The following is a 115343-nucleotide window of genomic DNA, read 5'->3' as shown; positions in this document are numbered from 1 at the left end:
GGGCGATCGGGCGTGCGCGCCCGATGATCAGGTGTGCGCGTCCGTCGTCGCGTTGCGCGCTCCGTAGCCCAGGGCTGCCGCCGCGGCGGCCAGCAGGGCCACCGTCGTCAGGGCCAGCGGCAGGGAGAACCAGTCGGCGAGGAAGCCGATCGCGGGCGGGCCGAGCAGCATTCCGCCGTAGCCGAGCGTCGACGCCGCGGCGACCCCGCCGGGACCGGCCAGTTCGCCCGCGCGCCCCACCGCGACGGGGAAGATGTTGGCGAGCCCGAGGCCGGTGACCGCGAACCCGGCCAGCGCCAGCCAGGCGGTCGGCGCCAGCGCGCCCAGCAGCATTCCGGCCGATGCCGTCACGCCGCCGAGGACGAGGGTGCGGGTCTGGCCGAGCCGCTCCAGGAGCAGGGTCCCGGTGAGCCGGCCCGCCGTCATCGTCAGGGCGAACAGCGCGTATCCGGCGGCGGCGAGCCCGGGGTGCGCGCCCAGGTCCTGCTCCAGGTGCAGTGCGCCCCAGTCGGCGAGGGCCCCTTCCCCGTAGGCCGTGCACAGGGCGATCACGCCGAAGAGCACGACGACGCGGCGGGCCCGGGGCGACAGCCGCTGCCTGGGCGCTCGCCGGTCGACGGTCTCCTGAGCGGCGGGGGCCGGGCGGTGGCGCAGCAGGGAGGGTCCGGCGAAGGCGGTGACGAGCAGACCGGTCCCGGCCAGCAGGAAGAGGTGCGTGGACGCGGAGAGGCCCCCCGCGACCAGCCCGCCGAGCCCGGCGCCGACCATGCCGCCCAGGCTGAACGCCGCGTGGAAGCTCGGCATCACGGGCCGGCGCAGTTCGGCGACCAGGTCGACGGCGGCGCTGTTCATCGCCACGTTCATCCCGCCGTACGCCGCGCCGAACACCAGCAGCACGAGGCCGAGGGAGAGCGCGGAGTGGGTCTGGGCGGGCAGGGCGATGCTCAGGGGGAGCAGGACGCCGCAGACCGCCGTGACGGCGTGGCTGCCGTAACGGCGGCAGAGCCGGCCGGTGAGCATCATGGTGATGACCGCCCCGGCGGAGACGCCGAGCAGGGCGAGGCCGAGGGTGGAGGCGGAGGCTCCGGTCTGCTGCTTGATGGCCGGGATGCGGACCACCCAGCCGGCGAAGAGGAACCCGTCGAGGGCGAAGAACACGGTCAGCGCGGTACGGAGGCGGGCCGACGAGGGTGGGGCGGTGTCTCCGCCAGGTCCCCCCGGTAGGGCCGTCCGCAGTTTGTTTAGTTGCGGCACAAACTCAGCATAGGGGTGCTCCGGCGACGGACGCAACACGGCTGCACGCCGTACGTTCCGGGGCCCCGACCGTGGCCGGAACAAGATCCCCGCACCGGCCCTGGGCGTCCGGGGCGCCTCCGGATCATGGGAGACTCGCCCCCATGAACGGCAAGGCGACCACCACCCGGACGAAGTTGGAGAGAGGCCGCAGTGCGCTCGGGCCCGCACTGGAACTGGTCCACACCGGACGCGCCCCCACCCGGGCCGTGCTCACCTCCGAACTCGGCGTCACCCGCGCCACCGCCGGGGCGGTCGCCGCGGAACTGGAGGCGCTCGGGCTGATCCGGGTCGACTCCAGCCCGGGGTCGGCGGCCGGGTCCCAGGGCCGTCCCTCGCACCGGCTGTCCGTGCTGGAGACCGGCCCCGTCGTCCTCGCCGCCCAGGTGCACTCCGACGGCTTCCGGGCCGCGCTCGTCGGGCTCGGCGGCCGGATCGTCGCCACGTCGCCGGGCTGCGTCGCGGTGATGGCCGACCCCGCACAGGTGCTCGGCGAGGTCGTGGAGGCGGGTGCGGGGCTGCTGCGCGCGAGCGGGCTGCGCTGCGTCGGGGCCGGGCTCGCGGTGCCCTCCGCGGTCGCCGAGCCGGAGGGCACCGCCCTCAACCCGCTGCACATCGCCTGGCCCGCGGGCTCCCCGGTCCGGGACATCTTCGCCGCCTGCGTACGCGAAGCGGGCATCACCGGACCCGCCTTCACCGGCAACGACGTCAACCTCACGGCGCTGGCCGAGCACCGGCACGGCGCGGGCCGCGGCGCCCAGCACCTCCTGTGCGTGGCCACCGGACACCGGGGCGTCGGCGGGGCGCTGGTGCTCGACGGCCGCCTGCACAGCGGGAGTTCGGGCCTCGCGCTGGAGGTGGGCCATCTCACCGTGAACCCCGAGGGGCGGCCCTGCCACTGCGGCGGGCGCGGCTGCCTCGACGTGGAGACCGACCCGCTGGCCTTCCTCACCACCGCCCGACGCGAACCGGGCCCCGAGGAGTCCCTCCTCAAGCAGGCCGGGAACCTGCTGCGCGCGGAGTACGGCGACCCCGCCGTGCGTCACGCCGCCGAGGCGCTGATCGACCGCCTGGGACTGGGGCTCGCCGGGCTGGTCAACATCCTCAACCCGGACCGGATCATCCTCGGCGGGCTCCACCGCGACCTGCTGGAGGCGGACCCGGAGCGGCTGCGCGCGGTCGTCGCCGACCGGAGCCTGTGGGGGCGCAGCGGCAGCGTGCCGATCCTGCCGTGCACCCTGGCCCACAACAGCCTGGTGGGCGCCGCCGAACTGGCCTGGCAGCCGGTCCTCGACGATCCCCTCGCCGCCCTGGCCTGAGCGGCTGCCCGTCCGGCCTCGGGCGGACGGTGTTCACCACGGCCGTCGTCACCACGGCCGTCCTCGCAGCGGCCGGCCGGCCCGTGGCCGGCGCTTCCGGCTGTTCCCGCCGGAGTACGCACACGGCCGCCGGCCGCCGGCGCGGCATGACCACCGGCCGGAACGCGGTGCGGCGGGACGGCGCGAAGCCGGTCCGCCGCACACCGTCGGCCCGGCCTCCGGCCACCCGCTCCGGTTCAGCCGACGACGGCCGACCGGGCGGGCACCGCCACGATGTCGTCGGGGGTGATGGTCACGGCCCCGAACGGCCCGTCGGTCATCGACCCGTAGACCGCGAGCGGCGGCAGGGTCGAGGCGCCGGTGGCCGCCGGCAGGGTGAACCAGACGGCCTTCCCGGCCGAGCCGATCGGCCGCACGCCCCAGCTCTCGCTGACGGCGGCGATCAGGGCCAGGCCCCGGCCCGACGTGGCGAACGAGTCCGCCTCGTTCACCGTGGGCAGGCGCGGGTCGTGGTCGCGGACGGAGACCGTCAGGCGGTCGAGCAGCAGCTCGATGTCGACGGTGCATGACTTGTCCGGCTGTGCGTGCCGGTGAACATTGGTGAGAAGCTCGGTGACGCCCAGGGCCGCCTGGTCGATCAGAGGATCGAGATGCCAGTAGCGCAGTTGCGCCGAAATGATTCTGCGGACCTGACCGATCCGCGACGGCAGGGCCTGGAGCTCCACCGTGCAGTGCCTGCTTGGCTCGCTGATCACGGCTGCGACTCCCCGAAATAGGTCCGGAAGAAGAGAAGAGACGCGAACGGGCCGGCGGACGACTGACTGCCGGATCCGCTCTGCTCTTGTCGTGTCTGCTCGTGTCGCGCGATCCGGTCCATGGAGCGGATCACTCTGTCACCGAGGGTGCACCTTCAGTGACATGAGACCAGCGTGGCCCAGGTGGTACGGCTCCGCAACTCGCGGCGCGGCCGGCGGCCCGGGAACCGGACCGCCCCCGCCCGACCCGCCCCGTCAGCCCCGGCGGCCGCGCGCACTGCGCAGCGTCTCCAGGAAACGCCGCAACGGGGCGGCCCCGTCGCGTCTGCGGCTGCGCTGCCCCATCGTCAACCGGTAGCGCACCCCGTTCACCCGGGCGATGACGGAATCCGCTGCGATGAACCACCACTTGCGGGCGCTGACCGAGCCCAGCGGGGCGCTGTCGATCTCCCGCCCGTTGCTCGTGAGCAGGGACAGCCGCCCGTCCTTCACCACCACCTGACCAGCCCTGGTCAGCGACCTGGTGAAGCGTTCGATCCTGACCCCCGAAGCACTGAACTCGACGTCCGTCATGGCGGATTCGCCCCCCTTCGACACCACTCCCTGCTGAGCAGTGTGCCCCGGCGCGGGCCGGACCGCCAGAGGGCCCGGAAGCGCGACGCGCCCCCGCCCGCACCGCCCGTGGCCCCCGCACCCGCGCGCGGCGGTCAAAGGCAGCGCTATGGACCATCAAAGTGAACGTTTGCGCAGGTGGGGTGCATATCGTGGAGGCGCGGGCATCGGACCGACGACCAACAGGAGCAGGCCCATGGACACCAGTGAGCACGCAGCCGGGCACGGGGCCAGGGCGACCGTGGACGTCGACCGCAGCGACCCGGAGTACCGGGCCTGGCTGAAGGAGGCCGTCCGCAAGGTCCAGGCCGACGCGAACCGTTCCGCCGACACCCACCTCCTGCGCTTCCCGCTGCCCGAGGCGTGGGGCATCGACCTCTACCTCAAGGACGAGTCGACGCACCCCACCGGCAGCCTCAAGCACCGCCTGGCCCGCTCGCTCTTCCTGTACGGGCTCTGCAACGGCTGGATCCGGCCCGACAAGCCGGTCATCGAGGCTTCCAGCGGCTCGACCGCCGTGTCGGAGGCGTACTTCGCGAAACTGATCGGCGTCCCGTTCATCGCCGTGATGCCGCGCACCACCAGCCCGGAGAAGGCCCGCCTCATCGAGTTCCACGGCGGGCGGTGCCACTTCGTGGACGACTCACGCACCATGTACGAGCAGTCCGCCGCCCTCGCCGCCGAGACCGGCGGGCACTACATGGACCAGTTCACCTACGCGGAGCGGGCCACCGACTGGCGCGGCAACAACAACATCGCGGAGTCGATCTACCAGCAGCTGCGCCTGGAGCGCTACCCGGAGCCCGCCTGGATCGTCGCCACCGCCGGGACCGGCGGCACCTCGGCGACCATCGCGCGCTACGTCCACTACCTCCAGCACGACACCCGCATCTGTGTGCCCGACCCGGAGAACTCCTGCTTCTTCGACGGCTGGACCCACCACGACCCGCTCGCCACGAGCGAGCGCGGCTCGCGCATCGAGGGCATCGGCCGCCCGCGCATGGAACCCAGCTTCGTGCCCGGCGCCATCGACCGGATGATGAAGGTGCCCGACGCCGCCAGCGTCGCCGCCGTCCGCGCCCTGGAGCGCGCCATCGGCCGCAAGGCGGGCGGGTCCACGGGCACCGGACTGTGGAGCGCGTTCAAACTGATCGCCGAGATGGTGGAGCAGGGCGAGCAGGGCAGCGTCGTCACGCTGCTGTGCGACCCGGGCGACCGCTACCTGGACAAGTACTACTCCGACTCGTGGCTGGAGGAGCAGGGCCTGGACATCGCCCCGTACACCGCCGCCATCGACGACTTCCTCACCACCGGGACGTGGCCCTGCTGAGACCGGCTCCGGCCGCGTCGCTCAGGGCGTCGTCGCCGCCAGCCGCGCGTCCAGGCGGCGCACGGCGCCCCGGAAGGACCGGCCCAGCCCCGCCCGCCCGAGGCTCAGCACCAGACGGAACAGCCCCGTCCCGTCGGCGGCGAAGGTCCACTGCACCCGGGTGCCGGAGCCCTCGGGAGTGAGCCGCCACTCCTCCAACAGGGCCCGGAGACCCGGGGCGTTGGACTCGTCGGCCCGGTAGGCGTAGCACGTGCCCGGTTCGGCGGCCACGATCGTCTCGCGGAACCGGACCCCGCCCCGCAGCCGCACCTCGCGGCCCGCGCCCGCGTCGGTGGGCGTGGCGGAGGTGACGGCGGTGAACCAGGACGGCCAGGACGCGACGTCCTCGGCGAGCGCGCGGTACACCACGTCCACCGACGCGGACACCTCGGCGGCGAACACCAGACGTATCGGCGCGGAATCGGTGAACTCCCGTCCCACGGTACGGAGTCGGTGTGCCATCGCGTGCACCTCCCGGCAGTCTGCGGCGTGTTGGGCCGGGCACACGATAGCGGTCGTCCCTTCAGTTGTCTGTACCACTGTCGGCCATCGACGCACGCCGCTTCTCCTCGGCCGCGGCCGCCTCGGCGATGTTGCGCGCCATCCCGCCGAACACCACCGAGTGGAAGGGCCACACGCTCCACCAGTACGCGTGGCCGAACAGCCCGCGCGGATGGAACAGGGCGCGCTGCCCGTACACCGTCCGGCCCCGGTCGTCGCGGCGCACCGACAGCTCCAGCCAGGCCAGGCCCGGCACCCGCATCTCGGCCCGCAGTCGCAGCAGTTCGCCCGGCAGGATCTCCTCCACCCGCCAGAAGTCCAGCGAGTCGCCCACCCGCAGATGCTGGGCGTCCCGGCGGCCGCGCCGCAGCCCCACCCCGCCGACGAGCCGGTCGAGCCAGCCGCGTACCGCCCAGGCCAGCGGGAAGGAGTACCAGCCGTTCTCCCCGCCGATGCCCTCGATCACCCGCCACAGCGCGTCCGGCCCGACCGGCACGGTCAGCTCCCGTTCGTCGCGGTAGAGGCTGCCGCCCGCCCAGTCCGGGTCGGTGGGCAGCGGGTCGCTCGGCGCGCCGGGCACCGCGGCGTTGGACCAGCGGGTGTCGACCCGCGCCTCCTGGATCCGCTCCAGCGCCAGCCGCAGCGCCCGGTCGAAGCCGATGGTCCCGTCCGGCGGATCGGGGACGTACTCCTTGATGTCGTGCTCCCGGCACACCACCTCGTGGCGCAGCGACTCCGTGAGCGGCCGGGCGATGGAGCTGGGCACCGGGGTGACCAGACCGACCCAGCGGCTGGAGAGCGTCGGGGTGAGCACCGGCACCGGCAGGATCACGCGCGGACGCAGCCCCGCCACCGCCGCGTAGCGCTGCATCATGTCCCGGTACGTCATGACGTCCGGGCCGCCGATGTCGAAGGCCCGGTTCACCCCGGCCGGCAGCTCCGCGCAGCCCACCAGATAGCGGATCACGTCCCGGACGGCCACCGGCTGGATCCGGGTCCGTACCCAGCTCGGGGTGACCATCAGCGGCAGCCGCTCCGTGAGATACCGCAGCATCTCGAACGAGGCCGACCCCGAGCCGATGACGATCGCCGCGCGCAGCACCGCCGTCGGCACCTCGGAAGCCAGCAGGATGTGGCCCACCTCGGCCCGCGAACGCAGGTGCGGCGACAGGTCCTTCTCCGGCACCCCCGCCGGAGTCAGCCCGCCCAGGTACACGATCCGGCGCACCCCCGCCGCCCGCGCCTGCTCTCCGAAGGTCCTGGCCGCCTCGCGGTCGGTCCTCTCGAAGTCCGAACCGGTGCCGAGCGCGTGCACCAGGTAGTACGCCACATCGACGCCCCGCATCGCCTCCGCCAGGGAGTCGGCGTCGGTGACGTCGCCGCGCACCACCTCCACCCGGTCGGCCCAGGGGTAGTCGCGCAGCTTCTGCGGCGTTCTGGCCAGCGCGCGCACCCGGTACCCGGCATCGAGCAGCGCGGGTACCAGCCGGCCGCCGATGTAACCGGTGGCCCCGGTCACCAGGCAGAGCGGAGCGGTGTCGTCGGGGCGTCCTGTGCTGTCGCCGGGGCCGTGCTCAAGATCCGTCACCTGTCCCAGTGTGGCACCGGACGGCTCGCGGGACCGGTCGGGAGACTCCGTACGGCGGCTTCGAAACCGTCGGTACGGTGACGGCCCCGGTCCTCGCACCGGCTCAGCGCACCGCCGCCAGCGTCTCGCCGCCGCGCAGCGACGCCGTCAGCTCCACATCGGCGTCCCGGGGCGCCCGCACCGCGAACGTCGGCCCGCCCGCCGCTCCCCGCACCGTCCCGGTCGCCTCGATCCGGGTCACCGCCCGGCTCCCCGCCGCCAGGACGTACCACCGGCCGGAGGCCGCCTTCCAGTGGGTGCCCGCCAGCACGTGCTGCCCGAACCTGCTGCACAGGGCCGTGTCGTCGCGGTCGGCGACCACCGCGGCAGGGTCCGTGGGCGAGCCGGCGGGCCCGAGGAACTGCACCAGCACCCGGCCGGGACCCCGCCAGGTGTCGGCCCGGGTGCACAGCCAGCCGGCCGAAGCACCGCCCTCGGGCAGCTTCTGCTCGGCGAAGGCCCAGTTGTTGACCGCCCGCACACCGGAACCCGACAGGGTCCGCAGGGAGCACGCCGTCCGCGCCCAGGCGAGCAGCGCCTCGGTGCCCGTCGCCTCGCGCGGCTGCCGGGCCGGCGCGCCCCGGCCGGGCTTCGGGGTGTACGTCAGATGCGCGGGCGCCAGGTCGCCCAGATCCGTCACCAGGAAGGCGTGCTTCTCCACGATCTTCCCGGACGAACGCAGTTGGAGCACCGGCCAGGAGTCGCACGCGCCGCCCGCTGCGGGCCGGGGCACCGGGGCGGTGACCCCGTCCCGCCCGACCTCCAGCGGCTGCCCGGGGGTGTTCGGCGCGAGCAGGTCCCGGGTGGTGGACCCGGCGATCCAGGGCGCGAGCAGGAACCGCGCGCTGTCGCCCGTACGGCTGACGACGACGGCCGCACCCGACGTCACGTCCGCGTCGTCCATGCGGGCGAAGTCGAGCGCGGCGCGGCCGGACCCGGACAGCGGCTCCGCGTACCGCACCACCCGGACCCCGCCGTCGTGGAACAGCACCACGGCCGCCCCGTCCACCTCACCCGCGAACAGCAGCCGGGGCGGCTGAGCGGGCGGGCCCGCCACCGTGCCCGGCGTGGTGGACACCCGGACCGTTCCCGGCGGCCCCGACCAGGCCCGCAGCGCCCGGCCCAGCAGCTCGCCGTCGCCCGTGCGCCCGCCCCGGGCGGGCCACGCGGTGAAGTCGACGCGGGAGGTGTCCGCCCACCGCTCCGCCGCCGTCCGCAGCAGCCCCGCCGGATCGAGCGCGGGGGCCGCCGCGCCCGCCCGGTCCCGGTCGTCGCCCGTGGGCCGCGTCCCCGCGTCGGCGGCGACCGCCAGGCCTCCCGCCACCACGCACAGCGCCGCGGCCACCGCCGCCGCCCGCACCCGATGTCTGCGCCGCAGCAGGTCGCTCGGGCGGGTCTGGACCGTGCACGGGTCGAACTCGCCCGACCTCAGCATCGCTTGTGCCCCGGCCGGGTCCGGCCTCCCCAGCCGGGCCGCCCGGCGCACCGCGTCCGCCGGATCCGCCACCGCCACCGCGGCCAGCAGCTCCCGCACTCCGGACTCGTCGAGCCCCTCCAGCAACCGCAGGGCGAACGCCGCCCGGACCGGCCCGGGCACCGTGGACAGGGCCCGGTCCAGGGCCAGTTCGTCGACGCCGCCCGCCCGGGGGAAGAGCCGCAGCCCCCACACCACCGGCACGGCCGGACGCAGCGCGGCCGGAGCCGGGAGCCTGCCGGGCCACCAGCGGGGCCGCCGCTCGTAGGCCAGCGCCGTCCGCAGCACCCGCAGCCGCATCCACCCGTACGCCGGGCCCGAGGGACCCCGGTCCGGTCCGGAGCCCCCGGGCGCCCTCTCGACGCCCTCCGGGGCGCCTTCCCCGCCCTCCGGGGCGCTCTCCACGCCCTCCGGGGCACCGGACCGGCGGGACTGGCCGGGAACGCGCGGGCTCCGCGTACGGCTCCCGGCGGCGGGCAGGGCCCGCTGGACGACGGCGTGCGCGGCCAGGACCCGGCGGTGCCGTCCGAGCGCCGGCGGCAGGACGACGTAGGCGAGTCGCACCAGACGGGGATAGTGCTCCACGAGGGCGGCCTCGGCCTGCTGTACGCCCGTGCGGTCGGGGAGTGCGTCGGTCTGCTGCTGCGGTTGATGGATCGGCATGAAATGGGTGCCTTCCGGGGCCGTGGCGGGGATCTGGCGGGGATGTCATACCGACAAACGAGTCAATCGTGTGACGGTCACATCACCCGTGCCGAATCGGCCATCCGGTCGTTGGCGATCTTCGCGGAGAAGCCGAGGCGCGCCTGCTCCGGCCCGGCGGCCCTACCGGTCGCCGGGGGAGGAGAGCAGGGCGTCCAGGACCTTGCCGAACATCCGCCGCCCGGTGGAGGCGAGCACCGGATCACCCCACCGGGGCACCAGCCGCACCCGCAGTTCCTCGACCCAGACCACATGGGAACCGGAATCCGTGGGAAGCACGTCGATCGAGGCCCGGCCCAGCACCACCGACCCGCGCTTCTCCAGTCGGCAGACCCCGGCCCGGCCCCCGGCGGGCGGCGTCCACCGCACCACTTCCATCGGATCGTCGAACGCCAGCGGGCCCAGCCCCGTACGCGCCACGAAGACCGTCCCGAGCTGCGAGGGAAGCCCGGTCGGGACCGAGATCGCGGTCAACGGCACCTGCGCGGCGTGCCGTTCCCAGTCGGTCACCCGGCGCCAGGCCTCGGCTGCGGGGAGAGGGGAGAAGCGCTCGATCCGGAATACGGCCACCCCCCGATCCTATGGGGTGCCCGGCGGACCCGCCGGGCAGAACGGGCCCGACGGCCCGGCTCAGCCCTCGGCGGGCGAAGCGCCGTCGGCCCCGGCGGGGACGTCGCCCGCCACCAGCAGACCCGGCAGATGATCCTCGATCTCCGCGCGCGTCCCCGGAGCCAGGCCCGCGTCCGTGACGAACGTGTCGACCTCCTCCAGCGCGGCGAAGGAACTCAGGCCCACCGTGCCCCACTTGGTGTGATCGGCCACGACCACGATCCGACGCGCCGCCCGGACGAACCGGCGGTTGGTCTCCGCCTCCGCGAGATTGGGCGTCGAGAGCCCGGCCTCGGCAGAGATCCCGTGCACACCGAGGAACAGCACATCGAAGTGGAGGGAGTCGATCGCCCGGTCCGCGACCGGCCCGACCAGCGAGTCCGAAGGCGTGCGCACCCCGCCCGTCAGCACCACCGTCGCCGCCCCGGGCCGCGCGCCGCGCCCCCCGGCCGGACGCTGCGCGTCATGGAACACATCGGCCACCCGCACCGAGTTGGTCACCACCGTCAGATCCGGCACGTCCAGCAGGTGCCGGGCCAGCGCGAAGGTCGTCGTACCGCCCGAGAGCGCGATCGCGCTGCCGGGCACCGCCAACGCCGCCGCCGCCCGCGCGATGTCCTCCTTGGCGCTCAGCTCCAGCGCCGACTTCGCCTCGAACCCCGGCTCGTGCGTACTCGCCTCGACGACCGGGACCGCGCCGCCGTGGACCTTCTCGATCACGCCCTGGCGGGCCAGCGCGTCCAGATCCCGGCGGATCGTCATGTCGGAGACGTTCAGCTTGCGGGTCAGCTCGTTGACCCGGACCCCACCGCGCCTGCGCACCTCGTCGAGGATCAGCGCGCGTCGCTGTTCCGCGAGCAGGTTCTGATTCTCGCTCAACGCCGGGTCCGGTCCTTCCCTCTGCCGTACGGTCCGCAGCGGTCTGCGCGACACGCTCATCCTGCCACGCAGGCATGTCCGGCGTATCACCTGGGGAGATTCCGTGAGACCGCTTCACGCACCCGCCCCGCGCCCGGAATCCTGGGGACCTCGCGACCGGCGGGTCACCACGCCCGGAGCCCACGGCGTCCCGGCCCCGCACCTCCCGCTCCTGTGCACGTCATCGTCGGCCGCGAGGCCGGCGCGCCCGAGAGAGAGTCCCCCCTTGGCTCCTGCCGTACCCTCCCCGTCCCCGCCCCCGCCTTCCTCCCCGTCCCCCCAGCACACCGGGACCGCACTCGAACTGCTCGTCCACGGCGTCGGCGGTGCCACCCCGCAGGAGGTGCTGGGCGACCCGCGCACCGTCCGGGTCACCGGGGACGAGACCGCGGCCGTGTACCGGCGCACCGAGGACGCCCACGGCGAGAAGCACCCCGAGCGCTACCGGGACGAGCCCGTCGCCGAGGCGTACTGCTGGTCCGGCCTCACCTCCGGCAACGGCTCCCGCGCCCTGTGGCTGCTGCTCCTGCCGTTCATGGTGGTCAACCTCGCCCACTGGATGCGTCCCACCGCCACCGGCCGCGCCCGAGCGGTCCGGCTGTACGGCGTGCTGGTGCGGCTCGTCGCGCTCAGCCTCACCGTGCTGCTCACGGCGGCCGCCTGCGAGGTCGCCCTGGACCTGCTGGCCTGGCAGTGCGCGGGCGCCGAGGCCTGCGCCGAACGCCGGTCCTGGCTCGGCTTCCTGTCGGCCCGGCAGGGCGGCTGGTGGTCCCAGCCCGGCCGCCGCCTCGCCCTGGCCGCCGTCGTGCCCGCGGCCCTGGTGGGACTCCTGTGGTACCTGTCCAACCGGACCTGGAGCGCGTACGAGTCCCAGGGCCCCCTGGACGAAGGGGACATCGACGTCCACGACCCCGAAGGGGCGGACGAGGCCCACGGCCCCGACGCACCCGGTCCGGAGACGGACGGGGCCCCGCGCCCGCCCGTCCCGGTCCGACCCGCGCTCGGCAGGCCCGGCTTCTGGTACGGCCGCCGCATCGTCGCCCGGCTCCGCGCCGCCCACACGGCGGCCGGGTTCCTGACCGTCGCCGCGGCCGTCGCCGGCGCCGCCGCCCGGCACGACCGGGGCGCCGAAGGCCCGGTGCCCCCGTTCTTCGGCGCGGTCGTCGAGGGCGGCATCGTCCTGTGCGCGCTCGTCGTCCTCGCGGTCGTCTGCCGCCGGGGCCGCAGCGAACGGACCCGCGACACCAAGCTGGACACCGCCCTCATCACCTGGCTGCCCGGCTCCGCGCTCGCCCTGCTCGCCCTCGCCGTCGTGCACGCCTCCTGGTCGCGCCCGGACTGGCAGTCCTCGGGCAGCCTGCCCGGCGAGACCGCCTTCCGCCTCCTCGCCCTCGGCCAGGGCATCCTCGTCGTCGTCCTCGCCCTGGTCGCCCGGAGCCTCTACCGGCGCACCCCCGAACCGCGCACCGTCCTCCACGGACTCGGCGGCCCCGCGGTCGCGATGCTCGCCTGCGCCCTCGGCGGCGTGATGACCGGCGGGGTGGCCCAGCGCGTCGCCGACTGGCTCGACGGGCCCGGCAGCCCGGGCATGGGCCACGACAGCGACATCGCCGGGCCGCCGGTCCTGCTCAGCTGGCAGGCCTCCGTCATCCCGGTGCTTCTGCTGCTCCTGCTCGTCCCGGTCCTGGTGCTGATCGTCCGCACCGCGCGCACCGCCCGCCGCCTCGGCCCGGTCATCGAGGCGGAGTACGCCCCCGAACCGCCCGACGAGGGCCGTACCCGACGCATCGCCCGGATCCGCGCGACCGCCGCCCTCACCGACTCCGCGCCCTGGATCATCGGCGTGGTCTCCGGGGCCGCCCTGCTGCTCGGGACCGGCGCGGTCATCGGCTCCTGGCGCAGTGACGAGGTGCCGGGCCGGGCCGCCGACGGGAGCTGGCCGCTCATCGAATCGTTCGCCGAGGCCGCGCAGTCGACCGGCTCCTGGCTGATCGGCTTCGGATTCGTCCTGTTCGTCGCCGGCGGCCGGCGCGCCTACAAGGACGCCTCGGCCCGCCGCACCATCGGCATCCTCTGGGACGTGGGCACCTTCTGGCCGCGCGCCGCCCACCCCTTCGCGCCCCCGTGCTACGCCGAGCGCGCCGTCCCCGACCTCGCCTCCCGGATGTCCGCCTGGACGTCGACCACGCCCCGGGGCCGGCTCGTCATCTCGGGCCACTCGCAGGGCAGCGTGCTCGCCGCGTCCGCCGTCTGGCAACTGCCCGACGCGACCCGCCGCCGGGTCGCGCTCCTCACCTACGGCTCCCCCCTGGAGCGGCTGTACGGGCGGTGGTTCCCGGCCTACTTCGGAGCCGAGCCCATGCTCGGGCTGCACCGCTCGGTGCACTGCTGGCGCAATCTGTGGCGGGCCACCGACCCGATCGGCGGTCCCGTCCGCATCTGCGCCGACCCCGACCCGGGCGTCGACCGTGGCCCCTTGAAGGACCCGCTGGCCTACGGACGGACCACGAAGCTCCCGCTGCCCGAACCGATCCTCGGGCACTCCGACTACCAGGCCGACCCGGCCTTCGCCGAGGCGCGGGCCGCCCTCATCGACGAACTGGGGCCGCTGGTGCCCCGGCAGGCGGAGGCGGGCCTTCAGAAGGGCAGCCCGGGGAGATCCTCCGGGTAGAGCAGGGTCAGGTCGTCCGTGCTCGTCTCGGCGAGCTGGGCGACCCGGCCCGCGTGCCGCTCCACCATCGACTCGAAGGTCTGGCGGGCGGTGCGGCCGTTGCCGAAGGCGGGGCCCTTGGGCAGCTCCGTGAAGTACTTGAGCAACGCCTCCCCGGTGCCCTCCGCCAGGCTGTACTCGTGCTCCTCGGCCTGCTGCTCGACGATCCGCAGCAGCTCCTCGGGGAGGTAGTCGTGGAAGGTGATGGTCCGCGAGAACCGCGAGGCCACCCCGGGGTTGACGGTGAGGAACCGCTCCATCTCGTGGGTGTAGCCCGCGACGATCACGACCACCGCGTCCCGGTGGTCCTCCATCAGCTTCACCAGCGTGTCGATGGCCTCCCGCCCGAAGTCCCGCCCGGAGTCCTCGGGGGAGAGGGCGTACGCCTCGTCGACGAACAGCACCCCGCCGCGCGCCCGGTCGAACGCCTCCTGGGTCCGGATGGCCGTCGAGCCGATGTGCTCCCCGACCAGGTCCACCCGGGAGACCTCGACCAGGTGGCCGCGCTCCAGCACACCGAGCGAGGCCAGGATCTCCCCGTACAGCCGGGCGACCGTGGTCTTTCCCGTACCGGGGGAGCCGGTGAAGACGAGGTGCCGGCGGACGGACGCGGCCTTGAGACCGGCCTCCTGGCGGCGGCGGCCCACCTCGATCATGTCGGTCAGCGCCCGCACCTCGCGCTTGACGCTGTCCAGGCCCACCAGCGCGTCCAGCTCGCCGAGGACCGCCGAGGAGTCCCGGGCCGACTCCACCGGGGCGACCGGTTGCGGAGCGGGCTCGACCGCGCGCTGCCCGGGCAGCGCGCCCAGCAGACCGGGCGTCGACCGCGTTTCCGTCAGCACCGCGGGCGGCGGCGGGGCCGACGCCGTACGCAGACCGCTCTCGTCGCTCGTGCAGTTCTCGGCAACCGGCCCGGTCGCGGCGGCGCTGTCGCCCTCGGGGAATTCGTAACCGCCCCGGGCGCACCGCTCGGTACGGCAGCGGGTGAGGGTGGTGCGGCAGCCCTCCATGATGTGGAAGCCGTAGCCCTCGCTGCCCGTCACCCGGCAGCTGTCGAAGGTGCCCCGGCCCTCGGCCGAGACGTAGAACCCCGCCTCGGCCGGGGAGGTGACCGTGCAGCGCTCGATGGTGGGGTCCGCGCCCTTGGTGACGATGACCCCGGTCTGCGCCGCGTCAATGGTGCAGTTGTTCAGCGTGCCGCCGCTGCCGTGGTCGCGGAACCAGGCGCCCGTGGACGCCTCCCGGATCCGGCAGTCGTCCAGCTGGGCGGTGGCCCCGTCGCTCACGGAGACGGCGGTGTTGCGGATCTGGGAGAGGTCGCTGTCCACGACGTCGGCGCGCGATCCCCGGTCGAGGACGAACAGCGCGTCGGGCACGTCGTGCACCCGGCAGGCGTCCAGTATCACCGTCGCGCCGTCGCTGACCCAGACCGCCGGATAGTCGCCCGTGCTGTCGTGGATCTCGCACTGGTTGGCGTCGACCCGGGTTCCCGGGTCCCAGACCGAGAGCCCGTTGCGGCCGAAGCGGCGGACGGTGGACCGGGTCAGCGTGAGCACCGAACGCGACCGCAGGTCGACGGCGTTCTCCGGGATGTCGTGGATGTCGCAGTCGGCGAGCGTGAGCACCGCGTCGGTGTCCAGCGTGACGCCGTCCGCCGAGGTACGGTGCACGGTGCAGTCGGTCAGGTGGGCCGAGCCGCGCGCGGTGACCTGGATGCCGCTGCCCTTGATCTCGTAGACCTCGCAGCCGAACGCCTCCAGACCGCTGCCCTCGCCGGTGACGCCGATGCCCGCCCCGGACGCGTGGTGGATGCGGCAGCGGTCCAGGCGCGGATGCCCGCCGTCGCGGACCGAGACCCCGGACTGGCCGGCCGAGACGACCTCGCACTCCTCGAACACACCGCCCGCACCGTCCAGCACGGCGATGCCGACCCCGGCCGGATTGTCGACCGTGCAGCGCCGCACGGTGGGCCGGGCCGCGCCGCGCACCTCGATGCCCGCGGCGGACCGCGTCACGATCCGCAGGTCCGTCAGCTCCGCGGTGCCGTCCTCGACCAGCAGCGCCGGGGCCGCCGAGTCCTGGCCCTCGATATGGAGGTCCTGGATGACCGCGGAGGCGCGCACGGTCAGCGGTACGCCGTCGACCGGCGCGATCCGGACGGAGCCGACCGAACCCTCGGGGCCGCGCAGCGTCACCGCGCGACGGACGACGAGATTCTCCCGATACGTCCCGGGCGCGACGGTGAGGACGTCGCCGTCGGCTGCCGCCTCCAGGGCCGCGGAGAGGGAGGCGTACTCGCCCGTGCGGCGGCGCCATCGCGATGTGCCGGTGTGCGTCACCTGGACCGTGCCCTGTGCCATGGCGTTGCTGTGCCCCCACCTCGTGCTGTGCGATGCCTCGGTTCAGTCCGTCGCCGGGGAGGCGGACGGGGTCGGACCACCGTAGCGCGCGTGAGGGGCGGGAGTTGACGAGTCCGCCCCGTCGAGCGATGTCGCCCGCCGTCGTCTCCGGCCGGGGGAGGCCGTGGTCAGCCGCCCGTTCCGGCCCTGCCCCAGTCCGGGCCCGCCTCGGCCCACTCCCGGTCGAGCCGTGCGTACCGCCGCCGCTCCATGCGCCGCACGACCAGCCGGCGGCCCGCCTCGACGCCGCCGGCGGCGAGCAGGAACGTGCCGATGCCGCCCAGCACCGCGTGGGTCCGGGCGGTGCGCCCGTCCATCGGCGGCGGCACCGGATAGCCCGCCGCGTCCGTCCAGATCCGCACCGGGGACCCCGGGCCGCCCGGTCGGGAGGCGGTGGCCACCTTGCCGGTGCGCGGACTGCCGTCCGGGGCCTCCCAGGACGCCACCACCCAGATGCGCGCGGCCCGTTCGACGCCGCCCCCCGGATCACCGGCGAACCGTTCAGGCCCCGCCGGACCCACCACGACCGCGTCGACGGGGTGACGCTCCTCGTGCTGGGCCCGGACCGACCGCTGGAGAGCCGCGTCCGCGATCGTCCCGCCCGCCCACCCCGCGGCCGGGGCGCCGATCACGAGGAGCAGCAGCGCTCCGAGGGCCACCCGGGCCTCGCGGCGATCGGTGGCACGGCGCAGCGGACTGCCCCGCCCGCGCAACAGCGCCCACAGCACCCACACGCCCGCGCCCCCGCTTCTTCTCTTCTACCGGTCTGTCGGTCTGTCTACTGGTCGAGGATCCGTACGGGGTCCCCGACCCTGATCACTCCCGTCCCCTCAGGGATCAGGTTCTGGCCGAAGACCAACTGCTTGCCGAACCGGCGGTGGCGGGCCAGCGTGAGCAGCGGCTCCCTGCCCCGCTCGGCGGTGCGCTGGTCGGTCGTCGTCATCACACAGCGGCCGCAGGGCTTGGCCACCGTGAAGGCGACCTCGCCGATGGCGATCCGCCGCCAGCCGTCCTCCGCCCACGCCTCGGTCTCCCCGATCACCACGTTGGGCCGGAAACGGTCCATCGGCAGCGGGCCCTCGCCGGGCCGGTCGCCCGTGGCGATCAGGGCGTTGAGCGCGTCGAGCGACGCCGTGGTGGTCACCAGCAGCGGGTAGCCGTCGGCGAGGGAGACCATGTCCCCGGGCCGGGCGAAGAGCGGGTCGACGGGCCTGCGGTGCGACGGATCGTCGAGATGCACGAGCCGGACCTCCGTACCGAGCACCGCGCTCAGCCAGTCGTGGGCGTCACCCGGTGCCTCCTCCACCACCACGGTGTCCCGGTGCAGCTCCACCGTGAGCATGCGTCCGGCCTCCGGGCCCTCGACGCGCCGGGACGGAAAGCCCGGCGCGGACAGGAGCACGCCGCCGCCCGGCAGCGGCTCGGCCGCGATCCGCGCCATGAACGGCTGCTGACGCTGTGTGACGGCCTTGGACGCCTTGTCGACCAGCATCCAGCGACGGTCGCCGGCGAGTCCCCATGGCTCGACGGCGACCATGTCGCAGGCGCGGGCGGCAAGCGACTTGACCGGATAGACGTGGGCGGAACGGAGCACGGGAAAGCTCATACGCCCATCCTGCCAGCAACCCCTGACCCCGTACGCGCGGCTTCCGGATCACCTGCGGCACTGGATGCGGCTGATGTCTGGTGCGTCCCCCGGTGCGCCTCGTCGCACGGAGCCGCGGTCAGTACCCCCGGCTCTGGTACGGCCGGTTGTACGGGTCCTCGTACGGCGACTGCGCCGGCGCGGGCCGCGGCGAGGCCGGGCGCATCGACTCGTACCCGGTGCCGGGCGCGGGCCGCGGCGGTTGGGACTGCTGCGGATAACCGCGGACCGTCGAGGGCTGCTGCGGGATGTACGGCGCGGGCGCGTGCTGCAACTGGGCGGGCTGCATCGGCGTGTGCTGCGCCGGAGCCTGCTGGTACTGCGGCATCGGCTGCTGCTGCGGGTAGCCGTAACCGGTCTGCTGCGACGGGGCCGCGGGCAGGGCGGGCAGCGCCGACGGCAGGGCCGGCAGGTAGCTGTTGCCGGTGTCATAGGCGGCCGGAACCCGGATGGGCGCGATCTGAGGGGTTCCCCGCTCCGCGACCAAGGAGTCGTAGATCGGAGTGTCGGGGAACGACGCGGCGTAGTAGCCGCCGCCGAAGGTGGAGCGGGGGGACGTCATGACACCTAAGTTAAGCCCACGATGTGCTGTATGGGGAGTCCCCATCTTTGGGTTATCCGATTTACGCTGGTTCTGTGCGCCCGGCCCGCCAAAACACCGTTAAAGATTTCGTTAACAGCAGGGACCTTTCCGCTGGTGGGCGACGGCTTCGGTACGCGCTCCGGACCGCGAAGAGGGAACGGCGTCGACGCATGCGGGAGGCGGGCGAAAAGCCTTTGGGCAAAGCGCGATGCGCCCGGTTCGATGTCGCGGAGATCGTCCGCGGGCCCGAAAACCCCCGCCTTCCATCGGCCCGTCTCGGGCCCTCACCCGCACCGCCCTCACCCGCCCGGTCCGGGGTGACCGGCCACCCGTGACGCGCGGCGCGGGAACCGGCCCGCCACCGGCAGGACCAACAGCGCGGCCAGCCCGCCCGACAGGGCCAGCGCCGGGTAGCCGTCGCGCGCGACGACCAGACCCGACGCCAGGCTTCCGGCCGCTCCGGCGACCGCGAGCCCCACGTCCACCAGGCCCTGGGTCGTGGCCCGCCGGTCCGGGGGCAGGGCGTCGGTGACGATCGCGGTGCCGCTGATCAGCCCGAAGTTCCAGCCCAGACCGAGGAGTACCAGAGCGGCGCCGAGCGCGGGTGTCGAGCCCGCGGGTGACAGGGCGGCCAGTGCCCCTGCCGCCAGCAGCAGCGGTCCGGACGCGCAGGCTACCCATCGTCTGCCGATCCGGTCGACGAGCAGCCCGGTGAGCGGGGAGGGCAGGAACATCGCCCCGACGTGCAGGGAGATCACGAGCCCCGCGGCCTGGGCGGTATGACCGTGCGCCAGCATGTGCACCGGTGTCATCGTCATGATCCCGATCATCACGACCTGGGTCAGGACCATCACCGCGGTGCCGACGGCGACATCGTGACGCCCGGCGGGCGCCGGGACCCGGTCGCGGGACCCGTCCGTACCCGCGCTGCCCCCCTTGCCGGGGTCCGTGTCCCGGCCCTGGGCGACCCGGGCGGCCAGTTCCTGGGCGAGCCGGAGCGGATCGGGCCGCAGCAGGCAGGCGAGGACGACCGCGGTGGCGGCGAACGCCGCGGCCGCCAGCAGGAAGGGGCCGGCGAGACGCGGCACGCCCCAGGCGTGCGCGACCTCGCCGGCCGGCGTCACCAGCATGGGCCCGGCCACCGCGCCCAGGGTGGTGGCGAACAGCACCGCGCTCACGGCCCGTCCGCGCCGGGCGGGGGAAGCCAGATCCGCCCCGGCGTAGCGGGCCATGAGGCCGGTCGCCGTACCCATTCCGTACACCACGAGGGCCGGGAAGAGCAGGGCCACGCTCCCGGTGGCGGCGGCGACCACCACCCCGACGCTGCCGAGCGCCCCGGTCGCGTAGCCCAGTGCCAGTCCGGGGCGGCGGCCCCAGCGGGTGCAGAGCCGGCCGATGGCGAGCGCGCCGAGTGCGGCCCCGGCGGTGAAGAGCGCGCTCGGCACGCCCGCGAGGCCGGTGGAGCCGAGCATCTCCTCGGCGAGCAGGGCCCCGACGGTGATTCCCGCCGTGAGACCGGCGCCGCTCATGACCTGGGCCAGTACCAGCACAGCCAGAATGCGTCGCTGTTCCGGAATCTCATCCGTGGCGACCGGATGTCCGTTGCGAGTCGACAAGGGGGAGCTTCCGATCGTCATACGGGCGAAGGGGGTTCTGCTCAGGCAGCGGCCATCGGTTTCAGATCCGCGATGTCCGTGAGGGAAATGCCCATCTGCTCATGGAGGAAACGCACCATGGTCCAGTGCGGCAGTGCGCCTTCGTCGAACGGCCCGAATTCCCGGCAGTACAGAGGAATCCAGCGCAATGCCTCTTCCAGCGCCTGCTCGCGCCCCGGCTCCTCCTGGTAGTCCTCGTAGGCGATACTGCGGTGGTTGATGAAGAACCGCCCGGGAAGTCGCTCCTCGCACAGCACGCGGTATTCGCGGGTCTGCAGGATGAGGTAGTGCCATATCTCGTCGATGTCCTGTTCGACGGGCAGGAAGAGCCCGCTGAGCCGGTCCGGGTACCGGGAGACGAGGTAGAGGTACCGCAGGCATTCCGTGACCTGACGCTCCACGAATTCCTGGGGCGTGTCCGGGGCCTTTTCGCAGAAGTACCGCGACACCTCGGTGTGCAGCGCGTCCCCGAGGAGGCGCTTCAGGTCGTCGGCGGAGCGTGTCTGTCCGCTGGTCATGGCACTCCGATTTCTGAGGGGGAGGGCGGGGACGGTGGTGCGTCAGGCGCCGTCCACGGCGAGCCAGGAGTACTTGCCGGATCGGCCGATGGGGATATGGGTGCGGTGCTCGATCCGGCAGTTCCGTCCGGTCAGTTCGCCGATGCCCTGCCGCAACGCGGTTACCTCCGCGGCTCCCAGGGGTTCGTCGGTGAACGTCGTGTACAACAGGGTGGCGGCGGCGTCGCCTTGGAGGCGCAGTTGGTGCAGGAAGATCCGGGGGGAAGCGTCCGCGATATGCCGGTCGAGGTCGCCCTGGGCGACCGGGCCGTTCGGTGTGCTCAGCAATTCCTTCTGGCGGCCGCAGAACTGGGTGATCGCGGCGGGGTCGGGCGAGCCGTCCAGGGTGCGCACACAATCGCCCGACCGATAGCGGACGAGCGGCATGTAGGGATTGCGCACACTGGTGACGATGAGCTGGTGGATCATGCTTCCGGGCGCCACCGGCAGGAGCTCGACGCTCATCCCGGCCAGGTGAGGCCAGTACCGGCCCTCCCGGTCGCTGTAGTAGAGGTAGCCCAACTCCGTACTGCCGAAGAGGTCGATGACCGGGCAGGCGAAGCGCCGGTGCAGGAACCGCCTCACGTTCACCGGGGTGTACTCGTAGGCGTGGATGATGCTGGCCGGCGCGGGGAACGCGCCCAGCAGGCCCCAGGCCTCCGCCTTTCGCACCAGGTGCGCCAAGTGGTAGGCGGAACAGTCGAGGTGGTACCGCCCCTGTGGGTGTGTGCTCCGTGCCAGGTCGATCTCGCGGAGCATCCGCAGCACGTCCTTGCGGACCCACTGCGCCGGATCCAGCCGCAGGTTGAGGTAGCAGGTGCGCTCGTCGAGCCAGCGGTCGGCCAGGATGGGTATGCCCTTGTGCTCCACGCCCCGTCGGGCGGCGTTGACCCGCGCCACGTGTTCCGTGGCGAGCACCGTGGTCAGGGAGACGCGGCGGCAGCCCGACTCCCAGGTCCCGCCGATGTCCGGGTGGTTCCGCCACAACTCGTAGTACGAGTGGAGCAGGAAGTACGGAGGCCGGATGATCTGCATCCGGGCGTGGTTGGTGCCGGTGGACAGCACGAACTCCGCCTCGCCGGTCTCCAGCGCCGCCGCCAGCCGGGGTGTCATCCAGTTGTCGGGGAACCCGCGAGCGATCTCCGGCTTGTCGAGCAGGGGGAAGTGGCCCTTCGCCAGGGACTCCTGATAGATGGGTATGTCGCGAATACGCTCGATGACATCGCTGGTCGGCTGGCCCTTCATTAATTCCTTCTCATGTTTCGCATAACCGAAGTGACCTCGGTCATGAGGGAGACGGAGTCGGGCCGCCCGGGAACGAGCTGCGGTGGGGGAGGAGGCTCTTGCATAGCTGATCCCGGGCGCCCCTGCGGCCGATCAGGAGATACAGCCGGCCTTCGGCGCGGCGCTGATGCAGCCGTTCTTCGGAGTGGCGCTGATACAGCCGTTCTTCGCGGCCTGCTGGGCCGAGTTGGCAGCGAGCCAATTCTGCCAGACGTTGTCCTGGGCCATCTTCTTGATCAGGTGTTCCATGAGGTCCTCCGGTGATAGTGCGGAAGGTACTCCCTGAGGCGGGCCGACGGTGAATGGATTTCTCCTCGACCTGCCCGCTGAATGTAAAAGGGTGGTTGAGCAACTGTCAATGAACAGCAATGTCGAACTATGGGAAGCAGCCCCGGCGGGACCGGTTTGGCGTGATTCCGTTGCACGGGATACGCGTCGGCGCCGGCCCGGGGCGCGGCTCGCGCACCCGGCCGCGTCGTCCGCGGAGCCCCTGATGGAAGCGGGTGGACCGGCGTGCTCGGGGGTCGCCGGCGCGGTGCCGGACACGGCGGCGGGTTCCGAAGATGAGAATGCTCTCCTCATGTCGGTGCCCGTGACCCCGCGAAGGCAGACTGGTCCGATGCTGTGGCGTGGGGTGGGGTCGGTACTGGCAGGATGTGGAGCAGGGACACTGGTGTTACTGGTTGTATGGATATGGCCCGGGCAGAATGTGCCACCCTCCATGGGGCCCGTCGTCGTCGTGCCCTTCCTGCACGGACCGACGCCTTCGGCCACCGTCCCGCCCGACCCCGGCCGTCCCGCCGTGACACCGACACCTTCCCCCGCCTCGCCCGTTCCGTCCGGCACCTGCCCGGGCGGCCGTGCCGTGTCACCCCCGCCGCCGCCCGAATCCGACGACAAGGGCACCGGCTCCCGTAACGTCCCCGGCGCCGGCGGCGCTGAAGGGGTGGCACGGACCACCAGTGACGACGAGAAGGCCTCACGTGTTCCCAGGGGTGGCGTGGGCGACCTGGGCGGCTTGGGCGATGCGGACGAAGCGGAGGACGAAGAGGACGAGAGTGATGACGAGGACGAGGAAGCGTCAACCGGCAGCAATCGGGGGGATACGGACGACGAGTGGGACGACTGATGCTCAGGCGCTCTACCAGCGCCCGGTCCCGGATCGTCGGCTGGATGCTCATGCTTCTCAGCGCTGCCCTGGCCGTGCCCACCTTCGGGATCACCATCGTCTGGCAGGCCGAGCTGGACCGGCAGATCGACGCGCAACTGCTGACCGAGGCCGACAAGCTACGCGCGTTCGCCCGCACCTCGCGCGACCCGTACACCGGTGAGCGCTTCACCACCGGCGCCTCGCTGCTGACGGCGTTCATGGCGGTCCACCGGCCCGAACACAACGCCACCTTCTTCAGCGTCGTGAACGGACGGGCCGACCGACGCAGCCCCGGCATGGTCCCGGCCCGCCTGGACCGTGACCCGGAGGTCGTGGCCCTGATGGCGCGGACGGCCGACACCCGTATCCGTACGCTGGACTCCCCGGCCGGCGAGGTCCGCTACGGTGTCGTCCCGGTACAGATGGCGGGCGACCACAACGACACCCGGCTCGTCCTGGTGACGTTCCGGGACCACGAGCTGCGGCAGGAACGCCACATGGCGCGCCTGCTGCTGGCCTCGGGCAGCTTTGCCCTGGTGGTCGCGGGACTGGCGAGCTGGCTGGTCGCGGGCCGGGTGCTGGCTCCGATCCGGCTGGTCAGGCAGACGGCCGAGCGGATCAGCGAGACGGACCTGACCCAGCGGCTGCCGGTGCGGGGCAACGACGACGTGGCGGAACTCGCCGAGACGTTCAACCACATGCTCGACCGCCTGTCGGGCGCCTTCACCGCGCAACGCCAGTTCCTGGACGAGGTGGCCCACGAACTGCGGACCCCCATCACGGTCCTGCGCGGACATCTGGAGCTGATGGACGAGGACCCCGACAGTCGGCACGGTCAGACCAGAGCCCTGCTCTTCGACGAACTCGACCGGATGCGACGGATCGTGGAGGACCTGCTGCTCCTCGCCCGGGCCGAGCGCCCCGACTTCCTCACTCTCGGCCAGGCCAGTCTGACCGACCTGGTGGTCGACACGGCCGCCAAGGCCCAGGCGCTGGGGCGCAGACGCTGGACGGTGGCCGAGGTCGCCGACGTCAGCGTGCACCTGGACGAACAGCGGGTCACCCAGGCCCTGATGCAGCTCGCCGCCAACGCGGTCGGCCACACCGGAGAAGGGGACGCCATCGAGATCGGATCACGCCTGTGGCGCGGCCGGGCCCTGCTGTGGGTGGCGGACACCGGGCCCGGCGTGGCCCCGGAGGACCGCGAACGGATCTTCCAGTGCTTCTACCAGGGAGGCACCGCGGTTCCCGGCCGGGCCGCTCCCGGCATCGGACTCGGGCTCGCGCTGGTCCGCGAGATCGCCCAGGCGCACGACGGTGTCGCCCACGTCGAGGAGGCCCCCGGGGGCGGCGCGAGATTCGTCATCGACCTTCCCGCACTGCACCCCACGACCGAAGGAACCTATGGTGAGCAGGATCCTGATAGCCGAGGACGAGGAAAGAATCGCGGCCTTCGTCGAAAAAGGCCTGCGCCGTAGCGGGTACGTCACCCGGGTCGTCGGCGACGGCGTCTCCGCCTACGAACACGCCCGCGGCCGGGACTTCGACCTCCTGATCCTCGACCTCGGCCTGCCCGGCGACGACGGGCTGACGGTGCTGCGCAAGCTGCGGAAGGCCCGGATCGCCCTGCCCGTCGTCATCCTCACCGCGCGCGACAGCGTGAGCGACATCGTGGCCGGGCTGGAGAGCGGCGCCGACGACTACATGGTCAAACCCTTCGCGTTCGACGAGTTACTGGCCCGCGTACGGCTGCGCCTGCGGCGTGAGGAGCCGCCGGAGAACTTTCTGCTGCGGGTGGGCGATCTGATCCTCGACCTGCGCACCCGCCGGGCCCAGGTGGGCGAGCGCGTCTCCGACCTGTCCGCCCGTGAGTTCGCCCTCGCCGAGATCCTCATGCGCAATCCCGACCGGGTGCTGTCCCGGGAGCAACTGCTGAGCCAGGTATGGGGGTTCGACTACGACCCCGGTTCGAACATCGTCGACGTCTACATCCGCTATCTGCGGCGCAAGATCGGCGCCGACCGGGTCCAGACCGTGCGGGGCGTCGGCTACCGGCTCCGGGCCTGACGACCGGGGCGGGCGGCACAGGAACGCGGCGCCCGCACACCGCCGTACCCGATGAGAACAGTCTCACCGCCGTCTCACCGCCACCTCATCGCCCGCCCCGAGAATCCTCCTTACGGGTCATCGGTGACGCGAGGCCCGTGAGCGGCGCAGACGGTCGCCGCGGCCCCGCCCGGGACCAGGGCGCCGCCGCCACACCGGACCAGCAGACACGGAGGCGAACCCCCCGCCTGCCCTGCGACGCGAGCACCCGCACCTGACCCACGTGGCACCCGGGCCACCCGTGTGCCACGCAAGCCCGGACGTGGGCGGGGTGAGAGCCCGCCCCGCGTGAAGAGCCCCACGCCACTTCCGTATGGAGGACACTCCTGTGCGACGACTCATCGACCATGCCCGCACCTTCCCTTCCCGCTGTGGCGGAGCAGGCCGTGAACTCAAGGAATTCGAGGCCGGTCAGCGGCCCTCCACCATGTTCATCACCTGCTCCGACTCCCGGGTGGTCCCCACCCTGCTGACCGACTCCGGCCCCGGCGAGCTCTTCGAGATGCGCACGGCGGGAAACATCGTCCCGCCCTACGACGCGGACGCGCCCACCAGCGAGATGGCGACGATCGAGTACGCCGTCTGCGTGCTGGAGGTGTCCGACATCATCCTCTGCGGGCACTCCCACTGCGGCGCCGTCGGAGCCCTCGCCAGGGGCGACGATCTGCGGACCCTGCCGGCGGTACGCGGCTGGCTCGGCAGATGTGCCCCGACGGGCGGTGCACTGAACCCCGACGAGTTCGGCCCCGACTGCGAACAGCCCGTACAGCGCCATGCGGTGGCGCAACTGGACGCGTTGCGCGACTACCCGTGCGTGAGCCGGGCCGTCCGCGAGGGCCGACTCGGTCTGCACGCCTGGTACTACGAGGTCCACACCGGCGCCGTGCAGGCCCACCGGCCCACCACCGGAACCTTCTCCTCTCTGTGACAGCGACCCACGGGTGAACAGGCGGGCCGCTCCCGCCGCCACCTGCTGTCTCCCCCCACTCCCCTAGGAGCTGAAGCTCTCATGTCGTCTCCACTCCGGTTACGCCCGGACGTCATGTCCCGCGACATCCTCGCCTCGATCGTGGTGTTCCTCGTCGCCGTTCCCCTGTGCGTCGGCATCGCGGTCGCCTCCGGCGTCCCCGCCGAACTGGGCCTGGTCACCGGCATCGTCGGCGGCCTGATCGCCGGCGCCATGCCGGGCAGCTCGCTCCAGGTCAGCGGCCCGGCCGCCGGGCTCACCGTCCTGGTGTACGAAGCGGTCACCACCCACGGCGTCGCGGCGCTCGGCGTCCTCGTCCTGTCCACCGGTCTCCTCCAGGTCGGCCTCGGCCTGATCGGCTTCGGCCGGTGGTTCCGCGCCATATCGACCGCCGTCGTGCACGGCATGCTCGCCGGCATCGGTCTCGTCCTGATCGGCAGCCAGCTCTACGCCATGGCCGGGGCCAGTGCCCCGGGGAACGGTCTCGACAACCTGGCCGGGCTGCCGGAGCTGTTCACGCAGATCACGGGACCCGCGGCGATCTCCTCCACCGCGATCGGCGTCGGCACCATCGTCGTACTGATCCTCTGGAAGCGGCTTCCCGGACGCCTGCCGCAGGTGCTTCCCGGGCCATTGGTGGCCGTGGGACTGGCCACCGCGGCCGTGGCGGTGTTCAACCTGCCCGTCGCCCCCATCAAGGTCCAGGGGCTGATCGACTCACTGCGGCTGACGGGCCTGGACGACTTCGGTCTCCTGGCAGACGTCAGCCTCCTGGGCGTCATCCTCGCCTTCACGCTCATCGCCTCGGCCGAATCCCTCTTCAGCGCCGCCGCCGTGGACCGGATGCACGACGGCCCGCGCACGCAGTACAACAAGGAACTCATCGCCCAGGGAACGGGTAACACCATCTGCGGCCTCGTCGGCGCACTGCCCATGACCGCCGTCATCGTGCGCAGTGCAGCCAACGTGCAGGCAGGTGCGTGCACCAAGGCCTCCAGGATCATGCACGGAGCGTGGCTGCTGCTGTTCGCGGCCCTGTTCCCCGCCGTACTCGGCCTGATCCCCGTGGCCGCTCTCGCCGGGATCCTCGTCCACGCCGGCGCGAAGCTCATCCCCGTCGCGACCATCCGCCCGCTCTGGCGTGAACACCGGGGCGAGGCCGTGGTCCTGGTGGTGACCGCGCTGGCGATCGTCTTCACGGACATGTTCATGGGCGTGCTGCTCGGCATCGGGCTGGCCGTGATCAAGACGGCCTGGGAGACCTCCGCCGTCCGCCTCGACATCGACGAGCAGGACGACCGCACCACGGTCTCCCTCAGCGGCAGCGCCACCTTCCTGCGTCTGCCGCTGATCCTCGACACCCTGGAGGCGCTGCCGAAGGACCGGCCGGTGGAGCTCGACCTCTCCCGGCTGCGCCACGTGGACCACGCCTGCCGCACCGCCCTGGAGGCGTGGAGCGCGCACAGCGGCGCCGTCCAGGGCTCCGTACCGGCGACGGAGGACACACCCCGCGAGACCGCCCTCGCGGGTGTCGCTCCGGACCGTGAGGGCCCTCCGCGCACCGAGGGCCGCTAGGGCGTGTCGCGGAACACTCCCCAGGCGTACTGATCACGAGCGCGTTGCCGGCACGGGCCGCGCTCGACCAGGGCGAAGACCTCCGTGCGGTGAAGGCGTCGAGTCCTCACCGCACGGAGGTCTTCGTGTCCTTCCCTCACCCCGTGGACAGCCGCCCCATCGCACCGGGACGGTCCGGTCACCCAGGTCTTCGACGTGCTCGGCGAGACGGCCGAGCCGTTCACCACGTGGGGCCGCGGACTGCCGGGGCTCGTCCGCCACGGCCCGGGCGCCCGGAGGCTTTCCCGCCACCGGCCGTTAGGTTGTGGGGGAAAGCCTGCGGGCAGCCGGATTCGTGATGGGGGCGAGCATGACCATGCAAAAAGGAACCAACGTTGCGGTGCCGGCCGGCGCCGTGCGCGTCGAGCTGGGCCGGCACGTCACACCGGGTGCCCCGGACGTCGACGCCTCGGCTCTCCTGCTGGTCGCGGGCAGGGTCCGCGGTGACGCGGACTTCGTCTTCTACAACCAGCCGGCCCACGCGTCCGGCGCGGTCCGGCACGAGGGCAAGCGAACCGCTTCCGGCCACGTCACCGACACCCTCGCCGTCGACTTCGGCAAGGTCGAGCCCGCGATCGAGCGCATCGTCGTCGCCGCCTCGGCGGACGGCGGGACCTTCGGCAGGGTGAGCGGACTGTACGTGCGGGTCACCGACGCGGCGAGCGGCGCGGAGCTGGCCCGCTTCGACAGCACGGACGCCACGATCGAGACCGCCTTCATCCTCGGCGAGCTGTACCGGCGGCAGGGCGCCTGGAAGTTCCGCGCGGTCGGACAGGGTTACAGCACCGGCCTCGAAGGGCTGGCGACCGACTTCGGCATCTCCGTGGACGAACCGCAGCAGGCCCCGCCCGCCGCACCTGTCCTGTCCGACCCACAGGCTTCGGCGGTCCCACAGGCCCCGGCGGCCCCTGTTGCCCCGTCGCGGCCCGGCCCCGCAGCCCCTGCACCCGCCACCCCGGCCCCCGCACCTGTCGCCCCGCCCGCCGCACCCGTCCCGCCGACGCTTCCCTCGCCCGCCGCCCCCGCGGCCCCGCCCGCCCCAGCGCCCGTACGGCTGACCAAGGTCACGCTGACGAAGAGCGCGCCGTCCGTCTCGCTCGCCAAGCAGGGCGGCACCTCCGGCGCGCTGCGCGTCAACCTCAACTGGGAAGTGCGCAAACAGTTCAAGGGCTGGGGAGCCAAGCTCGGCCGGGCCGTCGCCATGCACGCCGATCTCGACCTCGACCTCTGCGCACTGTACGAACTTGCCGACGGCCGGAAGGGAGTCGTGCAGTCGCTCGGGAACGCCTTCGGCTCACTGAACAGGCCGCCCTTCATCCATCTCGACGGCGACGACCGCACCGGCGCGCTCTCCAGCGGCGAGAACATGACCATCAACCTCGACCACAAGGACCTGCTGCGGCGCGTACTGATCTTCGTCACCATCTACGAGGGCGCCCGGAGCTTCGCCGATCTCCACGCCACGGTCACCCTCCAGCCGCAGAACGGCGCGGCCATCGACTTCTCCCTCGACGAGTGCACCGTGCCCTCCACCGTCTGCGCCCTGGCCCTGATCACCAACAACGGCGGCGACCTCACCGTGCAGCGCGAGGCCCGCTATCTGGTCCCGGACCGGGGCGTGAGCCCGCAGCGCACCATCGACGCCGCCTACGGCTGGGGAATGAACTGGACGCCCGGCCGCAAGTGACCCGCCCCGACCGCGCCCGCCCGGACCGCCCGCCCGCCGCCCGGCGGCGTCACCGGTCGGGCGCGGCCTCCGGGCGCGCGTACGTACGCCCCTTCCAGGAGGCACCCCGCCCCCGGTAGTGCTGCACCGCCGAGTCCACCGTCATCAGCAGATACAGCACCGCCGTCAGCGGCAGCAGCGGGCCCAGCCACGGCGACTGGCGGTAGTACGCCAGCATCGGCAGATACGTCGCCGTCATCACCGCCCACGCCGCGCCGCCCGCCCAGGCCGCCACCCCGTCACCCGTCAGCAGGCCCACCACCAGCGTCGCGGGCGGCGCCACGTAGACGAGCAGCAGCCCCGGGACCGTTCCCGCCAGCAGCAGCGGACTGTGCCGCAACTGCGCGTACGCGCTCCGCGCGACCATCCGCCACAGATCCGCCAGCCGCGGATACGGCCGCACGCTGTCCACCCGATCCGCGAGCCCCAGCCAGATCCGGCCGCCGCTGCGCCGCACCTCCCGCGCCAGCGACACGTCGTCGATCACCGCCTGCCGGATCGAGTCCGGGATCCGCGCCCGCTCGGCGGCCCCGGTGCGCAGCAGGACGCAGCCCCCCGCCGCGGCCGCGGTCCGCGACCGGGCACGGTTCACCCGGCGGAACGGGTAGAGCTGCCCGAAGAAGTAGACGAACGCGGGCACCACCAGACGCTCCCAGACGCTCTCCACCCGCAGCCGCGCCATCTGCGACACCAGGTCGAAACCGCCCTCGCCCCCGGAGCCGGCCGCGGCCACCAGATCGCGCAGGCTGTCCGGCTCGTGCGCGATGTCCGCGTCGGTCAGCAGCAGGAAGTCCGGCTTGTCCCGCCGGGCCACCGCGATGCCGTGCCGCAGGGCCCAGAGCTTGCCCGTCCAGCCCTGCTCCGGCTCCCCGGGCGTCACCACCTCCAGCGGGAACCCGCCGTACCGGGCGGCCAGCTCCCGGGCCAGCTGCCCGGTGCCGTCGCTGCTGCAGTCGTCGACGAGGATGATCCGGACGTCCCCCGGATAGTCCTGGACCAGCAGGGACGGCAGGCTCATCGGCAGCATCCCCGCCTCGTCGCGGGCCGGCACCACCACCGCCACCGACGGCCAGCGCGCCGGGTCGGCGCGCCGGGGGAGCCGCTGGTCCGTCCGCCAGTAGAAGCCCTGCCCGAGCAGCAGCCACACCCACGCGATCAGTGAACCCACGGCGATCCAGGCAACGGCGCTCATCCGCCGAAGTCTGCCCCACTGAGCCCGGTCCGCAAGGGCTGTCGGCTAGGGTGACCGGGTGAAGATCGCGCTCATGGACTCCGGAATCGGCCTGCTGGCGGCAGCGGCCGCGGTACGCCGCCTGCGGCCCGACGCCGAACTCGTCCTCTCCTCGGACCCCGCGTCCATGCCCTGGGGCCCCCGTACCCCCGAGGACATCACCGCGCTCGCGCTGGACGTCGCCCGCGCCGCCGCCGCCCACCGGCCGGACGCGCTGATCGTCGCCTGCAACACCGCCTCCGTCCACGCCCTGCCGGCGCTCCGCGCCGAACTGGAGCCCGCGCTGCCGGTCATCGGCACGGTCCCCGCGATCAAGCCGGCCGCGGCGGGCGGCGGCTCCGTCGCCATCTGGGCCACCCCGGCCACCACCGGCAGCCCCTACCAGCGCGGTCTGATCGGTGAATTCGGCGGGACCGCGGACGTCACCGAGGTCCCGTGCCCCGGGCTCGCCGACGCCCTGGAGCACGGCGACGAGGACGGGATCGACCGGGCCGTCGCCGCGGCCGCCGACCTCACCCCGGCCGACGTGCGGGCCGTCGTCCTCGGCTGCACCCACTACGAGCTGGTCGCGGCCCGCATCCGCGAGGCCGTGCAGCGGCCCGGCCGCCCGCCGCTCGCCCTGCACGGGTCCGCCGGAGCGGTCGCGGCCCAGGCGCTGCGCCGGATCGGAGCGGACCCCGCCCCCACCGCCGAGCCCTCCGGCACGCTCACCGTGCTCCGGGCCGGCCGGCCCAGCGTCCTCCCGGAGGCCGCCCTCACCTACGCCGAGGGCCGGATGCTGGCCGTCGCGGCACCCGTCCGCTGACCCGGCCCGCCGGGGGCGCCCGGCGGATCGACCGGGTAGCCCGATCGGCCCCCGCAGCCCCGGCCGGGAGCCCGGAACGCGGCTACGCTGCTGAATATGACGGACCTCCCCGAGAGTGCGAGGCACGGGTCGAGCCAGGCGCCGCCCACGGAGTGGAACGGCCGCGCCACCAACCGTATCCAGTGGGTGCTGGCCCTCGCGGGCGCGGGCTGTGTGGCCCTCGGCATCGAGCTGGCCGTCGACGGCGCCTGGACCTCGGGCATCGCCCCGCTGCTCATGTCGGTGGTCGGCTGCCTCGCCGCCGGACTGCTGATCCTCTTCGGGACGCTCGCCTTCGTCCATGTGGCCGTCAAGGTCGACGGGGACAGCCTGGAGGTGCGCTGCGGCCACGCCGGCCTGCCGCGCCGTCGGATCCTCCTCAGCCATGTGACCGGAGCGGAGTTCGTCCCCCGGATCAATCCGCGCCACTGGGGCGGCTGGGGCTACCGCTGGCGTCCCGAGCAGGGCACGGCCGTCGTGGTCCGCAAGGGCGAGGGCATGCTCCTGCGCCTCGGCGACGGCCGCACCTTCACCGTCACGGTCGACGACGCGGAGACGGCCGTACGGTTCATCCGGCAACGCCTGCACCTGCCGGCCTCCGGCAAGCACCCGGGCGACTGACCGGGCGACCGGCCGGGCCGCGCCGGCCACCGGCCGCCGTCACGGCGACCGGCCGACCTGCCGGGCCGCGCGCCGCCGCCCGCGAGACGCTCCGGAGCCGCCCGCGAAACCCGCCCCACGCAGGTCAACGCCGCCGCTCACAGCCGCCCACCGTAGACTCCGCCGGGTGAGCGCCACCATGACTCCCGTCGACGACCCGCCGCCCGCCGCAGCCTCCCCGGCCGCCGGACCGCTGCTGCGGCTCCTCCGCCCGGCCGCCGCCGTGCTGTCCGGGCTGCTGCTCTACACGAGCTTCCCGCCCCGGCCCCTGTGGTGGCTCGTGCTGCCCGGATTCGCGCTGCTGGGATGGGTGCTGCACGGGCGCGGACTCCGGGCCGCCTTCGGCCTCGGCCTCCTGTCGGGCCTCGGCTTCATGCTTCCGCTGCTGCACTGGACCGGCGAGGACGTCGGCCCGGTGCCGTGGCTGGCCCTGGCCGCCGCGGAGGCGCTCTTCATCGCGGTCGGTTGCCTCGGCATCGCCGCGGTGACCCGCCTCGCCCACTGGCCCGTGTGGGCCGCCGCGGTCTGGGTGCTGGACGAGGCGGTCCGCGCCCGGATCCCGTTCGGCGGCTTCCCCTGGGGCAAGATCGCCTTCGGCCAGTCCGAGAGCGCCTTCCTGCCGCTCGCCGCGCTCGGCGGCACCCCGCTGCTCTCCTTCGCCGTCGTGCTGTGCGGCTTCGGGCTCTACGAGGCCGTGCGACAGCTCGTCGCGTACCGCGAAACCGGGAAGGTCCCGCGCGCGGCCGTCGCCGGCGCCGCCGTGAGCGTCCTCGTGCCCGTCGTCGGAGCCCTCGCCGCGCTGCCCCTGGTCGACGACTCGGCGGAGAACGGCACGGCCACCGTCGCCGCGATCCAGGGCAACGTGCCGCGCCTGGGCCTCGACTTCAACGCCCAGCGCCGCGCCGTACTCGACAATCACGCCCGGCGCACCGCGCAGCTGGCCGAGGACGTGAAGGCGGGCAAGGAGAAGCAGCCCGACTTCGTGCTCTGGCCGGAGAACTCCTCCGACCTCGACCCCTATCTCAACGCGGACGCCCGCCAGGTCATCGACGACGCCGTCAAGGCGATCGGCGCCCCCACGGTCGTCGGTTCGGTGGTCGAGAAGGGCTCCGACAGCCTCCGCAACACCTTGATCGAATGGGACCCCGACCAGGGCCCCGTCGACACCTACGACAAGCGGCACATCCAGCCGTTCGGCGAGTACATGCCGATGCGCACCGTCGCCCGCTTCTTCAGCGAGGACGTCGACCGGGTGCAGCGCGAGTTCGTCCCCGGCACCGAGGTCGGCGTCTTCGACCTCGCGGGGACGAAGGTGGGGCTCGTGACCTGTTACGAGGCCGCCTTCGACGACGCCGTACGCGACACCGTCACCCACGGCGGCCGGATGATCGCCGTGCCGAGCAACAACGCGACGTTCGGCCGCAGCGAGATGACCTACCAGCAGCTGGCCATGTCCCAGGTGCGGGCCGTCGAGCACGGGCGGGCCGTCGTGGTCCCCGTCACCAGCGGGGTCAGCGCGGTGATCCGCCCGGACGGCACGATCGTCGGGAAGAGCGGGATGTTCACCCCCGACGCCCTCGTCGACGACGTCCCGCTGCGCTCCTCGCTCACCCCCGCGACCCGGATGGGCCCCCTGCCCGAGGGCGTCATCGCGCTGCTGGCCCTGGCGGGCCTCGGCTGGGTGAGCGTCTCGGCGTTCCGGGCCCGCAGGATCCGGGGGACCGGCCGGTAGCACCTGACCCGGCCACGTAGGCTCGGATCCATGGCTACTCCCGACTTCATCCGCGACATCCGTGCGACCGCCGGGCACCAGCTGCTCCTGCTGCCCGGGGTGACGGCCGTCGTCCTCGACGACGAGGGCCGCGTGCTGCTCGGGCGGCGCGCGGACACCGGGAAGTGGGCGGTCATCGGCGGGATCTCCGAGCCGGGGGAGGAGCCCGCGGCGACGGCGGAGCGCGAGGTGCTGGAGGAGACCGGAGTGCACTGCGTGGCCGAGCGGGTGGTGCTCACGCAGGCGCTGGATCCCGTGCGGTACGACAACGGCGACATCTGCCAGTACCTCGACATCACCTTCCGCTGCCGGGCGACCGGCGGCGAGGCGCGGGTCAACGACGACGAGTCGCTGGAGGTGGGCTGGTTCCCGCTGGACGGGCTCCCGCCGCTCGGCGAGTTCGCCCTGTTCCGGATCAAGCAGGCCCTCACCGAGGGCCCCGCCTGGTTCCAGCCCACCCCGCGGACATCCTGACTCCAGGCCCTGTCGTCGAACTGCCGCCTGCCCCGCGGTGCCATGCACGCGCTCCCGCCGCACCGGGCACAGGCCCGAGTACGGTCCCGTACGAGGACCCGCACCCGGCACACCGGGAGCACGCACCTGACCCCGCAGGGCCGCCCTCCGGGCGACGACGGCAGTTCGACGACAGGACCTAGCGCACGGTGAAGGTCCCCGTCGCCCCGGTGAACGGCGTGATCCTCCCGAGCAGGCTCCTGGCGTCCCCGTGGTGCACGATCCGGTACGTGCCGGGCGCGGTGTCCGCCGCGATGGCCCAGGTGACCGTGGCCTTCGAGGTGCCGGTGAGACCGTTCAGCCGCGTCCAGCGGTAGGTGGTCTCCCAGTCGCCGTCGTCCAGTACCCGCTGCCAGGCGCCGTTCTCCAGCCGCTGCACCTCAAGGAAGGTGGAGCCCCGGCGGACGTTGTTCTTCGGGTGCCCGGTGGCGAACTCGACGGTCGCGGTGGAGCCCCGCGCGTACGAGGCCTCCGGGGCCTTCAGGACACCGCCGAACGCCTTGCCGGCGGGCGGGTTGTCGTACACGACCCCCGTCTGGAAGGTGAACTGCCGGCCCGACTCGTCCGGCGGCGTCGCGCCCCGCTCCAGTGGCGTGCCCTCGCGCAGGGAGTCCGCGATCCGGGCGTACTCCTGCTGGTAGGCGGGCAGGGTGTAGCGGCCGTACAACGTGGAGCCGCCCTCGTAGTTCTGGGTGTCGTACTCCTCCGGCGTCGTCACGTACTGGCTGTAGGCGTTGGCGTACCCCTGGAGCAGGACGCGGTCCAGCGGGACGCCCAGCCGCTCGGCCACCGTGCGGCGTACGCGGAGGCCGGAGGCGATCGTGAACTCGCCCGGGGCGGCCACCAGGTGCAGCTCGCCGATCCTCATGATCTGGAGCGGGAGGCGCTTCGGGGTGACCGGGTGGACGTTGCTCAGCAGCCCCGTGGGGATCAGGCTCGCCTTGGGGTACTGGCAGGTCGCGAGCCAGGACGGGGTGTCGACGCGCAGCGCTTCGAGAATGGGGGCGATCGGCGTGCGCATGCCCTCCTCGAAGAGGGGGATGGCCGGGCCGTCCTCGACGCTGCCCGCGAGCGTGGACGCGCCCACGACGGCGGGGCAGGTCCGGTGCTCCTTGCCGTCCGGGGCGTACTCCGGGCGTACGGTCACGTTCTCCATGTCGACGTAGGCGAGCCGGGAGTCGACCCCTCCGGAGACGGGCCGGGTGCCGTCGTAGATCTCGCGGGCCTTGTCGAGCTGGCGCTCGCCGATGACGCGCGCGTTCTCGAACTCGTCCTCGGTGGGCCCGGATCCCGGCTTCAGGTTGAGGTTCGGCGACATGTCGCCCGCGTTGGTGTTGGGGAAGGCCGCGACGAACCCGGGGGTGTCGTCGAGGTAGCGGACGCCTTCGTGGTCGTGCTCCCAGGCGTAGGCGGCGTAGCCCTTGTTGTCGGGGCTGATGAGCGTGTTCTTGTTGGTGATCGAGGTGTTGTGGGTGGCGAACCAGCTGATCGCGCCCGCGTCCCGCTCGCCCTGCTTGAAGCGCAGCACGGTCATCGCCGGGTCGATCGCGTCCGGGAAGGCGGCCCGGTCGGCCGCCGGGTTGCGGTCGAAGGCCTCGCGGGAGCGGTTGACGCTGGCGTTGGTCAGGGTCCCCGTGCCGAGGCTCATCGTGCCGGGCTTCAGGTCCTCGTGGGCCTTGGCGACGGAGTCCGTGATGCCGTCGACGATCGCCCGGTAGGTCTCCTTCTGGAAGCCGAGGACGGAGAGGTTGTAGGCGACGTTGTGGGAGTAGCCGCCGGGTCCCGAGTGGGTGTGGGTGGCCGACAGGAGGACGTTCTCCTCGCCGTACAGGCTGCCGTAACGCTCCTTCAGCCGGGCCATGACGCCCTGCCGGACCGACTGGAAGATCATGGCGAGGTCGGCGTTGACGTACACCACGCGCTTGCCGCTCGCCCGGTCGACGACGACGAAGGCGCGCGACCTCTGCCGCTGATGGATGCCCGACGTCTTCTGGTCGAAGCTGGAGTAGCCCATCATCCCGGTCTCGGCGGCCTCGCCCGTGACGTCGGAGATGCCGCGCCCGACGAGGTAGTCCGCGTCGCCGGCGGCGGTGGCCGACGCCGACGCGGGGGAGGGGGCGCCGAGGGTGGCCGCTCCGAGGACGGCTGCGAGCACCGCGACGGGGAGCCTGCGTCGGGGGCGGCGGGCGGCGGGGGGTGGCATGGGACCTCCTGGGGCGGGAGACGGGGGTTGCCCGGACCCGGTCGGCGGCTCGCCGACGTGGAGGGGCCGGGGCAGTGCCCCGACCGTAGAGGAGTGTGACCTGGGCCGCATAGATGCCTACCGGCCAGTAAAGCGGTGCGCCCCGCCCGGCTCGTTGACATGCGCATGTCGCATTGTTCTACTGAGTGGCGGATCAATTGGCCAGTACGGGAGGAGGGTATTCATGCAGGCAGTCGAGGAAAAGGTCCAGGGCGGAACGGACCGGAACGCCGATGATGTATTCGATCTGGTGATCGGCGATCTGGAACAAGAAATTCCGCCGCTCGCTTCACCCACGAACTCGGGCAGCGGCACCGCCTGTGGTTCGTGCGCGTCCATCTATTGCTGTTGACGCGCGCCGGGTGGCGCCGTCACGTCGGCGCCACCCGGGTGCGCCGCACATCCCCTCCCCGTGACGAGCCGAAGGGTCGCTGTGCCGGACGCACCGGATTCACCCATGGACGTCGAATCCCTCTGGGAGATGCGTGACCCCGGCGGAGACCTCGGCGACCCCCTCGGCGGCGACGCGGGCCGACGGGCCCGCCCGGGTGCCGACCGGGATGGATCGCCCCAACTCCCTCCAGCCGCGCGACGGGTGATCGACGCCGTCCGGAAGGGCGGGGCCGGCGGAATGTTCCCGCCCGTCGTCACGTCGGGCCCCGAAGGGACGGTCGCGATCGACCGCCTGCTCGGCGGCGAGACGGACGCGCGGATGATCGAACACGCGCTCCACGACCGGCGGTTCGCTCCGCTGCTGGACCTGTGGGACCGGCTGGACGCCTGGTGCGCATATGCCGGTCCTCGCTATTCGGACGTTGTTTCCGTCGGAATACTGGATATCACCAACGCCGATATCTTCGGCCCCATGGTGTGCGAGGCATTCGTGGCCTGTGCTGCCGGAAGGCCGCACTACGCCCGTGACCGGGTGGCCGAGTGGGCCGTGCGCTGCGAGGAATTCCTGACGCTGTTCCTCGACCGATTGCTCCGCGACATGAACGACTGCTGGCCCGAGCAGCCGGCCTTCCGGGGGCCTGTCGTCGGACTGTGGGCCCACGGCGAGGAGACCCACAACGGACGCCAGCGCGTCCTGCGCCTCGACTGCGCCGGTGGCGGCCGGGTCGCCTACAAACCACGGCCGGCCTCCGGTGAACTGCTGTTCACCGCGTCCGCCGAGCCCCCCGCGTCTGCCGGGGCGGCCCCGCCCGTCGCTCTCCCCGGATCCGCCCCGCCCGCCTCACTGTTCGATCTGCTCAACCACGCGCCCACGGCCTCCGGCGAGGTCCGGCTGCCGGTGCTGGCCTGCTGGCCCGGAGCCGAGCCCGGCTACCTGTGGCAGGAGTGGATCGAGCCGCCCGCGCAATGGGGACCGATCCGGGCCTCCGGCCCGTGGGAGCTGACCGGAACCCGGCTCACCCCGGGGGAGTCGGGGCAATTCTGGCGTCGCACCGGCTCGCTGACCGCCGCGATGTTCGCCTTCGGGATCACCGACATGATCGGCGGCAACGTGGTCACCGGCAGCAGACCCGGCGACCCCGAGCCCCTGCTCTACCCGATCGACCTGGAGATCTTCTTCTGCCGGGTCCCGCGCCTCTACGACACGGGCCTCCTGCACGACGCGACCGCCGAGATCGACCAGCACCACGTCGGCCTGGAGCGCACCGCCCGCTGGTGCGACGCCGAGGGCCCGCCGGTGTGCTGGACCGAGCGGCCGACGGGCGAGCTGCGCCTGTACCGCCGCCGCGCGCCCCTCACCCGGGAGGAGACCAGGAACGTCGTCGCCGACACCGGCGGGCGGGCCGGTTACGGGCCCTACCTCCCGGCCATGCTGCGCGGCATGTTCGACGCCTGGACCCTGATGTGCCGCCAACGGGCCGCCATCCGCGCGTTCCTGTCGACCGCCACCGCCGGCCACCACGTACGCGTCCTGCGACAGCCCACGTTCCGGTACTTCGACGCGCTCGTGCCCCGCTGGCTGTCCGGCGGCGGCGCGGCGCCCCACCCCACCGATCCCGACGTCCACTTCGACCGGGCCGAACGCGACCAGCTGCGCCGACTCGACGTGCCCTACTTCGTCCGCTCCCTGGAGGGCGGACCGGTGCTGAGCGTCGAACCGCCGCCCGTGCCGTTCGGCACGGCCCCGGTCGCCGCCCGTCCGGAGCCCGAGGGCGGCTGGCCACCGCTGCGGGAGCTGCTGGAGGGCGAGAACCTCACCCTCGCCGGTCTCGGCGTGGCCCTCCGGGACGCCGTGGAGCACGTGTTCGACGACGTGACGGACCACGTCGTCACGGACGGCCTCCTGGGCGTCCGCCTCCACCTCCAGAGCCCCGCCGAGGGACAGGTCGCCTTCGACTGGCCGGAGGCCGGCCGACGGATCACCTACCTCTGGGACCGGCGGAAGGTGCGGCTGCGCATCGACCCGGTCGACGCGCCCGAAGCCCCGGTCGAGCCCGCGCCCGCCGGGGAGATCCGGCGCAGGCTGCTGCGGCTCGACCGGCTCGACGGCGCCGTCCGGACGCCGTGGGCCGACGGCGGCATGAGCGACACGACCGCCGAGCGCCGCCTGCGGGACCTGACCGACGCCGGTATCACCTGGCTCACCACGGTCGTGGCCGACCACGGCTGGCCGGGCCGCGCCCTGGTCGGCGCCGAGGCGGCCACCGCCGCGAGCCGCCTCGTCCAGCACGCCCGGGAACACCTGGACTTCCGCCGCCACTGCCTGGAGCTGATGCGGGACGCCGCGGAGCGCGGCGATCTAGCGTGGCGGGAAATCGCCTATCTGACCGATGAGTTACGGGTGACCGACGGGCTCCCGCAGGTGTACGGAACGAAGTTCGAGCCCGTCGACGGAGTGCTGGTCCCCTGGCCGGTGGAGGATCCGCAGGACGTGGACCGCCGCCGGGCCGCCCTCGGCATGGAACCGCTCGCCGACCACACGGACCGGATACGGCGGCGATTCCCCCTGACCGGAAGGGAAGCATCATGAGCGCGCTCGCCCCCGAGGCGCGGCGGACGCCGGACGGCGTCGACTGGGAGCTGCTCGCACAGCGCCACTGGGACCGGCGGCCCGTGCGACTGCGCGCCCGGCCGCCGTTCGGCCTCGACGAGGTCCACCCGCTGAACGTGGCCTCCAGCGCACCGTTCCGCGCGGGCACCCGTTTCTGGGTGATGCCCGACGTCCGGTTCCTTCTCGGCGACGGCTGGCTGCGCGCCCCCGGAACCCTGCTGCCGGACACCACGGACCCGACCCTGGACGACTACCTCGACCGGCTCGAAGCCGAAGCCCCCGGACAGGGCTACCTGCTGACCGTGCGGCAGCCGCTCCTCCTGGACCACGCCCTGTGGTCCGCCGTCCGGGACACGGTCAGTGGGCTCTGGCGACACGTCGGCTGGCCCAACCTCCCCCTCACCGCCGAGGTGCTCACCGGCGACCGGTTCGTCCAGCACGCCGGAGCGGTCGAGGCCCCGACGCACGCGGCGCTGACCTGGGTGCTGCGCGGACGCATGGACGTGACGCTGTGGGACGAGCGCGGCGGGCCGCCGCCGGCGGACATCGCCGAGCCGGACCGGGACGTGCCCGGTGCGCGCGGCCTCAGCGCCGGGGCCGGGGAACTGCTGTACTGGCCCGGCGGCCGGCGGCACGTGGACACCTACCGCGATCGGTGCGTCGCCCTGCGCCTGCGGATCCCGGTCGACCGGGGGCTGCCGTTCACCGCGCTGCGTGACCTGCTCGCCGACCTGGTGCACGCGGGCCGGGACCGCGACGAGACCGTGCCCTACTTCCCGTTCGGCCCCGGAACCCGTATCGACGACCCCGACGGGGTGCTGCCCAGGCTGACCGCGCTCGGCGACGAACTGCGCGGAGCCGTGGAGAGCGAACGGCTGCGCAGGACGCTGCGGATCCGCTGGGCCGCGTTGCGCTCGGCGGCCGGGCTCGAACCGATTCCGGTGCCCCGCGACGGCGTCGCCATCACCCGGGACACCCGCTTCCGCCGCACCGGCGAGATCGTCCGGATGGCCGACGGGCCCGCGCACGAGGTCTGGGCGGTCGACGGGAACGTCTTCACCCTGCCCGGGGCCGCGGGCGACCGGGTGTACGCCGCCCTCGGCGACGGCGCGGAGACCGGCGCCGACGACGTCTGCCGCGCCCTCGCCGCGGGCGACGACGACAGCAACGGTCCGACGGTGCTCGCGCTGCTCGACAGGCTCTACCGACTGCGCGGCATCGACCTGGTCGAGGAGGGAACACGATGACCCTGACCGTCGAGAAGTCCTTCGACTGGGACACCTTCGCCGACCGCTTCTGGGACCGGGCGCCCGTCCTGTACAAGGGCCTCGACACCGCGCCGTTCGACGAGCGCGAGGTGTTTCGGGCCGCGGTGTCCGGCAGCCGGCCGTCCCATCCGCTCGCCGTGCCGGGCAACCTCCAGTTCCTCGTGCGGCGGCGGCAGCAGACCCGGCCCCACGACTATCTGCCCGAGGCGCGCGACGGCTCGCTCGACGGCTACGAGCGGCGCATGGCCGACCGGCTGGAGGGCCGGCGCTACGCCCTGGTCGTCCACCGCTTCCACTCCTTCTCCCACCCGCTGTGGGACCGCGCGCAGCGGTTCTACGCCGGGCTGTGGGAGCGGGTCGGCCAGCCCACGCACACCGCCGGTTCCACGATGTTCCACGGCTCCTACGAGCACAGCCCGGTCGGCGTGCACCAGGACCGCTTCGCCACCTTCATGTTCTGCGTACGCGGCACCAAACGGATGCGGTTCTGGGCGGAGCGGCCGTGGTCGGACCCGGTGCACACGGTGCTGGACTACCAGCCCTACCTGACGTCCTCGTTCGTCGCCGAGGTCGAACCGGGGGACCTGCTCTACTGGCCCGCCCGCTACTACCACGTGGGGGAGAGCGCCTCCGACGCCCCGGCGACCAGTGTCAACGTGGGCATTCCGCGCCGCGAGCACCGGCCCTACTACGAGATCAAGGATTTGTTCCGGGGCACCCGGCCTCAGAGCTCCACCCCGCTGTTCACCCCGGACACCGGCCCGGGCGGCCGACTGGCCGGGGAGCTGCCGAGGGCCCTGGCCGACGCCGTGGACGCCTTCGCGGAACACCTGGCCGAGGACCGCTTCACCGAGCGGGCCACCGCGCTCGCGCTGCGCGTGCGGACCGCGGGCGGCTTCTGGCCGACCGCGCCGCCCGCCGCGCCCCGCCCCCTGGACGACGACACCCCCGTACGCGGCTGTGCCCCGCTGCTGCCCGCCCCGGGCGAAGGCCCGTCCGGCTGGGCCGCCAACGGCCATGTCACCTCCGGCGCGATCGGGGCGGATGCCCTCGCGGTGCTGCGCCGGCTGGACGCCGGCGAGGCGGTGCGGGTCGGGGAACTGCCCGAGGCCCGGCGTGCGGAGGTCCGCCGCCTGCTGCAGGAACTGGAGAGCTTCCGTGCCGTCACCCGCGTCGAGACCCGCTGACCCGGCACCCGCCCGGCGGCTGCCCGGGCCCGTCCACCGAGAGGCCGCGGCCCGGACCGTCGCGGAGATCGCCGACCGGCTGGCCGACCCGGAGCGCGTGGCCCGCGTCGCGGGCGCGCCGGACAACCTGATGCGCTACCCGGGCGACCCCCAACCGGTGTGGGACCCCCTGGGGCTCTCCGACGGACATCCCGGAGTCGCCCTGCTCCACGCCGAGTTGGCCGCCGAGGACCCCGAAGCGCGCGAGCGGGCCCACGCCCATCTCTCCGCCGGGCTCTCCGCCGGGATCCGGCTGACCCCCCAGTCGTTGTTCGGCGGCATGGTGGCCCTCGCGTACGCCGGACACACGGCGGCCGTCGGCTCCGGCGGCTACACCACGATGCTCACCGGACTGGACCGGCACATCGTCGATCAGGCCCGCACCCGCGCCCGGGCCGACCTGGAGCGGGCCGCCGCCGGGGAGCCGGCCGGAGCGTGGAGCCGCTACGACGTCCTCGGCGGCACCGCCGGGATCGGCCGCTATCTGCTGGCCCGTCACCGGGCGGCGGAGGGGCGGGCGGAGCGCGAGGCGGCGGGCACGGCCCTGATCGAGGTGCTCGCCTCCCTCGTGGCCGTCGCCACGGCCGAGGACCTCACGCGGCACGGTTCCCGACTGCCCTCCTGGTGGATCACCGAAGGCCTTGACCACGGGCTCGCCGAACACGTCAACCTCGGCCTCGCCCACGGTGTCCCGGGCCCGCTCGCCCTGCTCTCCCTGGCCTGGCGGGCGGGGGTGCGGGTGGACCGGCAGGACGAGGCCATCGAGCGGATCATGGAGCTGCTGACCCGCCTGCGGACCACCGACGGTGCGGGCCCGCGCTGGCCGCACCTGATGACCCGCGAGCGCATCGAGAGCGGAGCGGCGCCGGAGCGCGGACGGGACTCCTGGTGCTACGGCGTTCTCGGCGCGGCCCGCGCCGTCCATCTCGCCGGCACCGCGCTGGACCGGCCGGAGTGGCACGCCGACGCGCGCGCGGCACTCCTCGGCGCCCTGACCGTGACCGACGACGGCCTGATCCGCGACTCCGCGCTCTGCCACGGCTGGGCCGGACACCTCCAGATCGTGCTGCGCACCGCCCACGAAACCGCCGACCCGGAGCTCCACGCCACCGCCGACGGGCTGGCGGCGCGGGTCCTGGACGGGTTCGACCCCGAGGCCCCGTTCGGCTACCGCTACTCCCACGCGCTCGCGGCGCGCGAACTCGACCGCCCCGGCTTCCTGGAGGGGGCCGCGGGCATCGCCCTCGCCCTGCGCACGTACGCCACCGGCAAGGTGCCGACCACGTCCTGGGACGGCGCCCTGCTGCTGAACTGACCCACCCGGCCCCCGCGGGAACGGGGGACGACGGTGCGATAGTGGGGGCGCGTCGGCAAGGGGCCGACCGGAGGGGGCGCCGTGTCCTACGAACTCGCCGATCGGCTGGTCATCGGGATCGCGTCCAGCGCGCTCTTCGACCTGACCGAGTCGGACGCCGTCTTCCGGGAACAGGGCGAGGAGAGCTACCGCGCCTACCAGGAGCAGCACGTCGGCGACCCGCTCCGCCCCGGGAGCGCCTTCCCCTTCATCAGGCGCCTGTTGTCGCTGAACGATCTGGGCGAGGTGGACGACCCGTTGGTCGAGGTCATCGTCCTGTCCCGGAACGACCCCGACACCGGCCTGCGGGTCATGCGCTCCATAGAGAGCCACGGCCTGCCCATCAGCAGGGCCGTCTTCATGCAGGGCCGCTCGCCCCACCGGTTCATGCCCGCCCTCAACATGTCCCTGTTCCTGTCGGGACACGAGGCTGACGTCCGGGAGGCCGTCGCCGCCGGGCTGCCCGCCGGGCACGTCCTGGGAGCCCCCTACGAGGACGACGCCGACGACCACGACCTGCGGATCTCCTTCGACTTCGACGGGGTCCTGGCCACGGACGCGTCGGAGCAGGTGTTCCAGGAGGGCGGAATGGAGAAGTTCCGCGCCCACGAGGTCACCAACGCCGGGATTCCGCACGACGCCGGGCCGCTGAGGGACTTCCTGGCGAACGTGAACCGGATCCAGCTGCGGGAGGAGCAGGAGCGCCGGAAGAACCCCGACTACCGGATCCGCCTGCACGTCTCCATCGTCACGGCGCGCAACGCACCGGCGCACGAGCGCGCGGTGCAGAGCCTCAAGGGGTGGGGGGTGACCGTGAACGACGCGTTCTTCCTCGGCGGCATCGACAAGGGTCGGATCATGAAGATCCTCAAGCCGCACATCTTCTTCGACGACCAGCAGGGCCACCTGGAGAGCACCTCGCGGACCACCCCGAGCGTCCACGTGCCGTTCGGGAAGATCAACGAGCCGGTGGCGCCCGGGGCCCCGGACGCCTGAAGCCACGCGTCGTTCCGCGAGGTCACCTCACTCACGCGCCGATGGTCACCGAAAGGGAACCCAGAGTGACAGGCTGCTGGGCTGTCGGAGCCCGCGGCACGCTCCGCGCAGCGGCAGGTGGGTCGGGCGGGAGAACGGGACGGCCCGCCCCCGCTGCGTGCCGCCGGGCGGCGGGGTACGGTCACCATCAGGGCCCCGGCCAGCGGGAATTCGGTCAACGGCCTTGTACGGACAGTGAGTAGAGGAGAGACATGAGCGTCGACAACGACGATTTCCGCCGCCGGATCCGGTCCGACATTCCCCACTCCGCGCGCGTGTGGAACGCCTGGCTGGGCGGCAAGGACCACTACCCGGTGGACCGGGAGCTGGCCGACGTGGTGAGCGCGGCCTACCCGCAGATGGTCGACATCGCCCGTGCCTCACGCGCCTTCCAGATCCGGGCGATCCACCACCTCGCCTCGGCGGGGGTGCGCCAGTTCCTGGACGTCGGGACCGGGCTTCCGGTGGCGAACAGCACGCACGAGGTGGCGCAGAGCATCGCACCCGAGTCGCGGATCGTCTACGTGGACAACGACCCGATCGTCCTGGCCCACGCCGAGGCGCTCCTGACCAGCGCCCCGCAGGGCCGCACGGCCTACGTGGACGCCGATCTGTCCGACGCGGACGCGGTCGTGGACGAGGCGGCCAAGACGCTCGACCTCTCCGAGCCCGTCGCCGTTCTCCTGCTCTCGACCCTGGGGCACCTCGTTCCGGCCGAGGGCATCGAGGTCGTCCAGCGGTACCTGGCCCGGATGCCGGCGGGCAGCTACCTGGTGCTCTGCGACACGGTGACGACCCCTCAGACGCTTGCCGCCCAGGAGGCGTACGCGTCGGGCGACAACCCGCCCTACCTCGTCCGGAAGCCGGAGGAGATCACCGACTGCGCCGAGGGCCTGGAGCTGGTCGAGCCGGGATTCGTCTCGATCGACCGCTGGCGGCCCGAGGAGGACGACGCGGTGCCGGTCGACCAGTGGGGGCTCGTCGCCCGCAAGCCGTAACGACTGGACGTCTCGGACGCCGGGCGCTTCACGTGAAGCGCCCGGCGTCCTGCCGCTGTTCGGGGCCGCTGCCCCGAGTCCCGGCTACCGGCGGATCGTCACCGGCTCGATCTCCGCGTTGTTGTGCCGGCGCGCCCAGTTCTCCAGGGCGACCCGGCAGGCGTGGTCGAGGTGGCGCAGACCGGTCAGGTCCAGCTCTATGGGCTGGTCCTGCGGGAGCTTCTCCAACTGCTCCAGGATGCGCGGCAGTCGCAGGAAGGTGGCGTTCCCGGTGAGGGTCACCACGACCCGGCCGCCGGTGAGCCGACGGGTGGTGAGCTGGACGTGCGAGGTCTCCCAGGCCGACTTGACCACCGCCAGCAGCAGGCCGAGCACGACCCCCTCGAACAGGTTGGTCACGACGATCGCGATCGCGGTGATCGCCAGCAGCACGGCCTCCCCGCGGTGTTCGCGCCACAGCGGGCCGAACTCCTTGGCGGGCACCAGCTTGCACCCGGCGTGGACGAGGATCCCGGCCAGCGCGGCCAGCGGGATGATCCCGACGGCCGCGGGCAGCAGCGCGGCGAAGAGCAGCAGCCACAGGCCGTGGGCGATCCGGGAGAGCGCGGTGGTCGCCCCGGCCTGGACGTTGGTGGCGCTGCGGACGATGACCGCGGTCATCGGCAGCGCGCCGAGTGCCCCGCAGATGGTGTTGCCGACGCCCTGGGCCACCAACTCCTTGTCGTAGTCGGTGCGGGGCCCGTCGTGCATCCGGTCGACGGCCGCCGCGCTGAACAGACTCTCCGCCGAGGCGATGAGGGCGAAGGCCAGGACGGTGCCGATGACCGCCACATCGGCGAGCCGGGCGAAATCCGCCCCGCCGGGCGGGTCGATGGCCTGCAGCAGCCCGTTCACATCGGCCACCGCCGGCCGCAGACCGGCCAGGTAGGCGACGGCGGTGGCCAGGGCGACCGCGGCGAGGGGTGCCGGGACGAGGCGTACGGTCGCCGGGAGCTTCGGCCACAGCAGCAGCACGGCGACGGTTCCGGCGCCGAGGCCGAAGGCGGTGAGGGCCTCCTGGTTCGTGATGATCTCGACGGCGAGACCGGGGAGTCCGGCCAGCTTGGCGAGACCGCTGCCCGGCTGTTCGGTGTCGGCCATGGCGTACACCTGGCCCAGCACGATGATCAGGCCGATGCCGCCGAGCATGCCCTGCACCACGGAGACGGAGATGGCGCGGAACCAGCGGCCGAAGCGCGCCAGGCCCAGCACCACCTGAAGCAGTCCGGCGGCCAGCACGATGGGGCCGAGCGTGCCGAGGCCGAATTCCTTGACCGCCTCGTAGACGAGCACGGTGAGCCCCGCGGCCGGTCCGCTGACCTGGAGCTTGCTGCCCGGCAGGAAGCCGACGACGAGCCCGCCGACGATGCCGGTGACCAGGCCCAGTTCGGCGGGCACTCCGGAGGCGACGGCGACGCCGACGCACAGCGGCAGCGCGACCAGGAAGACGACGAGTGACGCCAGCAGGTCACGGCGTACGACGTGGGGGTTCTTGAGTTCCTTCGCGGAAAGCACGATGGGTTTCCCTTGTGGGGTACGGTCGCGCCCGGCCGGGGGGCCGGGCGCGTGAGCGTGGGGGGAGGGAAATCCGTCAAAGGCGGGCGAACTCGGTTCCGCGCTCCGGGCGGTGGACGCTGACGGAGCCGGTGTGGACTTCGTAGTACCAGGCGTGCAGGCCGAGGGTGCCCTCGGCGAGCCGCTCGCGCACCGCGGGGTAGCCCCGCAGGGTGTTGAGCTGGGCGAGGGCGTGGGTCTGGATCGCGACGGGGAGGTCGTCGGGGTCCGCCGCCGGGTCCCTGCCGTCCGTGGAGTGCTCCAGCCAGTGGCGGACGGCGGGCATGGCGGAGAGGTCGTCGCCGCGGAACACGGCGCCCACGGCGCCGCAGTGGGAGTGCCCGCACACGATGATGTCGCGCACCCGGAGCGCGCGCAGGGCGTACTCGATGGTCGCGGCCTCGCCCGTGGGCCGGTCCTGTGCCAGATAGGGCGGAACGATGTTGCCCGCGGTGCGGAGTTCGAAGAGCTGACCCGGACGGGCGCCGGTGATCAGTGAGGGGACGACACGCGAGTCCGAGCACGTGACGAAGAGTGCTTCGGGGGTCTGGCCGTCCGCGAGATGTTCGAAATGCTTTGCGTTCGCGGCGACGTGCTCGGTGAATGTCCGGGCGTGTTCTACGAGGGACTGCATGGTGGCCTGCCTCCTGCATCCGGTGGTGCCGGGGAGCGGTGTGGTCGGGTCATATTGACGAATGCACTGTTCACGATCGGATGAACGTTCGGAATGGTGAGGGTGCCTCACCTTGCGGTTTGCCGGGTGGCGGTCGCTGTGAAGCCCACTCCGGTCGCTCCTTGCGGATACGACTTCAGCAGAGCATAACGACCAGAACTTTGCTATCGCATTACCTTCTCGTGAAGGAACGCAAATGCGCCACCCATGTCATTCATTCGGCTTGTTCTTTGTGATAGCCAATGGGTGGGGAGTGCCGCGAGGGAGGGCGGCGCCGTCAGGTGCGGCGGCCGTGCAGGAAGAGGTGCGGTTCGGGTGCGCCGGCCGGGTGGTCCGGGGTGAACAGCGCGTTGTGCTCCCACTCCACGGCGACCCCCGCCCGCGCGATCAGGGCGGTGAACTCCTCGGCGTCGAAGCTGGAGACCCGGACCGGCTGCCCCATGAACACCGCGTCGACGCCCGCGACGTCCACCGGCACCGTCGCGGCGACCAGCAGCCCGCCGGGCCGCAGCGACCACGCGAGCCGCTCCAGCAGCGCGCGCTGCTCCCCGCGCTCCATCTGGAGCAGCGAGAAGTACACGCAGACCGCGTCGAACTCGCCCTCGGACACGGAGAGATCGCGGACGTCAGCACACCGGAACTCCGCCTCCGGCACCTGCCGGGCCGCGAGCGCGATCATCACCGGCGACACATCGACGCCGAGCACCCGGTGCCCCGCTTCCGCCAGGGTCTGCGCCGTGGGCCGGCCCGTCCCGCAGCCCACGTCCAGGACCCGGCTCCCCGGGGCCAGGTCCGCCAGCAGCCGCTCCAGCGATTCGCGATGGGCGGCCGAACCGGCGAAGGCATGTTCGTACTCCGCTCCCAGCGCGTCGAACACCGCCGCGGCCGGACGCCCGCGGTCGCCGTCCGCGTCCGGAAGCCCCTGGCCGCCGCGGGGCCGCCCGCTGTCACCGAGTCCCTGGCTGTCACCCATCGAGGCGATCCTTCCGTGGTGCGGCGGCCCGGCCGGGAACCGCGTGCCCGGCCGCTGTGAGCGTCCCCCGGCGAGCGCCTGAGTATGCCGGTCCCGCGCCCCTGAGTACGATCCCCGATGTCGCGGTTCCCGGGCCGCTGTTCGATGAGCGCATGACCTCCGAAGCGCCGCGCCGCCCCCGCATCCAGCACGTCACCACCGCCGGCTCCGCCCTGGCCGTCACGCTGCTCCCGCTGGTGGTCGGCGTGCTCCTGGCCAAGACCATGGCGGCGGACCCGATGACCTCGGTGAACGCGCTCGTCACCAACGGCGCGCACCGTCCGCGGGCGTCGCCCAGGGAGTGGCGCCGGTGCGGCGGCCACGCGCTGCGGCGGCTGCGGACCGCCGACCGGGTCCCGCTCGTCCGCACGGGCACGCGCTGACGCCGTCCGGCCGATGAGGTCCGGCCGGACGGCGTGGCGACGGGCGACGGGCGCCGGTCAGCGGACCGGCTCGACCGGCCTCTTCCCGTCGGAGGACGGCCGTTCGAACTGGGTGCGGTACAGCTCCTCGTACCTCCCGCCGGCCGCGAGCAGCTCGGTGTGCGTGCCGTTCTCGACGACCCGGCCCGCCTCCACGACCAGGATCCGGTCGGCCGCCCGCACGGTCGAGAGCCGGTGCGCGATCACCAGGGCGGTCCGGCCCGCCAGCGCTTCGGCCAGCGCCTCCTGGACGGCGGCCTCCGAGGTGGAGTCGAGGTGCGCGGTCGCCTCGTCGAGGATCACGACCCGCTGACGGGCCAGCAGCAGCCGGGCGATGGTGAGGCGCTGGCGCTCCCCGCCGGAGAGCCGGTAGCCGCGCTCGCCCACCACCGTGTCGAGCCCGTCCGGCAGCGAGGCGATCAGACCGTCCAGCCGGGAGCGGCGCAGGGCGTCCCAGATGTCGTCCTCGGAGGCGTCGGGCCGGGCGAGCAGCAGGTTGGCCCGCACCGACTCGTGGAACAGGTGGCCGTCCTGGGTGACCATGCCGAGCGTGTCCCGGATCGAGTCCGCGCTCAGATCGCGTACGTCGACACCGTTCAGCCGGACGGAACCGGCGTCCGTGTCGTACAGCCGGGGCAGCAGCTGCGCGATCGTCGACTTGCCCGCGCCGGAGGAGCCCACCAGGGCGATCATCTGGCCCGGTTCGGCACGGAAGGAGACGTCGTGCAGGACCGTCGTGCCGCCCCGGTCGTCGAGCGTGGCGACCTCCTCCAGCGAGGCGAGGGAGACCTTCTCGGCGGAGGGGTAGCCGAAGGACACCTTGTCGAACTCCACGGAGACCGGGCCCTGTGGCACCGGTCGGGCGTCCGACTTCTGTTCGATCAGCGGCTTCAGGTCCAGGATCTCGTAGACCCGCTCGAAGCTGACGAGCGCGCTCATCACCTCGACCCGGGCCCCGGCCAGCGCGGTGAGCGGCGCGTACAGCCGGGTCAGCAGCAGAGCCAGCGCCACGACGGCTCCCGGCTCCAGGCTGCCGCGCAGGGCGTAGTAACCGCCGAGCCCGTAGACCAGGGCCAGTGCCAGGGCGGAGACGAGGGTGAGGGCGGTGATGAACGCCGACTGGACCATCGCCGTACGGATGCCGATGTCACGCACCCGTTCGGCGCGGGCGGCGAACTCGGCGGACTCGTCGGAGGGGCGCCCGAAGAGCTTGACCAGGGTGGCGCCGGGGGCGGAGAACCGCTCGGTCATCTGGGTGCCCATCGCGGCGTTGTGGTCGGCCTCCTCCCGCTGGAGTCCCGCCATCCGGGCCCCCATCCGGCGGGCCGGCACGACGAACACCGGGAGCAGCACCAGCGAGAGCAGCGTGATCTGCCAGGAGATCGTGAGCATCACAGCGAGCGTCAGCAGCAGGGTGACGACGTTGGAGACGACGCCGGAGAGTGTGTCGCTGAAGGCCCGCTGCGCGCCGATCACATCGTTGTTGAGCCGGCTGACCAGGGCGCCGGTCCGGGTCCGCGTGAAGAAGGCCACCGGCATCTTCTGCACGTGGTCGAAGACGGCGGTGCGCAGGTCCAGGATCAGGCTCTCGCCGAGCGTCGCCGACAGCCAGCGGGTGAGCAGGCCGAGACCTGCCTCGACGACGGCGATGAGCGCGATGAGCAGGGCGAGCCGGGTGACCGTCCCGGTGTCCGCGCCGTTCACGATCGCGTCGACGACCTTGCCGGCCAGCAGCGGGGTGGCCACCGCGAGCAGCGCGGTCAGGACGCTCAGCAGCAGGAAGCGGTGGATCCGCCGACTGTGGGGGCGGGCGAAGACCATGATGCGGCGTAAGGCCTTCCGGGAGAAGGGCCGACGATTCTGCTGGGCGTTCATCGCACTGTGCATCGAATGCCACGCCGTGACTTCCATGTCCATGGGGCGCTCCGAATTCTGACGGCCCCCGGTTCCCCCGACGGCCTGTGGCTCCTGCGGGCCGTGCGGCCCCGGATTCGTTCGGAATGCTATGACCTCAAGTTTGGTTGAGGTCAAGCGTGATGGGCGGGGGGCGTCGCGGTGCGTCCCCGCTCGCGGCGATCGTCCGGCCGGTCGGGGCGGTCATGAGGGGCTGGCATGATCAAGGGATGAACGAGTGCATCATCGCCGCGTGTGACGGGGCGTCGAAGGGAAATCCGGGTCCGGCCGCCTGGGCGTGGGTCGTCGCCGACGCGCAGGGGAGCCCCGTGCGCTGGGAGGCCGGTCCGCTCGGCACCGCGACGAACAACGTCGCCGAGCTCACCGCGCTGGCGGAGCTGCTGGAGTCCATTGGTCCGGCGGCCCGCATCGAGGTGCGGATGGACTCGCAGTACGCCATGAACGCCGTGACCAAGTGGCTGCCGGGCTGGAAGCGCAACGGCTGGAAGACCTCCGGCGGCAAGCCCGTCGCCAACCGCGAGCTGGTCACCCGCATCGACGCCCTGCTCGCCGGGCGCTCGGTGACGTTCCGCTATGTGCCCGCGCACCAGGTGAACGGCGACCCGCTCAACGCGATCGCCGACCAGGCCGCCAGCGAGGCGGCTGTGGCCCAGAGCCCGGCCGGTACGGCGCACGGCGCCACGGCTCTGCCGGTGCCCGCGCCCGCGCGGTCCACGAAGGGACGATCGGAGGCGTCCGGGGCGCCGTCCGGCGGCGCGAAGGGGCGGAGCGCCGCGGGCGCGTCCCGGGGCGGGCGGTCCACCGGCACGATCGCGGCGCGCTTCGCGGGCCGGTGCCACTGCGGAAAGCCGTACGCGGCCAAGGAGCCGATCGCGAAGAACCCGAACGGCTGGGGTCACCCGGAGTGCCGCACCGCTCCCGCCTGATCACGCGAGGGCGGAGGGTGGAGGGTGGGGGGCGTCGGGAGGAAGCGCCCGGAGGAGACGCCCGGAGGCTGGCCCGGTCGGTCGCGGAGGCGTCGGGGGAACGTCGCGCAGTCGCCGCGGGTGTGTCGCACAGTCGCCGCACGTGCGTCGCGGTGAGGATCAGACGTCGGCCCAGACCAGGCGGCCCGCCAGTGCGGCGCGCGTGCCCCAGCGGGCCGCCAGGGCGTCGACGAGGAGAAGGCCCCTGCCGTCCTCCGCCAGGCCGTCGAGCGGGTCGTCGTCCGCCCGGCCGCCCGTCGCCGGGACCCCTGCGACGGGGAGGCCCGCCGAGTCGCCGGGGGAGGCCGGCGCCGGAATCCGGGCCCGGCCGCGATTCCACACGCAGATGCGCACGCCGTCCGCGGAGCGCAGGAGCCGGCAGCGGATCCGCCGGGTGCTGGTGTGCTGCACGGCGTTGGTGACCAGCTCGGTCACTATCAGAGCCGCCGCCTCGATCCGTTCGGCCGGTTCGCCCCAGGCCCGCATGGCCTCCTGGACCCGGTGCCGGGCCTCCGGAACACCCCCGGGCAATCGGGGAACCCACCAGCTGTGTGCGCCTCGGGTACCTCCGGCACCTCGGACACCTCCGTCATCGGGAGCACGCTCCACGCAACTGACTATTTCCGACATGTATGCACTCTCGACGCAAAACGCATACTTTGCAAGCGACAGAGTGTGTGATGCTCCGCCCCGGGGCTCGACGAGGGAGGTTCTGCGCATGCGAGCCCGTTCAGGTCCCACGGTGGAGCACCGCGTTCTCGCGGTCCGCCTCCGTATGCTGCGGGAACGCGCCGGAATCAGCCTTCGGGCCGCGGCCGACGCACTGGACGTCCACCCCGCCACCGTCCGGCGCATCGAGCGCGCCGAGACCGGACTCGACGCCCGGCAGGTCGGCGAACTGCTCCGCTGCTACGGCGTTCCGCCCGCCGTGGCGGAGCCCATCATGGCCGGGCTCGGCGCCGCGAACCTGCCCGGCTGGTGGCACCGGTGGCGGGACGCGATGGACGGCTGGCAGCAGGACGTCATCGGAGTGGAGTCCTCGGCGAGCCTCGTGCGGACCTGGCATCCGGCGCTGGTGCCCGAACTGCTGCGCACCCCCGCCTACGCCGCCGCGCTCTACCGCACGCAGTACCCCGAGGACAGCCCCGCCCGCCGGGACCGCCGCGTCGAGCTGCTGCGGGAGCGCCGCCGCCGCATGCGCGAGCGCGGGGCCGCGCTGTGGGCCCTGCTCCCGGCAGCGGCCCTCCACACGCGGGTCGGCGACCGGGAGACCATGGACGGGCAGCGGGCCGCGCTGGCCGAGGCGATGCGCGAGCAGCACGTCACCGTCCAGGTGGTGCCCATGGACCACCCGCCGCATCCCCTGACCGGCGTACCGCCCCTGCACATCCTCCGGGTGCCCGCGCCCGAGATCGGGGACCAGGCGGTGCTGGAGACCCCGGGCGTCCGGGTCGACGTCATCGACGACCCCGAGGCCGTTATGGCCCACCGCATCCGGCTGGACGCCGCGTGCGCCGCCGCACCCGGCCCCGGGACCCCGCTGCCGGAGTGACCCGCGGGCCCGGCACGCCCGGCCCGTACTCCCGGCCGTCGCCCGGGATGCGGCGGGCCCCGACGCCGTACAGCGTGGGGGAGTGGTGCAGCTGCGCAGGGCCAAGTGGATCCCGTTGGGGGTCATCGTGCTGGGCGTCGTGCTGGACCTCGTGACCCCGACGGACGTCACATCCGCGCCCCTGCTGATGGCCGCCCCGGTCGCCGCCGCGCCGCTCCTGAGCCTGCGCGGCATCATCGCGACCGGCGCCCTCGCGATGGCCGTCCACGCGGGTCTCGCCCGGCACGACGGCACCTTCGGCTGGCAGCGGGGCGTCGCCAACCAGCTCACCCTTCTGGCCGTGACCGTGCTGGCCGTCTTCATCCACCGCGCCCTGGAGGGCCGGGACGCCCGGACGCGCCGCGCGCGCCATATCGCCGCCGTGGCCCAGAGCGCCGTCCTGCCCAGGCCCCCCTCGCGCCTCGGCGAGCTCAGGATCGCCGCCCGGTACGTGCCCGCCGAGGACGAGGCCATGATCGGCGGCGACCTCTACGTCGTCCAGGACACCCCGCACGGGGTGCGCGTGATGGTCGGGGACGTCCGGGGGAAGGGGCTGGGCGCGGTCAGGGCGGTCTGCGCGGACCTGGGGGCCTTCCGGTACGCGGCGGACGAGGCGGAGGACCTGCCCGGCCTCGTGGCCGCGCTGGAACGGGCCCTCCTGCGCGAGGGCGGCCGGCGCGGCGGCCAGGAGCAGGAGGAGGGGTTCACCACCGCGCTCATCGCCGAGTTCGCCGAAGACCTCGAAGCCGTACGCGTCGTCAACCGGGGGCATCCGCCGCCGGTGCTGCTGGACGCCGAGGGCCGGGCCACCGTCCTCGGCCCGTCCGAGGAGGCGCCTCCGCTCGGCCTGAGCGCCCTGGGGCCCTGGTCCTCCCCGGTCGACACCTTCCCGTTCCCGCCCGGCGCCACCCTCATCTGCTACACGGACGGCGTCACGGAGGCCCGCGACGAGTCCGGGGTCTTCTACGACGCCTCCGTCCGGCTGCCCTTCCTCGTCCACCACCGCGCGCTGATCGGCGACCCGGCCTCCCCGGCCCAGATCCTCCACCTGCTGATCGAGGACGTCGGGCATCACACCGGCGGCCGGATCCAGGACGATCAGGCGCTCCTCGCCCTGCACCGCCCCCGGGCCCACCGGTACGCGTGAGAGCCGCTCCGCGCGGCGGTGTTCCCACACGGTGTGTCCGCCAGGGGTTTGAGGCGCCGATCGGCGGTCACCCGCACGGAAGACACGTACGGCAAGCGACGTACGACGCATCGACATCAGGAGTGAGCGGAGTTGAGCAGCATGGAGAACTGGCGCCTGCACGCCGCCTGCCGCGAGGAGGACCCGGACCTGTTCTTCCCCATCGGGAGCACGGGCCCCGCCGTCGTCCAGACCGAGGAGGCCAAGGCCGTCTGCCGGACCTGCCCCGTACAGGCCGCCTGCCTGGAGTGGGCCCTGGAGAACAAGCAGGACTCCGGCATCTGGGGCGGCCTCTCCGAGAACGAGCGGCGCTCCCTCAAGCGCCGCAGCCGCAGGCGGGCGGAGGCCCGGGGGCGCGGTACGGCCTGACCCGTACCGCGGTACTTCCCCGGCCCCGAACGGTGACCCCACCGCCACGGGTTCGTCGTACGGGGAGGAATGGGTACACGATGAGCCATGGACACCACCACCGTTTGGCTCGTTCTCGGCGCCGTGGCCGTGCTGATCATGCTGGCCTCGGCCGTCGTGCTTCTGGTGCGCGTCTTCAAGGCCAGGAAGCTGCTGGTCGACGCCGGGATCCCGCTGCGCAGCAAGGCGCTCGTCTGGGCGGCCGCCATCTACACCGTGTCACCGGTCGACCTGCTGCCCGACCCCGTCTACCTGGACGACATCGGCTTCCTGCTGCTGGCGCTGCGCTCGCTGCACGCCGCCGCCGCGTCGGCCGGGCTGGGGCCGGCGAAGGGGGCCGGCGCCCCGCAGGGGATTCCGAAGCCGGAGAGGCCGACGGAGCCCCGGCCGGACGCCGTGCGTTAGACCCTCAGGCGGTGTGCGGCACCGTTGCCCGGGAGTCGGCCCACTGCTCCTGCTCCCGGTGCTGTTCCTGCTGCTCTTCCTGGTTCCGGGGCAGGGGTCACGACTGGGTGTCGGGCTGCGGCTCCTGGGGCTGCTGCGGTTCCTCCGGCGGTGCGGGCTCGGTGTCGGGCTCGGGCCTGGGCGGGTCGTCGGGCGGTGCGGGCTCGGTGTCGGGCTCCGGCTCGGGCGCGGTGTCCTGCTCCGGGTTCGGCTCGCGCTCGTTCGGAGGCGTGGGGTCGGGCTTCCGCGGGGGCGGGTCGTCACGCGGGGGCGTCACTTCACCCGGGGTCGGGGGACAGGAACGGTTCGGGTCGTCGTCGGACCCCGGCGGGCATTTCCCGGGCGGATCCGTCTTCTTGTCCTTGCCACCGGTGTCTCCCGCCGGACGGGTGAACCAGTCGCCGCTGTCCGGATCGACCATCTTGAACTCGTCCACCGCCTTGGACGACGGGTCCACCACGACCACCTCCGACGCCCGGTATCCGGGCCAGGCCTTCCCCGTCTGCCGCGGAGTGTCCTCCTGGGCGACGGGCGGAAGCAGCGGGTTCCCGCAGGCGCAGCGCACCCGGGGCACGCCCCGGTCGTCGACGAGGACCGCCGTACCCGCCTGGAGCACCGCCTGGTAGGCGTCGGCCTTGCCGTCCTGGTAGCCGTGGTTGGTGACGCGGGTGTCCATGCGCAGCGTCACGGGAGTGAGCCCCCGCAGATAGCCGGGGACGGCGGACGGCTCGATGCCCTGGACCGAGGCGAACGCCCGGTTCTTGTCCGGAGCCGCCTGCAACACCTTGATCTGCTGTTCCACATCGCAGCTGGCGACCTTGCGGGTGCCCCCGTACAGACCCGGGGCCGCGCCGTCCACGCCACGCGTCACCTGCTGTTCGGTCTTCGACGGGCTCGGTGTGACGGACGGGCTGGCGGTGCCGGGCTCGGTCTCGCTCTCGCGGGCCGTGGACTCCGTGAACGGGTCCGGTCCGGATTCGCCCGCCGGCTGGAGGAACACCTCGCCGCCCGCCTTCGACCCGCCGTCGTCGGGCCGGGTCAGGACGACGACCAGCACCACCGCGGCGACCACGGCCGTCACGATCGCCGCGATCCGGGGCACCGATCGCCACCAGGGGCGGTCCGGTCCGGGGCCGGGTGCGGCGCCCGAGCCGCTGCCCGGGTCGCCGGGGCCTCCGGAACCCCCGGAGCCGCCCGCGTCGCCGCCACCCGAGCCGCCCGAACCGCCCGAGCCGGGAGGCCCGTCGTGGTCTCCGCCGCTGGGCGGCGGGCCGGACACGGTGGGAGGGGGCGGGGCGCTGTCGGCGTCCGAGGGGCCCGAGAGCGGGCCGGACGGCGGTCCTGTGGGGCGGCCGGATGGCGGCGGTTGGACACTCACGGGCTCTGCTCCCGATGTCGGTACCCGCCCGGACCGTCCCAGCCCGGTCCCGTTTCCGTACCGGGCACACCAGTGGGCGATCCAGGGCATTTCGCATCATTGTCTGTCCCGTCCCGGTGGCTCCCGCAAGCGGAGGGAGGGACCGGTTCTCCGGGTGGCGGATTCTCCGGATCGGTTCTCCGGGGAGTCGATTCTCCGGGGAGCGGAGCGGTCGGACCCTGCTTAGCGTGGGGGCGTGAACGTCCGGGTGAGTAACGACGAGAACAGCGCACGCTCCCCCCACGGCTGGCGCGACGCGCTCCTGGCGGTCCTCACCGGCGCGCTGGCCATGGTGGTGACCGCGGCCCTGGGCCTGTGGGCCGCCGGAGCCGCCGGGCTGCCGGGCGGCGCCTTCCCGGCCGTCGTCGCCGCGGTGGTGGTGATGGCGGCGGGCGGCTCCGTGGGGCTCTCCGGGGACGCCGGTTCGCTGGTGGGGACGCAGGCCGACCTCTCGGTCCTGCCGCTCTCGGTGACCCTGGTGGGCGCACTCCTGGTCGCCCGGGGATTCCTCCGCCCGCTCCACCACCGGGCCGTCGCCGGAGGCCGCGAACTGGCCGGCTGGGCGGGCCGCGTCGCAGCCCTGTGGATCGTCGCGCTGATCGTCCTCGCGCTGATCGCCCGGCACACCTTCACCCTCTCGGCCGAGGACCTCACGGGCGGCGGGGCCGGGGACCTCCTCGGCGAGGACCCGAAGGTCGGCTTCCGGGCGGAGATCCCCCTCACCCTGGTCTTCGGGCTGCTGTGGCTGGCCGGTGTCCTCGTGCTGGCCCTGCTCGTCTCGCGCCGCGCCCCGCTCCCCGCCCGGCTGCTGCGCTTCCAGGAAGCGGTGCGCCCGGCGGCGTACGCCATGGTGGCGCTGCTCCTCGCGTGCGTCGCGATCGGCGTCGTCGCCGGAATCGTCGTGATGATCACGCGCGGGCACCCCGCCGAGACCGCCGCGGTGCTCCTCCTCGGGCTGCCCAACCTGGTCTGGCTCGCGCTCACCATCGGCCTGGGCGCGTCCTGGGAGGGCAAGGTGGACGGCCCCTTCGGGCTGCCCATGCCCCAGGTGCTCGACTCCGTCCTGCGCACCCCCGACCTCTCCACCCTGAACCTGAGCACCCTCGCCGAACAGGACGGGCGCGTGCGCTGGCTCGTGGTCGTCGTCGCCGTGCTGGTGCTCGCCGCCGCCTTCCTCATGGCGGCCCGGTCGCCCGCCGGTACACGGCTGTGGCAGCACGCGGTCCATATGGCGGTGGCGCTCACCCTGACCGTGCTGCTCATCTGCCTCACCGCCCGGATCTCCGCCCACTACGGGCTGTCCCTGCTGGGCCTGGGGGACCTGGGGGGCGGACTCGGCGGAGAGGTGTCGCTGCGCCCGAAGCTGTGGACCGTGCTCGGGTTCGCGGTGCTGTGGGGCCTGGTCACCGGCTTGGTCGGCGGTCTCGCCGCCTCCCGGGTGCACCGGCGCGGCGAGGTCCCCGACGCGGGACCCGGCGTCTGAACCGACGCTTCTCCTCAGACTCGGCCGAGGTCCGGGAACACCGGTTCGGCCCAGCGGGGCGGCGCGGGCGGCGGTTCGGGGGCGGCCGACCAGGAACCGGCCGGGGCGTCCACCCGGGTCGGCGCGTGCTCGCCGGGCCGGAGGCCCGCCGCCGCGGCCCGCAGCGCGGCGACGAACCGCAGGCAGGTCTCGTAACGGTCCTCCGGGGACTTCGCGAGCGCCTTCGCCAGTACGACGTCGACGGCTTCGGGAAGACCGGGTCGCAGCGCGCTGGGCGGGGCGGGCGGGTCGTACTGGTGGGCCCACAGCAGGGCCATGTCGTCGTCCCGCTGGAAGGGCGGCGCACCGGTCAGGGTCTCCTGGACCACGCAGGCGAGGCTGTACACGTCGCACCGCCCGTCCACGGGCCGCCCGGAGATCTGCTCCGGCGCCACGTAGTCGAGGGTGCCGACGAACTGGCCGACCGTGGTGAACCCGGTCAGCGACAGCGACTTCTTCGTCAGCCCGAAGTCCGTGAGGTACACGTGCTCCGGATGGTCGCTGTCGGTGCCCGCCGCCACCAGGATGTTGCCGGGCTTCACGTCCCGGTGCACCAGGTCGTGGTCGTGGGCCGCGTCGAGCGCGGAGGCGACCTGCGCGGCGATCCGGACCGCGGCGGTCAGGTCCAGCGGTCCGCGCCGGTCGATCAGGACCCGCAGATCGGCGCCCGCGACGAACCGCATGGCGATGTAGAGCAGCCCCTCCGTCTCGCCCGCCTCGAACACCGGCACGATGTGGGGGTGGTCGATCGCGGCCGCCACGCGTGACTCGTGCGTGAACCGCTGCCGGAAGGTGTCGTTGCGGGCCAGTTCGGGGGCGAGCAGCTTCAGCGCGACGATCCGGTCCAGCCGCAGGTCCTTGGCACGGTAGACGACCGCCATGCCGCCGCGGCCGATCTCCGCCTCCACCAGATAGCTCGCGATCCGCTTGCCGACGAGATCGTCCTCGCGCCCGGTGGGCAGCCCGGCGTCGTGCGAGGGAGGCGGCGGCGCCACCGACCGTCACCGCCCCGCGTTCCCCGACGTCCCGCCGCCGGGCGGATCGTCGGGCCCGGCGACGGTGATCGCCCGGGTGGGTTCGGGGCCGTCCGGGCGGATCACTCGGTCGGGTCCGGGCTCGTCGGCGGTGACGACGCGGGTGGGTTCGGGTTCGTCGCCGACGACCACACGGGTGGGCTCGGGGCCCTCCGGCGCGACCACGCGGGTCGGCTCCGGCCCCGGCCTCTCACCGGTCGCCATCCGCGGGGGCTCCGGAGCGCGGGCCGACGCCGGGGACCGAGCCGGCGCCGAGGTCGGGCCCGGAGCCGGGTCAGGGGCCTCCGCCTCCCCGGACGCCGGGTCCGCCGCTCCCGGGCCCGTCCGGGACGCGTACGTACTGAGCCGCGTCCCGTCGCAGAAGACCCACCGCTCGTGCTCGGCGTCGTACAGCCACACCGACTCCCCGTCGACCACCATCCCCACCCGCAGCCCCCGCGTCCGCTGCCGGAAGCCCTCCCCGTCGCTGCGCCCCTCGGCCAGGTCCTGGGCAGCGCGGCGGTACCGGGTCAGCGACTCCTCCGCCCTCGCCAGCAGCGGTCGCGGATCCGCGGTGCGCGCGAGCGGCTGCCCGGCGGCCGGAGGCGTCCGCGGTACGGAGACGAGGAGCCGCCCGTCGACCCAGGCGGACCAGCCGTTGGAGCAGGCTACGTACGCCCAGTCCCCGCGCCGCTCCCACAACTGCACCGGCAGCAGGGCGTCCAGCGGGTCGGTGGGCCGGGCGACGTCGGGAGACTCCCAGGCCGGGAGACCGTCCGGCGGGACGACGTGCGTGGGGCGGAATTCCGGGGTCGCCATGGAACCGCCTCACTTCCGCATGACCGCGGGCTCGTGCCGCCTCAGCAGTTTCGTGACCACGTATCCGAAGACGAGCGAGAGGACGACCATCATGCCCATGTTGAGGAGCCAGACCCCGGCCGAGTGTCCGAAGAGCGGATCGGAGGTCAGGTCGCCCGGCACGGTCCGCGCCAGATCGATCGTTCCGGCCATCGCCCCGAGTGCCCACCGCGACGGCACCAGCCACGACAGCTGCTCCACACCGGGCACCCCGTTCAGCTTGAGCAGCGCACCGCAGAAGACGACCTGGACGATGGCGAGGAGGACCAGCAGTGGCATCGTCACCTCCTCCTTGCGCACGAGCGCGGAGACGAGGAGGCCGAGCATCATCGCGGTGAAGGACAACAGGGCCACGGCCAGCGTGATCTCCACCAGCGGTGGCAGGAAGACCCCTTCGCCGCCGGGTGCGTCGAGGTCGACGCCCACGAGTCCCACCAGGGTCAGGACCACGGCCTGGAGGACGGTGATGGTCCCGAGGACCACGATCTTCGACATCAGATACGCGGATCTGGACAACCCGACGGCACGTTCCCGCTGGTAGATCACCCGTTCCTTGACCAACTCCCGTACCGCGTTGGCCGCTCCGGTCAGCACGCCGCCGACGCACAGGATCAGCAGGGCGTTCATCGCCGTCTCCTGGGTGAGCCGGCTGCCCGCCAGTGCGCGGGCCATGGCTCCCATGACGAAGGGCAGCGCGATCATGATGATCAGGAAGGTCCGGTCCGCGCTCAGCGCGGAGGCGTACCGGCGCACCAGCGTGCGCAGTTGCGCACCCCAGTTACGGGTCTTCGGCGGCGGGGCGACCAGCACTCCGGGCGCGGCGGGCGGCAGCTGCGGCTGCGCCGAGGCATTGACGATGTACTGCCGGTGGAAGGGCGAGTCGGCGTACGTGGCCGCCCAGTCGCGGTCGCGGTCGTTCTCGAACGCCTCGAACGCCTCCGGCCACTCCTCGAACCCGAAGAAGGCGAGGGCGTCCTCCGGAGGACCGTAGTAGGCGATGCGCCCACCGGGTGCGAGGACGAGCAAACGGTCGCAGACCTCCAGACTCAGCACACTGTGCGTGACGACGATGACGGTACGGCCGTCGTCGGCCAGCCCGCGCAGCATGTGCATGACCGAGCGGTCCATACCGGGGTCGAGCCCCGAGGTCGGCTCGTCGAGGAAGAGCAGCGAAGGCTTGGTCAGCAGCTCCAGGGCCACGCTGACCCGCTTGCGCTGGCCGCCGGAGAGCGAGTGGATCGGCTGGTCGGCGCGCTCTTCGAGGCCGAGCTCCCGGATCACCTCGGCGACCCGCGCCTGCCGCTCGGCCTTCGCGGTGTCCTGCGGGAAGCGCAGCTCGGCGGCGTAACCGAGGGCCTTACGCACGGTCAGCTGCGCGTGCAGGATGTCGTCCTGCGGCACGAGGCCGATGCGCTGGCGCAGCTCGGCGAAGTCCCGGTAGAGGTCACGGCCGTCGTAGAGCACCGTGCCGCTGTCGGCCGGGCGCTGGCCGGTGAGCGCGTTGAGCAGCGTGGACTTTCCCGCGCCGCTGGGTCCCACCACGCCGAGCAGGCACTTCTCGCCGACGGGGAAGGAGATCCGGTCCAGCAGCGTCTTGCCGCCCTTGCCCGCCCGGCCGACCGTCACTTCCAGGTCCTGGACGTCCAGCGAGACCTCACCGGTATCCACGAACTCCTGGAGGGTGTCGCCGACCAGGCAGAACGCCGAGTGGCCGATGCCCACGATGTCACCGGGGCCGAGGGGGCCCCGGGTGACCGGCCGGCCGTTGAGGAAGGTCCCGTTGTGGCTGCCGAGGTCGACGATCTCGTAGGAGCCGTCGGCCAGCGCGCGCAGTTCGGCGTGGTGGCGGGAGACCACGAGGTCGTCGATGACGAGGTCGTTGCCGGCGTCGCGGCCGATCCGCACGGTCTTCGCGGGCAGCGGCCGTACCGTCGTCGGCTGCCGGAACGTGCCGGTCGCCGCGGGCATCGACACGGCCGACGGCCGGTCGGCGGCGGAGGACGAGAGGGAAGGAGCGGCGGCGGGTGCGGGAGGTTCCCGGCCCAGGAGGACGGCGCGCGGCCCGTCGCTCGGATTGCCGAAGCGGATCTCGCTGCCCGCGCCGACGTCCGTGGCGCGGATGCGCCGGCCGCCGGTGTACGTGCCGTTGGTGCTGTCCTCGTCCTCGATCGTCCAGTGACCCGCCTCGGGGTGCAGGATCGCGTGGTGCCAGGAGACCCGGATGTCGTCGATGACCACATCGCACTCGGGGTCGCGCCCGACATGGTAGTCCCGGCTCGGACTCATCACCGTGGAGCCCAGATCGGTCTCCAGAACGAGTTCGGGCGCAGTCGGCGTCGCAGGCCGCTCTCCCATGCCCTGAATTCTACCGATACGTAACGATCGGCGCCCGCCGCAGGGGAATCGGGACTGCTGCCGCAGGCCGTCTCGACTGCTGCCGAGGGGGCATCGGGGCTGCTGCCGCCGGGCATCGGGGCCGCTGTGGGCCGTTCAGTGCGGCACGGTCGTTCAGCGCAGCACGGTGGCGAGGATGACCTTCCCGCCACCCGCCGCCTCGCGCACCCGTACCTCCTGGGCCAGTCGCTGGACCATCGGCCAGCCGAAACCGCCGTTCAGACCGGTCAGATCGGGCGTCCGGTCCTGCGGGTGCGCCGGACTCGGGTCGGTGACCCGGACGTGGACGCCCCTGCGGTCGGCGGTCAGCCACAGTGCGGTGACGGCCCCCGCGTGCAGGACGGCGTTGGTGACCAGTTCCGACACGAGGATCAGGAGGTTCTGCACCGTGTGCGAGGCCGGCGAGGGATGCAGCCGAGCGACGAAGGCGCTGACCGCGTCCCGCGCGTCGGCGGCCTTCTCCGGCCGGCAGACGAAGTCGGTACGGGTCTCGCCGTCCGGTGAAAGTGTCATCAGAATGCGGTCGTCCATGGTCTCCACCCCGTCGCGTGAGCTTTCTGGCTGGAGTTCGGGTACCCCCGAAACGGCATTTCATGGAAAGAAGCGGCATCCATGCAGAACCACCGCGACGAAACGCCCGAGGTGGGCGAGGTGCGCGAAGCGCGAGCGGGCCACCGAACGGTCTCTTCCCGCCGCACGGCCGGGCGTGGGCCCCGGTCCGTGTGCGCTCCCCATGTCAGGGGCCAGATTTCTATCGTTGAAAATTCTGCGTGCACGACCGTTGTGCAGTGTTTGGTGTTGTGGCTCAATGTTCGACTATGTGCAGTGCCTCGCTGGTTCGAGGCACCCCCGGCTCTTCGACGAGGATGACGCCTTGAGACGACAACACCCGCGCCCCCGTGCCCTGTTCAGGGTTCTGACCTGCGCTGCGGCGCTGCTCATACCGGTCGGCGCCACCCTGGTCCCGACGGCGGCCGCCGCGCCTGTCGCCCCCGCCGGAGCCACCGCCTCCGCCTCTGCCGAGGCCACGGCGAAGACCTTCACGGCAGACGACCCGGTCACCGATGTCCACGGGCTGAAGGGCGAGTACTTCAGCATGTCCGCCCCGGGCGCCCGTGACTTCGCCGAACTCGGCGCCACCTTCCTGGACCCCGAGATCAACTTCCCCGGTCTCACGGGGACGTTCGAGTCGGCCACCGGCAGGACCGAGCACACGACGGCCCGTTGGACGGGACAGTTGGAGGCGCCCGAGACAGGGGAGTACACCTTCTCCGCCATCGGCGACAACGGCTTCCGGCTCTTCCTCGACAGAAACGTTGTCATCGACCACTGGGAGCCGGACTGGGACAAGGAGCAGCACAGCGCTCCGATCTCCCTGAAGGCCGGGGAGAAGCACGACTTCAAGCTGGAGATGTTCCAGGACATCGGCGGCGCCAGCATGTTCCTGCGCTGGGGGAGCGACACCCTCAAGAAGCAGATCGTGCCCGAGTCCGCGTTCACCCCGCCCGCCGGCTTCGAGGTCTACCCGGTCGCCCTGAGCGTCGCGAAGAACGGCAAGCGCCTCCAGGCCACCTTCAGGGACCGCGTCTCGGACTACCGGAAGGTGAAGGAGCACCTCACGATCGAGGTCGACACCTCCCCGATGCCGGTGAAGTCGGTGAACCGGGCCTCGGGCGATCCGAGGGCGCTGATCATCGACCTCGCCGCGCCGGTCCAGAAGGACCAGCGGGTGAAGGTCGTCTACGACGGCCAGGGCGGTCTGAAGTCGGGGACCGAGACCGTCCCGGAGATCGGCCGCACCGCCAAGAACCTCTCCACGCACCGCCTCACCACCACCTGGGGCGACAAGCTGGACAAGAACCACCCGCTGCCCGAATACCCCCGGCCGCAGCAGGTCCGCGACCGGTGGAAGAACCTCAACGGGCCCTGGGAGTTCGCCGGGGCCACCGAGGGCGAGCAGCCGGTCTTCGGCAAGAAGCTCGACGAGAAGATCATCGTGCCGTTCCCGGTCGAGTCCCAGCTCTCCGGCCTGGAGCGCGACGAGGACCACATGTTCTACCGCAAGCTCGTCACCGTGCCGGCGAACTGGTCGGTCGGCAAGGACAAGAACGGCAAGGGCAAGCGGCTGAAGCTCAACTTCGACGCCGTCGACTATCGGTCCACCGTCTGGGTCAACGGCACCGAGGTCGCCGAACACACCGGCGGCTACACCGGGTTCAGCGCCGACATCACCGACGCGCTCAAGGGAAGCGGTCCCCAGGAGATCGTCGTCGCGGTCACCGACAAGACCGGGCCGAACCAGCCCAAGGGCAAGCAGTCCACCAACCCCGGCGGCATCGTCTACACCCCGACCTCCGGCATCTGGCAGACCGTGTGGATGGAGCCGATCGCCCCCGCCGCCATCGACTCACTGACCACCACGCCGGACATCGACACCGGCCGCCTCGCGGTCACCGTCAACTCCGCGAAGGCCTCCGCCGACGCCCGGATCACCGCCGTCGCCCGCGACCGCAGGGGCAAGGTCGTCGGCACGGTCACCGGCCCCGCCAACCGCGAGCTCAGCCTCAAGCTCAAGAACCAGCGCCTCTGGTCGCCGGACGACCCCTACCTGTACGACCTCGACGTCTCCCTCGCCGACGGCCGCTCCAAGGACAGCGTCGAGAGCTACTTCGGGATGCGCCAGCTGAAGATCGACAAGGTGGGCGGTTACCAGAAGCTCGTCCTCAACGGGAAGCCCTTCTTCTCCCTCGCCATGCTCGACCAGGGCTTCTGGCCCGACGGGCTGTACACCCAGCCCAGTGACGCCGCTCTCACCTTCGACCTGAAGGCCCAGAAGGACCTCGGCTTCAACGCCGTACGCAAGCACATCAAGGTCGAGTCGCCGCGCTGGTACTACCACGCCGACCGGCTCGGACTGCTCGTGTGGCAGGACTTCGTCAACGCCGACATCGACAACGAGACCGGCAAGACCGCCTTCCTCACCCAGGGGAAGGAGATGATGAGGCAGTTCCACAACTACCCCTCCATCAGCGGCTGGATCGTCTTCAACGAGGGCTGGGGCGAGTGGGACCGCACCGAGACCGGCAAGATCGCCGAGGACGTCAAGGCACTGGACCCGTCCCGCGTGGTCAACGCGCACAGTGGGGTCAACTGCTGCGCCTCCAAGGGTGATTCCGGCAAGGGCGAGATCATCGACCACCACGACTACGTGAACAACGACCCGGCCTTCCCGGACGACCGGCGTGCCGCGATGGACGGCGAGCACGGCGGCTTCACGCTCCGCACCCCGGGGCACATGTGGCCCGGAGCCCCCGCCAACATCTACAGCGGGGTCGCGGACAAGGCCGCGCTTACCGCCAAGTACGTCGACAACACCCGTACGTACTACCTCGCCGCCGCCGGCGCCGAGCTGTCCGGCTCCGTCTACACCCAGGTCAGCGACCTGGAGAACGAGCTGAACGGCCTGTGGACGTATGACCGGCGCGAGATCAAGGTCGACCCGAAGAAGGTCCGCGAGATCAACCGACAGGTGATCGCCGCCGGGGCCAACGCCGGTGAGCGCGACGCGTTGAAGGGCGGCGGTTCCTGGTCGCTCGACGAGAACAAGGGCGCCACCGCCCGCGACAGCGGCCCCAACAAGGCCCATCTCGCCCTGGAGGGCGGCACCTCCTGGGCGCCGGGCGTAACCGGCTCGGCGCTGAGGTTCGACGGCGAGGGTCAGTACGCGCAGAGCGCCGGCCCGGTCGTGGACACCACGAAGGACTACACGGTCTCCGCGTGGGCCTCGTTGGACGCGCTGCCCGGCAACTACGCCACCGTCGTCAGCCAGGACGGCCGGCGTACCGAGAACCCCTTCTACCTCCAGTACGGGCAGGGGGCGTTCGCCTTCTCCACCCCGGGCGGCAAGCGCGCCCGCCTGGAGATCACTCCGGAGACCGGCACGTGGTACCACCTGGTCGGGGTCCGCGAGGGTGACACCATCACGCTGTACGTCGACGGGAAGCCCGCCGCCACCACCGAGGCGGGTCCGGCCGACGTGAGCACCGGCCCGCTCTCCGTCGGGCGGGCCCAGTACGACGGTGCCAGGGGCGACTTCTGGAACGGCTCCGTCGATCAGGTCGGGGTGTACGACAAAGCCCTGACCGCCGAAGAGGTGGCTGCGCTCCACGGCCGTCAGCGGCCGTAGCACGGACGTGAATCCGGGGCCCGCTGTCCCCGCGCCGTCCTCCTGGCGCGGGGACAGCGGGCCCCGGTCCGTACGCCGCTTCTGCCATCCGGGAGCCCCCCGCCCGGCTCCCGGCAGGACGACGGGGCTCGGACAACGCGCTCGGGCATACCGGCGATTCGTCGGAGCGGTCAGTCCGTGGTTGAGAGGGCGTTCTCCAGGAGGATCTCCGCCGCCGCCCGCGCGTGCCGGCCGTAGTCCGCCTCGCCCAGCACCATGGCGCGGCTGGCGGCGCCGTCCGCGAGGGTCACGAGTTGCTCGGCGAGGGCGGCGGGCCGGTGGCAGCCCATTTCCGCCACCAGGTCCGCCACCAGTCGCACCATCAGCAGTTTCTGTTCGCGTGCGTAGGAGTGGACCGCGCTCCGCGGGTCCGGGAACTCCACGGCGGCATCGATGAACGGACAGCCGCGCACGGGATCGGTGCCCGCCGGGGGCGGATCGAACAGCGCGAGGATTCTCTCCTTGGCGGAAACCTCCTCGCGCACCAGCGCGCCCTCCAGAGTGCGCCCCGTCGAGGCGAGGTCCCTCAGGTGGGCGAGGACAAGTTCGTCCTTGGTTCGGAAGTGTGCGTAGAGGGTGCGCTTGGACACCGGTGCCCGCTCCGCGATCTGCTCCATGCCGGTCGCGTTGATCCCCTGGGCCGTGAACAGTTCGGCCGCGGCCGCCAGGATGCGCTCCCGCCCTCCGCGGCCCTGCCGTCGCGATGCCGTCGTCACCGTGGTCATGGATTAAGTATACGACTTCGTTTACTTCGGGGTGGGTGTCTGGTTACAGTGCTTCTAGGTAAACGGCTACGTTTACTTAAGCGATTCCGAGGAGAGCTTCATGAGCAGGCCGGTCTTCACCTGGACACGCACGAGCGAGACACCTGCCGTCGGGACACCCGCCGTGGGGACACCTGCCGTCGGAGTGCCTGCTGTCGGGACGCGGGCGGGCGGGACGCGAGCGGAGGAGTACGCCGAGCGTTTGATTCGCGGGCGGCGTGCGACCCGCGCGTTCCGCCCCGACCCGGTGCCCGGGGACGTTCTGCGCGCGATCTTCTCCCTCGCCGGAGCGGCGCCGTCCAACTCCAACGCGCAGCCGTGGCAGGTGGAGATCGTCGGCGGCTCACGGCGAGACCGTCTGGCCGACGCCCTGCGGGCGGCCCACGCGGAGCGACGCGTCTCGGCCGACTACCCGTACTCGGAGGACATGTACGCCCCCGTCCACCACGAACGGCGGGCCGCCTTCGGTGCCGATCTGTACGGAGCCCTGGGCATCGGCCCCGACGACCACCCCGCCCGCGCGGCCTACGACGCGGAGAGCATCGGCTTCTACGGGGCGCCCCACGCCGCGTTTCTGTTCGTCACCGGTGACGGCGGGCCGCGACTGGCCGCGGACGTCGGCGCCTACCTGCAGACGCTGCTGCTGGCCATGACCGCGTACGGCGTGGCGAGTTGCCCGCAGGGCCTGCTCAGCTTCTACGCGGACACCGTCCGCGACGAGCTGCGCGTAGACGAAGGGAAGCTGCTCGTGGGGATCTCCTTCGGCTACGCGGACGAGGCCGCGCCGGTGAACCAGGTGGGGACCGGCCGGGCGCCCCTGGAGGTGACCACCACCTTCCACGGCTGAGCTGGTTCTCCACGGTCGGACCCGCCGGCGGGATGCGGACGGGGGTTACCGGCCGTCCCGAGCGAATCCGATGGCACCGACAGCCGTCCGGCGGCAAGACTGCGCCGGTGAACACCCTGCCACCGCAGTCCGACCCGCTCCTCCTGCCGGTACGAGACCCGCGCACCCGCGACCTCGTTCTCGACTGTGCGGAGATGCACCCTCTGGTTGCCGACCTGGTTCTGCCCAGCGGCGCGTCGATGTACGTCATGAGCACGTTGGAAACTTCCCGCGAGCTCGTCCGGCACTCCTCCTACCGGTACGAGTTCGCCACCGTCGCCGTCACGCACTCCCTGATCGCCCTGGAGCACGTCCTCGCTGAACGTCTGACCACGAACGAACCGCTTCACGTCCTCATCGGGCGGGCCACCGACGCCGGGCTCATCACGGCCGAGCTCGCCGTCGAACTCGACCGCTGCCGATCGCTGCGCGACAAGCTCACACAGGGCGCCGAGTCGAGTGCCGCCCTCCGCCCGGTCCGGGCCGTCGCCATGCTGCGTGCCGTGTTCGACGCCGTCTCCCTGCTCCTTCGCCCACCGTCCGCGCCAGAGGCGACAGCCACTGAGGTGGGCGGAGCGCGGCTCGAAGGCGGACTCGCCCGTTTGCGGGAGGACCACCTGCGTGCCGTGTTCCCCGACGGCTTCCGCGGTGTGGACCTCGACGGCGTGGATCTGGTCCTCCTGGACGCCGACGTCGCCGGCCTCGTGCAGAGGGGGCTGAAGGGCGGGCTCGACGGCAGTGGCATCGCCTTCCTCTGGGGCTGCATCGCCGACCTCGACAAGATCGTTCCTCTGATCGACGAGGAGTACTGCGCCTCCTACTTCGCGAATCTTCGGACGATGGCCCAGGTCGCAGCAGCACCCTACGTCCCCACCGCGACGTGACCACCGAGGACGAAACAAGCCCACTTGACTGATTTGTCTACGTCGTAGCGGGCTGTGGGTCGCTGGTTTCCGAGCCGAGGGGTCTACCGGGGCCGGACGTGTGTTCCAGGTCGATCCTCCGGAGGAACGCCTGGCGACGCAGGTCGAAGGTGTGGCAGAACGGGCGATCCGGGGCCGTGGTCGCGGGTGACCTGCGTGAGGCGGGTTCCTGTTGCCTGAATTGGTCTGTACCTGTCGGGGCACAAGGGGGTCATGAGCGACGACAACACCACGATCGCAGTCGAACTGCACGGCGGGCCGCTCGACGGGCAGACCGTCCGCGTCACCGTTTCCGACGACGACCCCTGGACCGCGATCCCCAACGACGGCTGCACCTACCCCGGGGGCCGCAGCCTCTACGCCCCCGACACGACCGGCCACTGGGTCTGGCAGGACGATCAGCCGGCCGGCGCCCCGTGAGAGCTGGCCGGTCGCCGGAGACCGGGCACCAGCACAGGGCTGTCCGATGAGGGGCGAGGCCGGGTCGAGCGTGGTCCTGTACGGGTATCGCGCGGGAGAGGTACGGGAAGCGCACGGGGTCAGCCCTCCTGGCGGGTGCTGCGGAGCCGCTCCCGCCTGCCGAGGACGGCCTTCGCGGGGAAGAGGGCGAGCCAGCACCACATGGCCGCCTGCGGGGCGAAGAAGGCGATGGGTACGGACGCCCCGAACACGACGATCGTCGCGCCCAGATCCGCAGCGGTGTCCTGCCACTCGCCCACGGCGCGCACCCCGTGCCGACCCCTCAACGTCGCGAACATGGCGAGCTGCAAGAGGTCGATGAGGCAGATGGTCGCGGCGTACATCGCCACCGCCAACGGCTCCCGGGCCCCGTACTCGGCGAGGATCGACGTGGGGAACGGAACCAGCGCGATCATGCCGAGCACCGCGAGGGCCAGATGCTGGGGGAGACCGCCCGTCTTCGCGGACATCAGCAGGATCTGACGCTGGTCGCGCCAGAAGATGCACAGGATGAGGAAGCTCAACGCGTAGGCGGCGAGCTGCGGAGCGGTCTCGCGCAGCGCGTCGTGGAACCGCTCGGAGTCCAGGTCGGGCGCGACCCGGACTTCGAGCGCGAGGAGCGTCATGGCGATCGCGAAGATGCCGTCGGACAACGTGATCAGACGGTCGGGGCGCGCTGGCGAAGGGCTGCCGTTACTCACCAGGTTCACCCTGGCCCCTCGCCCGCGATCGGCCGCGCATTGCTCCGACTGTGGCACGCCGCTCCCCGGTGGGCACCAGAGTGTCGTCCGAAGCGTCAATCTCCCCGACCGCCGATTCACCCTGTGCGGTGGTGGGGGAGGCAGGCGCACGTGACCTTCAGGCCATGACAGGGGTGGAGGGAAGAGCGAGGTGAGGCGGGTGGGACGGGAGCGACCGTACGGCGGTGGGCGGGCCGGGCGCGTGACCGGGATCCGCGGCGCAAACGCGTCGCGCGGGGTTGGCCAACCGTCATCCGGTGTCGCTTTACGTGGTGAGCCGCGTGCGTTGAGGTAGTGATCGTTCCGTCCCGTTACGGCCCGTGGGGGGCATGTGCGGACGGCGGTGCACTCCCAGAGCATCGACTTGAGGGGAAGACCTATGTCCACACCTTCTGCTCCACTGCGCGTCGCCCTGGCCAACGGCAGCTTCGAAGAGCCGGTGGTGAACGGGGTGGAGATCCTGCCGGACGCCTCGCAGACACAGGCGGCCAAGCGTGTGCCGGGCTGGTTGACCACCGCTACCGATCACCGGATCGAGCTGTGGCGGTCGGGCTTCAACGGGGTGCCGGCAGCCCACGGCGCCCAGTTCGCCGAACTCAACGCGAATCAGGTCTCCACGCTCTACCAGGATCTGCCGACCACCCCCGGGACGAAGCTGTACTGGCGGCTGTACCACCGTGGCCGCCAGGGGGACGACACCATGGCGCTGGACATCGGCGCGCCCGGCTCCTCGGTGGAGCAGCGCCGATTCACCGACGGCACGACCGCCTGGGGCTACTACACGGGCACGTACACCGTGCCGGCCGGGCAGGCGCTGACGCGGTTCGCCTTCCGCTCCATCTCGGCCGCCGGTGGCAACCAGGGCATCGGGAACTTCCTGGACGGCATCTTCTTCGGTACCGCCCCCTACGTCGAGCTCACCAAGACCGCCGTTCCCGCCGGGCCACTGGAGGTCGGGGACACCGTCACCTACCGGGTCACGGCCAGGAACGAGGGCGGGGGTGCGGCGGAAAACCTCGTCCTCACCGACGGCATCCCGCAGGGGACGACCTACCTGCCCGGGTCCCTGCGCGTCGTGGACGGCCCGAACGCCGGGACCAAGAGCGACGCGCAGGGTGACGACCAGGCGTACTACGACGCGGGGGGCGACAAGGTCGTCTTCCACCTCGGCAACGGCGCTTCGGGCGTCTCGGGCGGCAGCCTGCCCAATACGGAGTCCTTGCCGGCCGGGACCACCGTGGAGTACCGGGTCGTCATCTCCCGGGAGAGCGGCGGCCGGCAGGTCAGCAACACGGCGACCGCCTCCTACGAGAACCGGCTCGGCGACACACCGCAGCCGCTGACGTCCACCTCCAACGAGCAGACCTTCCAGGTCAAGCCCGCCGCCGATCTGACCGTGACGAAGGCGGCCGACGCCACCACCGTCACCGTCGGCCAGACGGTCACCTACCGCGTCACGGTCCGCAACACCGGCCCGAACCCGGCGACCGGCGTCTCCGTCGCCGACCGGCTCCCCGAAGGCCTCGCCTTCCTGTCCGCCGAGGGAACCCAGGGCCACTACGACCCGACGACCGGTCACTGGGCCGTGGGCGACCTGGCCGACGGCGCCACTGCCTCCCTCGTGGTGAGGGCGAAGGCCACCAGGGTCGGCCGGGTCACGAACGCCGCCACGGTCACCGGCCAGGAGAAGGATCCCGACATCACGAACAACGCCGACACCGTCACGATCTGCGTGGAACCGGCCCCGTCCTGCTGCGACCCCTGCTCCACCGGCACCTAAGGGGTGTCCGGGAGCGCGGTTCGCTGACGGCAGATGGGCTCAGCGTGGAGGGCCGTTCCCGGCCCGGAACGACCCTCCACTCATGCACGTGCAGCGATCAGCTCCCGGAGGCGGCACGGGACAGCGCGGCGGCGAAGCCGTTCTGCCAGAGCTGGTTCACCCGCGCTCGCTCGTTGGCGTCCGGCTGGGCGTTGGTGCAGGACGGGCCGGGGCCGCCGCCGGACATCAGCTGGCTGCACGGTCCGGAGTAGTTGTCCGGCAGGCCGAGCACGTGCCCGGTCTCGTGCGTGGTGACGCGGGTCGAGTTGTACTGCTGGTTCTGCCGGTAGTCCAGGAAGATGTAGCCACGGCCGTGCCCGTTGGTCGAGGCGTACGATCCGCGCGGATCGTTTCCCTCGCGGTACGTGAAGTCAGCCCTGGAGCCCTCCTGGAGCCGGACGTTGGAGACCGAGCTGTTCCAGATCCGGGTGCTGTTGGCTATCTGGGTGCGGAAGCTCGGGGCGGAAGCCGCGCTGTAGGTGACCGTGACAACCTGGGTTCCCGGGTTGGCGGCCCGCTTCTCGGCGACCGACTTCATGACCGCGTCGAGGAAAGCCCGGTTCGCGGCGGCGTTCTCGCCCGATCCGTTGTACGCGGCAACGCTGGCGGGGGTGGAGCCGGCAGGAGCAGGAGTGGCCGAGACTGCGGGAGCTGCAGCCAGCGTGGCAAGGAAGCCGAGGCCGGCGATGGCGGAGGCGATGGCGGTCGGGACGTGTCTCATGGGGGATTTCTCCTACTGTCCGATGGGGCCGCACCCTGGGGTTCGTCCGCTGAACGGACGGGGCGCGGGACGGTACGGAGAGAGTGTGGGGGAGCGAACACCGGCTGGGGATGATGCCAACTCGCGATGGCACCGCCCTATCCCCCCGTCCTCCGGGCGGATCGCGGACAGGTGAAACGCCCCGCGGCCGCAGGCCCGCTCCCGTCGAACGGCGGTGAGGCCGCACGGGCCGGGGTGCGCCAGCTGGTGGACCGGATCGCGACACCCGCCCTCGCCTGGCGCGACGGCCACCTGCGCGCGGCCACCTGTACGTTTCGCAGCGAACAGTCGCAACGACCAGGTGCGCGACTCCACCGCACCGTGGCGCGCGCTGACCTTGAGCCCCCGATCGATCCCGCACCGCCGGGCGTATCGGCCGGCGCAGCCGCGGGCGCGCCGGATCAGGCCAACCGGTCGCTTTGCGTCATCATCCGGCAACTGCCACGCGCGGCGGAGCAGCCTGCGGATACACAAGGGGGTCGGAGCGGGAATCGAGCGTGATCCGGGGGCGGGGCGGGATGCTGACCATCAACGCGGGAGCGCTGTCCGCCGTCATCGCCCCGACCTCGCTGGGTGAGGACATCGGCGACTTCCCGGACCGCCTCACCTCCGGCGTCACCGACTCCTCCCGCTGAAACCGGAGCGCGCCCGATGGCCAACCGCCGCCCACCGCCCCGCCGCCCACCGCCCCGCCGCACCGCGGCACGTCGTCCCATCCGCCGCAGCGCCCTGCTGCGCCGCCGCCGCTCGCGTCGGCGACAGCGCGGCGACACCCAGCTGCTCCTGCTCGGTTTCGTTGCCCTCGCAGGCATCACGCTGGTCTGGGCGGTGATCTCCTGGCTGCTGGTGAACTGGTGGGCGCTCATCGTGCTCGGCGCACTCGCCGCCATCGGCGGGACGGTGTGGGGCCACCGGTATCGCCGGCGGCAGGAAGGGGACCGGGTACGGCGGCAAGCGCTGCGCTACGGGCTGCCCGAGTTGGACGCCCTGCACCACCGGGACTTCGAGTACGCGATCCGCGATCTGATGCTCCGCGACGGGTGCACCGACGCCCGCCAGATCGGCGGGGCCGGAGACAACGGTGCCGACGTCCTGGCCACCGACCCGTTGGGCCGCACCTGGGTCATCCAGGCCAAGCACCGCAAGGACGGCGACCGCGGCTCGGCCGTCGGCACCCCCGACCTCCAGCGCGTCAACGGCACCGCCCGGCAGCTGTACGGCGCGGACGTCGTCCTGGTCGTCACCAACGGCCGCTTCTCCACCCGCTGCGCGCCCCTCGCGGCGCAGCTGCACATGCACCTCGCCGACCGCCGGGTCCTCGCCGCGTGGGCGAGCGGCGGGCGCCCGCTGTGGGAGCTCCTGCCGAGGATCCCCGCACCGCGGAGCGGCCGGTGATCCGGCGGGGGCGTACCCGGATCCGCCCCGAGCCCGGTCTCCGCCCCGAGTCCGGTCTCCGCCCGGCCGCGCGAGGGCCGTGGCTGTCGTCACCTGCTGCCCGGCGGACCCGCGGGCGGCGGAACCGGCGCAGCTGACCGGCGATCCGCAGGACCCGCGAACCGTGATCACCGTTCGACGGCGGCGTATTCGTGGTCGAGGATGGAGTGGGTGACCGAGTCGCTCCACCGGCCGCCGCGTTGGACGTGCTCGCGGATGCAGCCCTCCTCCGAGAGCCCGGCGCGTTCCATGGTGCGGGCGGAGGCGGTGCTGAGCGCGGAGCGGGCTCCCCGGACCCGGTGAAGTCCGAGGTCCTCGAAGGCACGGGCCGGCAGCAGCCGTACGGTCTCGGTGCCGAAGCCGTTGCCCCAGGTGTCGGGGTCGAGAGCGAAGCCTAAGGTCGCGGCCCGGGGCTGGTGGGGATCCAGAGCGAGACGGCCGAAGCCGATCAGCCGTCCGTCATCGGTGCCGACGACGGCCAGGGCGTACTCCTGGCGCGGGTCCGCGGTCGCCGAGGCGATCGACCGGGCGCCGATCGCCTCGACGTCCTCGCGGGTCCGCGGATCGAAGCTCATGTGCTCGGTGTGGCGCGGGCGTCGCCCTGGACCGCGAACACGCCCTCCGCGGCATCGGGGCGAAGCTCGCGCAGGTGAGGACGCCGACTGCGGCGGCTGATCGGATACATGGCAGGACTCTACGGTCGGCCCGCCGGGGCGGCGGGCGGGGGAGCGGCCGGAGACACAGCGGTCTCCTCGCGTAGCTCCCCGGGCGAGGAACCAGGACCGGTTCGGGCGGCAACCGTTCTTCCAACGTTGAAAGTCTGGCGCCCGGCGATATGACAGCACGGCGGCGGGTGGGTGTCCAGACCTCGCGCAAAGCCTTTGCCGAAGCGCGAGTTGCCGGCCGCGGATGCGTCCCGGCGGTCTGCCGGCACATTTTGGAAACGCATCGGCATCGCTCTTGCCGCTCGTGCCGCACCGCATATATAACGTTGTAAACCGAGCCGCCGACAGGCCGCGCAGGCTCTCACGGCCACTGTTCCCGCAGTACGGAGCAGGGGTGTGAGGAATGCGGCGGCATCAGCCGCAGAGCAACCGATGCCTCGTCCCGCATGCCCGACCGCACGCCGATCGGCGTGCCGTCAACCCGCCAAGGAGCGTTCCGCGCATGATGATCCAGCGTCGATCCCGTACCCTCGCCGTGGCCTGCGTCCTCGCCGCCACCACGCTGGCCGCCGCCGGCTGCGCCAAGTCGGAGACCTCCAACAACGCGGGCGGCGACAGCAGTCAGGCGGCGCAGGAGGCCAAGACCCCTGATTCCTCGTCCGGTTCGGGCTGCAAGCTGGAGACCTACGGCGCGCCGAAGCTGGACCTGAAGGACGCCGTGGTCGGCTTCTCCCAGTCGGAGAAGGAGGCCAACCCCTTCCGGATCGCCGAGACCCAGTCCATCAAGGACGAGGCGGAGAAGGTCGGCGTCAAGAAGCTCCTGACCACCAACGCGCAGTCCCAGCTGTCCAAGCAGATCAGCGACATCCAGGACATGCTGTCGCAGGGCGCCCAGTTCCTCATCGTCGCCCCGCTCAACTCCGACGGTCTGGAACCCGCGTTGAAGGCGGCGGCCGCCAAGAAGGTCCCCGTCCTCACCATCGACCGCAAGGTCAACTCCACCGCCTGCAAGGACTACGTGGCCTTCCTCGGCTCCGACTTCGTCGAGCAGGGCAAGCGCGCCGCCGACGCGATGATCAAGGTCACCGGTGGCAAGGGCAAGGTCGCCATCCTGCTCGGCGCGTCCGGCAACAACGTCACCACCGACCGCACCAAGGGCTTCGTCGACCAGGTGAAGGCCGAGGCCCCGGGTCTGGAGATCGTCGCCCAGCAGACCGGCGAGTTCGCCCGCGACAAGGGCCAGCAGGTCATGGAGCAGCTCATCCAGTCCAAGCCCGACATCACCGCCGTCTACGCCGAGAACGACGAGATGGGCCTCGGCGCGGTCACCGCGCTGAAGGCCGCCGGCAAGAAGCCCGGCAAGGACGTCAAGATCGTCTCCGTCGACGGCACCCGCAACGCCGTCCAGGCCCTCGTCAACGGCGAGTACAACGCCGTCATCGAGTCCAACCCGCGCTTCGGTCCGCTCGCCTTCGCCACCGCGCAGAAGTTCTACGCCGGTGAGGAGATCCCCGAGAACGTGATCATCACCGACCGCGAGTACGACGGGGCCAACGCCAAGGAATCGCTCGGCGGAGCCTACTGACCTCGTCGGACGTCCGGCCGCCGCGACGCCCGGGGCACCCCGGGCATCGCGAGCCCCAGGGCCCGCACTGCCCGGGGCTGTCCCGGGGCGCCCGACGGCCCGGTCCCATTCCCGTAACACCGGAAGGCCAGGTTTCATGGCACCAACCCCAGCGACACCCCAGCGCCCGGAGACCTCCGGGGCCGGTGCCGCCGCCGTGGCGGACCCCGTCCTCGAAGCCCGCTCGGTGAGCAAGCGGTTCCCGGGCGTCGTCGCCCTGGACGACGTCTCCTTCGCCCTGCGCGCGGGCGAGGTCCACGCACTCGTCGGCGAGAACGGAGCCGGCAAGTCCACCCTCATCAAGGTGCTCACCGGCGTCTACCGGAGCGACGAGGGCGAGGTGCGCGTGAGCGGCGAACCCGTCCGCTTCGCCCGCCCGTTCGAGGCGCAGCAGGCCGGGATCTCCACCATCTACCAGGAGGTGAACCTCGTCCCGCTGATGAGCGTGGCGCGCAACATCTTCCTGGGCCGGGAGCCGAAGAACCGCCTCGGGCTCATCGACTTCGCCCGGATGAACCGCGAGACCACCGAACTCCTCGACGGCTTCGGCGTCCGCGTCGACCCCAAGCGGCCCCTGCACACGCTCGGCATCGGCACCCAGCAGATGGTCGCGCTCGCCCGCGCCGTCTCCGTACGGGCCCAGGTCGTCATCATGGACGAACCCACCTCGTCGCTGGAGCCCCGCGAGGTCGAGACCCTCTTCCGGGTCATCGAGAACCTGCGCGGCCAGGGCATCGCCGTCCTCTACGTCAGCCACCGCATGGACGAGCTCTACCGCATCTGCGACCGGGTCACCGTCCTGCGCGACGGCCGCCACATCCACACCGGCGAACTCGCCCCGCTGCAGCGCATGCAGCTGGTGTCGATGATGCTCGGCCGCGACATGGCCGAGGTCCGCCGCGACGGCCTCACCGGCTTCGCCGCCGAAGGGCACGACGCCGCCCGCACCCCCGTCCTCACCGCCAAGGGCCTCAACCGCCGCCACCAACTGCATGACATATCAGTGGAGTTGTACGCAGGCGAGGTGCTGGGACTCGGCGGTCTGCTGGGCTCCGGGCGCAGCGAGACCGCGAAGGCGCTCACCGGCGCGCTGCCCCTGGACGGCGGGGAGATCACCGTCGACGGCAAGCGCCTCGGCCGCCCCACCCCGGCCGCGGCCATCCGCGCGGGCATCAGCATGCTCCCGGAGGACCGCAAGGCCGAGGGCATCGTCCCCGGCCTCTCCGTCCGCGAGAACATCGTGCTCGCCGCCATGCCCCGGCTCTCCAGGGGCGGCATCGTCTCCCGCGCCAAGCAGGACCGGGTCGTCGACCTCTTCATGAAACGGCTGCGGATCAAGGCGTCCAGCCCCGAGCAGAAGGTCGGCGAACTCTCCGGGGGCAACCAGCAGAAGGTGCTGCTCGCCCGCTGGCTCTGCCTGGAACCCAAGGTGCTGCTGCTCGACGAGCCCACCCGGGGCATCGACGTCGGCGCCAAGGCCGAGGTGCAGTCCCTCATCGACGAACTCGCCCGCGAGGGGCTCGCCGTGCTGCTGATCTCCTCCGACATCGAGGAGCTGATCGAGGGCGCCGACCGCATCGTCGTCCTGCGCGGCGGCGCGGTCGCCGGTGAACTCGCCGGTGACGAGGTGGACGAGAGCCGCCTGCTCGAAGTGCTCGCCGACCACACGCCGGACGCCGACCACGCGCCGGACGCCGTGCTCGCCGACCACACGCCCGATTCCGGCGGGGCGGCCCCGGCCGCCCAGGAGGACCCCCGATGACCACCCAGGCCACCCTGCCACGCCCCGCCGCGAAGCCACTGGCCCGGCTGCGCGACCCCGCCTGGTACCAGGAGTACGGGGTGTACGCGGCCGTCGCCGTCGTGCTGCTGTTCAACGCGCTGTTCACCGAGCACTTCATGACGGCCGACAACCTGCGCACCCAGCTCGTCCAGGTCGCGCCCATCGTGATCGTCGCGCTCGGCATGGCCCTGGTCATCGGCACCGAGGGCATCGACCTCTCCGTCGGCTCCACCATGGCGCTCGCCGCCGCCCTGCTGCCGCTCTACCTCGGCTACGGGCTGGTCCCCGCCCTGCTGATCGCGCTGCTCGCCGGAGCGGTCGTCGGCGCGATCAACGGGACGCTGGTCTCGCTCGTCGGGCTGCAACCCATCGTGGCGACCCTCGCCCTGTTCGTCGGCGGACGGGGCCTCGCCCTCGTCATGGCCGACGGCCGGCTCAAGCAGATCGTCAACCCCGACATCCTCGCGCTGGGCACCGGCTCCTTCCTCGGCATCCCGACGGTCGTCCTCATCGCGGGCGTCCTCGCGCTCGCCGTCGCGTTCCTGGTGCAGCGCACCACCTTCGGCCGCCAGATCGTCGCCATCGGCGGCAACCGCCCGGCCTCGGCGCTGTCCGGACTGCCGGTCAAGCGCGTCCTGGTCGGCGTCTACATCCTGTGCGGGGTGATGGCCGCCCTCGCCGGCATCCTCGCCACCGCACGGCTCACCGCCAGCGACCCGTCCTCGCTCGGGACCCTCATGGAGCTCTCCGCCATCACGGCGGTCGTCGTCGGCGGCACCCCGCTGAACGGTGGCTCCATCCGGGTCCTCGGCACCGTCGCGGGCGCGCTGCTGATGCAGCTGCTCCGCGCCACCCTCGTCAAGCACGACCTGCCCGACTCCACCGCACAGATCGCCCAGGCGGCCATCATCATCGCCGCCGTCTACGTCGCCCGGGAGCGTAGGTCCCGATGAACAACACCCCACCGGCCACCGTGCCCGCGGCGAAGGCCCCGGCACCCCTCAAGGACGCCCCCTCGCGTCCCGAACCCCGCCCCGGACGCTCCACCGGCTCCCGGATCGGCGAACTCGTCCAGCGCCAGGGCGTCCTCGCGGTCCTGCTGACCGTGATCCTCATCGCCTCGTTCGTCTACCCGACGTTCGCGAGCCTCGACAACGCCCGCGGCGTCACCGTCCAGGCCTCGTTCCTCGCGATCGTCGCCCTCGGCATGACCCTGGTCATCATCACCGGCGGCATCGACCTCTCCGTCGGCTCCGTCTTCGCCCTCGGCGGCGTCCTCGCCGCCTGGGCCTCGCAAGCGGGCTTCCTCGCCGCCCTCCTCGTGCCCCTGGTGGTCTGCGGCGCGATCGGGCTCCTCAACGGCCTGCTCATCGCCCGCGCGAACATGGCGCCCTTCATCGTCACACTCGCCACCCTCCTCGCGGCCCGCGGCATGCTGCTCGCCTTCACCGACGAGGGCGCCACCACCTACCTGGTGCCCAAGGACTCCGCCTTCGCCGAGCTGGGCCAGGGCAGCGTCCGGGGCTTCGGATACCCGATCCTCATCGCCCTGGCCCTCTTCGGGGCGGGCGGACTCCTGCTCCAGCGCACCTCGTTCGGACAGACCCTGTTCGCCGTCGGCGGCAGCAGCGACGCGGCCACCCTCATGGGCCTGCCCGTCGCCCGGACGAAGACCCTCGTCTACACCCTCAGCGGACTGCTCGCCGGCCTCGCCGGAGCGCTCAACGCCGCCCGCCTCTCCTCCGGGGTCACCATCGTCGGCGTCGGCATGGAACTCGACGCGATCTCCGCCGTCGTCATCGGCGGCGCCCTCCTCATCGGCGGCGCGGGGTCCATCAGCGGCACCCTCTGGGGCGTGCTGCTGCTCGCCGTGATCCAGAACCTCATCAACCAGATCGGCTCACTCAACTCCTCGTACCAGTCAGTGGTCAGCGGCGGCTTCCTTATCGTTGTCGTGGTGGCGCAGCGTTACCTCGCGCGCAGCCGGAGAACCACCTGAACCGTAGGTATCCGCAGAACCACCTGAACCGTACGTATCCGGAGACCACCTGAACCGTACGGATCGGGCCGCGTCGAACCAAGCAACAAGGAGTGCCGTGGGCGTCAGCCTCAAGGACGTAGCTCAACGGGCGGGCGTGTCCATCAAGACCGTGTCGAACGTGGTCAACAACTACCAGCACGTCACCCCGAAGATGCGGGCCAAGGTCCAGCAGGCGATCGACGAGCTCGGCTACCGGCCGAACCTCACCGCCCGCCACCTCCGCAAGGGCCGCACCGGCATCATCGCCCTCGCCGTCCCCGAATTCGGCAACCCGTACTTCGCGGAGCTGGCCGGCGAGGTCGTCGACGCGGCGGCCCGGCACGACTACACCGTCCTGGTCGACCACACGGCGGGCCTGCGGGAGAAGGAGCTGCTGGTCTGCCAGGGCTTCCGCTCCCACGTCATCGACGGCCTCATCCTCAGCCCCATCCACCTGGAGACCGAGGACCTGATGGCCCGCACCGAGACCGCGCCGCTGGTGCTGCTCGGCGAGCGCGAGTACGAGGCCCCCTACGACCACATCGCCATCGACAACGTGGCCGCCGCCCGCGAGGCCGTCGCCCACCTCGTCGCCCTCGGCCACCGCAGGATCGCCTTCCTCGGCTCCCGCACCGGCCGGGAGCGCCAGCCCGCCCACCTCCGGCTGCGCGGCTGGCGCGAGGAGCTGGCCGCCTCCGGCATCCAGCCCGACGAGTCCCTCGTCGTCGTCACCGACGGTTACGGACGAGAGGACGGCGCGGCGGCGATGGCCTCGCTGCTCGACCGGGGCGAGCGGCCCGACGCCGTGTTCGCGTACAACGACATGATCGCGACGGGGGCCATGCGCACCATCACCGAACGCGGCCTCACCATCCCGGACGACATCGCCGTCGTCGGCTTCGACGACATCGAGGAGAGCCGGTACGGGGCCACCACCCTCACCACCATCGCGCCCGACAAGGCGGCCATCGCCCGGCTCGCCGTCGACAGCCTCGTCGAACGCCTCGCGGGCACCCCCGTCGCCGAACCCCGGCGGCCCCGCCCCGGCTACCGGCTCGTCGTCCGCGAATCCACCACTCCCCGCGAGGCTTCCGGACCGCCCCGCTAGCGACCCCTTGGATCCGCCGTCAACTGCCTTCGAAAGGCGAGCAGTTGACGGCAGATCCCGTCGGGGTCCCTTCCGCACCCCAAGGAACTCCTCATGCCCACCGTGCACCGCAAACCGTTCGGCCGCGCCCACGGGCAGAGCGAGATCGACCTCTGGACCCTCGACTCCGGCACCGGCGTCCGGGCCGAGATCCTCACCTACGGCGGCGTCCTGCACAGCCTCACCGTGCCGGACACCGCGGGCAGCCCCGGCCCGGTCGTCCGCGCGCTGCCCGCGCTCGACGACTACACCGACAGGAACCCCTACTTCGGGGCCGTCGTCGGCCGGTACGCCAACCGCATCGCCCACGGCCGCTTCACCCTCGACGGGGCCACGCACCACATCCCCGCCAACGACCGGGGCCACGCCCTCCACGGGGGCCCCGACGGCTTCCACACCAAGGTCTGGTCCGCCACCGGGGACCGTACCGGCACCGCCGCCGCCCTCCGGCTCACCCTGCGCAGCCCCGACGGCGACATGGGCTTCCCCGGAGCGCTCGACGTCACCGTCACCTACACCCTGGACACCGCCGGGACCCTCTCCGCCGACTACCGGGCCGTCACCGACCGCCCCACCGTCGTCAACCTCACCAACCACTCCTACCTCAACCTCGGCGGCGACGACATCCTCGGCCACACCCTCCAGGTCGACGCCGACGCCTACCTCCCCATCGACCCCGGCTCCATCCCCGAAGGCCCGCCCGCTCCGGTGGCCGGCACCCCGTTCGACCTCACCGCCCCCCGGCGCATCGGTGAACGCCTCGACCGCCCGGACGCCCAACTGCACCGGGCCGGCGGCTTCGACCACTGCTGGGTCCTGCGCCCCGCCGACCCCGGAACCCTGCGCCGGGCCGCCCGCCTCACCGCCCCCGGCGACCTGCGGACCCTGGAGCTCTGGACCACCGAACCCGGCCTCCAGATCTACACCGCCAACCAGCTCGACGGCGCGTTCACCGACGGCACCGGCCGCCGCCACGGCCGCCACGGATCGCTCTGCCTGGAGACCCAGCACCTGCCGGACTCGCCCAACCGCCCCGGCCACCCCACCACCGTGCTGCGCCCCGGCGAGATCCTGCGCAGCCGCACCGAATGGCGCTTCCCGCACCTGCGGCGCCGCGGATAACCGGTTGCGGCCCCCGGCCGCCCCCTGATCTACTCCGCCGGTCCACCGGTACGACCCAGGAGTCCGAAACATGCGCCGAGCCTTCGTGTCCCTCCCGACAGAAACCGACCTTTCTCTCAAGGACATGAAGCTTCGTGCACACGTTGAACCTGGGAATCCTGGCGCATGTCGACGCCGGTAAGACAAGCCTGACCGAGCGGCTCCTCCACACCGCCGGAGCCATCGAGGCCCTCGGCAGCGTCGACGACGGCAGCACCCGCACCGACTCCCTCGCCCTGGAGCGCCGGCGCGGCATCACCATCAAGTCCGCCGTCGTCTCCTTCACCCTCGGCGCCACCACGGTCAACCTGATCGACACCCCCGGCCACCCGGACTTCATCGCCGAGGTGGAGCGGGTCCTCGGCGTGCTCGACGGCGCCGTCCTGGTCGTGTCCGCGGTGGAGGGCGTCCAGGCGCAGACCCGGGTCCTGCTCCGCACCCTGCGCCGACTGCGCATCCCGACCCTGCTGTTCGTCAACAAGACCGACCGGCCCGGCGCACGCTACGGCTCGCTGCTGACGAGCATCACCGAACGGCTCTCCCCGGACATCGTCGCGATGGGCTCCGTCCGGGGCCTCGGCACCCACGGTGCGACGAGCACCCCGTTCACCGGGGCCGATCCCGGCTTCACCGGTGCGCTCACCGACCTGCTCACCCGGCACGACGACGAGCTGCTGAGCGCGTACGTCGACGACCCGGCGGGCCTCACCCGCACCCGGCTCCTCGGGGCGCTGGCCGAACAGACCGCCCGGTGCCTCGTCCACCCGGTCTTCTTCGGCTCCGCCGCCACCGGTGCGGGCATCGACGCCCTGGTCGGCGGCATCACCGGACTGCTGCCCGCCGCCACGGGGGATCCGGAGGCGCCGGCCCGCGGCACGGTGTTCAAGGTCGACCGGACCGCGAACGGCGAGCGGACGGCGTACGTCCGTATGGTCGAGGGGGCCGTGCGCACCCGTGAGGTGCTGCGTTTCCGCAGCCCGGACGGCGAGGAGGGCGAAGGCAAGGTCTCCGCGGTCAGCGTCTTCGAGAACGGCCGTGAGGTGCCGGCGTCCGCGGTCCGCGCCGGCCGGATCGGCAGGCTGAAAGGGCTGGCCGGCATCCGGATCGGCGACAGCGTCGGCGCGGACCGGGCCGGGGCGGGGCGCCGGCACTTCGCCCCGCCGACCCTGGAGACGGTCGTCGTGCCGCGACGCCCCGAGGACCGGGGCGCCCTGCACCTCGCACTCGGCCGTCTCGCCGAACAGGACCCGCTGATCGCCGTCCGCCGCGACGACCTCCGCGGGGAGGTGTCCCTCTCGCTCTACGGGGAGGTGCAGAAGGAGGTCATCCAGACGACTCTGGCCGAGGAGTTCGGCGTGGACGTGATCTTCCGGGGGACCACGACCATCTGCCGGGAACGGCCCGTCGGCTCGGGGACGGCCGCCGAGTTCATCGACACGGACCGCAACCCCTTCCTCGCCACCGTCGGACTGCGCGTCGACCCGGCCCCGTACGGCAGCGGGGTGGAGTTCCGCCGCGAAGTGGAACGCGGCTCCATGCCCCCTTCCCTGGTGCGGGCGGTCGAGGAGACCGTCCGCGCCACTCTGGGCCAGGGCCTGCACGGCTGGCAGGTCACCGATTGCGTGGTCACCCAGACGCATGCCGGCTACAACAGCGTGTCGAGCACGGCGGGCGACTTCCGCGGTCTGACGCCCCTGGTCCTGATGGACGCGCTGCGCCGGGCCGGAACGCGGGTGTACGAGCCGATGCACCGGTTCCGCCTGGAGACGCCCGCGGACGCCTTCGGCGCACTGGTCCCGGTCCTCGCCCGGCTCCGCGCGGAGCCGGGACTCCCCGAGACGCACGGTGCCCTCTGCACCGTGGAGGGCGAGATGCCGGCGGCCCGCGTCCACGAACTCCAGCGGCTGCTTCCGGGGGCGACCCGGGGCGAGGGCGTGCTGGAGTCCGCCTTCGCCGGCCACCGCCCGGTGACCGGCCCGGTTCCGGACCGCCCGCGCACCGACCACGACCCGCTGCACCGCGAGGAGTACCTGCTCCGCACGGTGCGGCGGGTCGCCGACCGAGCCCCCGCTACTTGAGGTAGGGGCCCGCCGCGCCGATCTTCCCCGGCGCTGCGTTCTTCCCGCCGAGGTCCAGGACGTACACGCGCAGGTTGCCCTTCCCGGGGGCCGGGACCGCGAGGGTGCCTCCGGTGACGACCTTCGCGTCCCCCGTCACGGCGTCCTTGTACGTGCCGTTGGGGACGCCGGTGTACGTGGCGCTCCCGGAGACCGTCACCAGGGCGAAGCTGTCGGTGCCGGCCGCCGCGTCGGTGTAGCGGCGCTTGTACGCCATGGAGCCGCTGATGCCCTCCGTGGAGTACTGGCCCATCTGGAGTGCCGGCACCGCGCGCCGGATCTCGTTGAGCCGCTGGAGGTGCCGTGCCAGCGGTGCGGCCAGGGTGTCCGCGACCTTCCCGGTGGCCGAGGACACCTTGCCGAAGTCCGAGGCCGTCACCTCACCGGCCAGGTGGTCCCCGAAGTAGGCCCGCCCGGTCGTCGCCAGGGGGCACGTCGGCCCGCAGTCGATCTTCTTCCCCCTCTGGAACTCGATCTCGGAGCCGTAGTAGAGCGTCGGGATGCCCCGGAAGGTCCACATCAGCGACATGTTCTCGGCCCAGGCGTCCGTGCCGCCCGCGTACCGCTCGCTGCTCTTGTTGGGCCCGTAGTCGTGGCTGTCGACATAGACGACGTTGTAGGTGGCGTCGTTGGTCGCGTCGTCGGAGTCCTTGCCGTTGTGGTAGGCGTTGTTCGCGTCCCCGAAGTTCATGTGCATCCGCATGTCGATGATGTTCATCCCGGAGGCCCGGCTGCGGTCGGGGGCGTGGTAGGCGTTGCCCTTGAGGAAGGCGTTGTCGGAGACGGGCTGCGCCGCCGTGCCCTGCTGCTGCTCGTGGTCGTACATCTCCAGGGCGGCCTTCTCGTCGTCCGCGCTGTACTCCTTGCGCTCCTTCCAGGTGAAGAACTGCGCCGAGTGGTTGACCGAACCACGGTTCCACTTGTCGTTGACGAAGGCGGCGACCTCACCGAAGACGAAGAAGTTCTCCGCCGCACCGGCCCCGAACCGCTGGGTGACCCGCTCCTGGATGGCGGGCAGGAAACGGCGGTTCCAGGTGGTGCGGGGGATGTGCACCGCCGTGTCGAGCCGGAAGCCGTCGACGCCCATGTCGATGTACTTGTTGTACGCGCCGATCAGATAGTTCTGGACCTGGGCGTTCTCGGTGTTGAAGTCGGCGAGGTCGTCGTGCAGCCAGCAGGAGCGGGAGTCCTCGCCCTCCCAGTTGCCGATCCAGCAGTTGTGGTAGAGCGCTTTCGGGAACATGCCCGAAGTGGGGTTCGGCCACTGGCAGTTGTAGATGCGGTAGCCCTCCGGCGAGGTGTGTCCGGTGGGCGTGCCCCAGTTGAGGCAGGTGTTGCCGGACGGTTCGGCCGTGGACCACAGGTCACCGTTGTAGTACGACTTCCCCGACTTCGGCTCGACGGTGAGGCCGTCGTACGTGAAGGCGTCGTCCTTCTCGTCGTAGTACCAGCTCCACTGGGCGTCGCGCACCCCGTAGGCCTTCGGGGTGAACAGTCCCTTGGCGCCCCAGCGCGAGGAGTGGTTGTGGACCACGTCCTGGTAGATCTTCATACCCTTGGCGTGCGCCGCGTTGATGAGGTCCTGGTACGAGGCCCCGGCGGACTCCAGCCTCGGGTCGACCTTGTAGAAGTCGTAGCCGTGGTAGCCGTGGTAGTCGTAGTCCGAGCGGTTGAGCACGACCGGGGTGATCCAGATCGCGGAGAATCCGAGCCCCTTGACGTAGTCGAGCTTCTGCACGAGCCCCTTGAAGTCGCCCCGGAACATGGGGTCGTCGTTGGCGGCGTTGCCGGACTTCCGGTGCTGGCTGCCGCCCCGGTTGTTCGTGCTGTCGCCGTCGTTGAAGCGGGCGGTGAGCACGAAGTAGACGGGGTCCTTACGGGGGTCGGTGCCCAGCGGCGTGCCGGCCGGCGGTGCGGTGGGCTTGTCGCCGGTGGTGGCGGAGGCGGGGGCGGATTCGGGCGAGACGTTCCCGGCGGCGTCGACGGCCCGGACGGTGTAGCGGTAGGCGGTCCGCGCCTCCAGTCCGGTGTCGGAGAACACGGTCGAGGTGGTGTCGGTGACCACCGTGCCCTTCGTGCCGCCGGTCCGAACTACCTGATACTTCGTCACACCCCGGTCGTCCGTGGCGGGTTCCCAGGTGACCACCACGGCGACCCCGTCGGCGGCGGCCTTCACCGCGGTGGGCGCGGTGGGCGCCTCGGTGTCGGGTTCCTCGGCGGCGCACGGGTCCTTCGCCGAGGGGGTCACCTTGCGGTCCTTCACCGTGGTGAGCCCGGTCGCCAGGGTGTAGTCGTTGCCGTTGTTGTTGTCCCACACGCCGTTGCCGTTGTTGAACGTCGCCTGGAGGCCGGTGGCGCTGCCCAGATCCACCGTGCGTTTCACCCAGCCGGTGCAGGCGGCTTCCATGCCGATGCCGGGGACGGTCGTCCAGGCTCCACCGTGCGGTCGGTAGTGCAGGTTGACGGTGGGCCAGCCGACGGTGGAGGTCGCGTAGTAGACCGACGCCGCGTTCGGCCCCTGGGGCTCCTCCGGCTCCTCGGGCCCCGTGCCCGCGCACGGGTCGCTGTGCGCCACGACGCCGTCCTGGACGGTGATGTTCCCGGTGCCCAGGTCGTAGTTCCTTCCCGCGTTGTTGTCCCAGGTGCCCGAGCCGTCGGTGAAGGTCGTCTTCAGTCCGCCCGCGCCTCCGAGGGGGACCGTCAGCCTGACCCAGTCGGTGCAGGCGGCCTCCATCCGGGTGCCGGGCACGGCGGTCCAGGAGCCGCCGTCGGGGGAGTAGTGCAGGTAGTACGACGACCAGTTCCGGGTCTTCGTGGAGTAGAAGACGGTCGCCGTGGTCGCGGCGGAGGCCGAGGCCGCGACGGGCGCGGTGGCCGGGTCGGGAACGGGCCGTGGCGCGGCGGCGAGGAGTCCCAGCAGCCCGGCCGCTGCCACGGCCGCCGCGAGCGGGCGTCTCGGCAGCCGGTGAGGGGTGCGTCTCATGCGTGTCTCCAGGGGGAGGGGGAGAACCCTGACGCGCCTCGGGGTTCGGCGGGCGAGCACGATCCGATGGCAAGTTCCGCCGGAATCTTGCTGCAATTCCTTGCGGGGAGGAAGTTACCGGTGCATGACAGGTGCGTAAAGGGATCCGGCAGCACCTCCTCGCCGGAATGGACGGGCCGGCGCGGGCGTTCGCACGGTCATGACCTTCTCCGTTGACGTGACCGTGCGGGGCTACGAGCTCGACACCCAGGGCCACCTGAACCAGGCCGTCTACCTCCAGTACGCGGAGCACGCGCGCTGGGAGCTGCTGCGGGCCGCCGGGCTGCCCCAGGAGAAGCTGCTGGCCGACGGGATCGGCCCGGTGCAGCTGGAGGTGACGGTCAAGTACCGCCGCGAGCTGCGTGGCGGCGAGCGGGTACGCGTGACCTGCCGGTTCGACTACGGCACGGGCAAGACGTTCACGATGGAGCAGCACATCGTCAAGGAGGACGGCACGGTGGCCGCCGAGATCACCGGAGTGGCCGGCGTCCTCGACCTGACCGAACGCCGGCTCGTCCCGGACCCGCGAAGCCGGCTCGCCGCCCTGGCCGACAACCCCGATCTGCTGACCGGCTGACCGGCGGGGAGCCCAGAGCGGTCAGAGGCGGCAGCTGATTTCGAGGCCGTCCTCCACGGGGAAGGTGACGCTCTGGTAGCCGTTGCCGGTGTCGCGGACGTGGTCGAGGTACGGGACCAGTGCGGTGAGGTCCACGTCGTCGGCCACGACGAGGGTGCCGGGGGCGATGTGGGGCTCCAGGAGTCGCAGGACGGGCAGGCAGAGGTCCTTCCAGCCGTCCAGGAACAGGAAGTCGACGGGTTGCCGCAGCGCGGCGAGCGTCTGCAGGGCGTCTCCCTCCAGGAGGGTGACCACGTCGTCGAGGCCGGTGGCCGTGAAGGTGTCGCGGGCGGCGGCGGCCTTCGCCGCGTTCATCTCGGTGGTGATGACGTGCCCCGAGCCGTTGTCGCGAACGGCGGCCGCCAGGTGGAGAGTGGAGATGCCGTAGGAGGTGCCGAACTCGACGACGGTGTTCGGCCTGGTGGCGCGGACGAGGTTGTAGAGGAGTCTGCCGCCGTCGGCCGAGATCGGCATGTAGATCTCCCGGTTCGCGTCGGCGAGTTCCTGCGCCGTCAGCGCTCCTCGGTCGTCGGGCCGGAGGCTTCGCACGCGTGCCGCGGCCTCGTCGTCACGGGCGGCGGCTTCGAACATGCGGGTCAGGGCGGAGCGGAGGCGCGGCTCCGCGAGGGTGTGGGTGTCTGCGGTCATGGTGCGGGCTCCTGGAGGTCCGGGCGCTGAGAGCGGTGGCGGTGGGGAGAGCGGAAAGCGTGGGCCGATCGCTATTTCGAGGCACCGTGCACCGTAAAGCTACCACCATTCGATGCACGGTGTCTCGTTTATAGTGGGGGCATGGTTCAGGAAAGCGGCCGTGGCAGGCCCCGCAGTGAGAGCGCACGGGCGGCCGTGCTGCACGCCGTCGACGACCTTCTGGTCGAAGTCGGGTACGCGGCACTGACCATGAAGGGCATCGCGGAACGCGCCGGAGTGGGCCGGCAGACCGTGTACCGCTGGTGGTCGAACAAGGCCGAGGTCCTCTACGAGGCCAGCGTCATCGACGCCCGGCAGGAGCTCGCGGTCCCCCTCACCGGAGTCGCCCGCGACGACCTCACGGCCTATCTCGACGCCCTCACCGGCTTCCTCGCGCACTCGCACGCGGGAGCGGCCTACCGAGCCCTTCTGGGGGAGGCCCAGCACGACGCGGACGTGGCCGCCCTCCTGGCGTCCGGCGACGTCCTCGGCGAGAGCGCGGCCGCGGTGGCGGCCCCGCTGCTGGAGGGCCGCGGCGACGATCTGTCGCTGGAGCAGGCGACCGCCCTGCTGATCGGCCCCGTGTTCTTCCACGTCCTGTCCGGTCGGGATCCCGAGGGCGTCGACACCGAGCAGCAGGTGGAGCGGTTCCTGCGCGCCTTCGCCGCGGACTGATGCCGGTGGCTCCCGCCGGCATCAGTCCGCGGCCTCCTCCCGCCGCCCCGTTTCCGCTCTCCACCCCCGCATGTGAAGGGACAAGCCGACGCCCATGTCCGTAGCCGCGAAGGAATCAGTCGTCCGGGCCCCGGGCATCCCGCACCTGTTGGTGACGGTGCTGTTCTGCTTCTCCGGATTCGCCCTCCTGCTCCCGGTCTCACCGGCGTGGGCCGTCGAGGGAGGGGCGGACGAGTTCGGCGCCGGACTCGTCACCGCCGTCCTGATGGCCGCCACGGTCCTGACCCAGCTGTTCGTCAGGACCATGCTGCGCAGGCTCGGGTGGACCCGCACTCTCGTCCTCGGCGCACTGCTGCTCGGCCTGCCCTCGCTCCTCCAGGCCCTCAGCGACCAACTGCTGCCCGTCCTGCTGACGACCGCCCTGCGGGGAGCGGGCTTCGGCATCGTCACCGTCTGCGGCGCCACCGCCGCGGCCGTACTGGCCCCGCGGGGACGCCAGGGGGCGGTCATCGGCCTCTACGGTCTCGCCGTCGCCCTGCCCCAGGTCGTCCTGACCCCGGCGGCCCCCTGGCTGACCGACACGTTCGCCCTGCCCGCGGTCATCGCCTGCGGCGTTCTCCCCGTCCTCGCCCTGCCCTGGGCGCGCTCCCTCGGCCGCGCCGTGGAGGACCGCGCCGACGGTCCGGCGTCCCCGGGTGGCCCCGCCCGGAACCCCGCCCCCGCCGTCGCGGTGCTCCGACGCATCCGGCGGCCCCTGGCCGTGCTGCTCCTGGTCACGGCGGCCGGCGGAGCCGTCCTCACCTTCGCCCCGCAGTTCACCGCCACCCCCGCGCTCGCCGCCACGGGGCTGTTCGCCCTCACCGCCACCGCCGCACTGGCCCGTTGGGGGTGCGGAGAACTCGCCGACCGGATCGCCCTGCGGCCCATCACCGGAATCCTCGCCCTCACCGCGTGCGCGGGCCTGGCGCTGACCGCGTCGGGCGTCGGATCGGACCGTACCCCGGCGCTGCTGGCCGGCCTGCTTCTCCTGGGGGCGGCGTACGGAGGGCTCCAGAGCCTCACCCTCGTCCAGGCGTTCGACCGCGCGGGCGTGGAGAACCGGCATGCCGCCTCGGTCGCGTGGAACATCGGCTACGACGCGGGTACCGGCCTCGGGGCCCTCATGCTGGGCGTGGCGGCACACGTGGCCACCTTCTCCGCCGGCTTCACCGTCCTGTCCGCGCTGATGGCACTCGCGGGCCTGGCCGTTCTCCTCACCGGCCGCAACGAGCCCCTCGACCCTCAGGGGAACCGCGGCCCGCGTGCACCCAGGACGAAGCGCCCGTCCCTCGGCAAGCGCTGAGACCGGCGTCCACCCCCTCGGCTCCGAGGCGCGCCCGGCCGCCCGGCCACGGGCGCCGTGGGCTGCCGGACCGGGCGGACCGGGCGGACCGGGCGGACCGGACCGCGCTGATCGGAACCGGACGGATCGGACCGGCGACGACGGGACGGTGGGTGCCCTCCCGGACGTCCTCCGGGACGCCCACCCGGGCGCCCGCCGCCGTCGGCCGTATCCGCGCGCGCCCGGTCAGGCGGCGGTGCCGACGACCAGATGATCGCCCGGGATGCCGGCCTTGCCCGGTGCGTAGTAGTCCTTGATCCCGGCGACCCACGTCTCCACCCGGATCCGGTCCCCGTCGTTGGGCTCGAAGGCGTCGAAGAGCGCGTCGATGTTCGCGGGCTCGAACCCGATGGCCGTCATCAGCGCCATGAACAGCGGCCGCTCGATCAGACCGTCGCCGTCCGGGTCGCCGAGCGCGGCCAGCGCCTCGGCGAACACCCCGACGGTCGCGTCGAACCGCTCCGGCGACAGCACGCAGGCGGTGAACTCCTCGAAGGTGACCTCGCCGTCGCCATCGGCGTCCAGCTCGGTGCGCAGCGTCGTCCAGTACCGCCGGAACGCCGCACGCATCGCGTCCTTCGCCGCCCGGTCCGACGCGTGCGCCTCCCGGACGACGCGGTCGGCCATGAGGTCGAAGTCGTCCGCCTCCAGGACTCCGTTGGCGTTGGCGTCGAACAGGGAGAAGACGAGCGTGACCCGCCTGGTGGCCTCAGTGCCCATGAATCCGTCACCTTTCTCCGCATGTCACGTTCCCTCCGACCGCGGCCCGGTGCCCGGTCGGCCCACCCACTGTCCGTCGAAGAGCGGCATCCGCGGCGAAAGCCGTGGTTCTTTCACCTGAAGGACGTAACTGACCTGCGTAAACGTCAAGTTGAGGCAGAGGGAGGGGCTCGCCGGACCCGCGCGCCCCCGGGCCTCCGAGAGCTGCCCCGTACCCTTAGGCTGAGCCGATGCGCGCCCCGTCCGCCGTGAGCGGCCCCCGTACGACCGAGGTCCGTCTGCCATGACCAGCGAGACCCGGACGCTGCCCGCGTTCGCTCCCGGTTCGGTGGACACCTCCTTCGTCATCGCCGGCTACGACGAGGTCGTCACCCACGACACGCTCTGGGACGCGCACTCCCACCCCTTCCACGAACTGCTCTGGAACGAGCGCGGCGCCTCCACCGCGGTGGTCGGGAGCCGGATCTGGACGATCACCCCGGCCCTGGGCCTGTGGATGCCCGCGGGAACCCTGCACGCCGGATCGGCGACCGCCGGGACCTGGTTCCGGGCGAGCTTCTTCGGTTTCCGTACCACCGCGTCGATCTCCGCCACGCCGGTCGCCGTCGAGATCACCCCGCTGCTGCGCCTGCTGCTGGAACGGCTCGGCGAACCCGGACTCACGGCCGCCTCGCGCGCCGCGACCGAGGCGCTGGTGCTCGACGTCCTCGTACCGTCGCCCCGTGAACTGCTCGTGCGGGTCCCGGCCTCCGAGCTGCTCCGCCCGATCGCCGAAGCGGTGCGCGAGGATCCGGCCGACCGGCGGACGCTGGCCGACTGGGCGTCCGCCCTCGGCGTCAGCGCCCGTACGGTCACCCGGGCGTTCACCGCCGAGACGGGCACGAGCTTCGTGCGCTGGGTGGCGGCGGTCCGCGCCCAGCACGCCATCGGCCTGCTGACCCGGGGACGGGACGTGGAGGACGTGGCCGAACAGGTCGGCTACCGCTCGGCGAGCGCGTTCGGCGCCGCCTTCCGGCGTACGACGGGACTCACCCCGGGGACCTTCCGGCCGGAATGACGGCCCGACCCCGTGTCCGTATCGCTACAGGGCATGTCCCAAACGGTTGATTGCGACAGCCGGGTCGATTCTCATAGGGTTCGAAGGCAAGCCTTACCTAAGCCGATGCCGCACGCGCCGCGCACCGATCCATGACGGCTGCGCACGCCCCGACGTGCGAGAAGCGGTACCCCGACATCCGGAAAGCCGGGTACACACCCATGTCTTCACACCGCCTCCCCCTGCTCGTCGTGGCGGCCGCCCTCGTCGGCGTCTCCGCCTGCGCCGGGACCACCGACGCCGGGAACAAGGACGACGAAAGCCGTTCCGGCGGGTTCCCCCTGACCGTCGAGCACGCCCTGGGCAAGACCACCATCCCGGCGAAGCCGAAGCGCGTCGCGACCGTCAACTGGGCCAACCACGAAGTGCCGCTCGCGCTCGGCGTCGTGCCCGTCGGCATGGCCGCGGCCAACTTCGGCGACGACAACGACGACGGCGTGCTGCCCTGGGTCGAGGAGAGGCTCGACGAGCTGAAGGCGAAGACGCCGGTGCTCTTCGACGAGACCGACGGCATCGACTTCGAGGCCGTGGCGGACACGAAGCCGGACGTCATCCTGGCCGCGTACTCGGGTCTGACCAAGAAGGACTACGAGACCCTCAGCGAGATCGCCCCGGTCGTCGCCTACCCGGACGCCGCCTGGGCGACGCCGTGGCGCGAGATCGTCCGGACGAACAGCACGGCGATCGGGCTGGCCGACGAGGGCGAGAAGCTGATCGAGAAGCTCGACGGGGACATAGCGAAGACCGCCGCGAAGTACCCGCAGCTCAAGGGCAAGTCGGCGATGTTCATGACGCACGTCGACCCCAACGACGTCAGCCAGGTCGGCTTCTACACCGCCCACGACACCCGCACCCAGTTCTTCCAGGACCTCGGGATGAAGATCCCCGGAAGCATCGCGAATGCGTCCGAGGGCACGGACAAGTTCGCCCTCACCAAGAGCGCCGAGCAGATCGACGCGTTCGACGACGTCGACATCATCACCGGCTACGGCGACGACACCGGTGAGCTGCTGAAGACGGTCTCCGAGGACCCGCTGCTCTCCAAGATCCCCGCCGTCGAGCGCGGCTCCGTCTACCTGCTGCCCGGCACCAGCCCGCTGGCCACGGCCGCCAACCCGACGCCGCTGTCGATCGGTTACGTGCTGGACGACTACGCCGCCGCGCTCGCCGAGGCCGCGGACAAGGTCAAGTGACCGAGCCCGACACCCGTACCCCGCCGGACGTCGTCACCAGACGTCCGGCGGGCGTGCGCCTGCTGTGGGTCCTGCTCTCCGTACTCGCCCTGGCGGCGGTCATGGTCGCGTCCGTCGCCATCGGCTCCCGCGACGTCCCCTGGTCCGACGTCGTCGCGGCGCTCGGCGGCGCGGACGACACCCTGGGCCGGGCGGCGGCGACGAAGCGCATCCCGCGCACCGTGCTCGCCGTCGTCATCGGCGCCGCACTCGGGCTCGCGGGCGGCGTGATGCAGGGCGTGACCCGTAACCCGCTGGCCGACCCCGGCATCCTCGGCGTCAACATGGGGGCGTCCCTCGCCGTCGTCACCGCGGTCGCGTTCTTCGGGCTCACCTCGCCCACCGGATACGTCTGGACCGCCGTCCTGGGCGCGGCCCTCGCCGCCCTGTTCGTCTACACCGTCGGAACCCTCGGCAGAGGAGGGGCGACCCCGCTCAAGCTGGCCCTCGCCGGAGCCGCCACCTCCGCGGCCTTCGCCTCGCTCGTCAGCGCGATCATCCTGCCGCGCAACGACATCGCCGGAAGCTTCAAGCTCTGGCAGATCGGCGGCGTCGGCGGCGCGTCCTTCGAACGCATCGGCCAGGTCGCGCCGTTCCTCGCGGTCGGCTTCGCCGTCTGCCTGCTCTCCGCCCGGGCCCTCAACTCCCTCGCCCTGGGCGACGATCTGGCGGCCGGACTCGGCGAACGCGTCGCCGTGGCACGGGCGATGGCCGCCCTCGGAGCCGTCCTGCTGTGCGGAGCGGCCACCGCCGTCGCCGGACCGATCGGCTTCGTCGGGCTCGTCGTCCCGCACACCTGCCGACTGCTCGTCGGCGTCGACCACCGTTGGCTCCTGCCGCTCTCCACGGTGCTCGGCGCGGTCCTGCTCACCGCTGCCGACGTCGTCGGCCGGATCGTGGCACGCCCCTCGGAGATCGACGTCGGCATCGTGACCGCACTGATCGGGGCCCCCTTCTTCATCTACATCGTCCGCCGACAGAAGGTACGTGCCCTGTGAGCGCACCCGTCCTCACCCGGCGGCCGTCCGTCGAGGCCGCCACCCGCCGCCGTGTGCGCGGCGCCTCGCGCCGCCGCCGGGTCGTCCTGGCGCTGCTGCTCCTCGTCCTCGCCGCGTTCGCCGTGACGCTCATGGCGGGCCGGACCTTCTACCCGCCCGGCGACGTGTTCCGGGTGGTCCTCGGGGAGCAGGTGCCGGGCGCGTCGTTCACGGTGGGCCGGCTGCGGCTGCCCCGCGCGGTCCTCGCCGCTGTGGCCGGATTCAGCTTCGGCCTGGCCGGGGTCACCTTCCAGACGATGCTCCGCAACCCGCTCGCCAGCCCCGACATCATCGGCATCAGCTCCGGGGCGAGCGCCGCCGCGGCCATCGCCATCGTCACCCTGTCGCTCGGCGAGGTCCAGGTCTCCGTCCTCGCCATCGCCGCCGGCCTCGGCGTCGCCCTGCTGGTGTACTCCCTGGCGTTCAAGGGCGGTGTCGTCGGCACCCGGCTCATCCTGATCGGCATCGGGATCTCCGCGATGCTCGACAGCATCACCTCCTACGTCCTGTCCCGGGCCGCCGAATGGGACCTCCAGGAAGCGATGCGCTGGCTGACCGGCAGCCTCAACGGAGCCACCTGGGAGCAGGCCGTCCCCGCGCTCGTCGCGGCGGCGGTCCTGACCCCGCTGCTGCTGGGCCAGGCCCGCAACCTCTCCGCGCTCCAGCTCGGCGACGACACCGCCTCCGCCCTCGGCGTACGCGTGGAGCGCACCCGGATCACGGTGATCGTCGCCGCCGTCGGGCTGATCGCCTTCGCCACGGCGGCGGCCGGACCCATCGCGTTCGTAGCGTTCCTCTCCGGCCCCATCGCGGCCCGGATCACCGGAGCGGGCGGCTCCCTGCTGGTGCCCGCCGGGCTCGTCGGCTCGCTGCTCGTCCTCGTCGCCGACTTCACCGGCCAGTTCGCCTTCGGCGAGCGCTACCCGGTCGGCGTCGTCACCGGCGTCCTCGGAGCCCCCTACCTCGTCTACCTGATCATCCGCACCAACCGGGCGGGAGGCTCGCTATGACCACGCACCACCGACTGACCGCCGAAGGACTCACCCTCGGCTACGGCGACCGCACCGTCGTCGACTCCCTCGATCTGGCCGTACCGCCCGGCCGGATCACCGTGATCGTGGGCGCCAACGCCTGCGGCAAGTCGACGCTGCTGCGCTCCATGTCCCGACTGCTCGCCCCCCGGGCCGGCCGCGTCGTCCTGGACGGCAAGGAGGTGCACCGGCTGCCCGCCAAGGAGCTGGCCCGCACCCTCGGCCTGCTGCCGCAGTCGCCTGTCGCGCCCGAGGGCATCACCGTCTCCGACCTCGTCGGCCGGGGCCGCCACCCCCATCAGTCCGTCTTCTCCCGCTGGAACGAGAAGGACGACGCCGCCGTGGCCGCCGCCCTGGAGGCCACCCACACCGAACCGCTCGCCGAACGCGCGGTGGACGAACTCTCCGGCGGCCAGCGCCAGCGCGTCTGGATCGCCATGGCCCTCGCCCAGCAGACCGAGCTGCTGCTGCTCGACGAGCCGACCACCTTCCTCGACGCCAGCCACCAGATCGAGGTCCTCGACCTCCTGACCGACCTGAACCGCTCGCGCGGCACCACCATCGTGATGGTTTTGCACGACCTCAACCTCGCCGCCCGGTACGCGGACCACCTGATCGCCCTCGCCGACGGCGGGCTCCACGCCTCCGGCACCCCGGCCGAGGTGCTCACCGAGGAGTCCGTACGGGCCGTTTTCGATCTCGACAGCCGCATCATCGAGGACCCCGTGTCGGGCCGGCCCCTGATGCTCCCGATCGGCCGCCACCACGTCCTGGACCGGGCCGGGACGCTGCCCGTCGGGGAGCCGACCGCGTGAACGCCGGGGCGTACGCCCCCTGATCGGCTGACTGCGGCGTGTCACTGACATGTTTCGAAGAGTGACGGGGCACAGAGGGTAGGTCGGGCGCCGGGCTCCGGTCCGGCACACGCCCTTTTCCTCGAAGCGGTCATTGGGAGAACCTCGGTGGAGAACACCTCGGTGCAGAACAAGGAAACCGTCCGGACCTGTCCTTTCGACTACGCGCAGCAGCTGGAGTTCGACCCCCAGCTCAGGCAATTGCTGACCGAGGAGCCGGTGTCCCGCATCCGTATGGCGTACGGAGAGGGCGAGGCCTGGCTGGTCACCCGCTACGAGGACGTCCGGACGGTCACCACCGACCGGCGGTTCAGCCGCAGCGCCGTCCTCGGCCGCGACTTCCCCCGGATGACGCCCGAGCCGATCGTGCAGGCGGAGTCCATCAACCTCATGGACCCGCCCGCCAGCAGCCGGCTGCGGGGCCTGGTCGCCAAGAGCTTCACCCCGCGTCGCGTCGAGCAGATGCGCGGCGGGACCCAGGGTGTGGTGGACCGGCTGCTGGACGAGATGGAGGAGGAGGGGTCACCCGCCGACTTCGTCGCCCGGGTCTCGGCGCCGCTGCCGCTGATCACCATCTGCGAGGCGCTCGACATCCCCGAGGCCGACCGCCCCTGGCTCCGGGCCCACGCCATGACCATGATGAACGTCGGGGCCGCGGGCAAGGAGGACGCGGTACGCGCCAAGGCGGAGCTGCGCGGCTACTTCCAGGAGCTGACCGCGGAGCGGCGCCGCGCCCCGGGCGAGGACCTCATCAGCACCCTGGCCACCGCCCGGGACGGCGACGAACTGCTGGACGACGACGAGCTGGCCGTCATGGCGATGGTCCTGCTCATCACCGGCCAGGACACCACCACCTACCAACTCGGCAACATCGCCTACACCCTGCTCACCAGCCCGGACCTCATGCGGTCCCTCCGGGCCGAACCGCAGCGGCTGCCCCGCACCCTGGAGGAGCTGCTGCGCCACATCCCCTTCCGCAAGGGCGTCGGCATCCCGCGCATCGCGCTGGAGGACGTGGAGCTCTCCGGAGTCCTCATCAAGGCCGGCGATGTGGTGCACGTGTCCTACCTGACGGCCAATCGGGACTCCGCCAAGTTCGACCGTCCCGACGAGCTGGATCCCGACCGGCCGACCATCCCCCACATGACGTTCGGCTGGGGCGCCCACCACTGCCTGGGCGCACCGCTGGCCACCATGGAACTGGAAGTGGCCTTCTCCACGCTGCTGACCCGCTTCCCGGCCCTGCGTCTGGATGTGCCGCCCGCGGACGTCTCGTGGAACACGACGTCCATCTGGCGTTACCCGCTCGCCCTGCCCGTCACATGGTGACGAGAGCCTTCGCTCCAGAGAACGAGGAGAACCCATGGCGACCCTGTGCCGACCGGCCATCGCTGTGCCCGAGCACGTCATCACGATGCAGCAGACCCTGGACCTCGCCCGGGAGACCCACGCCGGGCACCCGCAGCGCGACCTCGTCCTGAGGCTCATCCAGAACACCGGCGTCCAGACCCGGCACCTCGTACAGCCCATCGAGAAGACCCTGGCGCACCCCGGATTCGAGGTGCGCAACCGGGTGTACGAGGCCGAGGCCAAGGCCCGGGTCCCCGAAGTCGTCCGGCAGGCGCTCGCCAACGCCGAGACCGACCCGTCCGAGATCGACCTGATCGTCTACGTCTCCTGCACGGGCTTCATGATGCCCTCGCTGACCGCGTGGATCATCAACAGCATGGGCTTCAGACCCGAGACCCGCCAACTGCCCATCGCCCAGCTCGGCTGCGCGGCGGGCGGCGCGGCGATCAACCGCGCGCACGACTTCTGCCTGGCCTACCCCGAGTCCAACGTCCTCATCGTGTCCTGCGAGTTCTGCTCGCTGTGCTACCAGCCCACCGACATCGGGGTCGGCTCGCTCCTCTCCAACGGGCTCTTCGGCGACGCCATCTCGGCGGCCGTCGTGCGAGGACAGGGCGGCACCGGCATGCGCCTGGAGCGCAACGGCTCCCACCTGGTGCCCGACACCGAGGACTGGATCTCCTACGCCGTCCGCGACACCGGGTTCCACTTCCAGCTGGACAAGCGGGTCCCGGGCACCATGGAGATGCTCGCCCCGGTGCTCCTGGACCTGGTCGACCTGCACGGCTGGTCCGTCCCGAACATGGACTTCTTCATCGTCCACGCGGGCGGACCGCGCATCCTGGACGACCTCTGCCACTACCTGAACCTGCCGCCCGAGATGTTCCGCTACAGCCGGGCCACCCTCACCGAACGCGGCAACATCGCCAGCTCCGTCGTCTTCGACGCACTGGCTCGGCTCTTCGACGACGGCGGGGCCGCCGAGTCCGCGCAGGGGCTCATCGCCGGCTTCGGTCCCGGCATCACCGCCGAGGTTGCCGTGGGCAGTTGGGCGAAGGACGACCTCCGGGCGGACGTCGGACACGACCTCGACGAGCTGGAGCTGACCGCCGGCGTTGCGCTGTCCGGCTGAACCCGCTAAGGCGACCGACGGACGGGGACGAAGGAACGGGTGTTCGCGCTTCGCGGACGCACTCGCTCCGTGACCGGATCCCCACCCCCGAGGAGAACGCATGCGCCTGCCCGCCCGATGGGCCACGGCCGCCCTGCTGCTGATCGCACCGCTGATCGGCGCACCCGCCACGGCCTCGGCCGACAGCGGACCGGAAGGGGTCCTGGTGGAGCAGTCCACCCGGGCCGTACCCGGGCAGTACATCGTCACCCTGGAGCCCGAACTCTCGCCGGACACCGTCCTGCGGGAGTTCGGGCTCAGCCCGTTGTTCCGTTACGGGAACGCCCTGCACGGCTTCGCCGCCCAGCTCACCGCCACCGAGCTCCAAGCGGTACGGGCCCTCCCCGGCGTCCTCGCCGTCGAGGAGAACGCCGAGGTGACCGTCCCCGCGCCCACCGCCGCGCAGTTGCTGCGGGCCCCCGCGGCCGGCTGGGGCGCCGACCGCATCGATCAGCGCGCCCTGCCGCTGGACGACACCTTCACCACCGAGGCCACCGGCAAGGGAGTGAAGGCATACGTGGTCGACACCGGGATCGACCCCGCGCACAGCGAATTCGGCGGCCGGGTCGTGAGCGGGTACGACGCCGTCGGGGACGGCCGCGCGGGCATGGACTGCAACGGGCACGGCACGCACGTGGCGGGCACGGTCGGCGGTGCGACGTCCGGTGTGGCGAAGGACGTCTCGCTGGTCAACGTGCGCGTCCTGAGCTGCGAGGGCCGGGGCACCTGGGCCGGCATCCTCGCCGGGTTCGACTGGGTCGCCAAGGACGCCGAGCGCAGCGGTGTCCCCGCCGTGCTGAACGCCTCGCTCGGCGGCGACCGCTCCACGGCGGTCGACGCGGCGGTCGAGGCCGTCGCCGACGCGGGCGTGCTGCCCGTGGTGGCCGCGGGCAACGACAACCGGGACGCCTGTGACGTCTCCCCGGCCGCCGCGGACGGTGTGTTCACCGTCGGGGCGAGCGACCGGCAGGACAGGGAGACCTCCTTCAGCAACTGGGGCCCCTGCCTCTCCGTCTACGCGCCCGGCGCCGACATCGTCTCCGCCCGCCTCGGCGGCGGCACCGTCTCGCTGAACGGCACCTCCATGGCCAGCCCGCACGTCGCGGGCGTCGCCGCGCTCTACAAGCAGGAGAACCCCTCGGCCTCTCCCGCCGCCGTCTCGCGGTGGCTGACGGACACGGCCACCGGGGACGTGCTCTCCGGTCTCGGTCAGGGCTCGCCCGACCTGCTGCTGTACACCGGCGGCCTCTGAGGAGCCGTCGGACGGCCGGAGGGACGGCTCGCCCGCGGGGCGGGGGAGCGGTGACCGCGCGACGGAATCCGCTCCCCGGCCCGGCCGCTGCCGGAACGGTGACCGGTCCGAACGGTTGGAACGGTGGACGCTCTCTCATTTCTCTGCAACTCTCTGACGGCACAACGCAAAACAGGCCGCAGTGCATGCAGAAACTCGTGTTCCCTGGCTGCGGTCACAGAGCCGCGCCCTCGACGCGCCCTGCGTCGAGGCCGAAGATCGGGGAGCTATGAGAGCCCAACGCTGGAGATGGCGGGCGATATCCGCCTTGGTCGCGACCAGTCTTCTGATGATCGGCGTACCGTCGCTCGCCGCCGCTGCGGCGAGCGGTCCCAACCTCGCCGCGGGCCGCGCCGCGGCCGCGAGCAGTGCCCATGCCGAGTACGGCGCGTCCCACATCACCGACGGCAACCGGTCCACGTACTGGGAGAGCGCGGGAGGCGGACTGCCCCAGTGGGTCCAGACGGACCTGGGCGCGGCCGCCCGGGTCGACGAGGTGAGACTGACCCTCCCGGCGGGCTGGGAGACCCGCACCCAGACGCTGTCCCTCCAGGGCAGCGCGGACGGCACCAGTTTCGCCACCCTGAAGAACTCCGCGACGTACACCTTCGCCCCGGGGGCGGCGAACGAGGTCACCATCGCGTTCCCGGCCACTCTGACCCGCTTCGTGCGCGTCGACATCACCGCCAACACCGGCCGGCCGCGCAGCTCTCCGAGCTGGAGGTCCGGGGCGCCGGTGACTCGTCGGCCGACCTCGCGGCGGGCAAGACCCTCACCGCCAGCAGCGGCAGCGGCTCCCGGGCTCCGGCCAACGCCAACGACGGCAATCGGGAGAGCTATTGGGCGAGCCGCGACGACCAGTTCCCGCAGTGGATCCAGGCGGACCTGGGCGGGGCGCTCGGTGTGGACCGGGTGGTCCTGCGACTGCCCGACGGCTGGGCCGCGCGCAGCCAGACGCTGAAGCTCCAGGGCAGCGCGAACGGCTCGGACTTCACCGACCTCACCGCGTCCAAGGCGTACCGCTTCGACGCGGCGGGCGGACAGTCGGCGACGATCAGCTTCGACGCCACCACCACCCGGTACGTCCGCGTCCTGGTCACCGCCAACAGCGGTGCCGAGGCAGCTCAGTTGGCCGAGCTGGAGATCTACGGTCCGGCCACCGGCGACACCCGGGCCCCGACCGCACCGGCCGGCCTGGCGTTCACCGAGCCCGCCACCGGGCAGATCCGGCTGACGTGGAAGGCCTCCACGGACGACAGGGGCGTCACCGGCTACGACGTCTACGCGAACAACACCCTGCTGACCGGCGTCGCGGGCGACGTCACCACCTACACCGACACCCGGCCGGCCGGGCAGGACGTCAGCTACTTCGTCCGCGCCAAGGACGCGGCGGGCAACGTCTCGGCCAACAGCGAGACCGTCACCCGGCGCGGCGGCACCGGTGACACCCAGGCCCCCACCGCACCCTCCGCGCTGGCGTACACCGAGCCCTCCAGCGGCTCGATCAAGCTGACCTGGGGAGCGTCCACCGACGACAAGGGCGTGACCGGCTACGACATCTACGCCGACAACGTGCTGCGCGGCAGCGTCGCGGGCAACGTGCTGACGTACACCGACACCCAGCCGCCGTCCTCCACGGTCAGCTACGTCGTACGGGCCGAGGACGCGGCGGGCAACGTCTCCGGTGACAGCAACACCGTCACGCGCAACGGGCGGAGCGGCACCGCCTCCAACCTCGCCGTGAACAAGCCGATCACCGCCTCCTCCGTGGTCCACACCTTCGTCGCGGAGAACGCCAACGACAACAGCACCTCCACCTACTGGGAAGGTGCGGGCGGCAGTTACCCGAACACCCTCACCGTGAAGCTCGGCTCCAACGCCGACACCGAGAACGTCGTCGTCAAGCTCAACCCCGACAACAGCTGGGGGCCACGCACCCAGCGCATCGAGGTCCTCGGCCGGGAGCAGAGCTCCTCGTCCTCCAACTCCCTCGTCGCCGCGAAGGATTACGCCTTCGCTCCGGCTTCCGGCAACACGGTGACCATCCCGGTCGCCGCGCGCGTAGCGGACGTCCAGCTGAAGTTCACCGCCAACAGCGGCTCCGGAGCCGGTCAGGTCGCGGAGTTCCAGGTGCTGGGCGCTCCGGCGGCCAACCCGGACCTCCAGGTCACCGGCATCACCGCCGCACCCGCCGCACCGGTCGAGACGGACGAGGTCACCCTGACCGCGACCGTCCGCAACGCCGGCGCGCTCGCCGCCCCGGCGAGCAAGGTCGAACTGCGCCTCGGCGGCACCAAGGTCGCCACCGCCTCCGTCGGCGCACTGGCGGCGGGCGCCTCCGCCCAGGTCGACGTCCCCATCGGGGCCCGGAACGCGGGCAGTTACCCGCTGAGCGCGGTCGCCGATCCGGCCGGCGAGGTCATCGAGCAGAACGAGACCAACAACACCTACACCAGCGCCTCCCCGCTGGTCGTGAAGCCGGTCTCCAGCTCCGACCTGGTGGCCTCGGCGGTCACCACCTCACCCTCGGCCGCGTCCGCCGGCGAGACGGTCACCTTCTCCGTCGCGCTGAAGAACCAGGGAACCGCGGCCTCGGCCGCCGGCGCCCACGGCGTCACCCTGACGCTCGTCGACAGCAAGGGCGCCGCGGTGAGGACGCTCACCGGCAGCCACACCGGGGCCATCGCGCCGGGAGCCACCACCGCACCGGTCGCCCTCGGCTCCTGGACCGCCGCCAACGGCTCGTACACCGTGCGGACCGTGATCGCGGCGGACGCCAACGAACTCCCGGTCAAGCGCGAGAACAACACCTCCACCCAGGCGCTCTTCGTCGGGCGCGGCGCCAACATGCCGTACGACATGTACGAGGCGGAGGACGGCACGGCCGGCGGCGGCGCGAAGGTCGTCGGCCCGAACCGGACCGTCGGCGACATCGCGGGCGAGGCCTCGGGACGCAAGGCCGTCACCCTCGACCGGACCGGCGACCACGTCGAGTTCACCACGCGTGCCGCCACCAACACCCTGGTCACCCGGTTCTCCATCCCCGACGCCCCGGGCGGCGGCGGCATCGACTCCACCCTGAACGTCTACGTGGACGGCGTCTTCCTCAAGGCGATCGACCTCACCTCCAGGTACGCCTGGCTGTACGGGAACGAGGCCGCACCCGGCAACTCCCCGGGCTCCGGGGCGCCCCGTCACATCTACGACGAGGCGAACACGACGCTGGGCAGGACCGTCCCGGCGGGATCGAGGATCCGGCTCCAGAAGGACAGCGCCAACACCACCACGTACGCGATCGACTTCATCAACCTGGAGCAGGTCGCCCCGGTCGCCAACCCGAACCCCGCCACGTACACCGTGCCGGCCGGATTCACCCACCAGGACGTCCAGAACGCCCTGGACAAGGTCCGCATGGACACCACGGGCACGCTCGTGGGCGTCTACCTCCCGGCGGGGGAGTACAGCACGGCCAGCAAGTTCCAGGTCTACGGCAAGGCCGTCAAGGTGGTCGGCGCGGGTCCCTGGTACACCCGCTTCAACGCCCCGTCCACGCAGGACAACACCGATATCGGCTTCCGGGCCGAGGCCAGTGCCAAGGGGTCCTCGTTCGCGAACTTCGCGTACTTCGGCAACTACACGTCCCGGATCGACGGTCCTGGCAAGGTGTTCGACTTCTCCAATGTGTCGGACATCGTCATCGACAACATCTGGAACGAGCACATGGTCTGCCTCTACTGGGGCGCCAACACCGACAGCATCACCATCAAGAACTCCCGGATCCGCAACATGTTCGCCGACGGCGTCAACATGACCAACGGGTCCACCGACAACCTGGTGACCAACAACGAGGCACGGGCCACCGGCGACGACAGCTTCGCGCTCTTCTCGGCGATCGACGCCGGGGGCGCGGACATGAAGAACAACGTCTACGAGAACCTGACCTCGATCCTCACCTGGCGCGCGGCGGGCGTCGCCGTCTACGGCGGGTACGACAACACCTTCCGCAACATCCACATCGCCGACACCCTGGTCTACTCCGGGATCACGGTCAGCTCGCTGGACTTCGGCTACCCGATGAACGGGTTCGGGACCCGGCCGACCACGATCGAGAACGTCTCGATCGTGCGCGCGGGCGGTCATTTCTGGGGGTCGCAGACCTTCCCCGGCATCTGGCTGTTCTCGGCGTCCAAGGTGTTCCAGGGCATCCGCGTCAACAACGTGGACATCGTCGATCCCACCTACAGCGGGATCATGTTCCAGACGAACTACGTCGGCGGACAGCCCCAGTTCCCGATCAAGGACACCGTGCTGACCGACGTGTCCATCTCGGGTGCGCGCAAGAGCGGTGACGCGTTCGACGCCAAGTCCGGGTTCGGGCTGTGGGCCAACGAGATGCCGGAGGCCGGTCAGGGGCCCGCCGTCGGCGAGGTCACCTTCAACGGCCTGAAGCTCAGCGGCAACGCCCAGGACGTCAGGAACACCACCTCCACCTTCAAGATCATCACCAACCCGTAGGCCCGGAGGAGAGGCCGCGGTCACCGGCAAGGAGGCGCTTCCCGATGGCAGGGGAGCGCCTCTTTTGCATGCAATCCTTGCAGTGATAAGTCAATTGTTTGCGTTGCTTACGCTAGTCTTGCGGCATGACGCGACGACTTGCTCAGGTTGCCAAGAAGGTTGGGGTCAGCGAGGCCACGGTGAGCCGGGTGCTCAACGGCAAGCCCGGGGTCTCCCGGACCACCCGGCAGTCCGTGCTGACCGCCCTGGACGTCCTCGGCTACGAGCGGCCCACCCAACTGCGCGGCGAGCGCGCCCGGCTGGTCGGCCTCGTCCTGCCCGAACTGCAGAACCCGATCTTCCCCGCCTTCGCCGAGGTGATCGGCGGCGCCCTCGCCCAGCAGGGGCTCACTCCCGTGCTGTGCACCCAGACCAAGGGCGGAGTGTCGGAGGCGGACTACGTGGACCTCCTGCTCCAGCAGCAGGTCTCCGGGGTGGTCTTCGCCGGCGGTCTGTTCGCGCAGGCCGACGAGGCCCACGAGCACTACCACCGGCTCGCCGAGCGGCGTATCCCCGTCGTGCTGATCAACGCGCCCATAGAAGGACTGGACTTCCCCTGCGTCTCCTGCGACGACGCCGTCGCGATCGAGCGCGCCTGGCGCCACCTGGCCTCCCTCGGCCACGAGCGCATCGGCGTGGTGATGGGCCCCTCCGACCACGTGCCCTCCCGCCGCAAGCTCGCGGCCGCCCGGTCCGTCGCGGCGGCCACCGGCGGGGAGCTGGCCGAGGAGTACGTCGAGCGCGCGATGTTCTCCCTGGAGGGCGGGCAGGCCGCGGCCTCCCGGCTGCTGGAGCGCGGCGTCACCGGCATCGTCTGCGCCAGCGATCCGCTGGCGCTCGGCGCGGTGCGGGCGGCCCGCAGGCGCGGCCTCGGGGTGCCGTCGGACATCTCGGTCGTCGGCTACGACGACTCGGCGTTCATGAACTGCACCGAACCCCCGCTCACCACGATCCGCCAGCCCATCGAGGCCATGGGCCGGGCCGCCGTCGAACTGCTCTGCGCGGGCATCCAGGGCGGCTCGGTCCCCCCGGACGAGCTGCTGTTCGAGCCGGAGCTGGTGGTACGCGGCTCCACGGCCAAGGCGCCCCGCTGATCCCGCGGATCGCGGCGCTGTCACGGCTGCGGCACAGTGGGCACATGGACGACCTCAACGCACTCGCCGAGGAACACCTGACCGCGGCCCGCGCCTCCGCGCACGGCCGCAGCGCCCACCTCCTGCTCCAGCAGCCCCCCTTGCGGCAGACGGTGATAGCCCTCACCGAGGGGACGGCGCTCGACGAGCACAACGCGCCGCCCGCCGCCTCGCTCCTCGTACTGCGCGGCAGCGTCCGGCTCACCGCCGCCTCCGGGGACGCCGAGCTGCCGTCCGGCACCCTGCACCCGATCCCGCGGGAACGGCACGGGCTGCTGGCGCTCCAGGACGCCGTGGTCCTGCTCACGGCCGTCAACGACTGACCACCGGGCGCACGGGGCTCGCAGGCCGACGCGCGCCACCGGCCGGGGAGGGGTGTGCTTCGGCCGGGACGTGGCAGGAGAGGATCGAGCGGAGCCACCGCGTCCGGAAACGGACAGGTCACGCCGCCCACCGCGTCCGCCCACGTCCCCGGAGTACCAGCTTGCCCACCCAGACCGCTTCCGCCGCGGAAAGCACCGCCCCCGCCGCCCTGCCCCGCCGCTGGGGCACCGCCCTGCGGCGTACGCCGGTCTCGCTGTGGAACGACGACGTCACCGACTGGGCCGCCGCCCTGACGTACTACGCCATCCTCGCCCTGCTCCCGGCGCTCCTGGTCACCGTCTCCGTGATCGGGCTGGCCAACCCCGACGCGACCGGCGCCCTGATCGCCGACATCACCGCGTTCGCCCCGGCCGAGTCCGGCGACGCGCTGCGCAGGCCGTTGGAGGCGGCGACCGAACAGCGCTCCGCCGTCTGGCTGCTCGTCGCCACCGGGTCCGTGAGCGCCGTCTGGTCCGCGTGCAGCTACCTCGCGGTCTTCCGCCGGGCGATGCACGCCATGCACGGCGTCCGGGACACGCGCCCGCCCCTGCGGCAGGCGCACATCATCGTCGTCTCCGCGATCGGCCTGCTCCTCCTGCTGATGACCAGCGCCTTCGCCATCGTCATGACCGGCCCGCTGGCCCGCTGGCTGGGCCGCCGCATCGGCCTGCCGCACGAGGGGGAGACCCTGTGGGCGGCGCTGAAGTGGCCGCTGCTGGTCCTCCTCGTGGCCTGCCTGATCATGGTCCTCTTCAGTACCGGCCCCCGCTCCGCGCGCGGTGTCCGCCGGGGACTGCCCGGCGGGATCCTCGCCGCGTTCTGCTGGCTCACCGCGTCGGCGCTCTTCGCTCTCTACGCGACCCAGGTCGGCAGCTACAGCAGGCTGTACGGATCGCTCGCCGGGCTCGTCGTCTTCCTCATCTGGGTCTGGTTCGCCAACCTCTCGCTGCTGGCCGGAGCCCAGTTCAACGTGGAACTGCGCCGGCCCGAGCTAGGGCGGGAGGCCGGCGCCGACGGCGGGGAGCCCGTCACGGCCGCAGAACGATCCTGACCGGGTCGCCCTCCTTGGTCTTCACCCGCCGCACGGCCGCCGCCGCGTCCTCAAGGGGCAGGACGTCGGTGATCGACCGGGAGAAGTCCAGCCGGCCGCCCTCGGCGAGCCGGACGAGCTGCGCCACATGGTGTCCCTCCGAGCCGTAGTGGCCCAGGATCCGCTGCTGGAGGTAGCTGAACAGGGTGCCGCGGGCGACGGTCAGCGGCTGGTCGGTCAGCCCCACCAGCACCAGCCGCCCCTTCGGGGCCAGCGTGGCCAGCGCCTGCTCGTGGACCGCCGGGACCCCGGCGAAGTCGAACGCCGCCGCCAGGCCCACGCCGCCGGTCGCCCCGAGGACCTTCTCGCGGAACTGCGGATCGGCGGGGTCCAGCGCCAGATCGGCCCCGAACTCCAGGGCCCGCCGCCGGGCCGCCGGAGCGGGGTCCACCGCGACGACCGGATGCGCGCCGACCGCCCGCAGCAACTGCACGGCGTGCGCGCCGAGCCCGCCCGCGCCCCAGACGCCCACGGCCTCCGCCGCCCGGACGTCGCCGGTGGCGGTCACCGCCGCCCAGGGCGTCGAGACCGCGTCCGGGATGATCGCGGCCTGCTCGAAGGGGAGCGAGTCGGGCAGGGCGACGAGGGTCGACGCGGTGGCGAGGGCGTACTCCGCCCAGCCGCCGTCGTAGTCGACGCCGCGGGTGTGCGTCCGGCCCCGGCGCTGCTCGCCCGCCTGGAGCACCACCCGCGCGCCGGCCGTCCAGCCGGTGACGCCCGTGCCCGCCCCGGCCACGGTCCCGGCCACCTCGTGGCCCAGGGTGACCGCGTCCCCCTCCAGGTACATCGGGCTCAGCGTGCCGTCGACGAGGTGCACGTCGGAGAGGCAGACCCCGGCCGCCTCGACCTTCACCAGCACCTCGCCGGATCCGGGCACGGGCCTGTCCACCTCCTCGACGACGAGGGTGCGGCTGGGCAGGTGCAGACGCGCGGCGCGCATGCGTTCCATGACGGGTCCTTACGGTGTTCGGATCGGGCGACCTGTCGCAAGTCGCCTTGCTTTGAAACGTAGGCCCCGACCTGCCGGTAAAGCAAGTAGCCTTGCGATACGGTTCGGGGGTGACCACCGAGAAGAGTCCCGCGCCGCTGCGCCGCCGGGGCGAACGCATGCGGCAGGCCGTCCTGGCGGCCACCGTCGGCCTGCTCACGGCGGAAGGACTCACCGGCACCACGGTCGCCGCGGTGGCCAGGGCGGCGGGGGTGCACGAGACGTCCGTGTACCGGCGGTGGAAGACGCGCGAGAACCTGCTGCTGGACGCCCTCGGCTCGCACGCCGACGAGGCGCTGCCCGAGCCCGACACGGGGGACGTGCGCGAGGACCTGGCGCAGCTGATGTCGGCGGTCTCGGACTATCTCGCCTCACCGCGCGGCGCGGCCCTCCTCCATCTCGGCGCCTTTGCCGACGCGGGGTCCGTCGAGGCGGAGCGCCTGCCGTACTGGGACGCCCGGCTGGAGCGGGGCGAGGACATCGTGCGGCGCGGTGTCGAGCGCGGCGAACTGGCCCGGGACACCGACGCCCGGCTGGTGGCCGAGACCCTGGCGGGGCCCTTGTTCGCCCGGGTCCTGCTGACCGGGGCGCCACTGGACAGGGGGCTCGCGCGCCGGATCGTGGACCTGACGCTCGACGGCGCGCGCCCCCGCGGCGGGCGCGCCGCCAACGGCTGACGCACCCCGTGAGGCGTCACGCGCCCGGGAGCGGCCGGGTGCGACGGGACACCTCGAAGGGCGGCCGGGTCACCGCCTGTCGCGGTATCCGGCGACGATCGGCATGGTCTCGCGCAGCACCCGTACGCTGTCGTTCTCGGCGTCACCCAGCCGGTGGCCCTTCCACGTCTCCGTCGCGCTGGAGAACCGGCTGATCCGCCGGCAGTGGTCCCCGCACGCGGAGCGGTACGCCATGATCGTGTAGTGATTGCCGTCCTCGGTGATCCAGCCGGTGTTGTACGGGCGGTTGCGGCTCACGCTCATCGAACCCTCCGCGTCGCCCGCCAGCGTCGTGCGGTCGTGGGCGAGGCCCAGATTGTGGCCGATCTCGTGGCTCGCCGAGTCCAGGCCGATGCCGTCGACCTCGACGACCGCGTAGGCGTACTCGTCCGTGGAACCGTCGAGCGCGGACGTGTAGTCCGCGGTGCCGCCGCCCCGCTCCTGCCGGTCCACGACGAGCGTGACCAGATCGGCGCCGTACCGTGCGCGCTGCTCGTGCACCTGGCGCCCGAGCCCCGCCGAGGCGTGGTCCTTGAGGGTGGCGTACGCGGCGCGGAACTCCTCCGGGCCCTCGTAGTCGGTCGCCGTGTACGGATGGATGACGCGGATGACACCGCAGAGCCCGCCCGCGGCCAGGGACCGGTTCATCCGCGTCGCGATCTCCTGGGCCGACGAGGGGACCCGATGCTCGCCGCCGGCCCGTTTCGCCGCCTTGGGTGTGAAGACGGCCAGCACGTCGACCACGGGACACTCCACCGCCCTCCCCGCTTCCACCGCCGGACGTGCCGCCGCCCGGGCCGTGGCCGGGGCGTCCGCGGAGGCGGCACAGAGTGACGCGCCGACGCCGACGGCCAGGACTGCCTTCACAAGGGTCGCGCGCATGGGGAGTTGGCTCCGTCCGGAAGAGGGCCGGCCGAGGGGCGCCGCCCGGTGACTGAGGGTCCCTCATGTCTAACACTCCGTGATGCTTGCCGCCCATCGTGGCCGAAACCGGTTGACGGCCGTTTGTTCCCTGGCCAGAGGGGTGTGGCGGCGAGGAGGTGGGCAGGTACACGTGTACGAACTCGCACGAATGGAACGGCAGTCGGCGGCAGAGGGGCGTGTGTGACGTGACGGAACAGAGCGAATGGCGGTTCTCCGACGACCGGGGTCAGCAGTCGACGGCGGCCCGGCCGCCGGGACGGGTGCTGGCCTACGTCCAGGCCGGCGCCACCTTGTGGGACCTCGGAATCCGGCCGGTGGGGATCTTCGGCTCCGACCACGACGGACCGGACCCCGACAGGGCGAAGACCGGAACCCTTCCGCTGGACGAGGTCGCGTACGTCGGTGCGGGAGCGGCCCTGGACGTCGAACGGCTGCTGAGCTGCGGACCGGATCTCGTGGTGGCCGTCAGTTACGGCGGCGGCCATGTCTACGGGCTGACCCCCGAGACGGCCAAGCCCCTGGAGGAGCGGGTCCCGGTGGTCGTCCTCGACGTCAGCCAGGCCCGTACGTTCGGTGAGATCGGCGACCGGTTCGCCGAACTGGCCCGCTCGCTCGGCGCCACGGCCCGGCCGGGCGCCGACCGCGACCTGGACACCGCCCGGGAACGGCTGCGCTCCGTGGTCGCCGCCACGTCCGCCGACGCGCCCCGGGTGCTCGCCCTCTCCCCGGCCGGCCCGGACCAGGCGCATGTCGCGCGGCCCGGCATGTGGCCCGAGCTGCGTGTCCTCACCGAACTCGGCGTGCAGGTCGTGGAGCCCGCCGAGGGTCCCGGGGCCAACTGGTCCACGCAGAGCCGCTCCGACACCTTCGCGCTGCGCCCCGAGGTGATCCTGACGGACATCCGCGCCCACGCGGCCCCGCTGGAGGAGCTGCGGGGGAGCGAGGGCGTGCCGACGCCGGTCGTCCCGTGGAACCCCGAGCCCCTCTACGGGCCCCGCGACCACGCCCGGTTCCTCGGCCTGGTCGCGGACGCCCTGGAGGCGGCGCGGGCGAACTGAACCCGGAGCGCTGTCACCGGGCGGCGGATGCGGGGTACGGCAACGGGGCGCGGTTACGGGGCGGGGACGAGGCCGTCGGCGACGAGGCCGGTGAGCACGGCCTCGCCCAGCGCCTGGACGGCGGACTGCGGGCGGACCATCACGGTGAACTCCTTGATGAGCCCGTCGTCGTCCAGGTGCAGCAGGTCGATGCCGTGGATCTCCCGGCCGCCGACCGTCGCCCGGAAGAGCAGGACCGCCGACGGGGCCTCGGTCCCGTCGGCGCTCGTCCGCGAGGCGCCCGCGAACTCACCGACGTAACGGAAGTCCTCGAAGATGCGCAGCAGGACCCCGAAGAGCCCCAGCACCATCGGCCTGCCCTCGAACGGGGTGAACTTCACCGGGCTGTAGAGCCGGATGTCCTCGGTGAACAGATCGCCCAGTGCGTCGAGGTCGCGACGGTCGACGGCGGCGCGGAAACGGTCCACTGCGGTGGTCATGTGTCCTCCTCGATGAGGTGCGTCCTCGCCGAGGGAACGGCGAGTCGGCTTAGTCATGAAAGTGACTAGTCAGTTTCATGACTACCATGAGGGTCGGTGTTCCGGACAGGGGTGGGCGGGGACGTGCCCGGCCGCGGCGATGGAGGAGACGGTCCGATGGCGTTGCGCCACGCGGTGCTGGCGGCGCTGCTCGACGAGGAGCTGAGCGGCTATCAGGTGACGAAGGCGTTCGCGGCGGGCGTCGCGAACTTCTGGCACGCCCTGCCGCAGCAGGTCTACGCGGAGCTGGCCAGGCTGGAGAGGGAGGGCCTGGTCGCCGGGCGCGAGGTCGTGCAGGAGGCGCGTCCCAACAAGCGGCTGTTCCGTGTCACCGATGAGGGGCTGGCCGAGCTGGAGGGCTTCGCCTCCGCCGCCGCCAAGCCCTCCTTCCTCCGGGAGGACCTGCTGGTCCAGATCCAGGCCGCCGACCACCTCGACACCGACGTGCTGATCGAGCGGCTCACCGAACGGTTCGCGTTCGCCGAGGCCAAGGCCGCGCTGTTCGAGGAGCAGTTGCGCAGGATGCGCGGCGAGCGCGACGAGGCGGAGTTCCTGCTCAGCGGCGCACGGATCGGCCCGTACCTCACCTGCCGGCGGGGGCGGGACTTCGAGCGCGCCAACCGTGACTGGTGCCGGGACGTGACGGAGGTGCTCCGGGCGCGGCGGGAGGCCGCGGGGCCGCCGCTCCGGCGGTCGGCCCCGGACCAATTCCTGAATCCGAACTCGCCTACCCCGTAAGCCCGTTAGCCTGTCTGACGTCCGTCCCTCCGGACCACTGCCGAGCGCCATTCACCATTCCAGCGAACGAAGGCACTCCCTTGCTCCTGAGACGACGAATGACCTCCAGAATCGCCTGGGGCGTCGCCGCGACACTCATCCCCACCCTCCTCGGCACCACCGCCGCGGCCGCCCCTCAGGCCGGCCCGGGATCGTCGGCGGCCGCCCCGGCCGCCGCCTCCGCACTGGCATGGCGGGGCTGCGGTGGCGACATCGACGCGAGCGTCGAGTGCGCGACCCTCAAGGTGCCCCTGGACCACCGCAGGCCGGGCGGCAGGAAGATCGAGCTGTCGCTGTCGCGGATCAAGGCCGCCGACCCGGCCGTGCGCCGCGGCGTCCTGCTCTTCAACCCGGGCGGCCCCAGCGGTTCCGGGCTCTTCTATCCCCTGGCGCTCAGCGGTCTTCTGCCACAGTCCGTGAAGGACCGGTACGACCTGATCGGTTTCGACCCGCGCGGGGTCGGGGCCAGCAGTCCGCTCGCCTGCGGTACGACCACCGCCGACGAACGGCTGACGTACCGGCCCTACAGGGAGGCGACGTTCGCCAAGGACGTCGCCTGGGCGCGTGACATCGCCGACCGGTGCCGCGACCGCAACGGGGAAACGCTCCGCCACATCAACACCCGCAACACGGCACGTGACCTGGACGCCGTCCGCGTGGCCCTCGGGGAGCGGAGGATCTCGTACTTCGGACTGTCGTACGGGACCTATCTCGGTTCCGTGTACGCGCAGTTGTTCCCGCGGAGGGTCGACAGGTTCGTCCTGGACAGCGCCGTGGACCCCGAGCGGGTCTGGCGGAGCATGGGGCAGTCCTGGGCGGAGCGGGCCGAGCCCACCTTCGACCGGTGGACGCACTGGACCGCTCTTCACGCGGCGCGGTACGGACTCGGTGACACGCCCGCCGAGGTCGAGAAGCTGTTCTGGGACATCGTCGCGCGCGCCGACCGGGAGCCGCTCGACCTCGGTGGTACCAGGTTCGACGGCGCCGAGATCCGGGAGTACATGCGCTGGGAGATCCCCCACCCCTCCGTCGCCGCCGGCACCCTGGGGCTGCTCCGGGACGCCGCCGCGGGCAAGCCCGTTCCGGCCTTCCCGACCTTCGTGCCGACCGACAACGAGCTGGCGAGCTTCCTCGCGATCGTGTGCGGTGACGCCCGCTGGCCCACCGACCCGGCCGTCTACCGGGCCGACTCCCGGCGCGACAGCGTCCGCTACCCCTTTTACGGCGACTCCGTCTCGAACATCTTCCCGTGCGCCTACTGGGGCCGCCCGGCCGAAGCGGCCACCAAGGTCGACAACAGGGTCCCCGCGCTCATCGTCCAGAACGAGTGGGACCCGCAGACTCCGCTGGCCGCCGCTCACGGCCTGCGCCGGGCGCTGAAGGGCTCCCGGCTCGTCAC

The 115343-nt window shown here is 72.3% G+C and carries 96 protein-coding genes and 1 pseudogene (1 of these 97 running past the window's edge); 59 read left to right on the top strand and 38 right to left on the bottom strand.

Features of this window, described 5'->3' with window-relative positions; all coding sequences use genetic code 11:
- Positions 1 to 27: 27 nt before the first annotated feature.
- Positions 28 to 1158 carry an MFS transporter gene (locus OG245_RS03025; protein WP_371621991.1) on the bottom strand — a complete coding sequence of 377 codons (1131 nt, stop codon included), beginning with the start codon at positions 1156 to 1158 and terminating at the stop codon, positions 28 to 30.
- Between the two features lie 239 nt (positions 1159 to 1397).
- Here OG245_RS03025 and OG245_RS03020 point away from each other — a divergent pair, with 239 nt between their 5' ends.
- Positions 1398 to 2612, top strand: coding sequence for an ROK family protein (locus OG245_RS03020; RefSeq protein WP_371621990.1), 1215 nt, complete (start codon positions 1398 to 1400; stop codon positions 2610 to 2612).
- A gap of 236 nt (positions 2613 to 2848) precedes the next feature.
- On the opposite strand, the gene OG245_RS03015 is transcribed toward OG245_RS03020, so the two are convergent.
- Positions 2849 to 3367, bottom strand: coding sequence for an ATP-binding protein (locus OG245_RS03015; RefSeq protein ID WP_364871708.1), 519 nt, complete (start codon positions 3365 to 3367; stop codon positions 2849 to 2851).
- A 255-nt stretch (positions 3368 to 3622) separates the two neighbouring features.
- Entirely contained in the window at positions 3623 to 3940 is a 318-nt protein-coding gene (locus OG245_RS03010; protein WP_371621989.1) for a hypothetical protein, read from the bottom strand.
- A gap of 235 nt (positions 3941 to 4175) precedes the next feature.
- On the opposite strand from OG245_RS03010, the gene OG245_RS03005 reads away from it, so the two are divergent.
- Positions 4176 to 5309, top strand: coding sequence for a PLP-dependent cysteine synthase family protein (locus OG245_RS03005; protein ID WP_371621988.1), 1134 nt, complete (start codon positions 4176 to 4178; stop codon positions 5307 to 5309).
- Positions 5310 to 5330: 21 nt separating this feature from the next.
- Here the strand turns inward: OG245_RS03005 and OG245_RS03000 are convergent, their stop codons facing one another.
- From OG245_RS03000 to OG245_RS02980, 5 genes are all read right to left on the bottom strand, one after another.
- On the bottom strand, positions 5331 to 5810 hold the full coding sequence (locus tag OG245_RS03000) for an SRPBCC family protein (protein WP_371621987.1): 480 nt from the start codon (positions 5808 to 5810) through the stop codon (positions 5331 to 5333).
- 61 nt (positions 5811 to 5871) lie between these two features.
- Positions 5872 to 7437 (bottom strand): SDR family oxidoreductase, encoded by a 1566-nt coding sequence (locus OG245_RS02995; RefSeq protein ID WP_371621986.1) that lies wholly within the window; start codon positions 7435 to 7437, stop codon positions 5872 to 5874.
- Positions 7438 to 7540: 103 nt separating this feature from the next.
- Positions 7541 to 9613 carry a hypothetical protein gene (locus OG245_RS02990; protein ID WP_371621985.1) on the bottom strand — a complete coding sequence of 691 codons (2073 nt, stop codon included), beginning with the start codon at positions 9611 to 9613 and terminating at the stop codon, positions 7541 to 7543.
- Between the two features lie 162 nt (positions 9614 to 9775).
- Positions 9776 to 10222 (bottom strand): SRPBCC family protein, encoded by a 447-nt coding sequence (locus OG245_RS02985; RefSeq protein ID WP_371621984.1) that lies wholly within the window; start codon positions 10220 to 10222, stop codon positions 9776 to 9778.
- Between the two features lie 60 nt (positions 10223 to 10282).
- A complete protein-coding gene (locus OG245_RS02980) occupies positions 10283 to 11140 on the bottom strand; it encodes a DeoR/GlpR family DNA-binding transcription regulator (protein WP_371621983.1) in 858 nt (285 codons plus the stop codon).
- A gap of 265 nt (positions 11141 to 11405) precedes the next feature.
- Between OG245_RS02980 and OG245_RS02975 the strand changes: the two genes are divergently transcribed.
- Positions 11406 to 13850 (top strand): hypothetical protein, encoded by a 2445-nt coding sequence (locus OG245_RS02975; protein ID WP_371621982.1) that lies wholly within the window; start codon positions 11406 to 11408, stop codon positions 13848 to 13850.
- On the opposite strand, the gene OG245_RS02970 is transcribed toward OG245_RS02975, so the two are convergent.
- The 8 genes from OG245_RS02970 to OG245_RS02935 all read right to left on the bottom strand — a co-directional run bounded on the left by OG245_RS02970 (position 13817) and on the right by OG245_RS02935 (position 22261).
- A complete protein-coding gene (locus OG245_RS02970; protein WP_371621981.1) occupies positions 13817 to 16249 on the bottom strand; it encodes a right-handed parallel beta-helix repeat-containing protein in 2433 nt (810 codons plus the stop codon). The two genes, OG245_RS02975 and OG245_RS02970, sit on opposite strands and share 34 nt — an antisense overlap.
- Positions 16250 to 16416: 167 nt before the next feature.
- Positions 16417 to 17022, bottom strand: coding sequence for a hypothetical protein (locus OG245_RS02965; protein ID WP_371621980.1), 606 nt, complete (start codon positions 17020 to 17022; stop codon positions 16417 to 16419).
- A gap of 44 nt (positions 17023 to 17066) precedes the next feature.
- A complete protein-coding gene (locus OG245_RS02960) occupies positions 17067 to 17894 on the bottom strand; it encodes an MOSC domain-containing protein (protein ID WP_371621979.1) in 828 nt (275 codons plus the stop codon).
- 118 nt (positions 17895 to 18012) lie between these two features.
- Entirely contained in the window at positions 18013 to 18495 is a 483-nt protein-coding gene (locus OG245_RS02955) for a DUF6643 family protein (protein WP_371621978.1), read from the bottom strand.
- A 320-nt stretch (positions 18496 to 18815) separates the two neighbouring features.
- Positions 18816 to 20066: an MFS transporter gene (locus tag OG245_RS02950; RefSeq protein WP_371621977.1), complete on the bottom strand. Its 1251-nt coding sequence runs from the start codon at positions 20064 to 20066 to the stop codon at positions 18816 to 18818.
- 107 nt (positions 20067 to 20173) lie between these two features.
- Positions 20174 to 20689, bottom strand: coding sequence for a hypothetical protein (locus tag OG245_RS02945; RefSeq protein ID WP_371621976.1), 516 nt, complete (start codon positions 20687 to 20689; stop codon positions 20174 to 20176).
- Positions 20690 to 20731: 42 nt separating this feature from the next.
- Positions 20732 to 21973 (bottom strand): hypothetical protein, encoded by a 1242-nt coding sequence (locus OG245_RS02940; RefSeq protein ID WP_371621975.1) that lies wholly within the window; start codon positions 21971 to 21973, stop codon positions 20732 to 20734.
- Between the two features lie 132 nt (positions 21974 to 22105).
- Entirely contained in the window at positions 22106 to 22261 is a 156-nt protein-coding gene (locus OG245_RS02935; protein ID WP_371621974.1) for a hypothetical protein, read from the bottom strand.
- A gap of 751 nt (positions 22262 to 23012) precedes the next feature.
- On the opposite strand from OG245_RS02935, the gene OG245_RS02930 reads away from it, so the two are divergent.
- From OG245_RS02930 to OG245_RS02905, 6 genes are all read left to right on the top strand, one after another.
- On the top strand, positions 23013 to 23141 hold the full coding sequence (locus OG245_RS02930; protein WP_371621973.1) for a hypothetical protein: 129 nt from the start codon (positions 23013 to 23015) through the stop codon (positions 23139 to 23141).
- Positions 23141 to 24640, top strand: coding sequence for a sensor histidine kinase (locus tag OG245_RS02925; protein ID WP_371621972.1), 1500 nt, complete (start codon positions 23141 to 23143; stop codon positions 24638 to 24640). Before OG245_RS02930 ends, OG245_RS02925 begins: the two co-directional genes overlap by 1 nt.
- Complete coding sequence (locus OG245_RS02920) at positions 24570 to 25229, top strand: response regulator transcription factor (protein WP_371621971.1); 660 nt, start codon at positions 24570 to 24572, stop codon at positions 25227 to 25229. Before OG245_RS02925 ends, OG245_RS02920 begins: the two co-directional genes overlap by 71 nt.
- 367 nt (positions 25230 to 25596) lie before the next feature.
- A complete protein-coding gene (locus OG245_RS02915) occupies positions 25597 to 26196 on the top strand; it encodes a carbonic anhydrase (protein ID WP_371621970.1) in 600 nt (199 codons plus the stop codon).
- 81 nt (positions 26197 to 26277) lie between these two features.
- Positions 26278 to 27810, top strand: coding sequence for a SulP family inorganic anion transporter (locus tag OG245_RS02910; protein ID WP_371621969.1), 1533 nt, complete (start codon positions 26278 to 26280; stop codon positions 27808 to 27810).
- Between the two features lie 337 nt (positions 27811 to 28147).
- On the top strand, positions 28148 to 29536 hold the full coding sequence (locus OG245_RS02905) for a TerD family protein (protein ID WP_371621968.1): 1389 nt from the start codon (positions 28148 to 28150) through the stop codon (positions 29534 to 29536).
- A gap of 49 nt (positions 29537 to 29585) precedes the next feature.
- On the opposite strand, the gene OG245_RS02900 is transcribed toward OG245_RS02905, so the two are convergent.
- On the bottom strand, positions 29586 to 30767 hold the full coding sequence (locus tag OG245_RS02900; RefSeq protein WP_371621967.1) for a glycosyltransferase: 1182 nt from the start codon (positions 30765 to 30767) through the stop codon (positions 29586 to 29588).
- A 58-nt stretch (positions 30768 to 30825) separates the two neighbouring features.
- Here OG245_RS02900 and OG245_RS02895 point away from each other — a divergent pair, with 58 nt between their 5' ends.
- From OG245_RS02895 to OG245_RS02880, 4 genes are all read left to right on the top strand, one after another.
- On the top strand, positions 30826 to 31611 hold the full coding sequence (locus OG245_RS02895; protein ID WP_371621966.1) for a glutamate racemase: 786 nt from the start codon (positions 30826 to 30828) through the stop codon (positions 31609 to 31611).
- Positions 31612 to 31707: 96 nt separating this feature from the next.
- Positions 31708 to 32271 (top strand): hypothetical protein, encoded by a 564-nt coding sequence (locus tag OG245_RS02890; protein WP_371621965.1) that lies wholly within the window; start codon positions 31708 to 31710, stop codon positions 32269 to 32271.
- 178 nt (positions 32272 to 32449) lie between these two features.
- A complete protein-coding gene (gene lnt, locus OG245_RS02885) occupies positions 32450 to 34042 on the top strand; it encodes an apolipoprotein N-acyltransferase (RefSeq protein ID WP_371627791.1) in 1593 nt (530 codons plus the stop codon).
- 30 nt (positions 34043 to 34072) lie between these two features.
- Positions 34073 to 34555 carry an NUDIX domain-containing protein gene (locus tag OG245_RS02880; protein WP_371621964.1) on the top strand — a complete coding sequence of 161 codons (483 nt, stop codon included), beginning with the start codon at positions 34073 to 34075 and terminating at the stop codon, positions 34553 to 34555.
- A gap of 178 nt (positions 34556 to 34733) precedes the next feature.
- Here OG245_RS02880 and OG245_RS02875 read toward each other — a convergent pair whose 3' ends face one another.
- Positions 34734 to 36797 carry a neutral/alkaline ceramidase gene (locus tag OG245_RS02875; RefSeq protein WP_371621963.1) on the bottom strand — a complete coding sequence of 688 codons (2064 nt, stop codon included), beginning with the start codon at positions 36795 to 36797 and terminating at the stop codon, positions 34734 to 34736.
- A 223-nt stretch (positions 36798 to 37020) separates the two neighbouring features.
- Here OG245_RS02875 and OG245_RS02870 point away from each other — a divergent pair, with 223 nt between their 5' ends.
- The 7 genes from OG245_RS02870 to OG245_RS02840 all read left to right on the top strand — a co-directional run bounded on the left by OG245_RS02870 (position 37021) and on the right by OG245_RS02840 (position 45721).
- Positions 37021 to 37188 (top strand): hypothetical protein, encoded by a 168-nt coding sequence (locus tag OG245_RS02870; protein ID WP_003970887.1) that lies wholly within the window; start codon positions 37021 to 37023, stop codon positions 37186 to 37188.
- A gap of 105 nt (positions 37189 to 37293) precedes the next feature.
- The gene (locus OG245_RS02865) at positions 37294 to 39819 is read left to right on the top strand and encodes a DUF6624 domain-containing protein (RefSeq protein ID WP_371621962.1); all 2526 of its coding nucleotides are present in this window, start codon (positions 37294 to 37296) and stop codon (positions 39817 to 39819) included.
- On the top strand, positions 39816 to 41087 hold the full coding sequence (locus OG245_RS02860) for a hypothetical protein (protein ID WP_371621961.1): 1272 nt from the start codon (positions 39816 to 39818) through the stop codon (positions 41085 to 41087). Before OG245_RS02865 ends, OG245_RS02860 begins: the two co-directional genes overlap by 4 nt.
- Complete coding sequence (locus OG245_RS02855) at positions 41084 to 42295, top strand: JmjC domain-containing protein (protein WP_371621960.1); 1212 nt, start codon at positions 41084 to 41086, stop codon at positions 42293 to 42295. Before OG245_RS02860 ends, OG245_RS02855 begins: the two co-directional genes overlap by 4 nt.
- Positions 42267 to 43649 carry a lanthionine synthetase C family protein gene (locus tag OG245_RS02850; protein WP_371621959.1) on the top strand — a complete coding sequence of 461 codons (1383 nt, stop codon included), beginning with the start codon at positions 42267 to 42269 and terminating at the stop codon, positions 43647 to 43649. Before OG245_RS02855 ends, OG245_RS02850 begins: the two co-directional genes overlap by 29 nt.
- A gap of 81 nt (positions 43650 to 43730) precedes the next feature.
- A complete protein-coding gene (locus tag OG245_RS02845) occupies positions 43731 to 44684 on the top strand; it encodes a 5'-nucleotidase (protein ID WP_371621958.1) in 954 nt (317 codons plus the stop codon).
- A gap of 251 nt (positions 44685 to 44935) precedes the next feature.
- Positions 44936 to 45721 (top strand): SAM-dependent methyltransferase, encoded by a 786-nt coding sequence (locus tag OG245_RS02840; RefSeq protein WP_215107719.1) that lies wholly within the window; start codon positions 44936 to 44938, stop codon positions 45719 to 45721.
- A gap of 84 nt (positions 45722 to 45805) precedes the next feature.
- Here the strand turns inward: OG245_RS02840 and OG245_RS02835 are convergent, their stop codons facing one another.
- From OG245_RS02835 to OG245_RS02825, 3 genes are all read right to left on the bottom strand, one after another.
- Positions 45806 to 47275, bottom strand: a complete 1470-nt coding sequence (locus OG245_RS02835) for a SulP family inorganic anion transporter (protein ID WP_371621957.1) — start codon at positions 47273 to 47275, stop codon at positions 45806 to 45808.
- Positions 47276 to 47351: 76 nt separating this feature from the next.
- Positions 47352 to 47948, bottom strand: coding sequence for a carbonic anhydrase (locus OG245_RS02830; protein WP_371621956.1), 597 nt, complete (start codon positions 47946 to 47948; stop codon positions 47352 to 47354).
- Between the two features lie 316 nt (positions 47949 to 48264).
- On the bottom strand, positions 48265 to 48960 hold the full coding sequence (locus OG245_RS02825; RefSeq protein ID WP_371621955.1) for a class I SAM-dependent methyltransferase: 696 nt from the start codon (positions 48958 to 48960) through the stop codon (positions 48265 to 48267).
- A 152-nt stretch (positions 48961 to 49112) separates the two neighbouring features.
- Between OG245_RS02825 and OG245_RS02820 the strand changes: the two genes are divergently transcribed.
- Positions 49113 to 49382 carry a hypothetical protein gene (locus OG245_RS02820; protein ID WP_371621954.1) on the top strand — a complete coding sequence of 90 codons (270 nt, stop codon included), beginning with the start codon at positions 49113 to 49115 and terminating at the stop codon, positions 49380 to 49382.
- A gap of 57 nt (positions 49383 to 49439) precedes the next feature.
- On the opposite strand, the gene OG245_RS02815 is transcribed toward OG245_RS02820, so the two are convergent.
- Positions 49440 to 51338 (bottom strand): ABC transporter ATP-binding protein, encoded by a 1899-nt coding sequence (locus OG245_RS02815; RefSeq protein WP_371621953.1) that lies wholly within the window; start codon positions 51336 to 51338, stop codon positions 49440 to 49442.
- A 206-nt stretch (positions 51339 to 51544) separates the two neighbouring features.
- Here OG245_RS02815 and OG245_RS02810 point away from each other — a divergent pair, with 206 nt between their 5' ends.
- Entirely contained in the window at positions 51545 to 52261 is a 717-nt protein-coding gene (locus OG245_RS02810; RefSeq protein ID WP_371621952.1) for a ribonuclease H, read from the top strand.
- A gap of 159 nt (positions 52262 to 52420) precedes the next feature.
- Here OG245_RS02810 and OG245_RS02805 read toward each other — a convergent pair whose 3' ends face one another.
- Positions 52421 to 52786 (bottom strand): ATP-binding protein, encoded by a 366-nt coding sequence (locus OG245_RS02805; RefSeq protein WP_371621951.1) that lies wholly within the window; start codon positions 52784 to 52786, stop codon positions 52421 to 52423.
- Between the two features lie 232 nt (positions 52787 to 53018).
- Here OG245_RS02805 and OG245_RS02800 point away from each other — a divergent pair, with 232 nt between their 5' ends.
- The 4 genes from OG245_RS02800 to OG245_RS02785 all read left to right on the top strand — a co-directional run bounded on the left by OG245_RS02800 (position 53019) and on the right by OG245_RS02785 (position 55890).
- Positions 53019 to 53852: a Scr1 family TA system antitoxin-like transcriptional regulator gene (locus OG245_RS02800; RefSeq protein ID WP_371621950.1), complete on the top strand. Its 834-nt coding sequence runs from the start codon at positions 53019 to 53021 to the stop codon at positions 53850 to 53852.
- An 82-nt stretch (positions 53853 to 53934) separates the two neighbouring features.
- Positions 53935 to 55038, top strand: coding sequence for a PP2C family protein-serine/threonine phosphatase (locus OG245_RS02795; protein WP_371621949.1), 1104 nt, complete (start codon positions 53935 to 53937; stop codon positions 55036 to 55038).
- 141 nt (positions 55039 to 55179) lie between these two features.
- Entirely contained in the window at positions 55180 to 55446 is a 267-nt protein-coding gene (locus tag OG245_RS02790) for a WhiB family transcriptional regulator (protein WP_371621948.1), read from the top strand.
- A gap of 87 nt (positions 55447 to 55533) precedes the next feature.
- Positions 55534 to 55890, top strand: coding sequence for a YkvA family protein (locus OG245_RS02785; RefSeq protein ID WP_371621947.1), 357 nt, complete (start codon positions 55534 to 55536; stop codon positions 55888 to 55890).
- Positions 55891 to 55987: 97 nt separating this feature from the next.
- On the opposite strand, the gene OG245_RS02780 is transcribed toward OG245_RS02785, so the two are convergent.
- Positions 55988 to 57307 carry a DUF6777 domain-containing protein gene (locus OG245_RS02780; RefSeq protein WP_371621946.1) on the bottom strand — a complete coding sequence of 440 codons (1320 nt, stop codon included), beginning with the start codon at positions 57305 to 57307 and terminating at the stop codon, positions 55988 to 55990.
- Positions 57308 to 57542: 235 nt separating this feature from the next.
- Here OG245_RS02780 and OG245_RS02775 point away from each other — a divergent pair, with 235 nt between their 5' ends.
- Positions 57543 to 58829, top strand: a complete 1287-nt coding sequence (locus OG245_RS02775; protein ID WP_371621945.1) for a streptophobe family protein — start codon at positions 57543 to 57545, stop codon at positions 58827 to 58829.
- Positions 58830 to 58843: 14 nt separating this feature from the next.
- Here the strand turns inward: OG245_RS02775 and OG245_RS02770 are convergent, their stop codons facing one another.
- From OG245_RS02770 to OG245_RS02755, 4 genes are all read right to left on the bottom strand, one after another.
- Positions 58844 to 59863 carry a serine/threonine-protein kinase gene (locus OG245_RS02770; RefSeq protein ID WP_371621944.1) on the bottom strand — a complete coding sequence of 340 codons (1020 nt, stop codon included), beginning with the start codon at positions 59861 to 59863 and terminating at the stop codon, positions 58844 to 58846.
- Between the two features lie 6 nt (positions 59864 to 59869).
- Positions 59870 to 60700 (bottom strand): hypothetical protein, encoded by an 831-nt coding sequence (locus tag OG245_RS02765; RefSeq protein ID WP_371621943.1) that lies wholly within the window; start codon positions 60698 to 60700, stop codon positions 59870 to 59872.
- A 9-nt stretch (positions 60701 to 60709) separates the two neighbouring features.
- Positions 60710 to 63094 carry an FHA domain-containing protein gene (locus tag OG245_RS02760; protein ID WP_371621942.1) on the bottom strand — a complete coding sequence of 795 codons (2385 nt, stop codon included), beginning with the start codon at positions 63092 to 63094 and terminating at the stop codon, positions 60710 to 60712.
- Positions 63095 to 63247: 153 nt separating this feature from the next.
- Positions 63248 to 63664 (bottom strand): ATP-binding protein, encoded by a 417-nt coding sequence (locus OG245_RS02755; RefSeq protein WP_371621941.1) that lies wholly within the window; start codon positions 63662 to 63664, stop codon positions 63248 to 63250.
- A gap of 277 nt (positions 63665 to 63941) precedes the next feature.
- Here OG245_RS02755 and OG245_RS02750 point away from each other — a divergent pair, with 277 nt between their 5' ends.
- Complete coding sequence (locus tag OG245_RS02750; protein ID WP_371621940.1) at positions 63942 to 67319, top strand: LamG-like jellyroll fold domain-containing protein; 3378 nt, start codon at positions 63942 to 63944, stop codon at positions 67317 to 67319.
- Between the two features lie 170 nt (positions 67320 to 67489).
- On the opposite strand, the gene OG245_RS02745 is transcribed toward OG245_RS02750, so the two are convergent.
- Complete coding sequence (locus OG245_RS02745) at positions 67490 to 68083, bottom strand: helix-turn-helix domain-containing protein (protein WP_371621939.1); 594 nt, start codon at positions 68081 to 68083, stop codon at positions 67490 to 67492.
- A gap of 100 nt (positions 68084 to 68183) precedes the next feature.
- Here OG245_RS02745 and OG245_RS02740 point away from each other — a divergent pair, with 100 nt between their 5' ends.
- From OG245_RS02740 to OG245_RS02730, 3 genes are all read left to right on the top strand, one after another.
- The gene (locus tag OG245_RS02740) at positions 68184 to 68969 is read left to right on the top strand and encodes a nitroreductase family protein (RefSeq protein WP_371621938.1); all 786 of its coding nucleotides are present in this window, start codon (positions 68184 to 68186) and stop codon (positions 68967 to 68969) included.
- A 107-nt stretch (positions 68970 to 69076) separates the two neighbouring features.
- A complete protein-coding gene (locus tag OG245_RS02735) occupies positions 69077 to 69892 on the top strand; it encodes a hypothetical protein (protein ID WP_371621937.1) in 816 nt (271 codons plus the stop codon).
- Between the two features lie 252 nt (positions 69893 to 70144).
- The gene (locus tag OG245_RS02730; protein ID WP_371621936.1) at positions 70145 to 70351 is read left to right on the top strand and encodes a hypothetical protein; all 207 of its coding nucleotides are present in this window, start codon (positions 70145 to 70147) and stop codon (positions 70349 to 70351) included.
- A gap of 119 nt (positions 70352 to 70470) precedes the next feature.
- Here the strand turns inward: OG245_RS02730 and OG245_RS02725 are convergent, their stop codons facing one another.
- Complete coding sequence (locus OG245_RS02725; protein ID WP_371621935.1) at positions 70471 to 71100, bottom strand: TMEM175 family protein; 630 nt, start codon at positions 71098 to 71100, stop codon at positions 70471 to 70473.
- Positions 71101 to 71509: 409 nt separating this feature from the next.
- Between OG245_RS02725 and OG245_RS02720 the strand changes: the two genes are divergently transcribed.
- Entirely contained in the window at positions 71510 to 72910 is a 1401-nt protein-coding gene (locus OG245_RS02720; RefSeq protein ID WP_371621934.1) for a hypothetical protein, read from the top strand.
- A 97-nt stretch (positions 72911 to 73007) separates the two neighbouring features.
- Here the strand turns inward: OG245_RS02720 and snpA are convergent, their stop codons facing one another.
- The gene (snpA, locus tag OG245_RS02715) at positions 73008 to 73670 is read right to left on the bottom strand and encodes a snapalysin (protein WP_371621933.1); all 663 of its coding nucleotides are present in this window, start codon (positions 73668 to 73670) and stop codon (positions 73008 to 73010) included.
- Between the two features lie 690 nt (positions 73671 to 74360).
- Between snpA and OG245_RS02710 the strand changes: the two genes are divergently transcribed.
- Positions 74361 to 75104 (top strand): restriction endonuclease, encoded by a 744-nt coding sequence (locus OG245_RS02710; protein ID WP_371621932.1) that lies wholly within the window; start codon positions 74361 to 74363, stop codon positions 75102 to 75104.
- 167 nt (positions 75105 to 75271) lie between these two features.
- Here OG245_RS02710 and OG245_RS02705 read toward each other — a convergent pair whose 3' ends face one another.
- Complete coding sequence (locus OG245_RS02705; protein WP_371621931.1) at positions 75272 to 75718, bottom strand: GNAT family N-acetyltransferase; 447 nt, start codon at positions 75716 to 75718, stop codon at positions 75272 to 75274.
- Between the two features lie 592 nt (positions 75719 to 76310).
- Between OG245_RS02705 and OG245_RS02700 the strand changes: the two genes are divergently transcribed.
- The 7 genes from OG245_RS02700 to OG245_RS02670 all read left to right on the top strand — a co-directional run bounded on the left by OG245_RS02700 (position 76311) and on the right by OG245_RS02670 (position 85621).
- On the top strand, positions 76311 to 77393 hold the full coding sequence (locus tag OG245_RS02700; protein WP_371621930.1) for an ABC transporter substrate-binding protein: 1083 nt from the start codon (positions 76311 to 76313) through the stop codon (positions 77391 to 77393).
- Positions 77394 to 77529: 136 nt separating this feature from the next.
- The gene (locus OG245_RS02695) at positions 77530 to 79194 is read left to right on the top strand and encodes a sugar ABC transporter ATP-binding protein (protein WP_371621929.1); all 1665 of its coding nucleotides are present in this window, start codon (positions 77530 to 77532) and stop codon (positions 79192 to 79194) included.
- A complete protein-coding gene (locus OG245_RS02690) occupies positions 79191 to 80168 on the top strand; it encodes an ABC transporter permease (RefSeq protein ID WP_371621928.1) in 978 nt (325 codons plus the stop codon). The genes OG245_RS02695 and OG245_RS02690 overlap by 4 nt, the downstream gene beginning before the upstream one ends.
- The gene (locus tag OG245_RS02685) at positions 80165 to 81214 is read left to right on the top strand and encodes an ABC transporter permease (RefSeq protein WP_371621927.1); all 1050 of its coding nucleotides are present in this window, start codon (positions 80165 to 80167) and stop codon (positions 81212 to 81214) included. The genes OG245_RS02690 and OG245_RS02685 overlap by 4 nt, the downstream gene beginning before the upstream one ends.
- Before the next feature lie 97 nt (positions 81215 to 81311).
- Positions 81312 to 82343, top strand: a complete 1032-nt coding sequence (locus OG245_RS02680; RefSeq protein WP_371621926.1) for a LacI family DNA-binding transcriptional regulator — start codon at positions 81312 to 81314, stop codon at positions 82341 to 82343.
- Positions 82344 to 82436: 93 nt separating this feature from the next.
- Complete coding sequence (locus OG245_RS02675) at positions 82437 to 83504, top strand: aldose epimerase family protein (protein ID WP_371621925.1); 1068 nt, start codon at positions 82437 to 82439, stop codon at positions 83502 to 83504.
- A 134-nt stretch (positions 83505 to 83638) separates the two neighbouring features.
- Positions 83639 to 85621: a GTP-binding protein gene (locus tag OG245_RS02670; RefSeq protein WP_371621924.1), complete on the top strand. Its 1983-nt coding sequence runs from the start codon at positions 83639 to 83641 to the stop codon at positions 85619 to 85621.
- Here OG245_RS02670 and OG245_RS02665 read toward each other — a convergent pair.
- Positions 85614 to 88643, bottom strand: coding sequence for a carbohydrate binding domain-containing protein (locus OG245_RS02665; protein ID WP_371621923.1), 3030 nt, complete (start codon positions 88641 to 88643; stop codon positions 85614 to 85616). The two genes, OG245_RS02670 and OG245_RS02665, sit on opposite strands and share 8 nt — an antisense overlap.
- Positions 88644 to 88842: 199 nt before the next feature.
- Between OG245_RS02665 and OG245_RS02660 the strand changes: the two genes are divergently transcribed.
- Positions 88843 to 89259, top strand: a complete 417-nt coding sequence (locus OG245_RS02660) for an acyl-CoA thioesterase (RefSeq protein WP_371621922.1) — start codon at positions 88843 to 88845, stop codon at positions 89257 to 89259.
- 21 nt (positions 89260 to 89280) lie between these two features.
- Here the strand turns inward: OG245_RS02660 and OG245_RS02655 are convergent, their stop codons facing one another.
- Positions 89281 to 89946, bottom strand: coding sequence for an O-methyltransferase (locus tag OG245_RS02655; protein WP_371621921.1), 666 nt, complete (start codon positions 89944 to 89946; stop codon positions 89281 to 89283).
- 141 nt (positions 89947 to 90087) lie between these two features.
- Between OG245_RS02655 and OG245_RS02650 the strand changes: the two genes are divergently transcribed.
- Complete coding sequence (locus tag OG245_RS02650; protein WP_371621920.1) at positions 90088 to 90660, top strand: TetR/AcrR family transcriptional regulator; 573 nt, start codon at positions 90088 to 90090, stop codon at positions 90658 to 90660.
- Between the two features lie 94 nt (positions 90661 to 90754).
- A complete protein-coding gene (locus OG245_RS02645) occupies positions 90755 to 92002 on the top strand; it encodes an MFS transporter (protein WP_371621919.1) in 1248 nt (415 codons plus the stop codon).
- A gap of 225 nt (positions 92003 to 92227) precedes the next feature.
- On the opposite strand, the gene OG245_RS02640 is transcribed toward OG245_RS02645, so the two are convergent.
- Complete coding sequence (locus OG245_RS02640) at positions 92228 to 92761, bottom strand: EF-hand domain-containing protein (RefSeq protein WP_371621918.1); 534 nt, start codon at positions 92759 to 92761, stop codon at positions 92228 to 92230.
- Positions 92762 to 93044: 283 nt separating this feature from the next.
- On the opposite strand from OG245_RS02640, the gene OG245_RS02635 reads away from it, so the two are divergent.
- The 12 genes and pseudogenes from OG245_RS02635 to OG245_RS02580 all read left to right on the top strand — a co-directional run bounded on the left by OG245_RS02635 (position 93045) and on the right by OG245_RS02580 (position 108924).
- Positions 93045 to 93818 carry an AraC family transcriptional regulator gene (locus OG245_RS02635; RefSeq protein ID WP_371621917.1) on the top strand — a complete coding sequence of 258 codons (774 nt, stop codon included), beginning with the start codon at positions 93045 to 93047 and terminating at the stop codon, positions 93816 to 93818.
- Between the two features lie 200 nt (positions 93819 to 94018).
- The gene (locus OG245_RS02630; protein ID WP_371621916.1) at positions 94019 to 95050 is read left to right on the top strand and encodes an iron-siderophore ABC transporter substrate-binding protein; all 1032 of its coding nucleotides are present in this window, start codon (positions 94019 to 94021) and stop codon (positions 95048 to 95050) included.
- Positions 95047 to 96087 carry a FecCD family ABC transporter permease gene (locus OG245_RS02625; protein WP_371621915.1) on the top strand — a complete coding sequence of 347 codons (1041 nt, stop codon included), beginning with the start codon at positions 95047 to 95049 and terminating at the stop codon, positions 96085 to 96087. The genes OG245_RS02630 and OG245_RS02625 overlap by 4 nt, the downstream gene beginning before the upstream one ends.
- Positions 96084 to 97136 carry a FecCD family ABC transporter permease gene (locus OG245_RS02620; RefSeq protein ID WP_371621914.1) on the top strand — a complete coding sequence of 351 codons (1053 nt, stop codon included), beginning with the start codon at positions 96084 to 96086 and terminating at the stop codon, positions 97134 to 97136. The genes OG245_RS02625 and OG245_RS02620 overlap by 4 nt, the downstream gene beginning before the upstream one ends.
- Entirely contained in the window at positions 97133 to 97972 is an 840-nt protein-coding gene (locus OG245_RS02615) for an ABC transporter ATP-binding protein (RefSeq protein ID WP_371621913.1), read from the top strand. The genes OG245_RS02620 and OG245_RS02615 overlap by 4 nt, the downstream gene beginning before the upstream one ends.
- Before the next feature lie 147 nt (positions 97973 to 98119).
- Positions 98120 to 99340 (top strand): cytochrome P450, encoded by a 1221-nt coding sequence (locus OG245_RS02610; RefSeq protein WP_371621912.1) that lies wholly within the window; start codon positions 98120 to 98122, stop codon positions 99338 to 99340.
- Positions 99264 to 100493 carry a type III polyketide synthase gene (locus OG245_RS02605; protein WP_371621911.1) on the top strand — a complete coding sequence of 410 codons (1230 nt, stop codon included), beginning with the start codon at positions 99264 to 99266 and terminating at the stop codon, positions 100491 to 100493. Before OG245_RS02610 ends, OG245_RS02605 begins: the two co-directional genes overlap by 77 nt.
- Positions 100494 to 100593: 100 nt before the next feature.
- Positions 100594 to 101784 (top strand): S8 family peptidase, encoded by a 1191-nt coding sequence (locus OG245_RS02600; protein WP_371621910.1) that lies wholly within the window; start codon positions 100594 to 100596, stop codon positions 101782 to 101784.
- 268 nt (positions 101785 to 102052) lie between these two features.
- Positions 102053 to 106338: pseudogene (locus tag OG245_RS02595) on the top strand (discoidin domain-containing protein).
- 125 nt (positions 106339 to 106463) lie between these two features.
- The gene (locus tag OG245_RS02590; RefSeq protein WP_371621909.1) at positions 106464 to 107471 is read left to right on the top strand and encodes a LacI family DNA-binding transcriptional regulator; all 1008 of its coding nucleotides are present in this window, start codon (positions 106464 to 106466) and stop codon (positions 107469 to 107471) included.
- Between the two features lie 44 nt (positions 107472 to 107515).
- Positions 107516 to 107833: a hypothetical protein gene (locus tag OG245_RS02585; RefSeq protein ID WP_003970941.1), complete on the top strand. Its 318-nt coding sequence runs from the start codon at positions 107516 to 107518 to the stop codon at positions 107831 to 107833.
- 161 nt (positions 107834 to 107994) lie between these two features.
- Entirely contained in the window at positions 107995 to 108924 is a 930-nt protein-coding gene (locus tag OG245_RS02580) for a YihY/virulence factor BrkB family protein (RefSeq protein WP_371621908.1), read from the top strand.
- Here the strand turns inward: OG245_RS02580 and OG245_RS02575 are convergent.
- Positions 108902 to 109912: a zinc-binding dehydrogenase gene (locus tag OG245_RS02575; protein WP_371621907.1), complete on the bottom strand. Its 1011-nt coding sequence runs from the start codon at positions 109910 to 109912 to the stop codon at positions 108902 to 108904. The genes OG245_RS02580 and OG245_RS02575 overlap by 23 nt on opposite strands.
- A 110-nt stretch (positions 109913 to 110022) precedes the next feature.
- Here OG245_RS02575 and OG245_RS02570 point away from each other — a divergent pair, with 110 nt between their 5' ends.
- The gene (locus OG245_RS02570; protein WP_371621906.1) at positions 110023 to 110628 is read left to right on the top strand and encodes a TetR-like C-terminal domain-containing protein; all 606 of its coding nucleotides are present in this window, start codon (positions 110023 to 110025) and stop codon (positions 110626 to 110628) included.
- Between the two features lie 69 nt (positions 110629 to 110697).
- On the opposite strand, the gene OG245_RS02565 is transcribed toward OG245_RS02570, so the two are convergent.
- A complete protein-coding gene (locus tag OG245_RS02565; RefSeq protein ID WP_371621905.1) occupies positions 110698 to 111549 on the bottom strand; it encodes a M12 family metallo-peptidase in 852 nt (283 codons plus the stop codon).
- 227 nt (positions 111550 to 111776) lie between these two features.
- Here OG245_RS02565 and OG245_RS02560 point away from each other — a divergent pair, with 227 nt between their 5' ends.
- Positions 111777 to 112649: an ABC transporter substrate-binding protein gene (locus OG245_RS02560; protein WP_371621904.1), complete on the top strand. Its 873-nt coding sequence runs from the start codon at positions 111777 to 111779 to the stop codon at positions 112647 to 112649.
- A gap of 53 nt (positions 112650 to 112702) precedes the next feature.
- Here the strand turns inward: OG245_RS02560 and OG245_RS02555 are convergent, their stop codons facing one another.
- A complete protein-coding gene (locus tag OG245_RS02555) occupies positions 112703 to 113128 on the bottom strand; it encodes a nuclear transport factor 2 family protein (protein ID WP_371621903.1) in 426 nt (141 codons plus the stop codon).
- 156 nt (positions 113129 to 113284) lie between these two features.
- On the opposite strand from OG245_RS02555, the gene OG245_RS02550 reads away from it, so the two are divergent.
- Together OG245_RS02550 and OG245_RS02545 are read left to right on the top strand one after the other, a co-directional pair.
- Positions 113285 to 113905, top strand: a complete 621-nt coding sequence (locus OG245_RS02550; RefSeq protein WP_371621902.1) for a PadR family transcriptional regulator — start codon at positions 113285 to 113287, stop codon at positions 113903 to 113905.
- A 98-nt stretch (positions 113906 to 114003) separates the two neighbouring features.
- Positions 114004 to 115343 carry the 5' portion of an alpha/beta hydrolase gene (locus OG245_RS02545; RefSeq protein WP_371621901.1) on the top strand. The gene runs 205 nt beyond the window's last position, so 1340 of the gene's 1545 nt are visible here — the first part of the coding sequence; its start codon is at positions 114004 to 114006; the stop codon falls past the right edge of the window.

The sequence above is a fragment of the Streptomyces sp. NBC_01116 genome (assembly GCF_041435495.1).
In the GTDB taxonomy this organism is placed as follows: Bacteria; Actinomycetota; Actinomycetes; order Streptomycetales; family Streptomycetaceae; genus Streptomyces.
This window is presented reverse-complemented; position numbering and strand designations above follow the sequence as displayed.

Coding starts and splice junctions, on each gene's coding strand:
- OG245_RS03010 (WP_371621989.1), bottom strand. CDS start 3,940: ATGACGGACGTCGAGTTCAGTGCTTCGGGGGTCAGGATCGAACGCTTC.
- OG245_RS02925 (WP_371621972.1), top strand. CDS start 23,141: ATGCTCAGGCGCTCTACCAGCGCCCGGTCCCGGATCGTCGGCTGGATG.
- OG245_RS02875 (WP_371621963.1), bottom strand. CDS start 36,797: ATGCCACCCCCCGCCGCCCGCCGCCCCCGACGCAGGCTCCCCGTCGCG.
- OG245_RS02765 (WP_371621943.1), bottom strand. CDS start 60,700: ATGGCGACCCCGGAATTCCGCCCCACGCACGTCGTCCCGCCGGACGGT.
- OG245_RS02630 (WP_371621916.1), top strand. CDS start 94,019: ATGTCTTCACACCGCCTCCCCCTGCTCGTCGTGGCGGCCGCCCTCGTC.
- OG245_RS02705 (WP_371621931.1), bottom strand. CDS start 75,718: ATGAGCTTCGATCCGCGGACCCGCGAGGACGTCGAGGCGATCGGCGCC.
- OG245_RS02825 (WP_371621955.1), bottom strand. CDS start 48,960: ATGGGTGACAGCCAGGGACTCGGTGACAGCGGGCGGCCCCGCGGCGGC.
- OG245_RS02720 (WP_371621934.1), top strand. CDS start 71,510: ATGTCCACACCTTCTGCTCCACTGCGCGTCGCCCTGGCCAACGGCAGC.
- OG245_RS02890 (WP_371621965.1), top strand. CDS start 31,708: ATGACGGACCTCCCCGAGAGTGCGAGGCACGGGTCGAGCCAGGCGCCG.
- OG245_RS02650 (WP_371621920.1), top strand. CDS start 90,088: ATGGTTCAGGAAAGCGGCCGTGGCAGGCCCCGCAGTGAGAGCGCACGG.
- OG245_RS02855 (WP_371621960.1), top strand. CDS start 41,084: ATGACCCTGACCGTCGAGAAGTCCTTCGACTGGGACACCTTCGCCGAC.
- OG245_RS02660 (WP_371621922.1), top strand. CDS start 88,843: ATGACCTTCTCCGTTGACGTGACCGTGCGGGGCTACGAGCTCGACACC.
- OG245_RS02935 (WP_371621974.1), bottom strand. CDS start 22,261: ATGGAACACCTGATCAAGAAGATGGCCCAGGACAACGTCTGGCAGAAT.
- OG245_RS02970 (WP_371621981.1), bottom strand. CDS start 16,249: ATGGCACAGGGCACGGTCCAGGTGACGCACACCGGCACATCGCGATGG.
- OG245_RS02635 (WP_371621917.1), top strand. CDS start 93,045: ATGACCAGCGAGACCCGGACGCTGCCCGCGTTCGCTCCCGGTTCGGTG.
- OG245_RS02760 (WP_371621942.1), bottom strand. CDS start 63,094: ATGGGAGAGCGGCCTGCGACGCCGACTGCGCCCGAACTCGTTCTGGAG.
- OG245_RS02785 (WP_371621947.1), top strand. CDS start 55,534: ATGGACACCACCACCGTTTGGCTCGTTCTCGGCGCCGTGGCCGTGCTG.
- OG245_RS02600 (WP_371621910.1), top strand. CDS start 100,594: ATGCGCCTGCCCGCCCGATGGGCCACGGCCGCCCTGCTGCTGATCGCA.
- OG245_RS02910 (WP_371621969.1), top strand. CDS start 26,278: ATGTCGTCTCCACTCCGGTTACGCCCGGACGTCATGTCCCGCGACATC.
- OG245_RS02940 (WP_371621975.1), bottom strand. CDS start 21,973: ATGAAGGGCCAGCCGACCAGCGATGTCATCGAGCGTATTCGCGACATA.
- OG245_RS02905 (WP_371621968.1), top strand. CDS start 28,148: ATGGGGGCGAGCATGACCATGCAAAAAGGAACCAACGTTGCGGTGCCG.
- OG245_RS02810 (WP_371621952.1), top strand. CDS start 51,545: ATGAACGAGTGCATCATCGCCGCGTGTGACGGGGCGTCGAAGGGAAAT.
- OG245_RS02710 (WP_371621932.1), top strand. CDS start 74,361: ATGGCCAACCGCCGCCCACCGCCCCGCCGCCCACCGCCCCGCCGCACC.
- OG245_RS02800 (WP_371621950.1), top strand. CDS start 53,019: ATGCGAGCCCGTTCAGGTCCCACGGTGGAGCACCGCGTTCTCGCGGTC.
- OG245_RS02745 (WP_371621939.1), bottom strand. CDS start 68,083: ATGACCACGGTGACGACGGCATCGCGACGGCAGGGCCGCGGAGGGCGG.
- OG245_RS02865 (WP_371621962.1), top strand. CDS start 37,294: ATGGACGTCGAATCCCTCTGGGAGATGCGTGACCCCGGCGGAGACCTC.
- OG245_RS03000 (WP_371621987.1), bottom strand. CDS start 5,810: ATGGCACACCGACTCCGTACCGTGGGACGGGAGTTCACCGATTCCGCG.
- OG245_RS02755 (WP_371621941.1), bottom strand. CDS start 63,664: ATGGACGACCGCATTCTGATGACACTTTCACCGGACGGCGAGACCCGT.
- OG245_RS02555 (WP_371621903.1), bottom strand. CDS start 113,128: ATGACCACCGCAGTGGACCGTTTCCGCGCCGCCGTCGACCGTCGCGAC.
- OG245_RS02820 (WP_371621954.1), top strand. CDS start 49,113: ATGACCTCCGAAGCGCCGCGCCGCCCCCGCATCCAGCACGTCACCACC.
- OG245_RS02815 (WP_371621953.1), bottom strand. CDS start 51,338: ATGGACATGGAAGTCACGGCGTGGCATTCGATGCACAGTGCGATGAAC.
- OG245_RS02900 (WP_371621967.1), bottom strand. CDS start 30,767: ATGAGCGCCGTTGCCTGGATCGCCGTGGGTTCACTGATCGCGTGGGTG.
- OG245_RS02870 (WP_003970887.1), top strand. CDS start 37,021: ATGCAGGCAGTCGAGGAAAAGGTCCAGGGCGGAACGGACCGGAACGCC.
- OG245_RS02740 (WP_371621938.1), top strand. CDS start 68,184: ATGAGCAGGCCGGTCTTCACCTGGACACGCACGAGCGAGACACCTGCC.
- OG245_RS02695 (WP_371621929.1), top strand. CDS start 77,530: ATGGCACCAACCCCAGCGACACCCCAGCGCCCGGAGACCTCCGGGGCC.
- OG245_RS02880 (WP_371621964.1), top strand. CDS start 34,073: ATGGCTACTCCCGACTTCATCCGCGACATCCGTGCGACCGCCGGGCAC.
- OG245_RS02665 (WP_371621923.1), bottom strand. CDS start 88,643: ATGAGACGCACCCCTCACCGGCTGCCGAGACGCCCGCTCGCGGCGGCC.
- OG245_RS02685 (WP_371621927.1), top strand. CDS start 80,165: ATGAACAACACCCCACCGGCCACCGTGCCCGCGGCGAAGGCCCCGGCA.
- OG245_RS02640 (WP_371621918.1), bottom strand. CDS start 92,761: ATGGGCACTGAGGCCACCAGGCGGGTCACGCTCGTCTTCTCCCTGTTC.
- OG245_RS02575 (WP_371621907.1), bottom strand. CDS start 109,912: ATGGAACGCATGCGCGCCGCGCGTCTGCACCTGCCCAGCCGCACCCTC.
- OG245_RS02700 (WP_371621930.1), top strand. CDS start 76,311: ATGATGATCCAGCGTCGATCCCGTACCCTCGCCGTGGCCTGCGTCCTC.
- OG245_RS02615 (WP_371621913.1), top strand. CDS start 97,133: ATGACCACGCACCACCGACTGACCGCCGAAGGACTCACCCTCGGCTAC.
- OG245_RS02565 (WP_371621905.1), bottom strand. CDS start 111,549: ATGCGCGCGACCCTTGTGAAGGCAGTCCTGGCCGTCGGCGTCGGCGCG.
- snpA (WP_371621933.1), bottom strand. CDS start 73,670: ATGAGACACGTCCCGACCGCCATCGCCTCCGCCATCGCCGGCCTCGGC.
- OG245_RS02645 (WP_371621919.1), top strand. CDS start 90,755: ATGTCCGTAGCCGCGAAGGAATCAGTCGTCCGGGCCCCGGGCATCCCG.
- OG245_RS02590 (WP_371621909.1), top strand. CDS start 106,464: ATGACGCGACGACTTGCTCAGGTTGCCAAGAAGGTTGGGGTCAGCGAG.
- OG245_RS02585 (WP_003970941.1), top strand. CDS start 107,516: ATGGACGACCTCAACGCACTCGCCGAGGAACACCTGACCGCGGCCCGC.
- OG245_RS02550 (WP_371621902.1), top strand. CDS start 113,285: ATGGCGTTGCGCCACGCGGTGCTGGCGGCGCTGCTCGACGAGGAGCTG.
- OG245_RS02655 (WP_371621921.1), bottom strand. CDS start 89,946: ATGACCGCAGACACCCACACCCTCGCGGAGCCGCGCCTCCGCTCCGCC.
- OG245_RS02605 (WP_371621911.1), top strand. CDS start 99,264: ATGTGCCGCCCGCGGACGTCTCGTGGAACACGACGTCCATCTGGCGTT.
- OG245_RS02730 (WP_371621936.1), top strand. CDS start 70,145: ATGAGCGACGACAACACCACGATCGCAGTCGAACTGCACGGCGGGCCG.
- OG245_RS02955 (WP_371621978.1), bottom strand. CDS start 18,495: ATGACGTCCCCCCGCTCCACCTTCGGCGGCGGCTACTACGCCGCGTCG.
- lnt (WP_371627791.1), top strand. CDS start 32,450: ATGACTCCCGTCGACGACCCGCCGCCCGCCGCAGCCTCCCCGGCCGCC.
- OG245_RS02805 (WP_371621951.1), bottom strand. CDS start 52,786: ATGCGGGCCTGGGGCGAACCGGCCGAACGGATCGAGGCGGCGGCTCTG.
- OG245_RS02750 (WP_371621940.1), top strand. CDS start 63,942: ATGTTCGACTATGTGCAGTGCCTCGCTGGTTCGAGGCACCCCCGGCTC.
- OG245_RS02690 (WP_371621928.1), top strand. CDS start 79,191: ATGACCACCCAGGCCACCCTGCCACGCCCCGCCGCGAAGCCACTGGCC.
- OG245_RS02675 (WP_371621925.1), top strand. CDS start 82,437: ATGCCCACCGTGCACCGCAAACCGTTCGGCCGCGCCCACGGGCAGAGC.
- OG245_RS03020 (WP_371621990.1), top strand. CDS start 1,398: ATGAACGGCAAGGCGACCACCACCCGGACGAAGTTGGAGAGAGGCCGC.
- OG245_RS02860 (WP_371621961.1), top strand. CDS start 39,816: ATGAGCGCGCTCGCCCCCGAGGCGCGGCGGACGCCGGACGGCGTCGAC.
- OG245_RS02990 (WP_371621985.1), bottom strand. CDS start 9,613: ATGCCGATCCATCAACCGCAGCAGCAGACCGACGCACTCCCCGACCGC.
- OG245_RS02840 (WP_215107719.1), top strand. CDS start 44,936: ATGAGCGTCGACAACGACGATTTCCGCCGCCGGATCCGGTCCGACATT.
- OG245_RS02945 (WP_371621976.1), bottom strand. CDS start 20,689: ATGACCAGCGGACAGACACGCTCCGCCGACGACCTGAAGCGCCTCCTC.
- OG245_RS02960 (WP_371621979.1), bottom strand. CDS start 17,894: ATGAGCTTTCCCGTGCTCCGTTCCGCCCACGTCTATCCGGTCAAGTCG.
- OG245_RS02790 (WP_371621948.1), top strand. CDS start 55,180: ATGGAGAACTGGCGCCTGCACGCCGCCTGCCGCGAGGAGGACCCGGAC.
- OG245_RS03005 (WP_371621988.1), top strand. CDS start 4,176: ATGGACACCAGTGAGCACGCAGCCGGGCACGGGGCCAGGGCGACCGTG.
- OG245_RS02830 (WP_371621956.1), bottom strand. CDS start 47,948: ATGCAGTCCCTCGTAGAACACGCCCGGACATTCACCGAGCACGTCGCC.